Genomic DNA, 113,336 nt, shown 5'->3' with positions numbered 1-113,336 from the left:
GAACCTGTTCCGGGGACGGGTCGAGGCGCGTGAGCACGGCCCGGTCGCCGTTGTCCAGGACGGCCCGTCCATCGACATAGCGACCTCACTTCGAGGTGAGGTCTTTCTTGCCTTTCCGCCAGCCTCGGTCGCGCTCTACCGGACCCGCCCGGACGGCAGCCCCCGCAACCTCTGGCGCGCGACGGTCGGCGGCGTCGAACCGCAGGGCGACCGGGTCCGCGTGCGCCTGGACGCTCCCGGCCGCACGGTCGCGGCGGACGTCACCCCGGCCGCCGTGGCAGAGCTGGGACTCGTCACCGGGAGTGAGGTCTGGACGTCGGTCAAAGCCACCGAGATCCAGGTATACCCGGCGTGAACACGGCCGGACGGGACCGTGCCAAGGCCTCTGAGCAGGGGTTTTGCCCGTGATAAGCATCACAAATGGATGCCGGATCACCCAAAACCGGGCGTGATTGGTCCAGACCAAATGGAAAAGACGTTCGGTTTTGTTCATGATGCGAGGATCCTGCGAACAGCAAGAAGGAGTTGCCCGTGTCCCACCAGGTTGCTGCGTCGTCCGCCTCCGCTCACAACGACCAGGCCCCGACCAGCCACGCCGAACTCGTGGACTGGGTACGGGAGATCGCCGAGCTGACCCAGCCGGACAGGATCGAATGGTGCGACGGCTCCGACGCGGAGTGGACGCGCCTGACGGACCTCCTCGTCGAGCAGGGCACCTTCAAGCGGCTCAACGACGCCAAACGCCCGAACAGCTTCTACGCCGCGTCCGACCCGAGCGACGTCGCCCGCGTCGAGGACCGCACCTTCATCTGCTCGGAGAAGGAGGAGGACGCGGGGCCGACCAACCACTGGGTCGCGCCGGCCGAGATGCGCCGCACCTTCGGCGAGATCTTCAAGGGTTCGATGAAGGGCCGCACCATGTACGTGGTGCCGTTCTGCATGGGCCCGCTGGGCGGGAACATCTCCCAGCTCGGCGTTGAGATCACCGACTCGCCGTACGTCGTGGTCTCCATGCGCATCATGACCCGCATGGGCGAGCCCGCGCTGCGGCTGATCGAGGAGCGCGGCTCGTTCGTGAAGGCCGTCCACTCGGTCGGCGCGCCGCTGGAGCCGGGGCAGCAGGACGTCCCGTGGCCGTGCAACTCCACCAAGTACATCTCGCACTTCCCCGAGACCCGTGAGATCTGGTCCTACGGCTCCGGGTACGGCGGCAACGCGCTGCTCGGCAAGAAGTGCTACGCGCTGCGCATCGCGTCCACGATGGCGCGCGACGAGGGCTGGCTCGCCGAGCACATGCTGATCCTCAAGCTGACCCCGCCGCAGGGCGAGGGCGAGGCGCGGTACGTCGCGGCGGCGTTCCCGTCGGCGTGCGGCAAGACCAACCTCGCGATGCTGGAGCCGACCGTCCCGGGCTGGAAGGTCGAGACCATCGGCGACGACATCGCCTGGATGCGGTTCGGCGCGGACGGCCGCCTCTACGCGATCAACCCCGAGGCGGGCTTCTTCGGCGTCGCGCCCGGCACCGGCGCTGACACCAACGCCAACGCGGTCGAGACGTTCTGGGGCAACAGCATCTTCACGAACGTCGCGCTCACCGACGACGGCGACGTGTGGTGGGAGGGCCTCACCGAGGAGCCGCCCGCGCACCTCACCGACTGGAAGGGCAACGACTGGACGCCGGAGTCCGGCGTCCCGGCCGCCCACCCGAACGCCCGCTTCACCACCCCGGCCGGGCAGTGCCCGATCATCGCGCCGGAGTGGGAGGACCCGAACGGCGTGCCGATCTCGGCGATCCTGTTCGGCGGGCGCCGCGCCACGGCCGTCCCGCTCGTCACCGAGTCCTTCGACTGGCAGCAGGGCGTCTTCCTCGGCGCGAACATCGCCTCGGAGAAGACCGCCGCCGCCGAGGGCACCGTCGGCGAACTGCGCCGCGACCCGTTCGCGATGCTGCCCTTCTGCGGCTACAACATGGGCGACTACTTCGGCCACTGGCTGAAGATCGGCCGCTCGACCGACGCCGAGAAGCTGCCGCGGATCTACTACGTCAACTGGTTCCGCAAGAACGCCGACGGCAAGTTCATCTGGCCGGGCTTCGGCGAGAACAGCCGCGTCCTGAAGTGGATCGTGGAGCGCCTGAACGGCCGCGCCGACGCCGTGAAGACGCCGATCGGGCACCTGCCGACCCGCGCCGCCCTGGACACCGACGGCCTGGTCATCGACGACGCCGACCTCGACACGCTGCTGTCGGTGGACGGCGAGGTCTGGAAGCAGGAGGCCGCCCTGGTACCCGACCACTTCAACACTTTCGGCGACCACCTGCCGAAGGAGCTGTGGGACGAGTACAACGCGCTGGTGAACCGTCTGGCGGAGTGACGCCGCGCACCGAATTCGGAACGGGACCGCGCCCCCTGGCCACAGGGGACGCGGTCCCGTCCGTTTTCGGACTGTTTTTCATGTTCTGTGGCTCGGTGATCGGGTAGATCACGTCCGCCCCTCCGCATCCACCCCACTGGAGTCACCATGACCGTTGAATGGCGCACGTCGAGCCGCAGCCGGAGCGTCGGGAACTGCGTGGCGGTCGCCGCGCTGCCCGAAGGCGTCGGCGTCCGCGACAGCAAGGCTCCCGAGCAAGGCCACCTCCCGCTGCCGCGCCGCGTCCTCGCCCGGATGAAGGACGGCGACCTGGACCTCCGTCCCTAGCTCCCCGGCGCCGGGGCCCGCGCGGGCCCCGGCGTCACCCGGCGGGCGTGACGGCGACGAGGTCGGTCACGCGGGCGCGCAGGAAGTCGTGGTAGATCGGGACGGCCGTCCGCAGCGTCCCCTCCGGCGTGTACGCCAGGTACGCCCGGTCGACCAGCTCCGCCAGCGCCTCCTCCCCGCCCGCCCGCACCGCCCGGGTCACCGACAGCGTCTTGCCCGTCGTCGCCATCTGCGCGAACTGGACGAGGATCCGCCGCTCGTCCACGCCGAACAGGTCGTGCCGCCGCCGCTCCTGCGCGTCGAGTCCGGCGCCGTCGTCGATGACGGTGTTGAGGTGCGGGTCCTCGACCACGAGCCGGTCCAGGTACCGGCGGACGTCCTGCGCCGTGACCAGCCGCGTCCCGGCCCGGTCGTCGTGGACGTGCGCGTCCAGGCCGTTGCGCAGCCGCGCCCAGAAGTACGGGCGCAGCCCGATGCGCGGGACGATCTCGGTCGCGAAGTGGCGCGGCGCGACCCCGGCGCGGCGCGGCCACTCGACGCGCGGCCCGGCCGAGCGGTCGGCGAGCGGGCCGAAGAAGTAGGTGACGCCGTCGGCCCAGGACAGGTCGGCGGGGCACTCGACGGCCTGCCACGTCTTGAACTCGTGGACGGACCGGTGGAAGCGCTGGACCGTCCCGATCAGCACGAGGTTGCGGCCGGCGAGGTTGCCGAGCCGGCCCGCCGTCCGGCGGCCCGCGCCGCCCTGCTCGGGCAGCAGCAGGACGTCCAGCTCGTCCAGGACGACGGCGACCGGTCTGCCGCCGTCGAGCGCGTCGTCCAGGTCGGCCAGCAGTTCCACGACGTCGCCCTCGGACGGGTCCAGCGCGATGCCCAGCTCGCGGCGGGCCTGGCGGGCGATCGTCCGGCAGACCGAGCGGTTCCAGGCGGCGGCGTCGGTCACCGAGGTCGGCGTGTCGCCGAGGTCGATCCAGAGCCGTCCGCGCAGCCGGTCGTCCCGACTGACCTGGTAGGCCAGCGACGACTTCCCGGCCCGCCGGGTGCCGAAGACGAGGCTCCCGGCGCGCGGACCGGAACCGCCGATGACGCGCCGGAGCCGGGCGAGCTGCTGTTCGCGGCCCCGGAACAGGTCGGCGGGCAGCGCGGGCAGCGTGACGTCGGCGCCCTCGTCCAGCGGGGACCGGACGGCGTCCAGCGGCACGCGCTGTGATCCCACCGTGAGCTGCCCGCCGGTGGTCGTCGCGCGGACGGCGCAGTAGTTGAACGCGCCCTCCTGCTCGACCGCGCAGGGCGCGAGCCGGACGGGCTCGTCGTCCAGGCGCACGTACAGCCCGGCGTGCGGGGACAGGTTGGCCAGCAGGACGCGCGGGGACTCGGTGTCGTCCACCCGGACGACCAGCAGGTGCGCGGCGGCGGTCTGGTCCTCGATCGCGTCCGCCAGCCGCCGCCCGACCGCCGCGTCGAGCGCGGGCGGCAGCGTCAGCGCCTGCGCCATGCGCGCGGACTGGCCCGGGTCGTGCAGCAGCGGGCCGAGCGCGTCGGCGAGGTCGCCGAGGACGGCGGGCGCGACGGCCGGCCCCCGGTAGAGCTGCGCGAACCGGGGCGGCAGCGGGACGTTCCGCACCGCCATGTCCGAGCTGTGCCGCCGCGTCCCGGTCATGACGGGCTCCTGGCGCGGACGCAGCAGGGTCAGCAGGTCCACGACGTCGGCGGCGGAGACCGCGACGCCGTGCGGCGGGTCCAGCGCGGGCCGGGCCAGCCAGCGGATCCACGGGATCCGCCGCGCCAGCCGCTCCCACTCCGGGCGCACGGCCGGCGGCAGCGCCTGCTCCGACAGCGTCGGCTCGCGCCGCTGGGGCTGCCGCGCGCGGCCGAGGTACTCGCGCAGGTGCCGGACGATCCGCTGCCACGCCCACGGCCACGTCTCGGTGGACGCCTGGTTGAGCGCGACGAGGTAGGCGGTCAGCGCGTCGGCGAAGACGCCCGGGTCGGTGTCCTTGCGCTTGAACCGCCGCTCCAGCTCGCGTTCCAGGACGAGCAGCGCGACCGCCTGCGTGCCGTAGTGCCGCTCCTCCAGGTCCTCGACGCCGACGCGGGGGAGCGCGCTCTGCACGGCGGGCAGCGGCGGCGGGTCGGACTGGGTGCGCAGGACGGTCGCGACGACGTGGTCGACGGCGTCCCGGTCGATGGGCGTGCGGCGTGCGCCGAGCCAGTCCACGGCGCGCCGCCGGGTGGCCTCGACCGCCGCGTGCGACCCGCCCCAGGCGTCGCGGGTCGCGACGGCGTGTCCGGCCAGGCCCGCGGTGAAGGCGGCGATCCGGTCCAGGGCCGTTCGCGTGTCGACGCCGGGGCACGGGTCGTGGACGAGCGTCCGCCCGTCGGCGCGCAGGGCCACCCGGCGGGCCGCGCCGGGGGGCGAGGCGGCGGGGTCGAGCGGGACCGTCCATCCGGCCGCATCGCTCTGGACCGGCATGCCGGGGACGGGCGTCCAACCCGGACCCCGGTCGATGAGGACGCCGTCCGGGCCGTCCGGCGGGGCCGCGAGACCGGCGGCCAGCGCGAGCGGCGCGCCGATCGGAACGACCGGATTGCCGTTCTTGTCGGTCGAACGCGCGCCGTCCAGCAGCGGCGACGCGGGCTCGATCACGTGGACGGCCCCGCCCACGGCGCTCCGGTCCCACACGAACGCCGCCGAGCCGTCGCACGGGACGTGGGTGTGGGGCGCCCGGTCGCCGACGCGGCGGTGGAACGTCCCGTCGGGCCGGACGGTGGCCGTGAACAGCGGCTGCTTCGCCAGGACCGTCGTGAGGACGGCGATCGCGGCGGGCGCCGTCCGGGTGAACAGGGCCAGCAGGAGCAGCAGTTCGGTCGCGGCCTCGCCCGGCGCGACCGGCGCCCCCGACCGGTGGTGCTCCACGACGCAGGGGCCGTCGGCGTCGTCGGTCCGGAGCGTGACCGGGCCGAGCGCGGCGGGCTCGTTCCAGCGCGGCGGCGCGAGCGCGGCGTCGTACCAGGCCCGCTGCGGCGCGACGACGGTCCCGGACGCGGTGCGGACCGTCCAGACCGGGCCGGTGGGCTCGGCGGGCGGCAGCGCGGCCAGCCGGGCGAGGACGTCGCCGGCCGGGACGGTGTCGGCGAACCCGGCGAGCAGCGGGTGGTCGACGTCCACCAGGACCAGGCGCCGGTCCGCCGCCGTGTCCCACACGGCCAGCACCGACACCGCCGCCCAGGCCAGCACGGACGGCTTGGCGGCGCAGAACCGTCGTCCCCGCAGGACCGACGCCAGCCGGTCGAAGCCCGTCACCGCGCGCCGCCGGGCGGGGTGCGCCGCCGCACCTCCGGCGGGCGCCGCTCCCTGAACGTGTGCTCGATCAGCCGGTCGCCGCCCGCCAGGCGCCGCCGCAGCGCCCCCGACGCCTCCCACGGCGTGCAGACGGTGACCTGGTCCAGCGCGCCGACGACGTCGAGGATGAACGGCGCGTCGGCGTCCCCGGTGGCGAGCACGAACCGGGCCAGCGGGTTGCGCTGCGCCTCCCGGGCGACCTCGGCGGTCATGAGGTTGTCGTCGCTGCCGTTCTTCCCGCTCCGCGCCTTCCTGCGCAGCGGCGCGGGCGGGTACAGGCGGCGGCCGGGCGTCGCGGCGCCGACCGTCCGGTCGATGCGCTCCTGCGAACGGCCGACGAGCCACACGTCGTCGGCGGCGACGCGGTGGGCCGCGCACAGCCGCCGCAGCCAGGCGCCGACGCGCGGCTGAAGGTAGGCGTCCACGTCGCCGGCGTAGCGGTCCGGCGCGACCTCGGCGTGCCGCTGGAACGGCATCCGCAGGTTCTCGGTGTCCACGACGAGGAACCGGCGGGTCAGCAGGTCCCGGACGAGCGGCGCCGGACGGCCCGGATCGTCGAACGCGTGCGGCAGCCCGAACGCGGCGGGCTCGCGCAGCCGGTCCAGCTCTTGTACCAGGTAGTCGAGCGGCGCGCCGCCGAGCATCCGCACCTCGGGCCGGACCGCGAGGCAGGGCAGCAGCGCGGCGTCGAGCAGGACGGGCAGCCGGCGCTCCCGCACGTCCTGCGCGGCGTCGGAGGTCCAGCCGCCGTGCGCGCGGGCCGCCGCGGCGGCCTCGGTCAGCAGCCACGGCCAGCCGCCGCACGCGTCCGCCGCCGCGCGGGCGTCGGCGTCGGGCAGGCCCGCGCCGCGCAGCAGCGCCTCGCTCTCGGCGCGGCCGAGCAGCGGGAAGCGCTCGGCGGTGAAGGAGCGGGTGACCAGCCGCGACAGCCGCTCGAACGTGGGCCGCTGCTCCCGCCGGGTGAAGTATTCGAGGTCGCTGACGTCCGGCAGCGAGGTGACGAGCACCAGGCCCAGGCACGCCGCGCCCGCGCGGGTCGTGGCCTGGCCGAGGCAGAACCGGACGAGCCGGTCCAGCACCTCGTAGCAGCAGTCGCCGATGGGCGCGCCGCGCTCGACGGCGGCGTCCCAGTCGTCCACGACGAGCACCGGGCCGTGGTCGAGGGCGTCGAGACGGTCCTCCAGGTCGTCCAGGGGGTCGCCGCCGGGGGTGCGCTCGACGTCCAGCACGGCGAACAGGTCGGCCCAGACCTCGTCCATCGACCGGGCCCGCGCGACGCGGCGGACGTCCCACAGCGCGACCGCCTTCGGGTCGGCGTCGGCGAGGCTCCGGAACCAGGTCGTCTTCCCGGTCCCGCGTGCGCCGACGACGGCGGCGTGGACGAACCCGCCCCGCCGCGTCACCGCGTCCCACCACCGCGCCACCGCGCCTTCCGATGATTCCGACGACATCGGGCCACTCCCTGTGAACGTGCGGGTTGGCGGGGAGATGCACACCCTATGGCCGTCCGGGCGGAATCGACCGTCGGCCGCGGCACGGACGGCCGGTTCCGGAAAGACGCCGCACGCGAGGACAGAGCGATCGGGCGGCCGGGGGTAAAATCCCGCGCCCGCCTTGTGGGGAAAGGGAACAAAGGCTTGGTTTTATGTGTGCGCGACTCCGGCGAGGACCGTCCGCATGGGGGACGCATCCAGCAGGGACGCCGTGGCCGGTTCGATGTTCAGCGACCCGTTCCGCGGGTTCGACTCCCTGACCGGACGGCCGTTCGAGGCTCCCGAGGCGTGGCGCGCCGACCTCGGCCGGTTCCTCAGCGACACTGGCCGCGACCTCGTCCGGCGCGGGCTGGAGCACGCCGCCCGGCGCGGCGCCGCCGACCTGGACGTCGTGGACCTGCTCGGCGCGGCGGCGGCGGAGGACCCCGCGCGGGCCCTGCTGCGCGCGGCGGGCGCCGAACCGGACGCGCTGCTGGCCCGGATCGGCGACCTCGCCGACGGCGAGCCCGGCGACCCGCCCGTCACGCTGACCCCGGCGGCCAAGCGCGCCCTGCTGGACGCGCAGCGGGTCTCGCGGGCGCTGGAGGCCGGCTATCTCGGCCCGGAACACCTGCTGCTCGGCGTCGCCGCCGGGACGGACACGGCGGCGGTCCGGCTGCTCACCGCGCAGGGCGTCACCGCCAACGAGATCCAGAACGCGCTGCTGGCCCGTCCGTCGCTCGGCGGGCCGGGGCGCGGGCGCGGCGCCGGGCCGTCCCGGACGCCCGTGCTCGACTCCTGCGGACGCGACGTCACCGCCGAGGCCCGCACCGGGGCGCTGGACCCGGTCGTCGGCCGCGAAGAGGTGATCGCCGAGACGGTCGAGATCCTCGCCCGCCGCACCCGCAACAACCCGTGCCTCATCGGCGAGCCCGGCGTCGGGAAGACGTCGGTGCTGGAGGGCGTCGCGCAGCGGATCGTGGACGGCGCCGTCCCCGAACCGCTCAAGGACCTGCGCGTCCTCGCCCTCGACCTGGCCCGCATCGCCGCCGGGAGCCGCGCCGAGACCGCCGACCGCGTCGCGCGGATGCTGGAGGAGATCCGCGGGTCCGCCGGGGAGCTCGTGGTGTTCGTGGACGGCGTCGAGGTCCTCGCCGGGTCCGGGGACGCCGCGAGCCTGCTCATGCCCGCGCTCGCCGACGGGGACGTCCACGTCGTCGCCGCCGGGACGACCGCCGAGTTCCGCCGCGCGGTCGGGCGCAACGCCGCGCTGGACCGGCGCTTCCAGCCCGTCCTGGTCGCCGAGCCCACCCCGGACGGGACGGTCGAGATCCTCGCCGGGCTGCGCGACAAGTACGAGGCCCACCACCAGGTGAAGATCGCCGACACCGCGCTCGACGCCGCCGCGCGGCTGTCGGCCCGGCACGTCCACGGCCGGTTCCAGCCCGACAAGGCCGTGGACGTCCTCGACCGCGCCGCCGCCCGCGTCCGGCTGCGGGCGCTGTCGCCGCGCGACGACGTCCGCGAGCTGGAGCAGCGGCTCGGCGCGCTGCACCGCGACAAGGAGCAGGCCGTCGCCGACGAGGACTTCCCGCGCGCCGAACGGCTCCGCGTGGAGATCGAGGAGCTGCGGCCCCAGCTCGACCGGGCGCGGCGCGGCCGTCCCCGCGACTGGCGCGAGCACGACGACGACGGCGCCGTGTCCGAGGGCGCGCCCGAGGTGACGGCCGCCGACATCGCCGAGGTCGTCGCGCAGATGACCGGGATCTCCGTGGACCGCCTCACCGAGGAGGAGCGCGGGCGGCTGATCCGGCTGGAGGAGCACATCGGCGAGCGGATCGTCGGGCAGGAGCAGGCCGTCGCGGCGATCGGGGAGACCGTCCGCCGCGCCCGCGCCGGGCTCGCCGACCCCGACCGTCCGCTCGGGTCGTTCGTGTTCGTCGGGCCGCCGGGCGTCGGCAAGACCGAGTCGGCGCGGGCGCTCGCCGACGTGCTGTTCGGCGGGTCGGGGCGGCTGACGCTGATCGACCTCGCCGAGTACGGCGAGGCGTTCACGGTGGGGCGCCTCATCGGCCGTCCGCCCGGCTACGTCGGCTACGAGGAGGAGGGGCAGCTCACCGAGGCCGTCCGGCGGCGCCCGCACGGCGTCGTGGTGCTGGACGCCATCGAGCGCGCGCACCCGGCCGTCCGCGAGGTCGTGCTGCGGATGCTGGACGAAGGCCGCGTCACCGACGGGCAGGGCCGCACGATCGACTTCGGGACGACCATCATCGTCCTCACCACCGGGGTCGGCGGGCAGCGGGTTCTGGAGGCGGGCCGCGACAGCCCGGACCTGCGGCACGAGGTGCTGGACCTGCTCGTCGCCGAACTCGGGTCCGAGCTGATCGACCGCGTGGACGAGACGATCGTCTTCGCCCGCCTGGACCATCCGCAGCTCCGCGCCGTCGTGGACCTGTTCGTGCGCGGCACGCAGGACCGGCTCGCCGGGCAGGGCGTCGGGCTGGAGGTGACCGTGGCGGCCCGCGACCTGCTCGCCGAGCACGGGCACCGGCCCGGCGCGGGCGCCCGGCCGCTGCGCGGGACCGTCCGGCGCGAACTGGACGGCCCGCTCGCCCGGATGCTGCTCGGCGGCGACCTGACGGAGGGCGACACCGTCCACGTCGACCGGACGGGCGACGACGTCGCGATCTCCGTCACGCCCGCCGGTTCCTAGCCGCGCTCGGCCGCCGGCGTCCGCTTGGTTCGCCGTCCCCGGCTGACCGCGCCGGGCGGAACGTAGGATCCGATGGCATGTCGCGTCTGGAATTCCGGGTCAACGAGCTGACCGTCGGGCAGCTCGCCGAACGGAGCGGGGTCGCCGTCTCGGCGCTCCACTTCTACGAGTCCAAGGGGCTCATCGAGAGCCGGCGGACGGCGGGCAACCAGCGCCGCTTCGCCCGGGACGCGCTGCGCCGGGTCGCGTTCATCAAGGTGTCGCAGCGCGTCGGGATCCCGCTCAGCGACATCCGCGCCGCGCTCGACACCCTCCCCGAGGGCCGGACGCCGACGGCGGCGGACTGGCAGCGGCTGTCGGAGCTGTGGCGCGCCGACCTGGACGCCCGCATCGACCAGCTCCGGCGGCTGCGCGACGACCTCGACGACTGCATCGGCTGCGGCTGCCTGTCGATCAGCAGATGCGCGCTCGCCAACCCCTACGACCGGCTCGGCGACGACGGGCCGGGACCGCGCCGCCTGCTCACCGGCACGGCCCCGGCCCCCGCACCCGCCGACGCGGGGGAGCCGTCCCTGCCCGACGGCTGCGCGTCCTGCTGAGGGGCCCCGCTCAGGACGGCGTCCGCACCTCGTGCCCGCGCGGGTCGATCCGGCGCGGCGCGGGCTCGCGCCCGGCGGGCTGCGTCGGCGGCTCGCGCGGCGGCAGCGGCGGGATCGCGATCTCGGCGGGCTCGTCGCCGAGCGTCAGGTCCGTCGCGTGGTGGACGAGCTTCAGCCCCGGCCCCTCCAGCAGCTCGTAGCGCGCCTTGTCCGCCGTCACCGTGATCTTGATCCGGTTGTCCCGGTACCGCATCCGGAACGCCAGCCGGCTGATCCCGCCGGGCAGCCGGGGCGTGAACCGCAGCAGCCCGTCGCGCGCCCGCATCCCGCCGAACCCGGCGACCAGGCCCGTCCACGCGCCCGCGAGCGCCGCGATGTGCAGGCCGTCGCGGGTGTTGGCGTTCAGGTCGTGCAGGTCGACCAGGGCGGTCTCGCCGAGGTAGTCGTGCGCCAGCTCCAGGTGCCCGACCTCGGCGGCGATCACCGCCTGCGTCTGCGCGGACAGCGACGAGTCCCGGACGGTCAGCGTCTCGTAGTACTCGAAGTCGCGGGCCTTCTGCTCGGCCGTGAACGCCTCGTCGCACAGATGGAGCGCGAGGACCAGGTCCGCCTGCTTCACCACCTGCTTGCGGTACAGGTCGAAGTACGGGTAGTTGAGCAGCAGCGGGTAGTTCTCGGGCGGCGTGTCCTCGAAGTCCCACGGCGCGTGGTTGGTGAACCCCTCCGACTGCGGATGGACGCCGAGCCGGTCGTCGTAGGGGATGAACATCGCCGCCGCCGCGTCCCGCCAGGACGCCGCCTCCTCCGACGACACGCCGAGCCGGTCGGCGAGGTCGGGGTGGCGCATCGCCATCCGCGCCGCCTCCTGGAGGTTCCGGCGGGCCATCAGGTTCGTGTAGATGTTGTTGTCGGCGATGGCGCTGTACTCGTCCGGGCCGGTGACGCCGTCGATCCGGAACACGCCCTCGACGTCGTGGTGGCCGAGGCTGCGCCACAGCCGCGCCGTCGCCACGACGATCTCCAGCCCGACCTCGCGCTCGAACTGCTCGTTGCCCGTCGCGTCCACGTACCGGACGACGGCGTCGGCGATGTCGGCGTTGATGTGGAACGCGGCCGTCCCGGCGGGCCAGTAGCCCGAGCACTCCTGGCCCCGGATCGTCCGCCACGGGAACGCCGCGCCGTCCAGGCCGAGCTGGCGGGCGCGCTCGCACGCCAGCGGCAGCGTCATGTGCCGCCACGACAGCGCGTCGGCGGCGGCGTCGGGCTGGGTGTAGGTGAGGACGGGCAGGACGTACGTCTCGGAGTCCCAGAACGTGTGCCCGTCGTAGCCCGGCCCGGTCAGCCCCTTGGACGGGATCAGCCGCCGCTCCGCGCGCGCCCCCGCCTGGAGGATGTGGAACAGCCCGAACCGTGCGGCCTGCTGGAGTTCGGCGTCGCCGTCGACCTCGACGTCCGCGCCGCGCCAGAACTCGTCCAGGTAGGTGCGCTGCTCGTCCAGCAGGCCGTCGAACCCGGTCTGCCGGGCGCCCGCGAGCGCCCCGACCACCTGGTCGTGCAGCGCGGGCCGGGACCGGCGCCCCGACCACCCGTACGCGACGTACTTGACGATCCGCAGCTTCTGCCCCGGCTCCAGCCGGGTCGCGATGGTGGTGCGGCCGACGTCCTCGCTGGACTCGTCGTCCACCGAAAGCCGGCCGGGCGCCTCGATCTCGTGCGCCATCCCCGCCGCCATCCGCAGCCCGCTGACCCGCGTGCCGTGGACGAGCACGACCTTGTTGTGCCCGGCCATGTGCTCTTCGCCGACGAGCGGGGCGCGCAGCGCGGCCGTGCCGCGCGGGTCCCGGCCGTCGCCTTCGGGCAGCGCCTCGTTGGCCACCAGCTCCGACTGCACGACGACCCGGACGGGGTCGCCCACCGGCTCGACCTCGTAGGAGATCGCCGCGACGGCCCGCTGCGTCAGCGACACCAGCCGCACCGACGTGACGCGGACGGTCCGGTCGGCGGGCGACGTCCACTCCAGCTCGCGCGTCAGCGTGCCCGCGCGCAGGTCCAGGACCCGTTCGTGCCGGTGCAGGCGCCCGTAGCGGACGTCCAGCGGCTCGTCGTCCACCAGCAGCCGGATGATCTTGCCGTTGGTGACGTTGATGACCGTCTGCCCCGACTCGGGGTTCCCGTACGCGGCCTCCGCGCTCGGCAGCGGACGGGCCTCGTAGAAGGAGTTCAGATACGTGCCGGGCAGGCCGTGCGGCTCGCCCTCGTCCAGGTTGCCGCGCAGCCCGAGATGGCCGTTGGACAGCGCGAACACCGACTCGGTCTGCGCGAGCCGGTCCAGTCGCAGGTCGGTCTCGCGGACCACCCACGGCTCCACCCGGAACAGCGGCCGTTCCGGTTCCTGGTCGCTCACCCTGTGTCCCCCGTCAGCTCGGAAAGATCGTCCACGACGCGGTCGGCGCCGTGCGCGGCCAGCGCGGCGGCGTGCTCGGCGTCCACGCGGTTCACCCCGACGACGTACCCGAACGCCCCGGCCCGGCCCGCCTGGACGCCCGCCAGCGCGTCCTCGAACACCGCCGCCCGCGCCGCCGGCACGCCGAGTTCCCGCGCGCCCTCCAGGAACGTGTCCGGCGCGGGCTTGCCCGGCAGGTTCCGCTCGGCGGCGACGACGCCGTCCACGCGGGTGTCGAACAGGTCCTCGATGCCGGTGACGCGCAGGACCTGTTCGGTGTTGGCGCTGGACGACACCACGGCCGTCTTCAGCCCCGCCGCCCGCGCCGCCCGGACGAACGCGACCGAGCCCTCGAAGACCTCGACGCCGTCCTGCTCGATCAGCGCGAGCACCAGCGCGTTCTTGCGGTTTCCGAGCCCGGCGACCGTCTCGGCGTCCGGCGGGTCGCCGGGCGCGCCGTCGGGCAGTTCGATCCCGCGCGACGCGAGGAACGAGCGGGTGCCGTCCGCGCGCTGCTTCCCGTCGACGTAGGTCGCGTAGTCGTTGCGCAGGTCGAACGGGCGGAACGGCTCACCCGTCCGCTCGGACCGTTCCTTCAGGTAGGCGTCGAACATGCGCTTCCACGCCGCGGCGTGGACCGCGGCCGTCCGCGTGAGGACCCCGTCCAGATCGAACAGGCAGGCCGTCACCTCGTCGGGTAGTCCCAGCATGGTCTCACTTTCGTCGGCTGCCCCGTCTCCCCGATGATTCCGCTCTTTCCCTCCGCCGGGGCGGGCATTCCCGTGAACTCTCCATGATCGGCCCGGCCGCGCCGCGGGTAGGGTCCGGAAGGACACGGGGAGGCAGGCAATGGAGCAGGCACGCATCGGCGTCACGGGGCTCGCCGTCATGGGCCGGAACCTGGCCCGCAACTTCGCCCGGCACGGCCACGCCGTCGCCCTCCACAACCGGACGGCGGCGCGCACCCGGGAACTGGTCGAGCAGTTCGGGGACGAGGGGACGTTCATCCCCACCGAGACCGCCGAGGACTTCGTCGCGGCCCTGGAGCGGCCCCGCAAGCTCGTCGTCATGGTCAAGGCCGGGGCGCCCACGGACGCGGTCATCGAGGAGTTCGCGCCGCTGCTGGAGCCCGGCGACATGATCATCGACGGCGGCAACGCGCACTTCCTGGACACCCGCCGCCGCGAGGCCGACCTGCGCCGCCGGGGCCTGCTGTTCGTCGGCACCGGCGTGTCGGGCGGCGAGGAGGGCGCGCTGAACGGCCCGAGCATCATGCCCGGCGGCTCGGCCGAGGCGTACGCGTCGCTCGGCCCGCTGCTGGAGGACATCGCCGCGACGGTGGACGGCACGCCCTGCTGCACCCACGTCGGCGCGGACGGCGCGGGCCACTTCGTCAAGATGGTGCACAACGGCATCGAGTACGCCGACATGCAGCTCATCGCCGAGTCCTACGACCTGCTGCGGCACGCCGTCGGGCTGGAGCCCGCCGAGATCGCCGAGGTGTTCCGCACCTGGAACACCGGACGGCTGGAGTCCTACCTCATCGAGATCACCGCCGAGATCCTCGACCACGCCGACCCCGAGACCGGGCAGCCGTTCGTGGACGTCGTCCTGGACCGGGCCGAGCAGAAGGGCACCGGACGCTGGACGGTGCAGAGCGCGCTGGACCTCGGCGTCCCCGTCGCGGGCATCGCCGAGGCGGTGTTCGCCCGCTCGGTCTCCGGCCACACCGGGCTGCGCGCGGCGGCGGCCGGGCTGCCGGGGCCGCGCCCGAACTCGGCGGACGCGTCCGCGCCCGGCCTCGCCGACGCGATCGAGAAGGCGCTGTACGCGTCCAAGATCGTCGCCTACGCGCAGGGGTTCCACCAGATCGAGGCGGGCGCCGCCGAGTACGGCTGGGAGGTCGACGCGGGCGCGATGGCGACGATCTGGCGCGGCGGCTGCATCATCCGCGCCCGGTTCCTCGACCGCATCCGCGCCGCCTACGCCGCCGACCCGCACCTGCCGACGCTGCTCACCGACGAGCACTTCGCGCAGGCCCTCGGCGACGCGCAGGACGCGTGGCGCTCGGTCGTCGCCGCCGCCGCGCGGGCCGGCATCCCCGCGCCCGGCTTCTCCAGCGCGCTCGCCTACTACGACGCGCTGCGCGCCGGGCGCCTGCCCGCCGCGCTCACCCAGGCCCAGCGCGACTTCTTCGGAGCGCACACCTACCGCCGCACCGACCGGGACGGCTCCTACCACACGCTCTGGGGCGGCGACCGCTCCGAGGTCACCGCCTGACCGGGCCGCCGCGTGGCGCGGGCAGTGGACGTTCCGGGGCAGGATGGAGGGGTGACCCTCCTCGATCAGCTCCCCACCGGTGACGACCTCGGCCCCGACTCGCTCTACGCGGCGTTCGAGAGCTGGGTGTCCGGACGCGGCATCACCCTGTACCCGGCGCAGGAGGAGGCGCTGATCGAGGTCGTGTCGGGCGCGAACGTCGTCCTCGCCACGCCCACCGGGTCCGGCAAGAGCCTCGTCGCCGCGGGCGCGCTGTTCACCGCGCTCGGCCGCGAGCAGGTCGCGTTCTACACCGCGCCGATCAAGGCCCTGGTCTCGGAGAAGTTCTTCGACCTGTGCGAGATGTTCGGGCGCGAGAACGTCGGGATGATGACCGGCGACGCGTCCGTCAACGCCGACGCCCCGATCATCTGCTGCACCGCCGAGGTGCTCGCGAACATGGCGCTGCGCGACGGCGCGGACGCCGACGTCGGCGTCGTCGTGATGGACGAGTTCCACTTCTACGCCGAGCCCGAGCGCGGCTGGGCCTGGCAGATCCCGCTGCTGGAGCTGCCGCAGGCGCAGTTCCTGCTGATGTCGGCGACGCTCGGGGACGTCGAGTTCTTCCGCACCGACCTGACGCGCCGCACCGGGCGCCCCACCGCCGTCGTGTCGTCGGCGGAGCGGCCCGTCCCGCTGATCTACGACTACCGCCTGACGCCGCTGCACGAGACGATCGAGGAACTGCTCGCCGAGCGCAAGGCGCCGATCTACCTCGTCCACTTCACGCAGGCCGCCGCCATCGAGCGGGCGCAGTCGCTGATGAGCGTGAACGTGTGCAGCAAGGAGGAGAAGGCGCGCATCGCCGAGCTGATCGGCGGGTTCCGGTTCACGACGAAGTTCGGGCGGAACCTGTCGCGGTTCGTCCGGCACGGCATCGGCGTCCACCACGCCGGGATGCTGCCGAAGTACCGGCGGCTCGTGGAACGGCTCGCGCAGGCCGGGCTGCTCAAGGTCATCTGCGGGACGGACACGCTCGGCGTCGGGGTGAACGTCCCGATCCGGACGGTCGTGTTCACCGCCCTGTCCAAGTACGACGGGACGCGCGTGCGGCGGCTGCGCGCCCGCGAGTTCCACCAGATCGCGGGCCGCGCCGGACGCGCCGGCTACGACACCGTCGGGTTCGTCGTCGCCCAGGCCCCCGAGCACGTCGTGGAGAACGAGAAGGCGCTCGCCAAGGCCGGGGACGATCCGAAAAAGCGCCGCAAGGTCCAGCGCAAGAAGGCGCCGGAGGGCTTCGTCGGCTGGGACGCCGACACGTTCGCCAAGCTCCAGACCGCCGCGCCCGAGATGCTGCGGTCCCGGTTCCAGGTGAGCCACGCGATGCTGCTGTCGGTGATCGCGCGTCCCGGCAACGCCTACCAGGCGATGAAGCGGCTGCTCACCGACAACCACGAGGAGCCGGCCGCGCGCCGCCGCCACATCTCCCGCGCCATCGCGATCTACCGGTCGCTGCTGGCCGGGGGAGTGGTCGAGTCGCTGCCCGAGCCGGACGCGCAGGGCCGCTGGGCGCGCATCACCGTGGACCTCCAGGAGGACTTCGCGCTCAACCAGCCGCTGTCGACGTTCGCGCTCGCCGCGTTCGAGATCCTGGACCCGTCCTCGCCGGGGTACGCGCTGGACGTCCTGTCGGTGATCGAGGCGACGCTGGACGACCCGCGCCAGATCCTCGCCGCGCAGGAGAACAAGGCGCGCGGCGAGGCCGTCCAGGCGATGAAGGCCGACGGCGTCGAGTACGAGGAGCGGATGGAACTGCTCCAGGACGTCACCTACGCCAAGCCGCTGGAGGAGGAGCTGGAGGCGGCGTACGAGGTGTACCGGGCGGGGCATCCGTGGGTGGGGGACCATCCGGTCAGCCCGAAGTCGGTCGTCCGCGACATGTACGAGCGGGCGATGACGTTCACCGAGTACATCGGCTACTACGAGCTGGCGCGCACCGAAGGGCTCGTCCTGCGGTACCTGTCGGGCGCGTACAAGGCGCTCCAGCAGACCGTCCCGGAGTCGATCAAGAACGACGACCTCATCGACCTCATCGAGTGGCTCGGCGAACTGGTCCGCCAGGTGGACTCCAGCCTGCTGGACGAGTGGGAGCAGCTCGCCAACCCCGCCGCGTCGCCGGACGAGATCGTCGAGGAGCGAGTCACCCGCGTCACGGCCAACGCGCGGGCGTTCCGCGTGCTGGTCCGCAACGCGCTGTTCCGCCGCGTCGAGCTGGCCGCGCTCGAACGCTACGCCGACCTCGCCGCCCTCGACCCGGAGTTCGGCGCGGACGCCTGGGCCGACGCGATGGACGCCTACTACGACGAGCACGACGAGCTTCTCACCGGCCCGAACGCGCGCGGCCCCAAGCTGCTCCAGATCGAGGAGGTCCCGGCGGACGGCCTGTGGCGCGTCCGCCAGGTCTTCGACGACCCGGCGGGCGACCACGACTGGGGCATCACCGCCGAGATCGACCTGGCGGGCTCCGACGAGGCCGGCGAGGCGGTCCTCCGCGTCCTCGCGGTCGACCGCCTATAACCGCGATCCCGGCCTGCTGCACTCGCTGCGCTCGCTCCGCAACCGGGTTCGGTGCGAGCGCTGCATCGCTTCGCGATCTTCCCGCCCGTGGGAACTCGCCTTCGGCGTCGTTCCCACGGGCGCTCAGCTAACGCGCTCGCGCGGTGGCTGAGGCCGCCGCCCTGACCGGTCAGGCGGCGCGGGATTCCAGGCGGCGGGTGACGTCGGCGGCGAGGACGGGGACGTCCACGCCCTCGTCGGTCAGCAGGAGCACCGAGGCGTAGCGGCCGTCCATGAGGACGCCGAGCAGCAGGTGCTCGGCCTCGATGCGGCGGCCGCCGGTCCGCAGGCAGAGGCGGAGCGCGTTCTCGATGGACTTCTTCGTCTCGTGGGTGAGCGAGAGGTGCTTGCTGCCGCTGCGGCGGGGGCGGGACGTGGGGGCGTCCAGGGCGCCGGGGCCGAACGCGGCCTCGGCGGCGTCGCGGACGGCGGCCAGGTCCACGCCGATCGCGCGCAGGGCGTCGGCGTCCAGGACGTCGCTCCCGCGGTGGATCGCGTCGCGGAGGCGAATCGGGGTGGCGCCCGCCGCGCGCAGCGCCTCGGCTGCCTCGCTGTCGCCGTCGGCGAGCGCGAGCAGCAGGTGCTCGGTGCCAAGCCGCCGCGCGCCCGCGGCGCGGGCCGCCTGCTGCGCCTGGACGACCGCCTCGCGGGCGGACTGCGCGAACTTCTCGAACATTCAGTCCTCCTTGCGGGACGGGCGGCGGCTGCTGCCGTGCTTCTTGTGGACGGCCTGCCGGCTCACGCCGAGGAAGACCGCGATCTCCTGGAAGGACCAGCCGTGGTCGCGGGCGTTCGCGACCTGCAAGGATTCCAGCCGGTCGGCCAGCTCCCGCAGGGCGCGGACGGCGCGCAGCCCCACCGCCGGGTCCCCGCTGCTCGCCTCGCGGGCGAGCGTCGCTCCATCGCTCATGGCCGTCAATCTAGGTTGACGAGCCGCGCCGTGTCAACTCATGTTGACGGCTGGCGGTGGACGAGCAGCGTGGCCAGCAGGTCGTCCAGGCTGATCAGCCCCACCGGGCGGCCCGCCGCGTCCGCGACCAGCCCGAGGTTGCTGTGCGCCGCCCGCAGGTCCGCGACGGCGGCGGCCACCGGCGTCCGCTCGGGCAGCATCGGGACCGGGTGCGCCAGCTCGCCCGCCGGGGTGTCGCGGTCGCGCGCCCGCGCCAGGTAGGCGTCCCGGACGTGGACCATCCGGGGCGTGCCCGCGCCGCGCACCATGAGCCGCGTCCGGCCCGTCCGCGCGGCCGTGTCGATGATGTCCTGCGGCGACGCGCTCTCGTGGACGGCGATGATGTCGGCCAGCGGCACCACCAGGCCCGTCAGCGACGCGCGGGGCGCGTCCAGCGCGGCCGTCAGGACCCGCAGGTCCGCCTCGTCGATGAGCCCGAGGCGCCGCGACTCCTCGGCCAGGTCGCGGAGCTGCTCGGGCGTCCGGGAGATCTCCGCCGCGTCGCGCGGCCGGACGCCGATCGCCCGCAGCAGCAGGTTCGTCACCGCGTTCAGCGTCGTCAGCACCGGCCGGACGACCCGGGTGAACGCCCGGAACGGCGGCGCCAGGATCTCCGCCGACCGCTCCGGCCGGACGATCGCCCACGACTTCGGCGCCATCTCCCCGACGACCATGTGCAGGAACGTCACCAGCGCGAGGGCCAGCACGAACGCCACCGCGTGCCCCGCCGCGCGCGGCAGCCCGACCGCGTGCAGCAGCGGCAGCAGCGCGTCGGTGATCACCGGCTCGGACACCAGGCCGAGCCCGAGCGAGCACATCGTGATGCCGAGCTGTGCGCCCGCGAGCATCAGCGACAGCTCCCGGATCCCCGCGATGGCGGACGCGGCGGCGCGCGACCCCTGCGCCGCGTCCCGCTCCAGCCGGGGCCGCTTGGCCGCGACCAGCGCGAACTCCGCCGCGACGAAGAACCCGTTGCCCGCCAGCAGCGCCAGCGTCACCGGGGCGCCGATCCCGAGGTTCACGGCGCGTCCCCGGCGGGCTCGACGCGGATCCGCACCAGCTCGGGCACGTGCCGGTGGACGGTCATGACCTCGACCACGGCGTGCAGCGGCGGCTCGTCCAGCCGGGCGGGCAGCTCGACGTCCACGACGTCGCCCGGCTCGGTGACCCGGCCGAGCCGTTTCAGCAGCAGCCCCGCCACGGTCTCGTAGTCGCCGCGCGGCAGCTCGACGCCCGTCTCGTGGGCGGCCTCGTCGATGCGCAGGCCCGCGTCGATCGTCCACCACTCGCCGCTGCGGATCGCCAGCTCCTCGGCGGGCTCGTTCTCGTCGGAGATCTCACCGACCAGTTCCTCGGCGACGTCCTCCCAGGTCAGGAGCCCGGCGAAGCCGCCGTACTCGTCCACGACGCAGGCCAGCGGGGCGCGCATCGCCTGGAGCTGCGCGACGACCTCCGGCAGCGGCAGCGTCGACGGCAGCATGAGCGCGGGCCGCGCCAGCGACCGGACGGTCGTCCGCGCCGCCTCCTGCGGGCTCAGCGTGATCAGCTCGTCCAGGCCGACGACGCCGACGACGTCGTCCACGCCCGTCCCGACGACCGGGTACCGGGTGTGGCCGCTGGCGATGATGACCTCGCTGAGGGTGCCGGCCATGTCGCCCGCCGAGACGGTAACGACGTCCACGCGCGGCACCATCACCTCCTCCGCGCTGCGCTCGGAGAACACCAGGGCACGTTCCAGCAGGTCGATGTGGCCCTCCTGCAACTGCTCGCCGGACTCGCCGATGATGTGGCCGAGTTCCTCCAGCGTCGCGCCGTGGTGCAGTTCCTCGACCGGCTCGATCCCGGCGGCGCGCACCAGCCGGTTCGCCGCCGCGTCGAACAGCCGGATCAGCGGCCCCGCGACCGCCAGGTAGGCCAGCGTGGACGCCGCCAGGAACCGGGCGAGCGGCTCGGCGCGGGCCAGCGCGAAGTTCTTCGGGAACAGCTCGCCGAGCACCATCTGCACGATCGTCGCGAGGACGAACCCGAGCGCCACCGCCGCGCCGCCCGCCATCGCGGCGGGCAGGCCGAGCGCGTCCAGCGCCGGACGGAACAGGCCCGCGAGCGCGGGCCGGGCGATGAACCCGACGACCAGCGCCGTCACCGTGATGCCGAGCTGCGCGCCCGACAGCATGAACGACAGCCGGTTCATCACGTCGACGGCGCGGGCCGAGCGCCGGTCGCCGTCCCGGGCGCGGTGCTCCAGCTCCAGCCGGTCGGCGGTGACGAACGCGAACTCCTGCGCGACGAAGTAGCCCGTCGCGGCCGTCAGCACGAGCACCGCGAGCAGCCCGAGGCCCGCGTTCACCCGCGCGGCCCCTCACCGGTCACCATGCGTCCTCCTCACCCGCGTACCAAGATCCTTACCCCGTTTCCCGCAGGGCACGACCCGCGCGGGCGCTCAGGGACGGTCGGGGAAGAGAAGGCGCAGGTACATCGCGGTGACGTCGTCCAGCGCCCGCTCGAAAGCGGCCGGACCGTCGATGGTGCGGGCGAACCGGTCGATCATCGCGTACGCGGCCTCCGCCACCGCGCGCGGCGACGCGGCCGGACGCGCCTCGCCGCGCGCCGTGAGCCGTTCGACGTAGCGGGTGCCGCGGCGCAGCGGACGCTCCCGGATCTCCGTCACGATCGCGGCGATCGCCGGGTCGGCGAGCGCCTGGTGCTCGAGCACGGTCAGCAGCTCGCGGTGCTCGGCGACGGCGCTGAGGAACGCGGCGATCGACGCGCGGGCCAGGCCGTCGTGGTCGCCCGCGTCGGGGATCTCGTGCGCGGCGAGGAACGCGTCGCGGACCCGGCCCGCGACGGCGCGGAACACGTCCTCGCGGGACGCGAAGTAGACGTAGAACGTCGCGCGGGACACGTGCGCCTCGGCCGTGATGTCCGCGACGGTCGTGCGCGCGTAGCCGAGCCGGGCGAAGACCTTCTCGGCGCAGGAGAGCAGGAGCGTCCGGGTCTCGTGGTCGCGGCCGGCCCGGGCGGTGCGGGCCGCCCACGGGGACTTCGGCTGCGTCATCGGATCAGCGTAGCGTCGGCGGTCACGGCCGGGCCGCCGAACTCGGGACGTCCGGCCGGCTCCGGCAGCGCCCGGCAGGCGTCGCGGACCCGGTCGCACGGCCGTCGCGGTCGGTTGCGGCGGGACGACCTTCACAAGCCGGTCAATCTTCCGGCAAGACACCTGCGGGGACCGTCCGCGACCCCGGCCCGCCGGGTAGCCGACCAGCGACGGGCGAGCGCACGCGTGCCCGGACTGGGAGGACGATCATGGCAGGGAACGAGCACCGCCCGGTCCTTGTGGGGACGGACGGATCGCCGGGCGGCGCCCGCGCCGTGGAGTGGGCCGCCGACGACGCCGCGCGGCGCGGCCGGGAACTGCACGTGCTCTACGCCGACGGCGAGTGGCCGATGGGCGTGGAGTCGCCGCCCGACCGGCCCGAGGGCCGCGAACTCGGCGACGGCCGCAACAAGGTGATCGAGGAGGCGTGCGCCATCGCCGCGCACCGTCGGCCGGACCTGCCCGTCTCGGGCGAGGCGCTGACCGCCGACCCGGTGCGGGCGCTGCTCGCCGAGTCGCCGCGCGCGTTCGAGACCGTCATCGGCAGCCGGGGGCTCGGCGGGTTCGCGGGTATGATGCTCGGCTCGGTGGCGCTGCGCGTGGCGGGCCGGGCCGCCGGCCCGGTCGTCGTCGTGCGCGGCGAGAAGCCGCCCGAGGGCGGGCACGGCGAGGTGATCGCGGGCGTGGACCTGTCCGAGCGGACGCACGACGTCCTCGAATACGCCTACGATGCCGCCGAACTGCGCGGCGCGCGGCTGCGGATCGTCTGCGGCTTTCACGCGGCGCCCTCGCTCGTGGCCTCCGGCCGCTTCGTCGACATCGACGGCGTCGAGGACTCCCTCCGCGCCCAGATGAGCGACGTGCGCCGTGACTTCGGCGAGCAGCGGCCCAAGGTGGACGTGGTGGACGTCCTGGTACGCGACCATCCCGTCCACGCCCTGGCCGAACGCTCCCACGAGGCCGACCTGGTCGTCGTCGGCGCCCGCGGCCTCGGCCGGATGCGCTCCATGCTGCTCGGCTCGATCAGCCACGGCGTGCTCCACCACGCCCACTGCCCGGTGGCCGTGGTGACGTCCCGCACCGAACCCTACGAATGACCCGACGCGCGTCGCGCCGACCCGGACGGCCCGTTGAACCACGCGCGTCGCCGGGTCAGGCGGGTCGTTCGACGTCCGCCCAAAGGCTGGGCAGGTTCACCACGACGCCTTCCTGGGTGCTGCGCGCGATGACGACGACGGCCTCTTCGTCGGGGGACGGGTTCTCCTCGCGGTGCGGTACGTACGGGGGCACGAAGATGTAGTCGCCCGGCTCGGTCTGTAGGCGCACTTCCGCGTCGCCGTCCGCGAAGACGAACACCGGCCGGCCGGACACGACGTAGATCGCCGTCTCGGCCTCGCCGTGGTGGTGGTCACCGGAGCTGGTGGCGGGCGCGACGTGCGTGCGGCCCATCCAGAGCCGCTGCGAGCCCACGGTCGTCCCGGAGACCGCCTCGAATCTCAGCATCCCGGGCGTCTGGGCCGTGTCCGGCGTGAGGTCACGCCCGCGCACATGCTCGATGCGCGCGTGCCAGGCCGCGTCGCCCGCCGGGGTCGCACTGCTGGAGGTCACCCCCTCATCCTTGCACCGCGGCTGGAGGGGTGCGGGCCGGGAAGGCGGGCGGGGGCCGGAGCGGCCGTGGCGGCCGCTCCGGCGTGGAGTGTCAGGGGGCCACGTAGCCGTGGTGGCCGCCCGGACCGCGGACGACGCCGCCGCGCGGCGGGAGGCCCGGACGCGCCGGACCGTGGTGCGCGTACGGGCCGTGCGCGTGCGGGTGGCCGTAGGGGCGGCCGTGCTCGTGGTGGCCGGGCGCGTACGGCCGGTGCCCGTAGGGGCCGTGCGGCCGGTGCTGCCCGTACGGGGCGTGCGGCCCGTGCGGGCGGTGCGGTCCGTTGGGCCACGGCGACGCCGAAGCCGGAGCGGCGAGCGCGAGTCCCGTGGCGACGGCGACGGCCGACGCTACGAGAATCCTGCGCATCCTCATGGGTCCTCCCGATGTGAACCGTGGCGGTCTGCCACGTCTCACCGCAGAACGTAGCCGTTTGACTACGGAAGGGGAATAGGTGCAGGCAGAGAGTGGTGTGAAGTGCCGGAACTACCGCCTCGCGGTCAGCCCGGCCTATCCCTGGCGCCTCATCCGCACCGGCGACCCCGTCCGTCCCGCGCATGACGCCCGCGACGCCGGAAGCCGTCGCGGGCGGAGCGGTGAAGATCACGTATGGCCGTCGTCGGCCGGGTAGGACAGCGACCGCAGCAACGGACGATCGACCTGGAGGAACAGATGACCGCCGACCTTCCGGCCCCCCGCGGCCCGCTCAGCGAAGCGCTCCTGGACGTGCTGCGCGGCCCGGCCGGGACCCCGGCGGCGGCCGAGGCGCTCGCCGCCGCCCCGGCGGCGGACGACCCGTTCGGCGACGACCTCCACCTCGCCCTGCACCTCTGCTACGAGCTGCATTACCAGGGCCTCACGGGCGTGGACGGCGGATGGGAGTGGGATCCCGCGCTGCTCGGGCTGCGCGCCGCGATGGAGCGGACGTTCCTCGCCGAGCTGCGGGACGGCACCCCCGGCAAGGACGTGGACGACGTCCTGGACGCGCTGCTCATCGAGCACCTGGACGCGCGCGGCGCCTCCCACCACCTGCGCGACAAGGGCGAGATGTGGCAGATGCGGGAGTATCTGGCGCACCGGTCGATCTACCAGCTCAAAGAGTCCGATCCGCAGGCGTTCGCCGTCCCTAGGCTGACAGGGGCACCGAAAGCGGCGCTGGCAGCGGTCCAGTACGACGAATTCGGTGGCGGCCGCGCCGACCGCATGCACGCCCGCCTGTTCGCCGACCTCATGGAAGAGACGGACCTCGACCCGTCCTACGGCGCGTACGTGAACGTGGTGCCCGCGCCGATGCTCGCGATCACGAACATGATGTCGCTGTTCGCGCTCCACCGGGCGCTGCGCGGGGCGATCCTCGGCCACTTCGCGGTCCTGGAGATCACGAGCAGCCCGGGGTCGGAGCGGATGTGCCGGGCGCTGCGGCGCCTCGGCGTCGCCGAGCGCGGCGTGCGGTTCTACGCCGAGCACGTGGAGGCGGACGCCGTCCACGAGCAGGTGCTGCGCCGCGACGTCATCGGTGGGCTGCTGGACGCGGAGCCCGAACTGGCGCCGGACGTGGCGCTCGGCGCGGAGGCGACGGTCCTGCTGGAGGAGCGGCTGGACGATCACCTGCTCGGCTGCTGGGACGCGTCCCGCACGTCCCTGCTCCGCCCGCTCTGACGGCGGCGCGGCCCGGGCCGGCGAGGCCCGGGCTAGTCGTCGCCGCGGACCTTGCGCCGGTGGCTGGTGTCGCAGAACGGCGCGGTGCGGCTGCGGCGGCATGTGCACAGTGCGACGACGAACCGATCGGACCGGACGGTCGTCCCGTCGTCCTGGACGATCTCCACCGGCCCCTCCACGAGAAGCGGCCCGTTCTTCACCTGCGTGACCCTCTGCACCATAGGGACCGACATACCCGGCAGGCACCGCCAAAACGGTGATGCATCGCATACCCGGACGAGTAAGGACAAGGATCGTTTGCCGAGGCCGTGACCCGACATGGCCGATCCGAGTTGACTCCGCGCGGACGCCGCGCCAATCCTGAGAGTGCGCCCGTCGGCAGGACCGCCGCCGGGCGCGGGGCCCGCGGCAAGGCCCGCACGCGAGACGGCGCGGCGGGACCGGAGTGCGGCGGACGGCCCCGGCCGCGGCCCGATCCGGGTGAACGTCACCCGGCGGACCACATCCACGAGAGCGCGCGGCGTTCCCGAAGAACGTCCGCGTGATTCACGGCCTCTTCAGCGGTGACGACCCGATCGGTCGGCGTTCCGCAGGGAGGAACTTTCCGCTCATGACAGCTTTCACGAGTCCCACGAACCTTCGTACCGACCCGCGTACTGACACGGCGGACCGGCCCGGCACGGACGAGACCGGACCGACGATCGAGGAGCGCCTCGCCGAGATGCGGGGCCTGCGGGAGGGCCCGCGCCGGGACCGGGCCCGCGAGGAGATCATCGTCTCGTGCGTCCCGACGGTGCAGCGGATCGCGCGCCGGTTCGCGTCCCGGGGCGAGAGCGTGGACGACCTCTTCCAGGTCGGGATGCTCGGCCTCATCTCGGCGGTGGACCGCTTCGAGCCCGACCGCGGCACCCGCTTCTTCGCCTACGCGACGCCGACCGTGGTCGGCGAGATCAAGCGCCACTTCCGCGACCGGGGCTGGGCGGTGCGCCCGCCGCGCGGCGTCCAGGAGCGCTGGGCCGAGCTGAACGAGGCGCGCGGCCGGCTCAGCCAGTCGCTCGGCCGGTCGCCGACGATCGCCGACCTCGCGGCCGACCTGGACACCGACGAGGAGGAGATCATCGAGGCGATCCAGGCGGGGGACGAGTACCACCTGTGCTCCCTGGACCGCAGCGTGGACGACGACCCCGACAGCCCGACCGTCGCCGAGACGATCGCGACGCTCGACACCGAGCCGGACGTCATCGACTCGCGCGAGTCGGTCAAGCCGGTGCTCAACCGGCTCGCCGCGCGGGAGCGGCAGATCCTGCTGCTGCGCTTCTACGGCAACAAGACGCAGCGGGAGATCGCCGCGATCGTCGGGCTCTCGCAGATGCACGTGTCCCGGCTGATCCGCGACAGCCTGGCGCTGCTGCGGGCCGCCGCCGAGGGCGAGGACGACCCGGGGCCCGCCGACGAGCGGCGTCCGCGCGCGGCACGCCGGACGCGCACGGTCCAGACCGTCACCGAGACCCGGACCACCACCCGGACGACCACGCGCACCACGGCGCGGGCGGGCGGACGCCGCAAGGCGCATAGCAGACGTCCCGCCGGGTAGGCGCGGCGACGGACACCGACCTCACAGGAAGGACAGCGCTATGAGCCAGCAGATCCGCGACATCATGACCGAATCCCCGCTGTGCGTGCAGCCCGACACCGTGGTGACGGACATCGCGGGGAAGATGCGCGACCAGGACGTCGGGGCGGTGCTCGTCACCGACGACGGTGAGCTGCTGGGCGTCGTGACCGACCGCGACCTGGTGACGCGTTTCCTGGCCGACGGCGGCGACCCCGGGACGGCGACGGCCGGGTCGATCGCCAGCGCCGCCGATTTCACGGTCGCGCCGGACGACGAGGTCTCGCGCGCCGTGGACCTGATGCGGGACCAGGCGGTGCGGCGGCTGCCGGTGGTCGAGAACGGCCGTCCGGTCGGCATCGTGTCGATCGGCGACCTCGCGATCGAGCGGGACGAGCGCTCGGCCCTCGCCGACATCAGCGCCGCCCCGGCCAACAAGTGACGGGACCGTCCGCCGGGGGGCCGGGCGCCCCCCGGCCCGGCGCGGGCACGACGGTCGTCATCGCGACCCGCGACCGCCGCGAGGAACTGCTGCGGACGGTCGCCAGGCTGCGCGGCCTGCCCGAACAGCCCGAGGTCGTCGTCGTGGACAACGGGTCGCGGGACGGGACGGCCGACGCCGTCCGCGCGCTCGGTGACCCCGGCACGACCGTCCTCGGCCTGGCCCGCAACCTCGGCGCGCCCGCCCGCAACCTCGGCGTGGCCGCCGCCCGCACCCCGTACGTCGCGTTCAGCGACGACGACTCCTGGTGGGAGCCGGGCTCGCTCGCCCGCGCGGCGGCCGAGTTCGACGCCCATCCCCGGCTCGGACTGATCGCGGCGCGCACGCTCGTCGGCGCCGCCCGCGACCCCGACCCGATCAACGCCGCGATGACGGACACGCCGCTGCCGCCGGGGCCCCGGCCGCTGCCGGGACCGCCGGTGCTCGGCTTCCTGGCGTGCGCGGCGGTCGTCCGGCGGGAGGCGTTCCTGTCCGTCGGCGGGTTCAGCGCGGTGCTGTTCTTCGTCGGCGAGGAGCGGCTGCTCGCCTACGACCTGGCCGCCGCGGGCTGGGACCGCTGCCATGTGCCGGGCGTCGTGGCCGTCCACGAGCCGTCGCCGCGCCGCCAGGGGGCGGGCGCGCGGCGCAGCGCCGAGCTGCGCAACACCGTGCTCACCGCCTGGCTGCGGCGGCCCGCCGCGCTGGCCGCCCGCGAGACCGCGCGGCTCGCCGCCGCCGCGCCCGGCGACGGCGACGCCCGCCGCGCCCTGGCCGGTGCGCTGCGCCGGCTGCCCGCCGCACTGGCCGGGCGCCGCCGCCTGCCGCCGCCGGTGGAGCGCGCGGCCGGGCTCATCGACCGCCACGTGCCGGAGCCGGTGCCGTGACCGATCCGCGGATGACGGTCGTCATCATCACCCGCAACCGGTGCGGCGAACTGCTCCACGTGCTGGGGCGCATGACGTCCGTCCCGGAGGGCCCGCGCGTGATCGTCATGGACAACGGGTCGACCGACGGCACCGCGTCCGCCGTCGCCGAGGCGTTCCCCGGCGTCGAGGTCACCGCGCTGCGCGACAACCTCGGCGCGGTCGCCCGCAACCTCGCCGTCGAGCGCGTCACCACGCCCTACGTCGCGTTCTGCGACGACGACACCTGGTGGGAGCCGGGGTCGCTGGCCCGCGCCGCCGACCACCTCGACGCCCATCCGACGGTGGCGTCGGTGACGGCCCTGATCCGCGTCGAGCCGGACGGCACCGAGGACCCCATTACGCCCGAGCTGCGGCACTCGCCCGTCCCCGGCCCCGACGGGCTGCCCGGCCCGGCGCTGCTCGGCATCCTCGCGGGCGCGTCGATGCTGCGCGTGTCGGCGTTCCGGGAGGCGGGCGGGTTCTCCGAACGACTCGGCTTCGGCGGCGAGGAGGAACTGCTCAGCCTGGACCTCGCGGCGGCGGGCTGGTGGCTGTGCTGGACGGAGGACGTCGTCGTGCACCACGCGGCGTCGACCGTCCGGGACCCGCGCAGCCGCCGCAGGCGCGGGATCCGCAACACCCTCTGGACGGCCTGGCTGCGGCGGCCGGGCCTGGACGCCGTCCGCCGGACCGGGACGCTGCTGCGGTCGGTGCCGCGCGACGCGGCGAGCGCGGCGGCCGTCGCCGAGGCCGTGCGGGGCCTGCCGTGGGTGCTGCGCGAGCGGCGGCCCGTCCCCGCGCGCGTGGCGTTCGGGCTGCGGCTGCTGGAGGACTCCCAGCGGCGCTCACCCGCGCGCCGGTATGTCGGATGACGCGTCGAGCAGCGCGAACGCGGCGGCCAGGACCTCCGACACGGTGATCGCGAGCAGCCGCGGGTCGGGGTCGGCGCCGTGCGCGTCGCCGGGACGGCCCGCCGCGCCGCCCTTCCACAGGACCGTGTGCCGGGGGAGGTCCGGCGGCCCCCACAGCGCCGGGGACACCGGGCCGAACAGCGTCACCGACGGTGTGCCGCACGCCGTCGCCAGATGCGCCACGCCGGTGTCGCCGCAGACCACGAGGTCCGCGGCGGCGACGGTGGCGGCGAGGTCGGCGAGGCCCGCTCCGGTGAGCACGTCCGCGACGCCGCCCGCGACCTCCGCCGCCAGCGCCCGTTCGGCGTCCCCGCCGGTGACCAGCACCCGGTGGCCGGCGCTCGCGAGGATCCGGACGACGGCCGCGAACCGCTCGGGCGGCCAGCGGCGGCTGCCCGACGCCGCGCCCGGATGGACGATCACCGCGGGCTCCGCGCCGAGGGGCGGCGACAGGCCGAACGCGGACGGGTCGGCCGGGACGCCGTTCAGTTCCAGCAGCCGGCACCAGCGCGCGATCTCGTGTTCGTGCTCGTCCCACTCGGGGCCGTAGACGATCGTCCGCTCCGCGCCGAGGGCCTCGACGATCCGGTGGCTGGCGGGGCCGTCGCCGTGCAGGTCGATCGCGACGTCGGGCGGGGGGCCGTCCCAGGCGACCGGCGCCAGCTCGGCCGTGGGCAGCAGCCGGTCGAGCCCGTCGCACAGCGCGGCCAGCGGCGCGAGCGCGGCGGGTGCGGCCAGGACGATCTCGTGCCCCGGGAACGCCGCCCGGACGGCCCGGTAGGCGGGCACGCCGGTGAGGAAGTCCCCGAGCCCGAGCGCCCGCAGCAGCAGGACGCGTCTCATCGCGCCGCCGCCGCGGGCAGGATCGCCTCCCAGTCGGCGAGGAACCGGTCCAGGCCGTAGCGGCCCAGCGCGGCGCGGCGCGCGGCGGCGCCGCGTTCGGCGGCCTCGGCCGGGTCGGCGAGCAGGCGCGCGACGGCGGCGCGCAGCACCGCGCGGTCGGTGGACACCACGCCCGCGTCCGGCGGGACGGCCTCGGCGACCTCGGTCGTCCCGAACGCCACGACCGGCATCCCGAGGTGCATGGCTTCGAGCAGCGACAGGCCGAGCGACGTCCACCGCACCGGGTGCAGGTAGACGCGGCGGCGCGCGACCTCGGCGTGCATCCGGTCCTGCGGCAGGTCCTCGAAGGCTTGCGCGCCGGGCAGGCCGAGACGTTCCGGGACGTCCGCCACGCCCATCCCGAACACGTCCAGCGGCCCGGCTTCGGCGAAATAGGGGAGCAGGTCGGCGCCGACGTAGCGGCCCCGGCGCAGCGGCTCGTTGGTGACGACGGCCGTCCGCGCCAGCTCGCCCGTCCACAGCGCGCCCGGATCCACGATGCCGTGCTCGACCACGCGGGTCGGCGTGCTGCCGCAGTCCCAGAGCAGATCGTTGAAGTGGGTGACGTGGACGATCAGCGCGTCCGGCCGGTCGGCGAGCGGGTGGCGGGTCAGCGGGACGTCGCCGTCGGGCGCGTTGTGCTCCAGGTAGACGAGGGGGAGGTCGCGTCCCGTCCACGTCCGGGCCAGCTCCGGCTCGTGCGGACGCTGCGCGATGACGACGTCCACGTCCAGGTCGCGCAGCTCGTCCGGCGACACCTCCTTCACCGTGCCGGGCCACTCCCACGTGCGGGCGCGGCCCAGCCCGTCCGGCCCCCGATCGGGCGTGACCGGCACGAGATAGGTGTGCGGCCCCTGGACGAACGCGGTCGTCCAGGAGCCGTGCACATGCCAGATCAAGATGTTCATGTTTCTCCGCTCGCCTGCGGCGCGCTTTGAGCCGCGCGCTTCCCTCGTCGCTCTGGTCGCAAGCTCCCGCCGCTCCTCGGTCCAGCGCGCGACGCGCGCCTCCGGCTCGCTCATGAGGCTGTCTCCGCGATCAGTTTCTCGACGGCGTCGGCCGCGTCGGCGGCGGTGACGCTCATGAGGCAGGGATGGCCGGGGACGGGGCAGTCGCGGGCGCGGGTGTCCCGGCACGCGGCGCGCTGGTCGCCGAGCAGCACGTGCGGGACGCCGTAGGGCGCCCACCGCTCCGCCGGGACGACCGGCGAGAACAGCGACACCACCGGCGCGCCGACCGCCGCCGCCAGATGCGCGGGCCCGGTGTTGCCGGTGATCACCGCGTCCGCGCCCGCGAACACGGCCGCGAGGCTCGGCCAGTCGGTGCGTCCGCCGAGGTCGGTGCCGATACGGCCCGCGACCAGGGTCGTCAGCGCCCGCTCGTCCGGGCCGCCCGTCACGACCGGGCGCAGGCCGCGCGCGGCGAGCACGCCTACTGTCTCGGCGCACCGCTCGGCGGGCCAGCGCCGCGACCGCACCGACGCGCCGGGATGGACGATCACGTACGGGCCGTCCCCGGCGAGCGCCGTGATGTCGGGCAGGGGACGCCGCACCGCGAGCCGTCCGTCGTCGCCGGGCGGCTGCGGGAACCCGGCCGCCGCCGCGAGCGCCAGCGCCCGTTCGGGCTCGGGCAGGTCGGGGTCGCCGCGCAGCCGGACGTCCAGCAGCGAACCCGGATGGTCCACGCTGATGCCCGCGACGCGCTCGATGCCCGCCATGCGCAGCAGCAGCGCGGCGGGCAGCGGCGACTGGTGGAAGGACGTCAGGATCACCGCGTCCGTGAACCGGCCCTCGGCGAGGCGGCGCACGAGCGCGTCGGTGGCCGGGCCGTCGAACGCGGGCGGGACGAACCCCGACCACGGCGCGTCGTAGACCACCACGTCGCCGACGCCGGGCAGCAGCCGTCCCGCCGCCGCGCCCTGCGGCCCGGCCAGCAGCGTCACCGGCCCGCACCGCGCGGCGACCGCGCGGATCGCCGGCCCGGCCAGCAGCACGTCGCCCGCGTTGTCCAGCCGGACGACGAGCGCGGTCACGCGTCCTGCCAGAGGCCGGCGCGGGCATCGTCCAGCAGCAGCGCGACGGCCGTGCCGAGGTCGGCGGCGCGGCGGGCGCCGGTCAGCTCGCCGGGCAGCGTCCGCGCGGTCGGGACCAGCACCGCGCGCGCCCCCGCGGCGTGCGCCGCGGCCACGTCCCCGCCGATGTCCCCGATCACCGCGCACTCGTGCGGCGCGGCGCCGAGCCGTCCGGCCGCGCGCAGCACCAGGCCCGGCGCGGGCTTGCGGCACGAGCAGCCGTCGCCGGGGCCGTGCGGGCAGATCTCCCACGCGTCGAACGGGCCGAGCAGCTCCTCGGTCCGCCGGTTGACGGCGTGCGCCTGCGCGGCCGTCAGCAGCCCGCGCGCGATGCCGGACTGGTTGCTGACGACCCCGATGCGCAGCCCCCGCGCGCGGGCGGCGTCCAGCGCCTCGCGCGCCCCCGGCATCGGCTCGACCAGCGCCGGGTCGCCGTTGTAGGGGACGTCGCGGATCAGCGTGTCGTCCCGGTCGAACAGCAGCACGCGCGGCTCGGGCGGCCACGGCCGGGCGGCGCGGGCCGCGAGCGTCCCGCGCGCCCAGTGCCACACGGCGGCGGGCGGGATCGCGGCGCTCGTCGCGAGCATGGCCGCGATCTCGCGGGCGGTGCGCGGGCCGGGCGCGATGCGGGCGGCGGCGAACTCCCCGACCCCCGCCGCCGCCAGCGCGCCGAGCAGCGCGGCGGCGCGGCGGTGCCCGGTCAGCGCGAGCGTCATCGCGGACGCGCCCGCCGCGACGATCCCGAGATGCCGCGACCGGCGGCCCGGCGTCTCCCCAGCGCGCTCGTACCAGTCCGCGCCGTGCAGCCGCCGCATCAGCGCGTCGTCGGCGTTGCCGCGCTGCGCCCGCAGGCTCGCCCACGGCCCCGACGGACGGACGGGATGCTCGGTGCGCCGGATCCCCGTGTCCAGCCGCCACCCGTCGGCGAGGACGCGCAGCGCCAGGTCGGCGTCTTCGCGGAACGCGCGCGGGAACCGCTCGTCGAACCCGCCGGTCTCGATCAGCGCCGCCCGCCGGTATGCCATGTCGGCGGTGATCCACCGAGCGGACGCGAGCCCGGCCGTCCCGCGCTCCCAGTCCGTCGGCGGACGGTCCTGCGGCAGCGGCACGCTGACGTTCCCCTGGACCCCGCCCACATCGCGCGCCGCCGACTCCAGATCGGCGACCAACTCGTCGCGCCAGCCCGGTCCGACGCGGACGTCGTCGTCCAGGAACACGACCCACGGCGTCCGCGTGCGCCGCCAGCCGAGATTGCGCGCCCCCGCCGGCCCGACCCCGCCGGACGCGACGATCTCCGTCCGGTCGGCGAGCGCGTCGGGCACCTTCGGCGCCGCGTGCGGCCCGCCCGGCCGGTCGTCCACCAGCACGATCTTCTCCGGCGCGGGCCCGAGCGCCCCGGCCAGCGACTCCAGCGCCGCCCGCAGACAGGGCCGCGCCAACGTGGGCATCACCACCGAATACCCGCTCATGCGCACCCCCGCGCGCCGGAGGCGCGCTTTGCGCCGCGCGCTTCCCTCGTCGCGTGCTCGCTCGTTCCTCGCTGCGCGCGCTCCTCAGTCCAGCGCGCGGCGCGCGCCTCCGGCGCGTTCATGGACGCCTCACGGTGAAGGGGCCGATGGCGAGGAGGTCGACGGGGCTGGAGCCGAAGCACTCCAGCGCGTCGCGGACGTCGTCGACCATCGGGCGGCCCGCCGTGTTCAGGCTCGTGTTGACGACGACGGGCAGGTCCGTGCGGCGCTCGAACGCGTCCAGCATCCGGGCGACCAGCGGTTCGTGCGCCGGGTCGACGGTCTGCACGCGGGCCGTCCCGTCCACGTGGACGACGGCCGGGATCCGGTCCTGCCAGGCCGGCGCGACGTCGTGGACGAACAGCATGTACGGGCTCGGGTTCGGCCCGCGCGTGAAGATCTCTTCGGCACGGTCCAACCGCACCATCGGCGCGACCGGGCGGAAGCTCTCCCGCCCCTTCACGTCGTTCATCCGGTCCAGGTTCGCGCGGCGGCCCGGATGCGCCAGCAGCGACCGGTGCCCGAGTGCGCGCGGCCCGAACTCCGAGCGGCCCTGGAACCACGCGACGATCCCGTCGGCGGCCAGCACCTCGGCGACGGCCTCGGCGACGTCGGCGGGCCGCTCGTAGGGGACGCGCGCGGTCCGCAGCATCGCCTCGATCTCCTCGTCGGCGAACCCGCGGCCGAGGTCGGCGCCGGTCATGAACCAGGCGGGCTCGTCCAGCGCGTGCGCGACGTGCAGGCCCGCGCCGAGCGCCGTCCCCGCGTCGCCCGCGGCGGGCTGCACCCACACCTGCTCGAACGGCCCCTCCCGGGCGAGGACGGAGTTCGCGACGCAGTTCAGCGCCGTTCCCCCCGCCATCGTCAGCATCGACTCGCCCGTGCGCTCGTGCAGGTCGAAGGCCAGTTCGATGAGCACTTCCTCCAGCCGCCGCTGCACGCTGGCGGCCAGGTCGGCGTGCGCGTCGCCCCACGGCGCGTCGCCGGGCGGCGGCGCCAGCTCGCCCCAGTCGACCGGCTCGGTCACGAAGCCCCCGTCGCCCGTGACCCGGATCTTGGAGCGCAGCAGGTCGAGGTGGCGCGGCTTCCCGTAGGACGCCAGCGCCATCACCTTGTACTCGTCGGACGAGCGCAGGAACCCCAAATACTCGGTCAGGTCCTCATAAAGGAGTCCGAGCGAGTGCGGCAGCTCCTGCGTCGAGTGGACCTCCAGGTCCCCGTCGCGGTAGTGGCCGGACAGATGGGAGTGGCGTTCGCCGCGCCCGTCCGACACGAGCACCGCGCTGGACCGCGCCGGCGCCGCCAGCCCCGCCGACGCGGCGTGCGCCACGTGGTGCGGGACGAACCGGACCCGTCCCGGATCCAGCCCCGGCAGCGAGTCGGCGAGGAAGCTCGGCGCCTCGTGCGCGTACGTCGTCCGCAGGTGGTCCCACGGGTCGAACAGGCCCATCTCCTCGGCGGGCAGGGTCAGGTCCGGGTCGTAGGAGAAACCGACCGCGTCCACGTCGGCGGGTGTCAGCCCCGCCTGCTCCAGGCACCACCGGGCCGACAGGACGGGCTGCTCCCACGCGGCGAACGGGACCGGCCGCTTGCCGTGCTTGCGGCGGCTGAACCGCTCCTCCTCCGCCGCGGCGACGACCTGGCCGTCCACGACGAGCGCGGCGGCCGGATCATGGAAGATCGCGTTGATTCCGAGCACACGCAACTGGCGTCTCCTCCCTCACCTACGTGATCGCGCCCCTCCCCGGAGTGACCATCGCGAAACATGGGCGCCGGCGTGCGTCCGCGGCGCCACGGCGGGTAACCGACGGTCCATGCGAGTCCTGATGACCGGGTGGTTCAGCTTCCTGAACGGCGAGGCGACGGCGGGGGACGTCCTCGCGCTCGCCGCCGTCCGCGACCGGCTCGACGCCGACGGCGTCGCGTGCGACACGGCGTGGAGCCCGGTGTTCCGACCGGGCGCGCTCACTCTGGACGACGCCGACCCCGGCGACTACACGCACGTGGTGTTCGCGTGCGGCCCGCTGCACGGCCCCGACATCGCGGCCCTGCACGAGCGGTTCGCGCACTGCCGCCGCATCGCGGTCGGCGTCTCGGTGCTCGACCCGGACGACCCCGCCGCCGCCGGGTTCCACACGATCCTCGCGCGCGACGGCCTGGACGGCGTCCGCCCCGACCTCGCGACCGTCCCGCCGATCGCGTCCGTGCCGGTCGTCGGCGTCGTGCTGTCGCTCGGCCAGGGCGAGTACGGCGCGCGGCGGCGGCACGAGGACGTCGCCGACCGCATCACCGGCTGGCTCGCCGAGATCGACTGCGCCCGCCTGCCGCTGGACACCCGCCTCGACAGCGCCGACTGGCGGCTCCCCGCAACCGCCGGGCAACTCGTCGCGGCCCTCGCGCGGCTGGACGTCGTCGTGACGACGCGGCTGCACGGGCTCGTCCTCGGGCTGCGCGCCGGGACGCCCGTCCTCGCCGTCGACCCCGTCGCCGACGGCGGCAAGGTCAGCGCGCAGGCGACGGCGCTCGGCTGGCCCGCCGTGCTGTCGGCCGCCGACGTTCTCGCCCCCGGCGGCGCCGACCGGCTCGCCGACCTGTGGGCCTGGTGCCTGTCGGGACGCGGCCAGACCGCCGCGCAGACGTTCGCGCCCGAACCGAACCCGTTGCTCCCCGCACTCGACGATGCGCTGCGTAGCCAGTCGTAGCGCGATCCGTGTTTGAGTCGTCGCGCCCCCGGCTAGGTGATCGCGGCACGCACGAACCCGCGTGCCGTCGCAGGTACGGAGGACAGCGTGATCATCCATATGGTGTCCGAACACGCCAGCCCGCTGGCGCCGCTCGGCGGGGCCGACGCGGGCGGGCAGAACGTCCACGTCGCCGCGCTCGCCCGCGCGCTCGCCGCCCGGGGGCACCACGTCCGGGTGTTCACCCGGCGTGACGACCCCGACCTGCCCGTCGAGGTCACCCCGGCCGGGGGCGTGGTGGTCGAGCACGTGGACGCCGGGCCGCCCGAGCCGGTCCCGAAGGACGACCTGCTCCCGTACATGCGGGAGTTCGGCGCACGGCTGCGGGAGCGCTGGCGCGCCGAACGTCCCGACGTCGTCCACGGGCACTTCTGGATGAGCGGGCTCGCCGCGCTGGCCGGCGCCCGCGACCTCGGCATTCCGGTCGCGCAGACGTTCCACGCGCTCGGCGTCGTCAAGCGCCGCCACCAGGCCGGGGCCGACACGAGCCCGCCCGAGCGGTCGGTGCTCGAACCGCGCGTGGCGCGCGAGGCCGACATGGTGATCGCGACGGCGTCGTCGGAGCTGCCCGACCTGCGGACGTTCGGGGTGGACGACGAGCGCGTCCGGATCGTGCCGTGCGGGGTGGACACCGACCGGTTCCGTCCGGACGGCCCGTCGCTCGCCCGGCCGTCGCGTCCCCACATCCTCAGCATCGGCCGGCTCGTCCCGCGCAAGGGCGTCGCGACCGTCGTCGAGGCGCTCGCGCAGGTCCCCGACGCCGAGCTGGTCGTCGCGGGCGGCCCCGCCGCGGGAGGCCTGGACACCGACCCCGAGGCGCGGCGCCTCGCCGCGCTGGCGGAACGTTCCAACGTCGCCGACCGCGTCGTGTTCCTCGGCGCCGTCCCGCACGACCAGGTGCCCGCGCTGATGCGCGCCGCCGACGTCATCGTCAGCGCGCCCTGGTACGAGCCGTTCGGGATCGTGCCGGTCGAGGCGATGGCCTGCGGGACGCCGATCGTCGCGTCCGCCGTCGGAGGCCATCTCGACACCGTCCTGGACGGGACCACCGGCCTGCTCGTCCCGCCGCGCGACCCGGCCGCGCTCGCCGCGCGGCTGCGCGCCCTGCTCGCCGACGAGCACCGCCGCACCGCGCTCGGCCACACCGGCGCCGCGCACGCCCGCGCCCGGTTCTGCTGGTCGGAGATCGCGGCGCGCACCGAGGCCGCCTACACCGAACTCATCGCGGGCCGCGTCGCGCGTCCCGCGTACGCGATGGCGCAGGGAGGCTGACATGGGCATGGAGAACCATCTGCACGACCTCGCGCAGGCGCTCGTGGACTTCCGCGCGGACGCCGCCGTCCTGGACCGCTGGGGCCGCGACCTCGCCGGCCTGCTGGACGCGGGCGGGCGCCTGCTGGCCTGCGGCAACGGCGGCAGCGCCGCGCAGGCGCAGCACCTCACCGCCGAGCTGGTCGGCCGCTACGACGGCGAACGGCAGCCGTTCCCGGCCGTGTCGCTGCACTGCGACACCTCGGCGGTCACCGCGATCGTCAACGACTACGGCGCCGACGAGTTGTTCGCCCGCCAGGTCCGCGCGCACGGACGGCCCGGCGACGTGCTGGTCTGCCTGTCCACGAGCGGGTCCAGCGGGAACGTCCTCGCCGCCGCCCGCGCCGCCGCCGACCTCGGCGTCCGCACCTGGGCGCTGACCGGGCCGGAGCCGAACCCGCTCGCCGCCGCGTGCGACGAGGCCGTCGCGGTCGAGGCGCCGTCCACCGCGACCGTCCAGGAGATCCACCTGGTCGCGGTCCACATGATCTGCGAGTCGCTGGACGCGGCGGCGCGCACGCCCGCCGCCCGTCCGGTGGACGAGGCGGTGGCGTCGTGACGCGGCGCGGCGGCCCGCTCGTCGTCGTCGGCGACGCGTTCCTCGACATCGACCTGGACGGGACGTCCGAGCGCCTCGCGCCGGACGCGCCCGTGCCGGTCGTGCAGGACGTCGCCGAGCACGTCCGCGCCGGGGGAGCGGGCCTGGCGGCCACCCTCGCCGCGGACCTGGAGCCCGGCGCGATCGTGCTGGTCGCACCCGTCGCCGGGGACGAGCACGCCGCCCGGCTGCGCGCCGCGCTGCCGGGCCTGGTGCGGCTCGTGCCGCTGCCCGCGACCGGGGAGACGGTCCGGAAGGTCCGCGTCCGGTCCGGCGGCCGGCCGATCGTCCGCATCGACCACGGCGACGCGCGAGCCGCGCCCGGCCCGGTGCCCGGCGACGTCGCGGCGGCGCTCGCGTCCGCCGGAGCCATCCTCGTTTCGGACTACGGACGCGGCACCACCGCCCATCCCGGGATGCGGGAGCTGCTCGGCCGCCTGGCCCGGGAGATCCCGGTCGTCTGGGACCCGCATCCGGCCGGGGCGCCGCCCGTGCCGGGCGTCCGCGTCGCCACGCCGAACCAGCGGGAGGCGCGCGGGTTCGCCGCCGCGCTGCCCGCCGCCGCGACCGCGGGCGAACGCGCGCCCGGTGAGCTGGAGCGCGCCGCCGCCGACGCCGCCGCGCTCGTCGCCGAATGGGAGACGGCCGGGATCGCGGTCACGATGGCCGAGCGCGGCGCGCTGCTGTCGGTCGGCGAGGACGTGCCGCGCGTCGTGCCCGTCCCGCCCGCCGCCGCGCCGCCCACCGGCGCCCCGCCCGACCCGTGCGGGGCGGGCGACTGCTTCGCCGCCACGGTCGCGCTCGCCCTGCGCGACGGCGCGCTGCTCGGCGACGCCGTCGCGGCGGGCGTCGAGCGGGCCTCGGCGTTCGTCGCGACCGGCTGCGCGACGCCGCGCCGGCCGGGCGCCCGCGACGCCTGGGACGTCGTCCGCCGCACCCGCGAGCGCGGCGGCACCGTCGTCGCGACCGGCGGCTGCTTCGACCTGCTGCACGCCGGGCACGTCGAACTGCTGCGCCAGGCGCGGGCGCTCGGCGACTGCCTGGTCGTGTGCCTGAACTCCGACGCGTCGGTCCGCGCGCTGAAGGGGCCGGGACGGCCGCTCGTCGCGCAGGACGACCGGGTGCGCGTCCTCGCCGCCCTCGACAGCGTCGACACCGTGATGGTCTTCGAGGAGGAGACGCCCGTGCGGATGATCGAACGGCTGCGGCCCGACGTCTGGGTCAAGGGCGGCGACTACTCGGCCGCCGAGATGCCCGAGACCGCCGTCGTGCGGCGCCTCGGCGGCGAGACGGTCCTGCTGCCCTACCTGGCGGGACGGTCCACGACGCGGATCGTGGAGCGCGCCGCCGTCCGGACCCGGGAGGACGCCCGATGACCGGCACCGCGGGACGCGCCGTCGTGACGGGCGGGGCCGGGTTCCTCGGCTCCCACCTGTGCGAACGGCTGCTGGAGACCGGCTACTCGGTCGTCTGCCTGGACAACTTCCTCACCGGCGACCCCGGCAACGTCGGCCACCTGATCGGCCGCCGCGCGTTCCGGCTCGTCGAGTGCGACCTGACGGAGTTCGTCCACATCCCGGGCGACGTCGATCTCGTGCTGCACTTCGCGTCGGCCGCGTCGCCGGTGGACTACCTGAAGCTGCCGCTGGAGACGCTCAAGGTCGGCGCGCTCGGGACGCTGCACGCGCTCGGCCTGGCCAAGGAGAAGGGCGCGCGGTTCGTCCTCGCGTCCACCAGCGAGGTCTACGGCGACCCGCTCCAGCACCCGCAGCGCGAGGACTACTGGGGCAACGTCAACCCCGTCGGGCCGCGCAGCGTGTACGACGAGGCCAAGCGGTACGCCGAGGCGCTGACGACGGCGTACCGCAACACGCACGGCATGGACACCGGCATCGTCCGGATCTTCAACACCTACGGGCCGCGGATGCGGCCCCACGACGGCCGCGCGATCCCGACGTTCATCCGGCAGGCGCTCACCGGGCTGCCGCTGACCGTCGCCGGGGACGGGTCGCAGACGCGCTCGATCTGCTACGTGGACGACACCGTCGCCGGGATCCTCGCGATGGCCGCCAGCGCCGAGCCCGGCCCGATCAACATCGGCAACCCCGACGAGATGACCGTGCTGGCGCTCGCCGAGACGATCCGCGACATCGCCGGGTCGGACTCGGAGATCGTGTTCGTGGAGCGCCCGGAGAACGACCCGGCGGTGCGGCGCCCGGACGGGACGCTCGCCGCGACCCGGCTCGGCTGGCGGCCGTCGGTCCCGAGCGACCGGGGCCTGCGCCGGACGGTCGACTGGTTCGCCGACCTGCTCGCCGTCACGGGCGAACGGGAGGAGGCCGTCGTCTGACACCGGGGTTGACCGTGGCGGCCCGAACCGCACCGAACGCGTGTCGGTCGTTGCTTACGGTCAAAGTACGTAGTTTTGCGGACGCTTTCCTTCGCCGGTGCTGCAAGGCTGGGGGCCACGGAACGCCGCGGGCGGCGGCGCACGCTTAATGCTCCCGAAGTGAGGCGTCGTGAGATACGAGATCCTTGGTTCTCTGCGGGTGGCCGACGGAGAGGTCACGATCACCGCACCCAAGATCGAGGTCGTGCTGGCCACCCTGCTGATCCGCTCCGGCGAGGTCGTGTCGGTCGACCAGCTCGTCACCGAGGTGTGGGGCGGGGAGCCGCCGCAGCGCGCGACGGCGGCGCTGTACGTGTACGTGTCCCAGCTCCGCAAGCTGCTCCCGCGCGACGAGAACGGCGCACGCCCCATCGAGACCCGCTCGCCCGGCTACGTCCTGCACGCCGACGAGGGGCAGCTCGACCTCCACCTGTTCCAGCGGCTCGTCCGCGAGAGCCGCGCGCACGTCCGCGCGGGCCGCTGGGACGAGGCCCGCGTCGGCCTGGAGGACGCCCTCGGCCTGGCGCGCGGCTCCGCGCTCGCGACGCTGCCCGGCGGCCCGGTCATCAACGGGTTCGCGCGCTGGGTGAACGAGGTGCGGCTGGAGTGCCAGGAGACGCTCGGCGAGATGAAGCTCCGCCTCGGCCGGCACCGCGAGATGGTCGGCGTCCTCAGCGGGCTCATCCGCGAGTACCCGCTGCACGAGCCGTTCTACGGCCAGCTCATGCTGGCCCTGTACCGCTGCGACCGCCGCGCGGACGCGCTCGGCGTCTACCAGACGGCCCGCGAGACGCTGAACCGCGAGCTGGGCCTGGACCCGGGCCGGGGGCTGCGCGAGATGCAGCGCTCGATCCTCGCGGCCGACGAGGTGCTTGACGCCCGTCCGGCCGTCTGACCGTCCGAGAACCCCGGTCCGCGCGGGCCGGGGTTCTCGCGTTCCGGGCTACGCCGACCGGGCCAGCAGCCGCGCCAGCACCGCCCGCGAGCTGATGTTCAGCTTGCGGTAGATGCGGGTGAGGTGGACGTCCACGGTCCGCGGGCTCAGCGACAGCTCGGCCGCGATCTCCCGCGTCTTCATCCCGGTCGCCGCGATCGTCGCGATCTGCCGCTCCCGGTCGGTGAGGGCCGACAGGTCAGGCCCGCCCGGCGGCGCGTCGCCGGGCAGCCGGGCGAGCCAGCGTTCGGCCTCCTCCACCGCCCGCGCCGCGCCGTGCCGCCGCGCGAGGTCCTTCGCCGTCACCAGCAGGGCCGTCGCCTGCTCGCGGCGGCCGAGCCGGACGAGTTCGCACGCCGCCGTGATGAGCGACGCCGTCATCGCGTGGATCATGCCGGCCTCGCCGAACAGCTCCGCCGCGCGCTCGAACAGCCGGACGGCCTCGGCGAGGTCGCCGTCGGCGCGCCGCGCCAGCCCCTCGGCCAGCCGCGCGTACGCGCTCGGCGCGGGCCGGCCGAGCCCGTCGGCGGCGCGGGCCGCGCGCTCGGCCCAGTCGGCGGTGGACCGGCCCGCCTCCACCGACGACTTCAGGATGATCATGAAGACGAGCGGACGCAGGAACACCGGGATCCGCGGCAGCTCCGGCCCCCGGCCCGCGTCCAGCAGCACGGTCACGCACCGCGCCGGGTCGCCCGCCAGGCACACCGCCTGCGCCAGCGCCATCGACGCGCAGAACGCCCAGTAGAACGAGCCGGGCCGCATCGCCGCGAGCGCCCGTTCGGCCAGCTCCACCGAGGCGGCCGCGTGCCCGGGCTCGGCCAGGCCCGCCGTCAGCGACTCCAGCGCCAGCGCCAGCCCGGTCAGGTACCCGGCGCCGGACTGCTCGGCCAGCTCGCGGGACTTGGCGGCCGTGCGGCGCGCGTCGTCCAGGTCGCCGACGTGCCGCTGGACGTTCCCGAGCCCGAGCAGCAGGACGGGCAGCACGTGCTCCTGCCCGGACGTCCGGACGATCCGGATCCCGCGCAGGAAGTGCCGCTCGGCCCCCTGGAACTGCCCGGCCAGCGTCTCCGCCCAGCCGAGCATCGCGACGAACTCCGGATGCGGGGCCAGCTCGGCGTCCGACAGCCGGTCCAGGGCCGTGGCCGCCGCCGCCAGCGGCTCCCGGGTCCGTCCGGTGTCGGCGAACGCCGCGCCGAGCGCGCCGAGCACCAGCGCGCCGCTCTCGGCGACCCGGTCGCCGTGCCGCCGGGCCAGCCGCAGCGCCAGCTCGGCTCCGGCGGGGTCGGGCGCCCGGCCGTCGAACGCGCCGACCAGTCCGTGCTCGATGAGCAGCACCGCCGCCTCGCGGGGCGGCTCGGGGTCGCCCGCGATCGAGGCGACGCCGTCGGCGAGCAGCGCCAGCGCCTCGGCGAAGTTGCCGAGCAGGCACTCGACCAGCGCCCAGAACGCCACCGCCGACGCGCGCAGCGCCTTCTCCTCCGGCGGCAGGTCGCCCATCACGCGGTGCAGGAGGTCGCGGCTCTCGGCGAGCCGTCCGGCGCGGCCGAGCGCCTGCGCGCGCAGCACCCGCAGCTCGGTCCGCGTCCGGTCGTCGACCATGTCGTCGGAGAAGCCGTGCAGGGCGAGTTCGAGCCAGTGCGCGGCGCGGCCCGGATCGGTCAGCAGCGCCTCGCCTGCGGCCTCGCGCAGGATCCGCAGGTGCTCGGGATCGGTCGGGGCGACGGCCCGCTCCACCTGGTCGGCCAGGACGGCGGGCGGCGCGCCGTACTCGGCGAGGACCCGCGCGGCGGACCGGTGCGCCGAGCGCCGCCACGCCGACGCCGTCCCGTCGTAGACGACCTGGCGCAGCAGCCGGTGCCGGAACTCGAACTTGGACGCGCGCGCGGCGGGCCGCAGGATGTCGCGGGCGAGCAGGTCGTCCACCGCCGCCTCGACCTCGAAGCAGCGCAGCCCCGTCACCCCGGCGAGCAGGGTCGCGTCGCAGTGCTCGCCGAGGACCGCCGCCGCCGACGCGACGAGCGCCTCGGGCCCGGCCAGCGACGTGACCTCGCCGAGCAGCAGCCCGGCGACGTGCGCGGGGACGCGCCCGCCCTCCTCGCCCGCGAGCGCCGCGAGGTACAGCGGGACGCCGTGCGCCTCCAGATGAAGGTCCAGGACGCGCGGATGGTCGGCGGGCATCCCGAGCAGGCGGCCCGACTCCTCCAGCGTCAGCGGCCCGAGTTCGATCTGGGTCACCGTGCCGAGTTCGACGCCGTGCGCGAGCGTGGCGCGCAGCCGGGGCGACGCCTGCCGGGGCCGGTGGACGATCACCAGCAGCAGCGGCGCCTCCAGCGGCCCGCGCACGAGCTGGTCGATCAGGTCGAGCGACTGCGGGTCGGCCCAGTGGACGTCCTCCAGGACGACCACCGCGCCGTCGCGGGCCGCGTGCTCCAGCACCGAGCGGACCGCGCCGCAGACCTGGAACCGCGACCGCTGCGGCATCCCGGCCGGGTCGGCGGAGCCGCGCGCGAGCGCCTCCGCGACGACCGCGCGGTCCTCGGGGGGCGCGAGCAGGCGCCAGTCGCGCAGCGGCGGCTCGCCGAGCAGCAGCGCGACGGTCCGGTACGGCGTGCGGCGCTCGGCCGCGGTGCAGCGGACGTGCGCGATGGGCAGCCCCCGGCGCTCGGCGTCGCCCAGCGTCTCGGCGAGCAGGCGCGTCTTGCCCGTGCCGGGGTCGCCGGTCAGCTCGACGATCCGGCCCTCGCCGAGGCGCAGCGCGTCCAGGGACGCGCGCAGCAGGCGCGCCTCGTCGCGCCGCACGGCACGGGGCCGATCGCCGAGCACGGGTGTCGCATGGCCAGCCAAGAACGATTCCCTCCCGCTGTGATCCCCGAAGTGCGGTCGGTCTTCCTCATTCCCGTTCGGATGAGGAAATATTGCTACATCCAGCGCATATACGGTGTTACGTTCGCATTAAAAGCGGATGGCGCCGGAAGACGATCCGGCCGCGTCGCGGACAGGCGATTTCCCCGGTTCCGTACCGCCGACCGATAAACAATGATCGGCGACTCCGAGTCAGAACGTTTGTTCTGTGACCGTCCGCGCCTCAGTGATCGCTTTGGGTGACATCGCATCTCGTCGGCCCTGTCTTGGGTGGCCCAATCTTGTTCCCGAGTATATAGGTAGGAAAAGTTGGTCAACGAATCCGTGCGGCTGGCCGGTTTCGGCCAAATCGGCGTCGCGCACATCACGGTTCGGCATTTTCCCCGTCGCGACGATCGTGGTAGTGGGCACGGAAGTCGTGTTCACGGGCACCATGTTACAGGGCTGGGAATTCACTGCGCGATGACCGGCTAATTGCAACTTCAAGCGACCTCGCCCTTTCTTGCGGCCGACGGCTCGGGAGGCGCCGGCGTAGGTTTGGAGTTCGGCCAGGTAGGCGTCTTTCGCGGCCCGTGGCGGCCATGCCGCCTCGAACGCGCTTCCTCCCACCTCGCGTGCTCTTCCTCTATGGACGCGGGAGGCGGGTCCGGAGTTCGCGCCCGGCGACACTCCGCTCGTCCGGCGCGACCCTCGGTGGCGCATCCGGCCGGGACGACGGTCAGGAGGCGGCGCGTCCGACCAGGCGGCCCGCGAGAAGGGCGCGGCTCTCGTCCGGGGACGCGGCGGCCCGTTCCTCGATGCGCTCCCAGGCCTCGGTCAGGTCGCCGGGCTGGATCTCGGCGCCGAGGACGGGGAAATGGGCGACGCTGATCCGGTCGGCGACGCCGGGGAATTCGAGGACGTCGAACCGGTGGCAGCGCTGCCCGAACAGCGGCGCGCCGCGCGGGATCACCCGGACGGTCGTGTCGGGGTCGTCGGCGAGGTCGAGCAGATGGCGGAGCTGGGCCGTCATCAGCGCCGGGTCGTGCTCCAGGGCGGTCAGCGCGATCTCGTCCACGATCACGTCGAGCCGGCGGCGTTTCCCGCCCGCGCGGTAACGCTGCCGGTTCAGGATGAGGTCCCATTCGGCGTCCGGGTCGCCTTCGGGGTCGAAGGCGAGCGCGAGCGTGCGGGCATAGGCCTCGCAGCGCGCGAGTTCCGGAATGGTCTGCATGCCGTGCGAGCGCACGACCGACGCCTCGGCCTCGGAGATGAGCACGTCGCGCATCGGGGCGCGCAGCCGTCCGGCGTGCCGGGCCAGCCACGGCGGGCCGTCCGGGCGGTAGGCCAGCTCGATCATCACCCCGGCGGCCTTGGAGCCGAGGACGCGGTAGGAGCCCAGCAGGTGGTGGACCTCGGCCGGCGTCGGCGGCGCGAACCCGGTCTCGACGCGGATCAGCGCCTCGACCGCGCGGCCGGTCCGCTCGGCGGCCTCGGCGTAGGAGAGCCCGACGACCTCGCGGGCGCGCCGGAGGTACAGGCCCAGGCGCCGCGCGTTGATGTTCGGATCACGCCGGTCATTCGTCATCGGGACCTCCGGCGCCGATTCCATCTCACCGGACCGGGCGCCCGCATCCTTTTCCCCGGATTCCGTCACGGCGAGCGCGGGGTCTGCAACGTTCCACCGAGTCGCGTACCGGTAATGCCCGATAGGTCGCACTGAACGTGGGCGCCGGCCGGGCGGTCACTACGATCGTCGCGGCGTTACGTCGGACGGGCCTGGTCCGTCAGTACCACGACGGAACCGACGACCGGGGGAGAGCCGATGGACGAGCAGGCACGGCGGGCCGAGCGCTTCGAGGAGCACCGCCCGCGGTTGCGCGGCGTCGCCTACCGCATGCTGGGGTCCCTGCACGAGGCCGACGACGCGGTGCAGGAGGCGTGGCTCCGGTTCAGCCGCACGGACACGGGCGGGATCGAGAACCTGGGCGGCTGGCTGACGACCGTGACCGGGCGGCTGTGCCTGGACATGCTGCGCTCCCGGTCGTCCCGGTCGGAGGAACCGCTGGAATGGCACGTTCCCGACCCGGTCGTGAGCCCGGCCGACGGCGCCGACCCCGAGCAGGAGGCGCTGCTGGCCGAGTCGGTCGGCCTCGCGCTGTACGTCGTGCTGGAGACGCTCGCGCCCGCCGAACGGCTCGCGTTCGTCCTGCACGACACGTTCGCGGTGCCGTTCGAGGAGATCGGCGCGATCCTCGGGCGCTCGCCGAACGCCGCCAAGCAGCTCGCGAGCCGGGCGCGCCGCCGGGTCCGCGCGGCGGAGACGACGCCCGACGCCGATCTCGCCGACCTCGCCGGGCAGCGCGCGGCGGTCGACGCGTTCTTCGCGGCGGCCCGCCGGGGCGACCTCGTGGCCCTGGTCGCGGCCCTGGACCCGGACGTCACGCTGCGCGCCGACGCGGGCGCCGGCGGGCTGTCGGCGCTGGTCGGCGGGGCCGCGCAGGTGGCCGGACGCGCGATGATGTTCGCCCGGCCGGAGGCGCGCGTCCACCCGGTGCTGGTCAACGGCGCGGCCGGCGTGGTGGTGACCGTGGACGGACGGCCCGTCTCGGTCATGGCCTTCACCGTCGCCGGGGGCCGGATCACCGCGATCGACGCGCTCGGCGACCCGGCCCGGCTGGCTTCCCTTCGCCTTCCGCACTTCCCTTCCTGACCGTTCCCGTGCGTTCTCCCGTCGCCTCCGGGAGAACGCACGGACGGTCTAGAAAAGGCGGTAGGAGCCGAGGACGGTCAGCGGTTCGGGCGTCGGCGGCCCGGCGATCCACCCCCGCAGGCCGTTCTGGAACTCCAGGAATTCGGGAATCGCGGTGAGCGGATTGTTCTGCGGGTCGTCCAGGGAGAGGAAGACGACGAACGTCACGCCGTCGGGCAGTTTGCACGACGCGTAGCGGACGCCGTCCGGGCCTTCCCGCTCGATCGCCGCGAACATCTTTCCGACGGCCGTCTCCAGCTCGCCGACGCTCTCGTTCCGTACCGTGGCGCGGATCATGACGGTGCTCATGGATGTCCTCTCTCGTTCGCCGGGGTCAGGACCAGCTCGCGCCGGCCTGCGCCCGGACCGTCACGTTGAGCCTGTTGAAGAGGTTCGTCGTCGCGATCATGAGGATGATCGCCGCGAGTTGTTCCTCGGTGTAGTGGTCGGCGGCGGCGTCCCAGACGGCGTCGGGGACCGCGTCCGGGCGGTCGCTCAGCCGCGTCGCCGCCTCGGCCAGCGCCAGCGCCGCGCGTTCGGCGTCGGTGAAGAACGGGGTCTCGCGCCAGGCCGCCACCGCGAAGAGGCGCTCGTCGGTCTCGCCCGCCTTCCTCGCGCTCTCGGCGCCCCCGTGGACGCACGGGCCGCAGCCGTTGATCTGGCTCGCCCGCAGATGGACGAGTTCCAGCGTTGCCTGCGGAACTCCGCCCTTGTGCATCGCCTTGAAGAGGTTCTGGATCCCCGTCATCGCGTCCGGGAGCACCTGGGTGGGGTTTTTCATGCGCGCAGCCATTTCGTGTCCTTTCCGAAGGGGTGTGTCACCGCTATGACGGACGGGGCGGCAGAGAGGTATCACGCGCCGGGAAAAGTCTCGCCGCGCGTGCCGGGCGGTCCGGCGCCGGGCCCTTGACGTGATCTGGCGCACGTGCTGTCCTATTAGACGCGATCTATAACAGAGCGTCCGAGGCAGGGAGGCCGACGATGGCCGCTGAGCGGCGGCCGGCCCGCGCGGACCGGCCGGACACCGAGGTCGCGATCATCGGCGCGGGCCTGAGCGGGCTCGGGATGGGCATCGCGCTGCGCCGCGCGGGATGGGACGACTTCGTCCTCCTGGAGCGCGCCGGGGACATCGGCGGCACCTGGCGCGATAACACCTATCCGGGCGTCGGCGTGGACGTCCCCGCGCAGGCGTACCAGTTCAGCTTCGCGCTCAACCCCGGGTGGAGCCGGGTGTTCGCGCCGGGCGCCGAGGTCAGGGCGTATCTCGACGTGCTCGCCGACCGGTACGACCTGCGGCGGCACGTCCGCTTCGGCACCGAGATCGTCGAGCGCGCGTGGGACGCGGACGCGCGGCTCTGGCGGCTGGCGGTCGCGGGCGGCGGCGAGGTGACCGCCCGGTTCGTCGTCAGCGCGATCGGGCCGTTCGTGGATCCCAAGCCCGTCGACATCCCCGGCGCCGACACGTTCACCGGCGCGGTCCTGCACTCGGCGCGCTGGGACGACGGCTGCGACCTGGCCGGCAAGCGCGTCGCGGTCGTCGGGACGGGGGCGAGCGCGGTGCAGCTCGTCCCGAAGCTCGCGGCCCGCGCGGCGCGGCTGGACGTCTACCAGCGCACCCCGATCTGGGTCGCGCCCAAGCCGGACCTGACGATCCCGCCGGCGCTGATGCGCCTGTACCGGCGGGCGCCCCGCGTGCAGGACGCGGTCCGGCGGACGGCGACGCGCGGCGTCGAGCTGATGCTGATCGACGCGGTCGTCCACCACGGCCGGGCGCCCTACCTCACGCGCGGCGCCGCGCGGCTGCTGCGCGCCCTCTGGTACCGGTCGCAGGTCCGCGATCCGGAGACCCGGCGCGCCCTGACCCCGCGCTACGGCCTCGGGTGCAAGCGCCCGTCGGTCTCGAACACCTATCTGCGGACGTTCAACCGGCGGCACGTGTCGCTGGTGACCGACGCCATCGAGCGCATCACCCCGGACGGCGTCCGGACCGTGGACGGACGCGAACGGACGGTGGACGCGCTCGTCCTCGCCACCGGGTTCCGGCTGGCCAGCGACCCGGAGAACTTCCGGCGCACGCCGGTGCGGGGCCGGGACGGGTTCGACCTCGCGACCGCCTACACCGACCACCGCCTGGCGTCCTACGAGGGCGTCAGCATCCCCGGCCTGCCCAACCACTTCATGATGTTCGGCCCGTACGGGTGGGTCGGCGGGACGTGGCACCAGCTCGTGGAGACGACGTCGGCGCACGTCGTGCGCGTCCTCACCGAGGCCCGCCGGCGCGGCGCGGACGTGGTCGAGGTGCGTCCCGGGCCGACCGAGCGGTGGACCGCGCGGATGCGCGACCGCCTCGCCGGGTCGCTGTGGAGCGCGCCCGACTGCGCCGCCGCGAACAGCTACTACTTCGACCACCACGGCGACACCCCCTATCTGCGGCCGACGAGTTCGGCGCAGGCCCGCCGCGCCAGCGCGACGTTCCCCCTGGACGACTACGCGTATTCGATTCCCGACGACCCGGCCGTGTCCGGGGACGTGGGGAGAGCCCGCCCCGAGCGGGCCGAGAGGACGGCATGACGATCTCCGAGCGGCCCCCGTCCCAGCCGGTCCCGCACCGCGCCCTCCGCGTCCGGCGCGTCCGGTTCGCCCATCCCGCCGGGGCGCTGCGCCGCCACTACGCGGACGGCGACCTGATCATGAGCCACACGGTCGCGGTGCTGTCGGCGACGTTCCCGCCGGGCGAGGACTTCTTCGTCCGCTCGGTGCGGCACTACCGCGACCGGATCACCGATCCCGAGCTGGCCGCCCAGGTACGCGGCTTCATCGGGCAGGAGGTCGTCCACAGCCGCGAGCACGACCACCTCAACAAGGCGCTCCGCGACCTCGGCTACCGCACGGACTGGACGCACCGGTTCATCGAACACGCGCTGGCGGTGGCCGACCGGACGCTGCCGCCGCGCGTCCGGCTCGCGTTCACCGCGGGGCTGGAGCACTACACGGCGACCATCGCCGAGCAACTGCTCACCAGCAGGCGGGCGCAGGCCATGCTCGGCGACAACCAGGCGGGCCGGATCCTGCTCTGGCACGCGCTGGAGGAGTCCGAGCACAAGGCCGTCGCGTTCGACGTGTACCGCGCGGTCGGCGGCAGTGAACGTTTGCGGATCTGGTCGATGCGGGTGATCAGCGCCCTGCTCCTGCTGCACGTCGTCCTCGCCACGACGCTTTCGGTGCTGGGCGACCGCGCGACCTACACGCCGTTCCGCCTGCCGCGCAGCCTCGCCCGCATTCCCCGGTCGCCGTTCCTCGCCCGGGACGTCATCCGGCGGCTGCGCGCCTACAACCGTCCCGGCTTCCATCCCGACGACTTCGACAACACCGCGCTCCTGGAACGCTGGCGCACCGAACTGTTCGGCCCCGAAGGCACGCTCGTGGCCCACGCCAACTACCGCGACGCGCCCGAACCGCCGTCCGGCGACTGACGCCGGGAGCGATGAGTTTCGCGCGTCCCGGTGGTCTGACTGACGACCGGTTCGAGCGAGCCGGCCGAGCAGTGGGAGGCATCGGATGCGCAAGCTGATTCTGGGGTTCTACGTCTCGCTGGACGGCAAGAGCGCCGACGCGGACAACGGCATCCGGGACGTCATGATGAGCATCGACGACCCCGAGCAGGAGGAGTACTTCGTCCGCCGGCTCTGGGACGCCGGCGCCTTCCTCATGGGCCGGAACACCTACGAGAGCATGGCCGCGTACTGGCCCGCCTCCGACCACCCGTCCGCCAAGCCCATGAACGAGATCCCCAAGGTCGTCTTCTCCCGCACCCTCGCGTCCGCCGACGCCTGGCCCGAGACGACGATCGCCCGCGGTGACACCGCCGAGGAGATCGCGCGGCTCAAGGCCGAGCCCGGCAAGGACCTCGTCGCCGCCGGGGGCACCGCGTTCCTCCACTCGCTGATCAGGCTCGGCGTGGTGGACGAGTACCGGCTGTGGGTGCTGCCCGCCGTCACCGGCACGGGCGCCCCGCTGTTCCCCGAACTGGACGGGGCCGTGAAGCTGCGCCTGGTGAAGGCCACGCCCTTCCCGTCCGGAGTCCTCGAACTGGTGTACGCGCCGGCCGGCGCCTAGGTCCCGGGCTCCCGGCGCGGTGCCGGGAGCCCGGGACGCCGGTCAGCGGCGCCGGCTCCGCAGCCGCGCGAGCAGGCCGCGCGCCCGCTCGCGGTTGCGGGGGTCGCGCGCGACGCCCTCGACGCGGGCACGGGCCTGGCGTCCCTGCGGGCTGTTGAGGAATCGCCGGATCCGTTCGGTGAGCGATGGCATGGGCTCTCCTCGGCCGTCCCGGCGGCGATGGGATCATCGCCGCCTCGACCGGTCCAACGAACGAGGTTCCCGATCCGTTCGGAACGATCACTCAGAGCAGGCCAGCCCCGGCGAGCGCTCAGCCCGCCCGGCCGTCGCGTGGCGGCGCCTCGGGGGTGACCGGCATCTCGTACGGCAGGTACGGCGCGGGCGACGGCGGCGGCAGCGCCGCCGGGGGAGGCGGCGGCGGGACCTCCCGGGCGGCGCGCCGGTCGCGGTAGGCGCCGCGGACGCGTCCGCCGAAGCGCCGGCCCGCGTCCTGGACGCGCTGCGCGCGTTCGCCGGTGACCGCGCCGCGCATCCGGTCGGCGGACTGGCGGCCGAGGTCCTGCACCCGGCGGGCCTGCTCGGACTCCAGCGCGCGCCGCATCCGCTCGGCCTGCGCGGCGGCGCTCTCCCGGACGGCCCCGCCCGCGACCTGCCCGGCCGCCTGCGTGCCGTCCCAGGCCCGTCCGGCGCCCTGACGCGCGGCGGCGACGGCGCGGCGGTAGGTCCCGGCGCGGACGACGACGGTCCCGGCGGCGAGGTCGGCGAGCGTGCGGCGCCGTCCGAGCAGCGCCGGGACGCTCGTCAGGAGGAACGCGGCCAGCGCGCCCAGCCACAGCACGACCGACAGGAAGAACTGGCCTTCGAGCAAGAGGATCCAGGCCAGGCAGTACAGGCCCGAGCTGCCCGCCGTGGTGACGACGGACCGCCGGAACGCGCGTCCCGCGCCGGGCCGGGCGTCGCCGGACGTCCGGACGCGCAGGTCCATCGCCGCCTTCCCGACCGTCCGCCCGAGCCACGCCTGCCCGGCGAACTGGTACAGCAGCTCGGCCGCCGCGAGCAGCAGGAACGCCTCCTCGACGGCGGCGGCGAACGACCCCCACACCGAGGTGCCGAAGTCCGACGCGGCCTGCCCGACGTCCCCGGACGTCAGGAGCGTGCCCCCGGCGCCGAGGGCCTTCCCCCAGAGGCCGTCGACCGCGAGTTCGTGCAGCCGCCCCCACGTCATCAGCGCGAGCAGGCAGGCGACGCCGAACAGCAGGAGCGCGTCGATGCCCCGGGCGGCGAGGCGACGGCCGTGCGGCGCGCGGTCGGGCGGCGCGGACGGGACGGGAGCGGCGGGCAGCGGAGGGTGGGGCGGCGGGCCGTACACGGGCATCCCTCACGGGTCACGCGGAGCTGGCGGGAACGCCAGATTCTAGGGCGATTCAGGCTGATCTTGCGACCGGTTCCGGCAGGCCGGGATCGGCCGCGCCGCCGTCGCGCCGCTCCCTTGTCGGACGCGGAGGCGACTGTCAGGCTGCGCAAGTTGACCGTCTCCTAACTGGAGGACCGGAATGGTAAGTAAGACCGCCTTGGCGGTTCTGGCGGCCGGAGCCCTGGCCGCGACGCCGCTCACCGCCGCGCGGGCCGACGCGCCCCCGTCGAAGCTGGCCCGGCTGGTGACGCTCCAGGACGTCCGCCGCCACCAGCTCGACCTCCAGAAGATCGCGGACGCCAACGGCGGCAACCGCGCCGCCGGGCTCGCCGGGAACACGATCACGATCAAGTACATCGCCGACCAGTTGAAGCGCGCCGGGTACACCCCGACCGTCCAGAACTTCACGTTCGACTTCTGGCAGGAGCGGGACAAGCCCGTCCTCGCCGAGACCGCGCCCGAGCAGAAGACCTTCACTCCCGACACCGACTTCGCGACCCTCCAGTACTCCGGCACCGGCGACGTCACCGCGCCTGCGACTCCGGTCGACCCGGCGGCGGGCGGCGCGGGCAGCGGCTGCGAGGCCGACGACTTCACCGGCTTCCCGAAGGGCCACATCGCGCTGGTCCAGCGCGGCGGCTGCTTCTTCGCCGACAAGGCGGGCAACGCGGTCGCCGCCGGGGCGAGCGCCGTGGTGATCTACCAGCGTCCGGACGTGGACGGCCCGGTCGAGGGCACGCTCACCCGCCCGTTCGACGTGCCGGTCGTCGGCCCGACCAACGCGATCGGCACCGACCTGGTGAAGAAGGCCCAGAACGGTGGCGTGACCCTCCACGTCAAGACCGACACCCTGAACCAGAAGCGCACCACGGCGAACGTCATCGCCGACACCGAACGCGGACGGGCCGACAACATCGTGGTGGTCGGCGCGCACAACGACAGCGTGACCGACGGTCCCGGCATCAACGACGACGGCTCGGGCACCGCGACGCTGCTCGCGACCGCGCGGCAGATCGCCAAACTCGGCGGCAAACTGCGCAACAAGGTCCGGTTCGCGTTCTGGGGCGCGGAGGAGGAAGGACTGCTCGGCTCCCAGCACTACGTCGACAGCCTCGCCCCCGCCGACCTGGACAAGATCGCCCTCGACCTCAACTTCGACATGCTCGCCTCGCCCAACTTCGTCCGGTTCGTCTTCGACGGCGACAACAGCGCGGGCCAGAACAACGTCGAGGCGCCCGCCGGATCCGGGGCGATCGAGAAGACGTTCACCGACTACTTCGGCGCCCGCAAGCTGGCCACCGAGCCCACGGCGTTCGACGGACGGTCGGACTACAACGCGTTCATCAGCGCGGGCATCCCGGCCGGTGGCCTGTTCACCGGCGCGGAGGGCGTCAAAACGACCGCGCAGGCAACGACGTACGGCGGTACGGCAGGTCAGCCGTACGACCCGTGCTACCACCAGTCCTGCGACCGCTACGACAACGTGAGCCTCACCGGCTTCCGGCAGATGCTCGGTGCCACGACGTCCGCCATCGAGGCGTTCGCGTACAGCACGCTGACCGTCAACGGCAGCGCGCGGACCCGGCGGCAGGCCGCGGCGACGGCCGCGCACTCCGGCCCGTACGCCGCACGGTAAAACAGCTGGCCCCGGCCGCGACATCGCGGGCATCCTGGGCGTCATGCCGGACGACGCCGAGGTCGACGCGTTCATCCGGGACGGTTTCGTCCGGATCGAGGGCGCGTTCCCGCGCGACGTCGCGGCCGGGTGCCGCGCGGTCGTCTGGCGCGACCTAGCCGTCGACCCGGACGATCCGGGCACCTGGCCCGGCCCGGCCGCCGCGCTCCCCGGCTCGGCCGAACCGCCGTTCCGGGCCGCCGCGAACACCCCGCGCCTGCACGCCGCGTTCGACGCGCTGGTGGGCCCGGGACGCTGGACGCCGCGCGACGCGCTCGGCGGCATCGTCGTCCGGTTCCCCGGCGGCGGCCCCGCGCGCGTGGACGGCTGGCACGTCGACGTCGCCTTCCCCGGCGAGGACTCGGTGCCCGGCGACTACCTGACGTGGCGGGCGAACATCCGGTCCCGGGACGCCGCGCTGCTCATGCTGTTCCTGTTCTCCGACGTCGGCGCCGCCGACGCGCCCACCCGCCTGCGCGCCGGCTCCCACCGGGACACGGCGCGCGTCCTGGAACCGGCGGGGGAGCGGGGCCTGGACGCCCGCGCGCTGGCCGGGCGCGCCGAGGCCGCCTCCCGGCACCGCGAGATCGTCCACGTGACGGGCGCGGCGGGCGACGTCTACCTGTGCCACCCGTTCCTCGTCCACGCCGGGCAGCCGCACCACGGGACGCGCCCGCGCCCGCTCGGCCAGCCCAAGCTCGTCCCGGCCGGGCCGCTCGCGCCCGAGGCGCCGGTCCGGCGGGCGCTCACGGGCTGACGGCCTTCCGGGGAGCGCGAGCCCTGGAATTCTCCCGCCCCCCGGAAGGTGTATCGGAGTATGTGCCACACAGTTACGCGGCGCTAGACGGCGGATGAGCGCGTCCCGCCCCCTTCTTGTCACCGCGCCGCAGGAGCGGACGCGTCGCACCGCCGGCGGCGGGGAACGATCACCGCAGGCCGCCGCGACGAAGGGGGGACGCCGTGCTCGGCCTCGAACTCGTCGTCGTCCTCGGCGCGGCGGTGCTGGCCGGCAACGTCGCCGGACGGCGGCTCCGCATCGCGCCGCCGGTCCTGCTGCTCGCGGGCGGCGTGCTGCTCGGCTTCGTGCCGGCGCTGCGCCGGGTGCACCTGCCGCCCGAGGCGGTGCTGCTGCTGTTCCTGCCCGCGCTGCTGTTCTGGGAGAGCCTCACGACGTCGCTGCGCGAGATCCGCAGCAACCTGCGCAGCATCGTCCTGCTCGGCACGCTCCTCGTCTTCGCGACCGCCGCGATCGTCGCGTCCACCGCGCACGCGCTCGGCCTCCCGTGGGGCCCGGCGTGGGTGCTCGGCGCGGCCCTCGCCCCGACCGACGCGACGGCGGTCGGCGTCCTCGCGCGCTCGCTGCCGCGCCGCGACGTGACCGTCCTGCGCACCGAGAGCCTGATCAACGACGGGACGGCCCTGGTCATCTACGGGCTCGCCGTCGGCGTCACGGCCGGGAACGAGCACTTCGACGCGCCGCGCGTCGGCGCGCTCCTGCTGCTCGCCTACGGCGGCGGGACGGCGGCCGGGCTCGCGACGGCGTGGCTCGGCGTGCGGGTGCGGCGCCGCCTGGACGAGCCGCTGCTCGCGAACGTGACCATGCTCCTCACCCCGTTCGCCGCGTTCCTGCTGGCCGAGAGCATCCACGCGTCCGGCGTCCTGTCGGTCGTGGTGTGCGGGCTGACGGTCAGCCAGTCCGGGCCGCGCGCCGGACGGGCCGCGACCCGCCGCCAGGCCGAGGACTTCTGGTCGCTGGCCGCGTTCCTCGTCAACGGCGCCCTGTTCGTCCTCGTCGGGCTGGAGGCGCAGACCGCCGTGCGCGGCCTGACCAGCGCGGACGTCACCGACGCGCTGCTGCTCGTCGCGGCCGTCTCGGGGGTGCTCATCGGCGCCCGCTTCACGTGGCTGTTCACCGCGCCCTACCTCGTCCGGCTCATCGACCGGCGTCCGCAGCAGCGGCTGCGGCGCTCCGGATACCGCGTCCGGGTCGTCAGCGGGTTCTCGGGGTTCCGGGGCGCGGTCTCGCTGGCCGCCGCGCTCGCCGTCCCGCACACCGTCGCGTCGGGGCGGCCCTTCCCCGACCGCGACATTTTGGTCTTCGTCACCTTCGGCGTCATCGTCGTGGCGCTGTCGCAGGCGCTCGTGCTCCCGGCCGTCGTCCGCTGGGCCCGGCTCCCGCACGACACGGGCGCGCGCGACGAGCACCGGCTGGCGCAGGTCACGGCGATCGAGGAGGCGCTGGACGCGCTGCCCGACGTCGCGGCCGACCTCGGCACCGACCCCGAACTCGCCGACCGGCTGCGCCGCGAGTACGAGCACCGGCTGGAACTCCTGCGCTCCGGGGACCCCGACGATCCCGCGCTGCACCGCGAGGAGCAGGCCACCGCGCTGCGCCTGGCGCTCATCGCCCGCAAGCGCGCGACCGTCCTGAAGCTCCGCGACGAGCGCCGCATCGACGACCTGGTGCTGCGCGAGGTGCAGGCCGCCCTCGACATCGAGGAGATCCGGCTGGAACGGCGCCGCTGACTACGGTTCGGCGGGCGGGTCGGGCAGCGTCAGGTCGCCGTCCCGCTCCCGTCCGCGCAGGTAGTCGGTGTGGTCGCGGAGCCGCTGCGCCTCCGCCGCGTACACGTCGTCGGCGGTCCGCGTCACCGACGCCGCGATGAGGTCGAGCTGGTTCAGCAGCTCTTCCGACGCCGTCCGGTGCCCGGTGCGGCGCAGCGCGTACCAGCGCGGCAGGTCGAGGTAGGTCTCGAAGCTCATCGGGAGGTCGGTCCGGATCGCCCGGGAGATCTCGTACAGCGGGTCGGCGCCCAGCACGTCCGGACGGCTCAGCAGGTCGCGCAGCATCCCGGCGATCCCGTCGAGCCGCTCCAGCGCCTCGGGCGTGGCGCGGCGCGCGCGGACGCGGCCGACCAGCCCCTCCAGGTCCGCGCGCAGGCGCTCGGTCTCGCCGACGGTGTCGTCCAGGACCAGCGTGACCTTCTCCGGCGGCGCGAGCAGCGCCCCGGCGGCGTACAGCCCGGCGACGACGGCCGGCGAGTACGGCCCCGCGACGCCGGTGAAGTGCAGGCCGAGCCCGGCGAGCCCGCCGACGCAGCCGAAGAGGTTCTTGGCCGAGCCGAGATACCGGACGATCCGGTCACTGATAGCCACGGACCTCCCGGAACACGCTCGACAGCGACTGCGTCCGCGCGTCGAACGTGCGGCCCCGCGTCAGCGTCGCGACGTCGTTCATCTCGCCGGTCGCCGACTCGCCGAACAGGATCGGGAACACCGGGACGCGGCGCAGCGCGGCGGGCTGCGTCGCGTACCAGGAGCGGAAGCCGCGCGCGTCCGCGCCCGCGTTGCTCTCGCCGTCCGACATGAGCACGATCGAGGTGAGCCGGTCGGGCTCGCGCGCCGCCTGCTCGCCGACCACGGCGAACGCCCGCTCCAGGCTGTCGTAGATCGCCGTCCCGCCCCGCGCTCGGAGGCCCTCCGCGAAGCCGCGGATCCGCGCCAGCTCCGCCGCCGGGTTCCGCTCGGGCACGACGTAGGTCGCGGGCGGTCCCGGCCTGTCGCTGAACGGCAGGAGCGTGACCTCCTCGCGGTCGTGGAAGCGCTGGAACCGGCCGGACAGCGAGGTGTCCGCGCCGGTCAGGGCCGTCAGGGCGGACTTCAGCGACGCGAGCCGCGAGCCTTCCATCGAACCCGACACGTCCAGGACGTAGACCGTGCGGGACGGGCGCCGCAGCCGGTTGAAGTAGGCGTCGATGAGGGCGTCGGCGGCCTGCTGCCGCGCCGGGAACGGCAGCTCCGGCGGCTCGGGGCCGAACCCGGCGGACGGCTGCACGCCCGGCACCACCGGACGGCGGTGCGTCGCGTCCATGATGCGGCGCTGGACGGCGGGCCGCAGCAGATACGCCGTGAGCCTGCGGAACGCGTCCGAGGAGTTCCGCGGCGCGGACGACAGCAGCGTCAGCGGATAGTCGGCCGTGACGACGCCGTCGCCCGGATAGACGAGCGTCAATGGCTCGGGCAGCTTCTTCGACGCGTTCAGCGTCAGCAGCACCGACTCGTAGTTGACCAGCCCGTCCACGCGGCCCGGGTCGGCGGCGTAGGTGTCCGACAGCCAGCCGGACGAACCGGACGTCAGCCGCTGCGCCGCGAAGAACCCGCGCAGCTTCGGCGCGACGCGGTCGATGGCGGCCGTGTCCAGGGCCGTTCCCGTGTCGGCGAGCGCGGCCGTGACGCCGACGAGCGCCGAGAAGCCCGAGTTGGACGACACCGGGTTCGTCATCCCGTAGGTGAACTTCTTCGCCTCGGCGGCGGCGGCGATGGCGGCCCAGGTCGGCCGCGTCCTGTCCCACCCGAGGCCGCGCGCGACGGACGCGCGCAGCCCCAGCACCACGGGCGACGCCATCGTCTTGACCGACGGGCCGAGCGCGGACCGCGCGCCCGGCTGGAGCGCCAGGTAGCGGTTGGACGAGAACCAGATCGCGTCGTGCGTCCGCCTGGCGGTGCCGTCCACGACCTGCTGGACGCCGTCGATGGTCCCGGTGTAGTCCAAGTTGACCGTGACGCCGATGTCCTTGCGCGCCGCCGCGAGGACGGGCCGCAGGTCCGACAGTTCGCTGCTCGCGAGGATCCGCAGCGTGCCGCCGGACCCGTCCGTCCCGGCGTCCGTGGCGTCGCACCCGGCGGCCAGGGCGAGGACCGCCGCCGCCAGGACCGCCGTGCCGCGCCGCGTCACGCGAGCTCGTCCCGTTCGTGGGCGCGCGCCAGGTAGGCGCTCGCGCGGTTCAGCTCGCCGTCGAGCGCTTCGACCGTGCTCTGCATGTTCGTGATGGCCTGTGCCTTGTAGGTGTCGATGGCGTCGATCGTCCGGTAGATCTGCTCGAACGACGACCGGAGCGTCTCCAGCCCGACGGCGGGCTCGGCCGCGATCCGCTGGATCTCGCCGCTCTGGCCGTCGAGCATGTCGGCGTTGCGGCGGATGATGTCCTCGGTCGTGCCGCGCAGCGCGGTGACCTGCTCGATGACGAGCTTCTGGTTGGACAGCGCCGCCGCGATCGTGACGGCGATCCGCAGCGCCGACACGGTCGTGGACGCCGCCCGGTCCACGCCCCGGATCAGCTCGTCGTTGTTGCGGCGGACGGTGTCCAGCGCGAGGTAGCCCTGCGCGCAGACCGCGAGCTGGGTGAGGATGTCCTGATATTTCTGGCGGACGGGGAACAGGACGTCGACGCGCAGCGCGTTCGCCCGCTCCCCGTCGGCGGCGTCCGCGACCCGCTGCTCGACGGCCTCGTCCAGCGCGCGGGCGAGCACCGCGTATTCCTGGAGCTTGCCCATCGTCGCCCACAGGCTCGCGCGCTCGTTCTGGATGGCGGCGTTGTCGCGGCGCAGCTCGTCCTGGCCGGACCGCAGCACCGCGACGATCTTGTTGATGTTCACGTTCGCGGACTGGTACCGGTTCACGAAGTCGCGCAGGGACCTGCCGAACGGCAGCCTGGACAGCAGCCGCCGTCCGGTGAGCTTGCCCGCGTCCTTCGGGTCCAGGTCCTCGACGGTGCGGCGCAGCTCCAGCAGGCCGCCCGCGACGCGCTTCTGGGCGTCGGCGGAGTCGCCCTTGGCGCCCGCGAGCGCCGCCACCGAGCGGTTCAGCATCCGGTTCGCGGCCTTGGCCGACGCGCGCATCTCCCCGTCGCCGAGCCCGGCGACCTCGGAGATCTTCGCCAGGAACTCGGGGGTGCGGGGGTCGAGGCGCGCCAGCTCGTCCACGTAGGTCCGGGCGCGCTCGGCGAGCGCGTCGCGCGTCGCGTCGTCCAGCGGGATCAGCGTCTCGGCGCGCTCGGCCGGGACGGGCTCCACGGGCTCGGGCGGCGTGAGGAAGAGGTCCCCGTTCTGCGTCATCGTTGCTCCTTCTTCGGCCCTGTCACCCGTACGCCTTGGCGACCCCGGTCAGGAGGTGTTCGAGGGTGTCGTAGGAGGGGGTGTCGACCACGTCGATGAGGTCCGGGGCGACCGGCACGCGACGGTCCCCGGCCACCGCGGCGAACTGCGCGGGGTCGGCGGTGCGGAAGCCGTGCCGGGCGGCGAGCCGCTGGAGTTGCGGGTCGGTGCTCAGCAGGCGGCCGACGCGGTCGCCCTTGCCGTCCAGCGGGATCAGCGTGTGCTTGGACAGCACGGTCGGCGACGGGTACATCAGCACCATGCCGGGCTTGAGCCGGCCGCGCACGGCGGCGTCCACGAACTGCGCCTCGTACGCGCAGACCAGCGGCGTCTTGCCCATGCCGAGCGCGAGGTAGTCCGCGAACGGCCCCTCGGACGAGTTGTCGGTGTAGCCCTGGTCCAGGAACAGCCGCGACAGAGCGGGCAGCACCTTGCGCTCCTCCGCCGGGTTCCGCACGACCGCGTCACCGTTCGCGACGTACGACGCGATGGCCAGGTACATGGCGGCGGAGTTGGAGCTGCGCGGATCGGTCGTGGACACCAGGACGTTCTTGCGGACGGGATAGGCCGTGTTGCCCTTGAGGCCGTCCCACCGGACGTTCCGCGCGACCAGGTCGAGGTAGCGGGCGACGTCGAACGTCCAGACCGGGGAGCGCTCGGCGACGCCCGCCTTCTCCAGCAGTTCCGCGATGGGCTGGAACGTGGCGATGACCATCGGCGACGAGAACGGCGTGTAGCGGCCGGTCTGCCGCGTCTGCCGGATCTTGTCGGCGGCGGGCGAGCTGGACGGGAACGCGAAGTCGTACCGGCCGAGGTCGACGGACGTGGCGATCTCCCGCGACCCCGCCGGGTCGACCTCCACCTTCAGCCCGCGCGCGGCCAGCACCTTCCGCACGGCGGGATCGTCGAAGAAGGCCTGCTTCTCCGAGCCGATCACCCCGCGCACCGTCACGGTCCCCCCGGACGAACCGCGCCCCTGAACGATTGCGATCACGACGCCGACGATGAGAGCCCCCGCCAGCACGATCGAGAATGTGCGTCTCATGTGGGCGCGAGTCTGTGAGTCCCGGGTGGCGCGCCGGTGTCCGGACCGCTGCCGTCAGGTGACCGGAGTCTGGCGCTTGGGCGGTTCCGCGGGGACGGGTGAACAGTGGCCGAACGTCAATAGACGTTGATGTCTTTTAGATCGTCGGGACGCGTTCTCGGGCTTCGCGCTCGTCGTCACGGTCGCGGGGCCGGCCGCCTTGCGGGGTTTTCGCGCCGGGGGAGCACCTGCGTCGCGGAGCCCATTCTCCTGATCGCCAGGCTCACGGCGAGCGTCGTGCAGACGGCGGCGAGGGCGGCGAGCAGCAGCGGCACCGCCCGCACGCCGGACACCTCGATCACCGCCCCGAGCAGCGGCGGGAACGCGACGCCGCCGACCATCGACGCGGCGACGACGAACGCGCCCGCCGCGCCGCCCGGGGCCGTCCGGCGCAGCCACGGCAGGGCGGTCGGGAAGATCGGCCCGATCGCCAGGCCGACGCCCGCGTACGCGTAGGGCGCGGCGCCGGGGACGGCCGCGAGCAGCAGGAACCCGGTCATCCCGGCGCAGCACCAGGTGACGATGGCCGCGTCGGTGAACCGGAGGCTGAGCGGGATCGCCCCGAAGCGTCCCGCCGTCATCGCCAGCCAGAACCCCGACGTCGCGATCGCCGCCGCCGGCGCCCCGTAGCCGACGGCCGCCAGGTGCGTGGGCTCCCAGCCGCCGACGCCCGTCTCGATCGCGACGTGCAGCACGTAGATGACCACGAACGCGAGGACGAGCGGCAGCACGCGCGGCTGCCGGTCCGGCGCGGGACGCGTCTGCTCGGCCGGACGGCTCCGGACGCCCGCGAGGCCCGGCAGCAGCGCCAGGCAGACCACCGCGCATCCCGCGAACGCCCACGGGTACCGGTCCGGGCCGAGCCGTCCGAGCAGCGCCGGGCCGAGGATCGCGCCGACGCCGAAATGGGCGTTGAGCAGGTTGAGCATCGCGGTGCCGCGCGTCCCGAACCCCACGGCGAACAGCAGGTTCAGCCCGTAGTCGACGGCGCCGAAGCCGAGCCCGGCGACCGCCGCGCCCGCCAGCGCGGCGGGCCAGGACGGCGCGAACGCGATGAGCAGCGACCCGACGGCCAGCAGGGCGTAACCGACGCCGAGCGCAAGACGGTCGCCGGTCCGGGCGCGTGCCCGGTGGAACGCGCCGACGCCGAGCAGCGCGCCGGTGAAATGCGCGCTCAGCGCGAGCCCGGCGGCGGACGGGCCGAGCCCGAACTCCGCGCGGAACGCGGGGATCGCCGGGCCGTACAGCGCCTGGAGCGCGCCGATGGCGACGAACCCGACACAGGAGGCCGCCGCGGCGGAACGCGTGAACATCGGCCACCTCTCTTCGCACATGTAGGATGTTCAAACAAACATTGCTGATGTGCGTCTGTCAACCGGCAGAATGGGCGCGGGAGGTGCGCGGATGAACGTCCGGGAGAGGCACCGGCTCGTCGTGGCGATCCTGGCCGAGCGCAACCGGGCCACGGTCGCCGAGCTGGCGAAGGCCGCCGGGACGTCGGAGATGACCGTCCGGCGCGACCTGGAGCACCTGGAGGCGCAGGGCGCGCTCCGGCGCGTCCACGGGGGAGCGGTGAGCGCGCTGCTGAGCGGCGTCGAGCAGCCGTTCGCGCTGCGCGCGCTGGTCGGCGCGGACGCCAAGGCCCGGCTCGCCGCGGCGGTGACGGACCTGCTCAAGGACGGCGAGACGGTCGCGCTGGACACCGGCACGACCGCCGTCGCGGTGGCGACCGCCATGGCGGCGCGGCGGCTCACCGTCACGCCGCTGTCCCTGCACGCGGTGCACCCGCTGGAGGGCGCGGACGGCGTCCGGCTGCTGCTGCCCGGCGGCCAGGTGCGCCCCGGCGAGCTGTCGTTCCACGGCGACCTCGCGGTCCGGACGTTCGCGGACCTGCGCTACGACACCTTCGTGCTGAGCTGCTGCGGGATCGACGCGTCCGTCGGCGCGACCGCGCACGACCTGGACGACGTCCACGTCAAGCGGGCGGCGATCCGCGCGGCGCAGCGGACGGTGCTGGTGGCGACGGCGGAGAAGCTCGGCCGGGTCGCGTTCGGCCGCGTCTGCGGGCCGCAGGACCTCAGCGTGGTCATCACGGATGCGCGATCGGACAACCAGATTGTTCAGGATCTCCGCGCGGCGGGCGTCACGGTGACGACGGTCTGACGCGCGTCAGACCGTCCAGGACGGGGCGACCTCGTCCCGGAACTCGACGGCCTGGCGGAGGCCCGCGTCGTAGGCCGAGTACCGCAGGTTGGGCTCGAACAGGCCGAGCGTGAACAGCTCGGCGGCCTCCCGGTCCGGGCACAGCACGGTGACGCGGGCGCTGCCGAGTTCCGCCAGTTCCGCGTCGAGTTCGCCGTGCGGCAGCAGGTGGCGCAGCGGGGCGAGGACGATCACGCGGTCGTGGCCCCGGGCGAGGTCGGCGCTGGTCGAGGAGTGGACGCCGCCGTCGATGTACAGATGCCCGTCGATGCGGGTGGGGTAGTACATCACCGGCCACGAGCAGCTCGCTTGGACGGCCTGCCGGAGCGTCGCGGCGCCGCCCCTGCGCCAGACGGCGCGTTCCCCGGTCTCGGCCGACACCGACGCGATCAGCAGGGCGCGCTCGGGCCAGTCGTCGGCCGGGAGCCGCTCGATCACGCGGTCGAGCCACGGCGACATCGGCGGGCGCTGGATCTCGCGCGCCAGAACACCGAGCATCGCCGCGCGCGCCCGCGTCGGGCAGGCCGGGTCGGACAGGATGTCGATGGTCCGGTTGAGCAGCGCGTCGTCGATGTCGGGGGTGGCGTCGACGTGGTGCTCCTTGATGAGGTCCATGATGATGCCGGAGACGTCCGCGTCATGGGCCAGGCAGGCGCCGATGTACGCGCCCGCCGCCGTCCCGACGATCAGGTCGGCGGCGCCGAGGTCGATCCCGAAGCGGCGGAGGCCGTCGATCAGCCCCGCCGCCCACGGCCCGGCGACGCTTCCGCCGCCGCCCAGCACCAGCGCTCGCGTCACATGTCCCCCTTCCCTCCGGGGAGATACCCGGGCCGGGTCTGGATCTGTACATCCGCGGTTCAAAGGCGTGTTGCACGGCTCGCGGCGGTGCGGCACCGTACGGGCAGGGACATGGACCGTCGGGAGTGGGTGCGTGAGTCAGGTTCCGGAGACGCGCGGACCGGACGGAGACGTCCGTCCCGTGCACGAACTGAGCCCCGCCGAGTACGAGCGGGCCGTGGCCGACCTGGTCCGGGCGTCCGGGCACGAGGTGGTGGACTGGCGCGTCGCCCATCTGGACCCGGTCGCGGGCACCGACGGCACGTACGTCATCGACGTGACCGTGCGGTTCCGGCTCCTGGGCGCGGACTTCCTCATGCTGTTCGAGTGCAAGCGCCACGCGGCGCCCGTCAAGCGCGAGCACGTGCAGGTACTGAACGACAAGCTCCGCGCGACGGGCGCGCACAAGGGCGTCGTGGTCGCGTCGTCCGGTTTCCAGAGCGGCGCGCTGGAGTACGCCCGCGTGCACGGGATCGCGTGCGTGCGCCTGGTGGACGACTCCTGGACGTACATGACACGCGACGGCGGCGACGCCTCCGAGCAGCCTCCGCAGTACGCGGCGTATCTGAGCCGGCTTACCGACGCGGGGCCGGTCAGTGTGCTGCTGACCGATCGTCCGGACCATCTCCGGACGTTCCTCTTCGACCGCTAGGCCCCGGTGTGGATCTGCCCCGCCCACAGGGTCGGGGCGTCGAGGAACGCGGCGCGGACGCGGCGGAGCGCGTGGTGGAGGGCGAGCGCGGCGCGCGCGGTGTCGGGGGCGCAGGCGCCGCCGTCCGTCAGCGCGGCGTAGACCTCCTCGGCGACCCGGGTGGCGACCCGGTCGCTGAGCGGCCAGAGCGTCCCGATCGTCGTCCGGTACCCGGCGAGCTGGAACGCGGCGGTGATGTGGACGGCCTCGTCCACCAGCCGGGGATGGGTGTCGGACGTCCCGCACGCCGACAGATAGGCCAGGTCGGCGCCGGCCAGCCGCTGCCGGGAGATCTCCGCGACGGTGAGCGGCTGGACGGCGTGGTCGTGCAGCAGCAGCCGGTTCGCTCCCGGATCGTCCCAGTCCGTGGCGGCATGACAGGCGAAGTGGACGACCGAGTGCTCGGGCAGCGCCGCCAGGACCGCCCGCCGGGTCGCCGCCCGCGTCCGCAGGACGGTCGGGCCCGCGAGCAGCCCGGCCACGCGCTGCGCCTCCGCGTCCGCACCCGGCAGCGGAGCCATGTCCGGCGTCTCAGGCATCGCAACAATCAAAGCCGAACCGTTCTCGCGTTCCGTATCCCGCCGCGCATACGCCAACGCCCGGATCGTAGGCGTATAAGACGAGACAACCCGGTCCATGACCGTGCGCGGCGACACATCGGCGACGAGATCATGGTGGTGCCCGGCCGCGTGCAGCGGCAGATACGCCAGAACACCGACCGGACACCACCACACACGCGGCCACACGCCCCGAGGGACCCCGGTGTGCCCAAGCGCGCCCAGAATCGGCGCCGCCACCGCGTCCCACAACCAGCCGAGGACGTCATGCACTTCAGCCTCTGCCCGGGCACGTCCGTCCCGCCCCGAGAGAGCACCGCGCCGCGCGCCGAGGAACCGATCGGCATACGCGCGCACGACGGCATCAGTGAGCCCGGGCAACGGCACATGCCGCACCCACCCCCCACCCGAGCCAGCGCTCCCACTCGCACCGCCGCCCGCCTCCGAGCCAGCGCTCCCACCCGTACCGCCGCTCTCGCTCGCGTCAGCGCTCACGCCTGTGCCGACGGTCCCGCTCGCGCCGCCGCCCCCACTCGTGCCGCCGTCCGTGCCCGAGCCAGTGCCCCCAGGCGCGCCGCCGCCCGCGCCCGCGCCAGCGCGCCCACCCGTGCCGCCGCTCACGCCTGTGCCGACGCTCCCGCTCGCGCCGACGCCTCCGCTCGCGACGCCTCCGCTCGCGCCGACGCCTCCGCTCGCGCCGACGCTCCCGCTCGCGCCGACGCCCTCACTCGCGCCGCCGTCCGCGTCCGCGCCTGCGCCGCTGCCCGCGCCCGTGCCGCCGCCGCTCCCGCTCGCGCCGACGCCGCCGCCTGTGCCGACGCTCTCGCCCGTGCCAGCACTTCCACCCGTGCCGCCGCCTCCACTCGCGCCGCCGTCCGCGCCCGCGTCCGCGCCCGCGCCGACGCCTCCGCTCGCGCCCGCGAAAGCGCTTCCGCTCGCGCCGACGCCTGCGCTCGTGCCGCTGTCCGTGCCCGTGCCGGGGGTGGTGATGATCAGGGCGGCGCCTTGGTCGTGGTCGGCTGTGACGAGGATGATCGGTCCTGGGCCGGCGCGGTGGAGCAGCGTTTCCACGGACGGTGGGGCGAGGAAGTCGGTGAGGCCGTCGCGGGTGCGGATGCGGTTCAGCAGCGCGTCCCACTCGGAGGCGGCGGTGCGGCGGCGGGCGGCGAGTGCGCGGTCGCCTTCGTGGTCGTTCGCCGGGGGGTCGAGGCGGGCTAGCTGGTCGCGGAGCCGGACGAACTCGTCGGCGAGGTCGGGTGCGGCGGCGCGCAGGCGGTCCACTTCGGTGCGGGCGTCCATGTCCTCGGTGAGCAGGAGGCCGCGGGCCTGTTCGAGGAGTTCTACGGCCCGCTCGGGACGGCCGGCGGCGAGCGCGGTTCCGGCGGCGCGTGCCGCGATCCCGGCCGTCTCGCCTAGCCGGTGCTCGCGGTCGGCGCGGCGCAGGTCGCGCGGCGCGACCAGCGGCAGCAGCGCCACCACGGTCTCCATCGCCGCGAGCGCGGCGGGGGCGTCGCCCGCGAGCGAGCAGGCCGTCGCGAGGGACCGTCCGGCGGTGATCCGGTCCGCGGGGGTGGCGGCGGGCAGGGCGGCGGCGCGGGCGAGGACGGTCCGCGCCTCGGCCAGGTCCCGCCGGTCGCCGGACAGCGCGAACAGGCGCAGCAGCGCCCGGCCCAGCGTGGCCAGGTAGCCGGACAGCTCCGACCAGGCGTCGTCGGCGGCGGCCACGGCGGCGCGGCCGGTGGCGACGGCCTCGCGCAGGGCCTCCGGCTCGCCGGTGCTCTCGTGGAGCAGGACGAGCGCGACCGCGAGGTTGGACAGGTTCCGCGCCCGGACCGCGTGGCCCTCCGGCGTCGCGGCCACGGCTTCGCGCGCCAGGCCGACCGCCTCGGCCAGCACCGACGCGTCGCCGGTGCGCTCGGCGAGCGCGAACAGGCTGTTGCCGAGGCTCGACAGCGGCGCGGCGCGGCCCGGATGGTCGGCGGGCAGCGCGGCGACCGCCGACCGGCCCGCTCGGACGGCCTCGGCCAGCGCCGCCGCGTCGCCCGTCCGGTCGGCGAGGGCGCGCAGCGTGTTGCCGAGGTTGAGCAGGCGCCCGGCGCGCAGCGGATGCCCGTCCGGGGTGGCCGCCGCGCAGGCCCGGTGCGCCGCGACGGCCTCGTGCAGGTCGGCGAGCGAGCCGGTCAGCTCGAACGACGTGCGCAGGGAGACCCCGAGGTTGGCAAGCCCCACCGCGCGCTGTGGATAGTCCGGGGGAGCGTCGTCCACAGCCCGGCGGCCGGTGTCGATCGCCTCGCGCAGCGCGTCCGGGTCGCCCGTCCGCTCGAAGAGCGTCTGGAGCGCGCCGGCGAGCCCGGCCAGGCGTCCGGGCAGGTCCGGGTCGTGAGCGCCGGTCCGCCGGACGGACGACCGGTGCGCGGCGACGGCGTCGTCCAGCGCGGCGGGGTCCCCGGTCTGCTCGTACAGGCGGCGCAGCAGGCCGCCGAGCTCGTTGAGGTCGTTCGCGTCCGCGCCGGGCGCGCGGCGGAGCGCGACGGCCTCGCGCAGCGCGCCGAGGTCGCCGGTGCGGTCGAAGAGCATCCGCAGCGCCGCCGCGAGGTCGCGCACGTTCGCCGGGTCCTCGCGGACGGCGGCCCGCAGGACGGCGACGATCTCCCGCAGCGCCCCGGGATCGCCGGAGTCGTCGTGCCGGCTCCCGAGCGCGCTGAGCAGGTTGGACCGGCACAGGTCCCGCTTCGGATGCCCGGGCGGCACCGCGTCCAGCGCCGCGCGGAACAGGCCGAGCGCCGCTTGCAGGGCCTCGGGATCGCCCGTCCGCTCGTACCACTCCACGAGCGCGACGCCCTGGTCGGTGAGGATGGCCGGCTCGACACCGGCCGCGTCGCCGTCCTCCAACCCCGGCACCAGGCCGTCAGGGAGGAAACGCACCTCATCGTCCTCCCCGCCGGGCACCAAGTCCTCAAGGACGAAAGGCCCGTCCTCCGCGCCGAGCACCGGGAGGTCGGAGACGGAGCGCTCCTCATCGTCCTCGCTGAGCACGAGGTCCTCAGGGACGTAGCGCTCGTCGCCCTTCGCACCGAGCACCGACTCCTCGGGGAGGGAGCGCTCGTCATCGTCCCCGCTGAGTACGGGTTCCGCAGGGACGTAGCGCTCGTCATCCTTCCCGCCGAGCACCAAGCTTTCGGGGACGTAGCGCTCGTCGCCCTCCGCGCCGGGCATCGGATCGTCGGGAAGGGAGCGCTCGTCATCCTCCTCGCCGAACACCAGGTCCTCGGGGACGTAGCGCTCGCCCTCGGCGCCGGGCGCCGGATCCGCGGGCACGGAACGCTCGTCGTCCTCGGCGGCCGGTTCGCCCTGCGTATAGAACTCGTGCAGCGGTTGCGGGACGGCCGAAGGATCGACGGCGAAGACGGGCCGGAACACCATGACGGCGAGCTGGAGATCGTCGTCCCACTCGCCGGGCGGAAGGGCCTGGACGCGGAGCCAGCACAGCCAGCCGAGCGCGTAGAAGACGTCGACGTCGGGCTCCCCGGCGGAGCTGACGAACGCGAGCAGCGCGTCCATCTCCACGAGCGCGCCCGGTTCCAGGACGGCGGCGGGCTCGCCGCCGGACACCGCCCGTTCGAGCCGCGCCCGGATCGCCGCGAGAAGCCTCTCCTGCACCAGCAGCCCTCCCTGCCCGCCGCGCCCGACCCTACCGACGCGAACCCCCGCGAGACCGGCGAATCGGCCGGCCGGTCAGGGCTGGAAGCGGTAGCCCATGCCCGGTTCGGTGAGCAGGTGGCGCGGACGGGCCGGGTCCGCTTCGAGCTTGCGCCGCAGTTGCGCCATGTACTGGCGCAGGTAGTGGGTCTCCTTGACGTAGCCCGGCCCCCAGACGGACGTCAGGAGCTGCCGCTGGCCGATGAGCTTGCCCGGGTTGCGCAGCAGCAGTTCGAGCAGGTGCCACTCGGTCGGAGTGAGGCGCAGGGCGCTCCCGTCGGCGCCGGTGGCGGTCTTGTCGGCCAGGTCGACGCTCCACGCCCCGACGGCCACCACGCGGACGGAGTCCTCGGGGCCGGCCCGGCGGGTGACGGCGCGGATCCGCGCGACCAGCTCGTCCATGTTGAACGGCTTGGTGACGTAGTCGTCGGCGCCCGCCTCCAGGGCCTCTACCTTGTCGCGGCTCCCGGCCCGCCCGGACAGGACGATGATCGGGACGTTCGTCCAGCCGCGCAGGCCCTGGATGACGTCCACGCCGTCCAGGTCGGGCAGGCCTAGGTCGAGGACGACCAGGTCGGGATGGAAGTCCCCGGCGAGCCGCAGCGCGGCGGTGCCGTCGGGCGCGACCTCGACGGCGAAGTCCCGGGCGCGCAGGTTGATGCGAAGGGCGCGCAGGAGCTGCGGTTCGTCGTCCACGACGAGGACGCGGGTCATGGGGCTCCGTTCTGGTCCGCCCGGAGGGAGACGATCATCGTGAGGCCGCCGCCGGGCGTGTCCTCGGGGACCAGCGCGCCGCCCATCGCCTCGGTGAGGCCGCGCGACAGGGCGAGGCCGAGGCCGACGCCGGTGTGGTTGTCGCGGTCGTCCAGCCGCTGGAACGGCCGGAAGACGCGGTCGCGCCGGTCGGCGGGGATGCCGGGGCCGCGATCGGCGACGCGCAGCTCGACGCGGTCGCGCAGCGCCCCGGCGCTGACCAGGACGGGCCGGTCGTGCGGGCTGTAGCGCAGCGCGTTGGCGATGAGGTTGGCGAGGACGCGTTCGAGCAGCGCCGGGTCGGCCAGGACGGCGGGCAGATCGACCGGGACGTCCACCGTGACGCGCTCGCGGCCGGGGCGGAGGTCGTCCAGGGCGCGGGGGACGACCTCGTCCAGCGCGAGCGGCCGCAGCACCATCCCGAGCGCCCCGGCCTGGAGGCGGCTCATGTCGAGGAGGTTGGCGACGAGCCGGTCGAGGCGGTCCACGGACTCGGCGGCGGTGTCGAGGAGTTCGGCGCGTTCGCCGTCCGTCCAGGCGATCCCGGTGTTGCGCAGCCCGTCGACCGCCGCCGTGGCGGACGCGAGCGGGGTCCGCAGGTCGTGGCTGACGGCGTTGAGCAGCGCGGTCCGCATCCGGTCGGCGGCCTCCAGCGGACGCGCCCGCTCGGCCTCGGCGGCGAGCCGCTGGTGCCGCAGCGCGACGGCGGCCTGGACGCCGAACGCCTCCAGGATGCGCCGGTCGCGGGCGGGCAGCGGACGGCCGCGCAGCGCCAGGACGAGCCCGGCGTCGATCGGGATGCCGGTGTCGGCCTCGTCGGGCGCGGTGCAGGGCCGTCCGCCGACGGTCGCGACGACGCGCCAGCCACCGGACTCGGCAGGCCGTTCCAGCAGCGTCACCGAGGTGAGCCCGAACGTCTCGCGGAGCCGCCGGAGCAGGTCGTCCAGCGCCCGTTCGCCGCGCAGGACGTTGCCCGCGAGCGTCGACAGCACCTCGGCCTCGGCGCCGAGGTCGGCGGCCTCGCGGGCGCGCCGCGCGGCCCGGTCCACCACCGCGCTGACCCCCGCTCCGACGAGCACGAACACCACGAGCGCGACCCAGTTGCCCTGGTCGGCGATCGTCAGCCGGTGGAAGGGCGGGGTGAAATACCAGTTGAGCAGCAGGAACCCGGTGACGGCGGTGAACAGCGCGGGCCACAGCCCGCCGAGCAGCGCGACGCCGACGACCGCCGACAGGAAGAACAGGATGTCGCCGGACAGGCCGAGGCCGCGCGTCCGGGTCAGCGCGAACACCAGCAGCGGGAGCCCGGCGACGGCGAGCGCGAACGCGCCGAGGCGGCGGCCGGGCGGCACGCCCGTTGCGCGCGGGGGCCGGTACCGTCCGCGCCGGGCGAGGTCGTGGGTGACCATGTGGACGTCGATCGACCCCGACAGCGCGGTCGTCGTGACGCCGATGCCCGGCCGCAGGAGCTGCGCGGAGCGCCGCCGCCGGGACACGCCGAGGACGAGCTGCGTCGCGTTGACGGCGCGGGCGAAGTCGATCAGAGCGCGCGGCACGTCGTCGCCCACGACCTGGTGGTACGTCCCGCCGAGGCTCTCGACGATCTCCCGTTGCCGCGCCAGGGAGCCGGGACGGGCGCCCGCCAGGCCGTCCCCGTGGGCGACGTGCACGGCCAGCAGGTCGGCGCCCTTGGTGCGGGCCGCGATCCGCGCCGCGCGGCGGATGAGCGTCTCGCCCTCCGGGCCGCCGGTGAGCGCGACGACGACCCGCTCGCGCGCCTCCCACGTGCCGGAGATGCCGTGGTCGGCGCGGTAGCGGTCGAGCTGGTCGTCCACCTTCCCGGCCAGCCACAGCAGCGCCAGCTCGCGCAGCGCGGTGAGGTTCCCGACGCGGAAGTAGTTCGACAGCGCGGCGTCGACCTTCTCGGGCGCGTAGACGTTGCCGTGCGCCATCCGCCGCCGCAGCGCCTCGGGCGCCATGTCCACCAGCTCGACCTCGTCGGCGCGCCGGACGACCTCGTCGGGGACGGTCTCCCGCTGCGGCACGCCGGTGATGTCGGCGACGACGTCGTTCATCGACTCCAGGTGCTGGACGTTCACCGTGGTGACGACGGTGATGCCCGCGTCGAGCAGGTCCTCGACGTCCTGCCAGCGCTTCTCGTGCGCGGAGCCCGGGACGTTCGTGTGCGCCAGCTCGTCCACCAGCACCACGTCCGGAGCGCGCTGGAGCACCGCCTCGACGTCCAGCTCGGCGAACGTCGCGCCCCGGTAGCGGACCGTCCGGCGCGGGACGACCTCCAGGCCGTCGAGCAGGGCGGCGGTCCGGGGCCGGTCGTGGGTCTCGACGCAGCCGACGACCACGTCGGTGCCGCGCCCGGCCCGCCGCGCGCCCTCGGCGAGCATCGCGCAGGTCTTGCCGACGCCGGGCGCCGCTCCCAGGTAGATGCGCAGCCGCCCCCTGGACATCGTCGTTTCCCTTCCGGGCGCCGTGGCCTGGCGCCCGTCACGCTTCACGGTAGCGCCGTGGCCCGCGGGCCTGCGGAAACGGGCGTCAGGGGCGCGTGAAGAAACGCGTCGAAAGCGTAGGAAACGCGTCAAGATCCCCCGAATCGGGACGCGTCGGGTATTTCCTCGGCAACGGCCCCGGACGGATCCGCCGGAGCCCGTTTCCCACCCCCGTCCCGTGCCGCGCACGGGCTGTTCCTGGAGTCGGACGCCATGGCAGACCTGGTCCTCGTCGCGCTGACCATCGCGGTGTTCGCGGTGCTCGGCCTCATCGTCTCGGCGGTGGAACGCCGGTGAGCGCCGACAACGCCGTCGGGCTGGTCCTCGCGACCGGCCTCGTCGTGTTCCTCGTGGCGGCCCTGCTGTTCCCGGAGAGGTTCTAGATGGGCCCGACCGCGGCGGGGATCCTGTTCCCCGCCTCCCTGATCGTCGCCCTGGCCGTGGTGCACGTGCCGCTCGGCGACCACATGTACCGCGTCTACTCCGCCACCCGGCACCTCGCGGTGGAACGCCGCATCTACCGGCTCGTCGGCGTGGACGCGGACGCCGAGCAGCGGTGGCCGGTCTACCTGCGGAGCGTCCTCGCGTTCTCGGCGGTCTCGGTCCTGTTCCTGTACGGGTTCCAGCGCGTCCAGAGCCGCCTGCCGTGGAGCCTCGGGCTCCCCGGCGTGCGGGACCACGTCGCCTGGAACACCGCTGTCAGCTTCGTGACGAACACGAACTGGCAGGCGTACGCGGGCGAGACCACGATGGGCCACCTGGTGCAGATGGCGGGCCTCGCGGTGCAGAACTTCGTGTCCGCCGCCGTCGGGATGGCCGTCGCCGTCGCGTTCGTGCGCGGTCTCGTCCGCACCCGGACGGGGGAGCTGGGCAACTTCTGGGTCGACCTCGTCCGGGGCACGGTGCGCGTCCTGCTGCCGATCGCGCTCGTCGGCGCGGTCGTGCTGATCGCGGGTGGCACGGTCCAGAACCTGGCCGGCCCGCACACCGTCCACACGCTGACGGGCGCGTCCCAGACCGTGACCGGCGGGCCGGTCGCCTCGCAGGAGGCGATCAAGGAGCTCGGGACGAACGGCGGCGGCTTCTTCAACGCCAACTCGGCGCACCCCTTCGAGAATCCGACGGCCTGGACGAACTGGATCGAAGTGTTCCTGCTGCTCGTCCTCGCGTTCTCGCTGCCGCGCACGTTCGGCCGGATGGTCGGGCAGAAGCGGCAGGGGTACGCGATCGTCGCGGTGATGGCCGTGCTCGCGGTGCTCAGCGTCACGGCGACGATGACCGCGCAGGGCGTCCACCACGGCACCGTGCCGACGGCGGCCGGGGCGGCGGCGGAGGGCACCGAGCAGCGGTTCGGCGTCCTGGACTCGGCCGTGTTCGCCACCGCGACGACGCTGACCTCGACGGGCGCCGTGGACTCGTCCCACGACTCGTACACGAGCCTCGGCGGCGCCGCGCTCCTGCTGAACATGATGGTCGGCGAGGTCGCGCCCGGCGGCACCGGCTCGGGCCTGTACGGGATGCTCGTCCTCGCGATCATCACGGTGTTCGTCGCGGGCCTCATGGTCGGCCGGACTCCCGAGTACATGGGCAAGAAGATCGGCGCCCGGGAGATGAAGCTCGCGTCGCTGTACTTCCTCGTCACCCCGGTGATCGTGCTGACCGGCACGGCCGTCGCGACGGCGTTCCCGGGGCCGCGCGCCGCGATGCTCAACACCGGCCCGCACGGCTTCTCCGAAGTGCTCTACGCCTTCACCAGCGCGGCGAACAACAACGGGTCGGCGTTCGCCGGGCTCACCGTGAACACGCCGTTCTACGACACCGCGCTCGGCCTCGCAATGGCCTTCGGGCGCTTCCTGCCGATGATCTTCGTGCTGGCCCTGGCCGGGTCGCTGGCCGCGCAGCGCGCCGTCCCGGAGTCCGACGGCACGCTCCCGACGCACCGGCCGCAGTTCGTCGGCATGGTCGCGGGCGTGACGCTCGTCCTCGTCGCCCTCACGTTCGTCCCGGCGCTGGCCCTCGGCCCGCTGGCGGAAGGGATCCACTAGCGATGGCCACGACCCCGCGCCTGCTGCTCGGCGCGCTCCCGCTGGCGCTCCGCAAGCTGGACCCGCGCGTGATGTGGCGCAACCCCGTCATGCTGATCGTGGAGATCGGCGCGCTGTGGACGACGGTCCTCGCCGCCGGTGACGTCTCGGCGTTCGCCGTGCTGATCGCGGCCTGGCTCTGGCTGACGGTCGTGTTCGCCAACCTCGCCGAGGCCGTCGCCGAAGGACGCGGCAAGGCGCAGGCCGACGCGCTCCGCGGCGCCAAGAAGGACGCCACCGCCCGGCGGCTCACGGACTGGCGGCCCGGCGCGGACGCCGCCGAGGAGGTCGTCCCGGCCGCCGAGCTGCGGCGGGGCGACGTCGTCGTGGTCGAGGCCGGGGAGATCGTGCCGGGCGACGGCGACGTGGTCGAGGGCATCGCGAGCGTGGACGAGTCGGCGATCACCGGCGAGTCCGCGCCCGTCATCCGCGAGTCCGGCGGCGACCGCTCGGCGGTGACCGGCGGGACGAAGGTCCTCTCCGACCGCATCGTCGTGAAGATCACCCAGCGGCCCGGCGCGTCGTTCCTCGACACGATGATCGCGCTGGTCGAGGGCGCGTCCCGGCAGAAGACCCCGAACGAGATCGCGCTGAACATCCTGCTCGCCGCGATGACGATCATCTTCCTGGTCGCCGTCGCGACGCTGCAGCCGGTCGCGATCTTCGCGCGGGCCGGGAACCCGGGGGTCGCCGACACCGCCGCGCTGGATGCGCACGGGGTGACCGCCATCGTGCTGGTGTCCCTGGTCGTCTGCCTGATCCCGACGACGATCGGCGCGCTGCTGTCGGCGATCGGCATCGCGGGGATGGACCGGCTCGTCCGGCGCAACGTCCTCGCGATGTCGGGACGCGCCGTCGAGGCCGCCGGCGACGTCGACACGCTGCTGCTGGACAAGACCGGCACGATCACGCTCGGGGACCGGCAGGCGGCCGAGTTCGTCCCGGTCGGCGCGACGACGATCGGGGAACTGGCGGACGCGGCGCAGTTGTCGTCGCTGGCCGACGAGACGCCCGAGGGACGGTCCATCGTCGTCTACGCCGAGCGGGCGCACGGCGTGCGGGAACGCCGTCCCGGCGAACTGGCGCACGCCGTGTGGGTCCCGTTCACCGCGCAGACCCGCATGTCGGGCGTGGACCTCGACGGGCGGCGCCTCCGCAAGGGCGCGGCGTCGGCCGTCGCCGACTGGATCCGGGAGCACGGCGGGACCGTCGCGCCCGAACTCGGCGGCGTGGTCGACGGCATCGCCGCGAGCGGCGGCACCCCGCTGGTCGTCGGCGAGATCGCCGGCGGGCGGGCGCGCGTGCTCGGCGTCGTTCACCTCAAGGACGTCGTCAAGCCCGGCATGCGGGAGCGGTTCGGCCACATGCGCGCCCTCGGCATCCGGACGATCATGGTGACCGGCGACAACCCGCTGACCGCGAAGGCCATCGCCGACGAGGCGGGCGTGGACGACTTCCTCGCCGAGGCCACGCCCGAGGACAAGCTCGCGTTCATCCGGAAGGAGCAGGAGGGCGGACGGCTCGTCGCGATGACCGGCGACGGCACCAACGACGCCCCCGCGCTCGCCCAGGCCGACGTCGGCGTCGCGATGAACACGGGCACGTCCGCCGCGAAGGAGGCCGGGAACATGGTCGACCTGGACTCCGACCCGACCAAGCTCATCGAGATCGTGGAGATCGGCAAGCAGCTCCTCATCACGCGCGGCGCGCTGACGACGTTCTCGATCGCCAACGACATCGCCAAGTACTTCGCGATCATCCCGGCGCTGTTCGTGGGGCTGTTCCCCGGCCTGGACCGGCTCAACGTCATGCGGCTGGCCTCGCCGCAGAGCGCGATCCTGTCGGCGGTCGTCTTCAACGCGCTGGTCATCGTCGCGCTGATCCCGCTGGCGCTGCGCGGCGTGCGGTACCGGCCGGCGAGCGCGGCGCGGCTGCTGCGCCGCAACCTCGGCGTGTACGGGCTCGGCGGCGTGGTCGCGCCGTTCGCCGGGATCAAGATCGTCGACCTTCTCGTCCAGTTCCTTCCGGGGGTCTCATGAGCACGCTTCCTAGCCGGCTCCGCCGGCACGTCGCCGGGCTGCGGGCGCTGCTGGTCCTGACGGTCGTGTGCGGGGTCGCCTATCCGGCCGCGGTCCTCGCGGTCGCGCAGCTTCCAGGGCTCCGGCACAAGGCCGGCGGGTCGTACGTCACGGTCTCCGGACGCGAGGTCGGCAGTTCGCTGATCGGTCAGTCGTTCACCGACCGGGAGGGGCGTCCGCTGCGGCAGTACTTCCAGTCGCGGATCTCCAACGCGGGGGACGGCTACGACCCGACCGCCACGGGCGCGTCCAACCTCGGCCCGGAGGACGTCGTGGACGGCCGGGCCGAGAGCCTGCTCACGCGGGTCTGCGCGGCGAGCCTCGCCGTCGGACGGTTGGAAAGCGTGGACGGGTCCCGGCCGTTCTGCACCCCGGACGGGCGGGGCGCCGTCCTCGCGGTGTTCGGGACGCGCGACCGGACGGGCGACGTCGCCCACCCGGTCCGCGTCGTCAGCGTCAACCAGGCGTGCCCGGCGAAACCGTTCCTCGCGGTGTACCGGGGCCTCCGGGTCGAGTGCGGCAGGCCCGGCGCGGACTACTCCGCCGGGCGGATCGTCCCGATACGCGGTACTGCGCCCGCCCACCCGGTCGTCCCGCCCGACGCGGTCACCGGCTCCGGCTCCGGACTCGACCCGCACATCTCGGTGGCGTGGGCGCGGCTCCAGGCGGCCCGGGTCGCGCGGGCGCGCGGCCTGCCCGTGGCGCGCGTGCTCCACCTGATCGACGTCCGCACCACCGGGCGGGCGCTCGGATTCCTGGGCGAGCCGTCGGTCAACGTGCTCGAACTCAACATCGCGCTGGACCGGGGCTGACGATCGTCAGGCGCCCGTTCCCGAGCCGGGACGCGGACTTGGGCCTGGACGGGAATAGGAATCCCAACGAGAGAGAGGGGCGGAACCGTGGCCACTCCCATCATCGCGGGCGTCGACGGCTCGGCGAACGCCCGGCAGGCATTGGACTGGGCGGCGGACGAGGCGCGGCGGCACAGGCGCCCGCTGCGGCTCGTCCACGCGTCCAGGGCGCTGCTGCGCGACGGCACGCTGACCGACCTGGACTACGCGCGCCTGGAAGAGGACCGAACGGCCTTGCTGGAAGACAAGCGGCAATATGCGCTCAAGCAGGCGCCGGACGTGGACGTCACGACCGAGCTGGCCGCCAACGAGCCCGACGAAGCCCTGGTCGACGCGAGCGCCCGCGCGGGGCTGCTCGCGGTCGGGGCGCGGGGCGCGGGCGGGTTCGCTGAACTGCTGTTCGGGTCGGTGGCGCTGCACGTCGCCGGGCACGCGCACTGTCCCGTCCTCGCGGTGCCCGCCGGGGCCGCGCCTCCGGCGGACGCGCCGCCGGAGGTCCTGGTCGGCGTCGACACCGCGCACCGGCAGGACGCCGCGCTCGGCTGGGCGTTCGCCGAGGCGTCGCTGCGCGGGGCGCGGCTCACCGCGCTGCACGCCGTCAGCGTGGAGCAGGGGTCGCCGCGCCTGCGCGACATCGCCGACCGGGACCTCGCCGAGGCGCTGACGGGCTGGTCGGACCGCTATCCGGACGTGGTCGTCCGGCCCGTCGTGGCGGACTCCGGCGCGGCCCGCGCGCTGGTCCTCGCGTCGGGGGAGTCCGCGCTGGCCGTCGTCGGGACGCGGGGCCGCGTCGGACGCGTCGGCCACGCGGTGCTGCACCACGCGCGCTGCCCGGTCGTGCTCGTCCCGGCCACCGGCGGCTGACGCCCGGCTGGGCGCGGCGGGTCCCGGGGGAGCGCGCCGCCGCCTCTTGACCGGGTGGTCATCGGCATGGTCTCTTGATGGGCGACCAAGAGGAGGCCCGATGCGTGCTCTCTACGGCGGCGGAGGCGGTGCGCCGCATTTCCGCGACGTCCCCGAGCCCGAACTCGGCTCCGGCGGCGCGGCGCTCGTGCGCCCGCTGGCGGTGGCGCTCTGCGACCTGGACGTCGCCTATATCGCGGGCCTCCTGCCGACGGACGAGCCGTACGCCGTCGGCCACGAGTTCACGGCCGAGGTCGTGGCCGTCGGCGCGGACGTCGCCGCGCTGCGGCCGGGCGACGTCGTGGCGGTGCCGTTCCAGATCTCCTGCGGCCACTGCGACCGCTGCCGGGGCGGACGCAGCCTGTACTGCCGGTCGGTCCCGCCGCTGTCCACCTTCGGCCTCGCCCCGTTCGGCGGCGGGGACTGGGGCGGGGCGGTCGCCGACCTCGTCCGCGTGCCCTACGCCGACGCCATGTGCGTGCCGGTGCCGGACGGCGTCGACCCGCTCGGCGTCGCGGCCGTGTCCGACAACGCCGTGGACGGCTACCGCTGCGTGGCCCCGTACGCGCGGGCGGGGGACGACGTGCTCGTGCTGGGTTCGGCGAGCGTCGGCCTCTACGCGGTCGCCGTCGCCCGCGCCCTCGCCGTGAACTGCACGTACGTGGACGACGACCCCGAACGGCTCGCCGCCGCCGAACGCCTCGGCGCGACGGTCGTCGAAGCGACCCCCGACGGCACCGGCTTCGGCGACTTCCCGACGGTCGCCGCCTGCGTCTCGACGCCGGACGGCCTGCTCTCGGCGCTCCGCTCCACCGAGCCCGGCGGGACGTGCGTCTCGGCGGGCATCCACTACTTCCCCGTCGAACCGCCGCTGTACGACCTCTACCGGCGCGGCATCACCTTCGTGACGGCCCGCGCCAACGCGCGCGACGACATGCCCGCCGTGCTCCGCCTCATCGCCCAGGGACGTCTCGCCGTCGCCGACATCACGGCGCGGACGGCGACGTTCGCGGACGCGCCGGACGTCCTCTCCGGCGCGCTCCCGCACAAGACCGTCCTGACGCCGCGCTGACGGCCGCATGCCGAGTTGCTAATGTGCCGGGACGGGCGAGGCGGCAACGGCCGAGGCCGGTGAAAGGGGATCGGTGAGCGCGCCGCTGTACCAGTTGAAGGCCGAGTTCTTCAAAACGCTGGGCCACCCGGCGCGGATCAGGGTGCTCGAACTGCTCAGCGAGCGCGACCACGCCGTCGCCGAGATGCTGCCCGAGGTGGGGATCGAACCGGCGCACCTGTCCCAGCAGCTCGCCGTGCTGCGCCGGGCCGGGCTGGTGGTGTCGCGCAAGGACGGCTCGTCGGTGATCTACTCGCTCACCAGTCCGCGCGTCGCCGAACTGCTCGCGGTGGCGCGGGCGATCCTCACCGGAGTGCTGGCGGAGCAGGCGCAGTTGCTGGACGATCTCCGCGCGTCCCCGGGCACGCCCTAGCGCTCACCGCAGCGGGTGGTTTCAGCGTCCCGTCGAGTTGCTAAAGTCGTTAATTGCGCAGGATGTCGGACGACCCCGGGGGCTTCATGAGCGCGTCCGCCGTCCCGCCCCGGGCCTCCGTCGCCGACGTCGAGGCCGCCGACCTGGCCGAGCGCGCCGCCGCGCTCCTGGACGACGGTCACCGGCTCGCGCTCGTCGCCGCCGCCCCGCAGCGCGTCGTCTACCTGTTCACCCGGCCTGCCGCCGACGGTGAACCGGAGCGCCGCGCCGAGCTGCACGTCCGGCCAGGAGTCGTGCCGCCGAGCCTGGCCGCGCTCAGCCTTCCGGCCGGGCGTTTCGAGCGCAGGGCCGGGCGCGACGGGCGCGCGGAACTGTTCCACGGACGGCTCCCGGCCGACGCGCTCCCGCTCGCGGAACGCGTCGGCGCGGACGCCGCCGTCGGGCACGCGCTCGCGTTCTGCCTCGCGGTCGAGGACGCCGCCGGGGTCGGGGTGTCGCCCGGCGTGCAGCGGTCGCGGGCCGTGCTGCTCGAACTCGAACGCCTCGGCAACCACGTCGCCGACCTCGGCGCGCTGTGCGACGAGGCCGGGCGGCCGGTGCTCGGCGCGCGGTTCGCCCGCGTCCGCGAGACCCTGCTGCGCCTCAACGTCCGCGTCACCGGGCACCGGCTGCTGCGCGGCGGCGTGCTGCTCGGCGGCGCCGTCCTGCGCGCCGTGCCCGACCCGCGCCTGCTCGCCGCGATCGAGGCCGACGTCGAGGAGATCGCGGACCTCGCCCTCGCGGACACCGCCGTCGCCGGCCGGTTCACCGGGACCGCGCCGCTCGGCCGCGCCGCCGCGCGCGACCTCGGCGCCCTCGGCTGCGTCGCGCGCGCCAGCGGACTCGACGTGGACGCCCGCCGCGACCACCCCTTCACGGACCTGCGCCCGACCCTGGCCGTCGCCACCGCGCTCCACGGCGACGTGCTGGCGCGCTTCCGGATCCGCGTCCGGGAGATCGCCGCGTCCGTGGCGCTCGTCGACGACCTGACCTACGGGATGAACCCGGGCCTCACGTCGTACTGGCCGCCGCTGGCGCCCGGCCACGGGCCCGCGTCGGGGATCGGGATCGTGGAGGGGTGGCGCGGCACGATCGTCCACCGCGTCGAGCTGGCGGCCGACGGCGCGCTCGTCCGCGACACGATCGTCGACCCGTCGTTCTTCAACCGGCCGGCGCTGCCGGTCGCGCTGGCCGGCGCGCTCGCCGCCGACGTCCTGCTGGTCACCAGGAGCTTCAACCTCTCGTGAGCCGGGGGCCGTCTGTTCTCTTCGGGGACGCGTCTTCTACAGTGTTCCAACGACTATTGGAGGAGATGGGTCGTGTCCGCTGTCATGTACGCGTTGCAGGAGGAGTTCGCGCGCGTCGCCAAGGCGCTGGCCGCCCCGTCGCGGCTGGTCCTGCTGGACCTGCTCGCGCAGCGCGAGCACGGCGTCGAGGAACTGGCGGCGGCGGCCGGGATGCGGGTGTCGAACACCTCGGCCCAGTTGAAGGTGCTGGCCGCGTCGGGCCTGGTGACGTCGCGCAGGTCGGGGACGAGCGTGCGCTACCGCGTCGCCGACCACCGCGTCTCCCTGCTGGCCGAACAGCTCAAGCGGGTCGCGGTCGAGGTCTCGCCCGCCGCGGCGCGGGCCGCCCGCGCCGTGCTCGGCCCGGACGCGCGTCCGGTGGGCCGCGCCGAACTCCGGGACCGGCTGGCCGACGGGACGGCCGTCGTGGTCGACGTGCGGCCCGCCGCCGAGTACGCCGCCGGCCACATCGCGGGCGCGCTGAGCATCCCGGCGGACGAACTGGCGGAGCGCCTGGCCGAGGTCCCGGACGGCGCGGAGGTCGTCGCGTACTGCCGGGGCCGCTACTGCGTCCTGTCCGCCGACGCGGTGGCCGTCCTGCACGCCCACGGCCGTCCCGCCCGCATGCTGGACGGCGGGATCGCCGAATGGACGGCCGACGGCCTGCCGACCGCGAGCGCCGCATGACCGCGCCAGCGGGCGCCACCTGACCGGCTGCCTCCGCCCCGTCCCCGGCCGGACGTCCCCCGGCACCCCCTGACGAAAGGCCCCCGTGTGACCACCGCCCCGCCCCGTCCCGCCGCCGCGCCGCCGCACCCGGCGCAGCGGCGGATCCTGGCCGTCCTGGTCGCCGCGCAGATCCTGAGCGGCGCGGGCCTGGCCGCCGGGGTCACCGTCGGCGCGCTGCTGGCCCAGGACATGCTGGGCGGCACCGGCCTCGCCGGGCTCCCCAGCGCCCTGTTCACCGCGGGCGCGGCGGCGACCGCGATCGCGGTGGGCCGCCTGTCCGAACGCGCGGGCCGCCGCGCCGGTCTCGCCGCCGGATACGCCGTCGGGGCCCTGGGCGCCCTCGGCGTCGTCGCGGCGGCGGCCTGGGACCAGCCGGTCCCGCTGTTCGCCGCGCTGTTCGTCTACGGAGCGGGCAGCGCGACCAACCTCCAGGCGCGCTACGCGGGCGCCGACCTGGCGGACCCCGCCCGGCGAGGACGCGCGGTCAGCACCGTCCTGGTCGCGACGACCGTCGGTGCGGTCATCGGCCCCAACCTCGTCCTGCCCCTCGGCCACCTCGCCGACGCGCTCGGCATCCCGCGCCTGGCGGGCCCGTTCCTTCTGGCGGCGGTCGCCTACGCGGCGGCGGGCGCCGTCCTCGGGACGCTCCTGCGCCCCGACCCGCTCACCACCGCGCGAGCGCTGGCCGCCGACCGCGTCGCCGCCCCGGACCACGTCGCCGACGACACCGAACCGCCCGGCGCCCGCGGGCTGCTCCTGCTGGGCACGCTGATCATGGTCCTGACGCAGCTCGTCATGGTCGCGGTGATGACGATGACGCCCGTCCACATGGAGCACCACGGGCACTCCGCCGGCGCGGCGGGCGTGGTCATCGCCGTGCACGTCGGCGCGATGTACCTGCCGTCCCCGCTGTCGGGGATGCTCGTCGACCGCTTCGGCCCGCTGCGCGTCGCGGCCCTGGCGGGCGTCACGATGCTGGCCGCCGGACTCCTGGCGGGCCTGTCCCCGGCACGCTCCGTCCCGCTCCTCGCGCTGGCGCTCGCGCTGCTGGGCCTCGGCTGGAGCTTCGGCCTGGTCGCCGGGACGGCCCTCGTCACCGACACCGTCCGCTTCGCCGCCCGCGCCCGCACCCAGGGCATGGTCGACGTCGCCATCGCGGTGGCGGGCGTCGGCGGCGGCCTGGCCTCCGGCGTGGTCATGATGTCGACGAGCTACACCGTCCTGGCCGTCGGCGGCGGCCTCATCTCCCTCGCCCTGCTCCCCGCCATCGCCGCCACGGCCCGCCACCGGGAGAACGGCGTCCCGGCCCGCTGATCGACGCCTGTATGTAACGATCCCTACGGCAACCGCCCCGACGGCTGCTTCTTCGCCACCCAGCTCGAACCCGAGACCGCGGACCTGCGAATGCCGGCTCCCGCCTACACGTCGGCCGCGCGGCGGCCGACTCCTACGACGAGACGAAAGCCGAAGACCTCTGGAAGACCAGCGAAGCCCTCACCCGTTGAAAGCCCCGGCATCGGGGAGACGTCCCCCGGAAAACACTGCGGGCTCTTGCGGGAGGTGCGTGGAGCACCGGCCACAAGAGCCCGGTCTGTGGGCCACGGACAAGCCATGTCTAACCCCGGCACGCTGGCCGACGCACTCGAGGCCCTGCTAGCCAAGCTGCCCGCACCAACCGACCCGCTCCCGGCCCCGCCGGTAAGAACCATGCAAGGTCGCGCCAAGCAGCTCAAGGACACCGAAGCGCGTGAGGTGGTGGCTGCGTACAAGGCTGGAGCGACGGTCTACCAGCTTGGGCAGCGTTTCGGCATCCACCGGGTGACTGTCAGCAACATCCTCAAGCGGCACGGTGTTCGTATGAGGATGGGCGGGCTGGAATCCGGCCAGATCGAGGAAGCGATCAAGCTCTACCAGGAGGGTTGGTCGCTGCCACGTATCGGCCGACGTTTCGGTGTTGCCGATACGACGGTGCGGGCGCGGCTAATTGAGTGTGGAACGAAGATGCGACCGAGACCAGGAAGAGGATAATGGTAGTCCGAGCTTTTGGCGGTTCCGTTAGGAATCGTCCGCCGTTTGAGACGCCTCCTTTTCGGAACAAAGAATTACAGCCGCTTGCAAAAGCTCATATGCATATCTGTCGGCCGCGTCGCGTACTCGCCTAGAGGACGGGAAGATGAACCAGCAGCCGAGGCAGGCTAGCGCAAGTACTACTGCCGTTACGTTCACTGTCGTAAAAATAGGATGCTTGGCGAATGCGCCATAGGAGCCGATGTAAATAATGCACCCAACGAGTGAAAGTAGTGCAATAATCCGCGCAATCCAGCGAACACCATATAGGTTCCGATGAAAACCATACGATCGGTTTTCGGCACGAACGAGTGGGAATTTGTCACCATCTCGTGTGAGGTTGCGAACCTTGCCGACGGCAACCTCAATCGCCTCATCTGCTCGCGCGGGATTCGCTCGTTCACTGCGCGCGGAGGCGAGACTGGTATCCGTAAGTGCCGATATGGCTTTGCGCCAGGTCTCTCGTTGCAAGGAGTTCTGCGACTGCTCCCTTAGTCGCAATTTTTGCGTTGTTGGTGAACCACCCCAGGAAGCCCATAGCGATTCTTGCGTCTTTCGGCCGTAGTGGCGCACTAGTTCCGCAAGTAGAAGCGGCCCGCCTGCCAGCGAAAGTGCCGTAATGATGGCTGAAACGGCAGGCTGCTTTCGTACGCCAAAGATGGCCATGACAATGACTAGAGGCAGCAGAGCAAGCATGCCAGGTGCAAGCCGCGCCCTGCGCTCGTAATCGTCAAGCCACAACATGATTACGAGTCGCCGTTATCTTCCACGTTCTCATGAAACGGTTCGGGAATCGAAGCGGACCAACCTGGCCTAGTGGGAGCATCGTGGTGATGCCGCTTTGTCGTCCCCTGAGTTACGTGAACAGGGTAACCGCGCCGATGAAAGGCGTTTGTTGTTTTTTTGGCAGGGTGCTTGTGCTCAGGGTTCTTTGCTGGTGCCGATACGAACGCTGAGCCAACCCGAGTGGTTTGCCCCTTCGTCCCCAGCAGGCGATCCAATAGCGAAGGGCTAACGTTACGGCGGCTTCCATGATGAGGCACTTGCACAAAGTTCAGATCTCCGGGTGCGAATCCCTCACCCTCGAGCCGGTCGAGGACATGACCAAGTGCTGGAATACCGGCATCTCCTGTGAGGAGCAACTTGCGCTCGTCGATCGTCAGGAGACAGACGGCGCTCGTATTGTTTCGTGGTGACGTCTCGCCGTCTTCGCGTAGTGTTTCTGTAAAAATGGTTTCGGGAACAAGTGAAGCGGCGAGCTTCCTCAAAGCCTCTTTAATGCTTGGAAGCGAAGACTTAGCTTCGGTTGGTTCAACGATCTCTGCCAGCAGTTCCCGATAATATTCCTCGCTTGGCCCGAGCACGCGAAAAACACCGTCGGAAGTACCAACTCCAGCGAACGGCTCAATAACAGGAACGCCTCGCTGTTTGGCAACTTCTTCGAGACTCGCCGCCCCTTGCAACGAAGCCTTGAGCTTATCACTCAGGGTGCTAACCTTGAACGAGACAGTCTTAGCCCGCGCCATAGCCGACGAGTGCTTCCATGGGAGATGCATTAGTAGCTGCTTAACGTGCATCTCTTCTAGGACCACTTTGAGCCCGGTGATGTGATCCTGGTCGGGGTGGGTGGAGACGACGATATCTACCGTGGTTGTGTTGTAATATTTGGCGATGTGCTCAACGAGTGCCTCGCCGTCATCCGTGTAGCCACCGTCAACAACGATGACTGTTTGCTGCGAACGAGGGCCGTAAAGATTCCCGCAACGGATTGCAATCGCGTCTCCGCCGCTTGATTCATCGCCGACGGGGAGGAAGTCAATTTCGAATCCCATGAGAGCATCCTTGATCTCGTCTTCTCAGCGGACATCCGCAAGAGGGGGTGGGCCTAAGAATTGTAAAGTGCTGCTAGTACGGGTATCCCCGCCACCTTCTCTGCCGTCAGGTCCTCCCAGATCACCCCACGCGGCCGGCGACGCCCCGAGCACCGAATCACCTCGTCCGGTGTCACGATCACATCAACGCTGAAGTCGTGCGCCGTCTCCGGGATGTCCTCGTCCACGACCTGAAGCTGGTGGACGGGTGCCACGATGACCGTCTCGTCGGTGACGAGCCCCGCCTCGATGAGCAGCGCGACTTCAAGGTCGGAGTAGCCCGCGCCCTTCCCGATGCGCGCCCCGGCCCGGTTGACCGCCACGCTGCCGCAGACCACCACGTCGATCGGGCGCATGTCCTCGACGCCGACGCGGCGGGCCACCTGTGCAGCGCCCTTCTTCTCGGCGGCTTCCTCGGGCGGTAGCTCCAGGGTGTCGGGGTCGAGTAGGTAGAAGGGCTGGAGCGTCGCCATGCGCGGCACCGCCATATAGAGGAGCTTGCCGTCACGCAGGGCGCGCACCCGGACGGGGAGCTGTGCCCAATCCGGGTTCGCCTTCACGGTGTGGGCGTCGCGCCACAGGTCCAGCTCGGCCAAGCGCTCGGCGGTCGCCTCCGTACCGCGGAAACCGGGGATCTTGCCGTACGACCCCTCCGGGGCGGCACCTTCGCGTTCCAGCAGCCGCCAGACGCGGTCCCGGACGGCCTGCTTCGCTCGGTCGGTGTTCGCCCTGTCGGTCGCGTCCCCTAGACCGCCGCCATCAGGGCGAGGAGCCGATCCTGTACGTCCTGCACCCACGGTTCCCCCTGCCACCGCCGGAGCTCCCGTCCGGCGGTGAACGCCAGGTTAAGCCCGCCGCCGCCTCGTGTCAGCTCGACCGCATCAATGGTGTGATGCATGGCTTCGCCCGCTTCGTCGCGCTTGTTCTGGCGGATGAGTGACAGGGTGAGGTTCCCGTACGCGATGGCCTGGCTCTTCTTCTTGGCGGCGAGTGACGCGGCCGTTGTCCGCAGGATCGGTTCGGCGCGTTCGGGCAGGTTAAGCGCCAGGTAGCAGGAGCCTGCCAGCCGGTTGAACTCGTTGACGGTGTAGTAGTCGGCCCCCACGTCGTCGGGCGTCACGCGGTCGAACTGCTTCTCGGCGCTGCCGAGGGCGGCTTCGCAGTCGGCGAGGTCGCCGCGCATGGCGTGGCCCTCGGCGACGTGGAGCAGGGCCAGGCCGGTAAGCGCCGGGCTCGTCTGCCGGGCGATGTCCGCGGCTTCGGCCGCGCGGGCGACGCCTTCTTCTGGGTCACCGACGCCGTAGAGCGCGAGGAAGCTCTTGCGCAAGGTGGCATACGCCTCGGTGGCCGGGTCGCGCGCCTGCCGGGCGCACGCGATGGCCTCGTCCAGGTAGCCAAGCGGCGCGGTGTGGTCGCGACGCTGGCTGACGTCCCACACCAGTTGACTCATGAACGTCGCCGATTCGGCTTCGACCTCGAACAAGCTGCGCCGGACACGGCGGTCGCGGGCATGGTCGCGGAGCACCCGGATGTGAGCGTGGACATGGCCGGCTGGCCCAAGGAGCGCCGTCGAGGGAAGCGCGTCGTACTGCTCATCGAGACGGCGCACCCGCTCGTGGAGCTGCGCCACCGCGACCAGGTCGACTCGCGCGGGGTCCTGGACGGCTTGCTGGAGCCGTTCGTCGGACGGGCCGCGCACGACCGCGACGTCATCGAGCAGGGCTTGCAGTTTCTCCGGCGGGATATTCAGCGCCTCCGCCAGCTTCGGCCGCAACCACGGCTGCGGCTCGGTCGCAGCGCCTTCCCACCGGACGATCGTTGACCGTTCGACGCCGAGCAGTTCCGCGAGGTCTTCCTGGCTGTATCCGGCCGCTTTTCGCCGCTGGGCCAACCGAACCCGTTTGGCCGCCATAACACCCTTCCAGGGGTTCCGGGGAAGGCCACGGTACCGCGCCCACCCGTACCCGCCCAGGTCAACGGACCCCGTGCGCCATTTTTGCCTCAGAAGCGCATCCCTTTCGCCGTGGGTTTTTGCAGGTCAGGCCGGTTGTCTGGCCCCTACGCCCGGTTGGGCGGTGCCGCCGCACAGGGCCGTCGCCCAACCGGGTGACCAGGCGAAAGGAGAGGCGAATGGAACGCCCGATGTACGGCTATATACGCATCACGGGCAATGGTGTCTTGCAGGATGAAATCGGCCCGCTCCGGCACGAGCTGGCCGTCTACGCCCGCCGCGAGGGCTTCGCGCTCGGGGAAGTGTTCGCCGAGGCGCTCACCAGTACCGAACCGGCCTTCGACCGCCTGATCGCCGCGCTGAGGCGCGACGGCGTGCGGGACATCATCGTGCCGTCCCTCTGGCACTTCGCCCGGCTGCCCGGTCTGCAAGAGGCCATGCGCCAGCACATCGAGCACGAGACCGGGGCGCGTATCTGGGTCGTGCAGGGGCAGCGGTCATGAACGCCGAGCCGCCCGACTGCCTGACAGCGGCCACCGGCCCGGGACGCCACCGGGCGACCGATACGCGCCGCCAGATGCAGGCCGACGTCACGCTCCTCGCGTTCCAGCACGCTGCCGACCTGGCCCGCCAGTTCACGCGGGACGTCGTCCGCCAATTCGGGATGGTCGGCCTCGTCCGCGACGCCGAGCTGGTCGTCTCCGAGATTGTTACCAACGTCATCAAGGCGGCCGGCCTGACGACGGCCACGCCGTCCGAGAACATCACCGTGCGGCACATGTTTAAGCTGTGCCTGTTCACTGACGACGATTCGCTCATTATCGCGGTGTGGGATGCGCTCCCCGGCTATCCGGTACGCCAGACGCCCGGCCTCGACGCCGAAGCCGGGCGCGGCCTGCTTCTGGTCGACGCCCTCAGCGACGAATGGGGCTCGGCTCCCTACAACAACCACAGCAAAGTCGTCTGGGCGGTTCTCTCGGACGTCGGTACCGACCCGGCTCCGACCTGCCAGGACTGCTAAATGGTTCCATCGACGGATTACCTCGTGTCGGCCTGTACCGGGGACGACGAGGCGTGTGACCGGTGCGGCCAACCGGCCGCGCTAGTCGTAACCGCCTCTGGCGTGCGGACACTGCGTTGCTGCGCCGCGCACTGGCTTGTCGTGCGGTGGGTGCTGGAAGCTCGGCAGTACACCGTTCGGTACGGCGCGGCTGCGCTTGAGCGAATTCAATCCGGGGTCCGGCCGCGGGACGGCGACGCAGCCAGGCAGTAGACGTCGCACGTCGCGACGTCCGCTCCATTTTCGGGCAACAAATGCGCCGCAGATGCTTCACGATGGAAAAACGTTGACAATTATCAACGGGCGTGCATAAATAGAAGTGTTGACAGTCGTCAACGGCTCACATGTCCATCGCCTCGTCGTTGTTCTGCGGCTTACCAAGACGAACTCACATCGAGGGTTCGCCGGCCGCACTTCAACGAGGAGGCTCGATGACCGAGCAACCGGCGGGTGGCGAGGTACGAACCATCGCCATCCGCGTCCCCCCTGCGTTCAAGCAGCAACTCGATTCTGTGGTCGCGCTCACGGACCTGACGCTCAACGATGCGGGAATCGAAGCGCTGCACGCATGGATCGCCGCCAAGCTCGCGGACCCCAAGCTCCGCGAAAAGGCGCGGGCGGACCTGGTGAAGCGCAAGGAAGCGTTCGAGGCGGAAGCCAAGGCGCTCGAAGGGCTGATCGGCGAGGGCGAACCCGCCCCGGAGAAGCCCAGCACGACCCGCAGCCGAGGGAAGACCTCTGGCGGGAACGCCGAGTAGGGGCGCGAGCTCCGGAAAGGCGAAGGGGCATTCCTAGGTACTGATGTTCACCTAGGGATGCCCCATTTTATCATGTCTATAAATAGAATACCCCGCGACAACAACCTGACACGGGGTATTCTAGGTTGCGTTGCGCGGGGTTGCGGCCCGACTCGTGGTTACGTGTCGATGCGCTCGATGATCCCATTGGGATCCGGATGGTCGGGGATACGCTGCATGAGGAGGGCGTAGACATCGAGATAGCCACGAATCCGGACGACCTTCGGCACCGCGTAGTGCAGCTCGGTCATCCACCCTTCGAAAAGCCAGCAGCCATCGAAGTGCGTTTCCAGCGGCTGATGCTCTCGCGCCTGCTCTTCGGGATCCAGTTCGCGGGGCTCGAACACCTTCCTGACGTACTGGACATGGACATAGATCGGCGCTTCCTGGTTGGTTCCCTGGATGCGAAGGGGTGCGGCGCCACCATCGCCCTTCAGGGCGTTGAGGAGGTTGTCGACCGTGATCTCGTCGCCGACTCCCCACTCGAAGACAGGTTCGCCAGCCTCGAAGCCTTTGCGCTTCATCGCCTCTGAATCGGCGAGTTCCATCTCATCAGGTGTCATGACGTGCCCTTCGTGTTTTCGGACGGGACACGCCGCCAACAAGCGATATTGCTGGTTGACAGGGCGTCCGGCCGAAAAACACAAGCAAGCCCGACCAATTAATATATTAACATATTTTGCTCATAAATGCAATACTTGTCAGCGTGTCGATGGTGCGATACGAGTTAATCTTTCGCCTTCTTCTTATCGAGCTGATCGATTTCTTCAAGAATCCTCCCGGGGTGGCAGAGATCGGGCCGGACAAGTTCGCCGCCGCCGTCAATCCAAGTAGGATCGATTTGGGCGTAGTCGAGCTTTCCAATATCAGTTTCTATGAAGCGCCCGATGGTTAGTTTCCTAAGCTCGGCCATATTTTCAGATATTCTGTCCTGGCGTTCGGCTTTGGTTGCGTCATTGTCTTCGCCGACTTGTCTATCCAGGGTCCTTTGGAAATGTCGACGCGCTGTTGATTTAGGGATTGCACCATCATCCTTCATGTCGTTTATCTCTGCAATTTGCAAGGGCTGCAATCCCATTTCTGAGAATTCGACGTCAAAAACAGAAAAGCCCCCAACCTTTTCCTCTGCAATTCGCTTCTTCGCGGTTGAGTTCCAGAGGGACAGCCAGGCGCCAAAATTGCGCCACTTCGCCTCTCCCCAGATGCGCCAGTGGATCAGCTCAGTCCATGCCGGACCACCAAGCTTGCCCTGTCTTTCGAGGATGCTCCTGTTATATTTCCGATCCTTAAAGCGGACCCAGAGAACAAAGTTTGCGACTTCTCGTCCCGCGATAGTGTAGCCACCCCACCCATGTTCCAAAAAACACAGAGGGTCTTCGATTGCGAAGAGCGGGCGAGCTTTCTCAAAGACGTTGTCAATACGGCTGCGAAATACGCTTCGCAATATCTCTTGCGTAAGCGGGTTCATCATTATCTTGTAGTCGTCCATTTTGACAAATTCATACTTGCGAAGAGGTAGCATGGCTTTGTTGAATGCCATCAATGCAAGGGAGAGATCCTTCTTTTCAATGAGCGTTTGACCGAGTAGGTACGACATAATGTATTCGGCTGGGACGAATGAGCTCGGCAGGAACGCTAGAAGCTGCAAGACTTCAAGAGCGCGGGGATCTTCGTCTGTGAGCTTAGCTATCAAGCTCCGGTAAACGAAGTTGAGAGGACGTTCTGATGCCTCCGCGATAGCCTCCATGATGAGTTCTGGGTCGCGCACCGTCATGTAGCAAAAGTCTTGAACGCTTATATCGCTATTCTCTGCGAGGTATTTACACGCTTGCTCGATGGCACGGCGCTGCCCTCCGAGTAGGAGATAGATCCGCATACGGTCTTGTTGGTCGATCGATGGAAGCAGCTTGCGAACGAGTCGCGAAGATGACTCCGGGTCCAAAATTTCATGGACGAAACCCGGGTCTTCTCGGGTGTGCAACTGTGCACCGCTGGACATTTTTGAGGCTGAAATCGCCTCGATCTCAGCCGCTAGAAGGTTCAGCGCTTCCGTTTCTTGTTTTTCCCGGTACGCATCAGAGCCCACGAATGGGAATAGCGCCAAAGCCTCTTTGTGCCACTTAATTGGCTGCGCATCCGTTATGTCGGAATGGAATCCAAAAATTATCGTTGCCAATTCACGCATGACGCCAGGTGTCATGTTTGCGATGGCGTTGCGGAAAAGTGATTCTAGAGCGGAGACAAGATCTTCTCCGTCGCCGGCGTAAGATTGTGCGATCTCTTCGATGAGTGAAAAATCTTGTGGCTCATGCTTATTGCTTCTGATGCGGACAATGCCTCGTTTTCGAAGTTCAACTAGCTCTTTGACAAGACGCCGTCTCCTCTCCGCAGACATCGCCTCTTCAGTCATCTCCTGAACTTTCCTGATATCGTCCTGATTAATCCTGATTCCTCGGATTCTACTTGATTTCCTCGATCTCAGCACCCGGAAGGGCGCGATCGAGGAGGTAGCAGTGTTCCGAGAGCTTGGCACATGGACAGACCGCGTACGTCACCTCCGTACCAAGTCCGACCACTCCCACGTTGACGGGCGCAGCCTCTCCGGCCAGCGTCGCTCAGAGGAAGTACGGACGGACCAGTTCGTCCCGTCTTCCTCTTCAACACCTGGGCTGTGGGCCAACTACGTCCTCACGGCTGCTATCGCGTTCCTCGCCGGAGTGGTCTTCGACCTCACGCGTAGCGGAGGGCCGCTGGCCGCGCTGTGGCTGGCGCTCGCCTCGGCTATCACCGGAGGGATCTTCGCCGTGGTGCTGGCTGGAATGGTGCGCGTTCGGCTCGACCTCTTCCGCCTGAACCGTGAGCAGTCCCGTATCCGGCGTGAGAACTCTGCGCTGCGCGCCGAGATCGACCGGCTGCGCCGCACGCTCGACCACCCCGGCGCCGAGTAATACCGCGACGGCCGGGTGCTGGTTCGCCCCGCGTCCGGCCGTCGCGGCCCCTCGCCTCATCCATTCACTTCTGTGAGGAGCCGTTTCATGTCCCATTCATTCCTGACCTCATTTTCCGGGCGGCGGGTGCTGCCCGTGGTGGCCGCCTCCGGTCTCGCCCTGGCGTCGCTCGCCGCTTGCACGTTCGGGGGGTCGCCGGCTGGGGAGCTCGGTCGTGACCAGAGCATCCTCGCCGCGTGCGGCAAAGGCCCGCGGCCCGCTGTGGACGTCCAGCTCGACGGCACGGGGTCGAGTGCCTCGGCGCAGATCGCCGGGGAGCGGCTGGCCGCGGTGGAACAGCTCGTGCGCACGGCCGCCGTCTGCGGCGGGCGCGTGCGGGTGGCCGTGTTCTCCTCGTCCAGCGCGACGGAGACCGTGTTGTTCGAGGGGGCGCTGCCGCTTGCGGGCGCGACCACGAACGCCCGGTTGCGGCGGGTGCCGCGTGTGGTCGGCCGGGTCGTGACGCAGGTGCGGCGGGGTTACGGCCCGGCGGTGCGGCGTCTGGACCGGGGCGGGAGTGACATCACGGGGGCGTACCGGCTGGCGGGTGAGTGGTCCCGGCAGCTCGGCAGCGGTTACCGGCTCCGGCTGTTCGTGTTCACGGACGGCTTTCAGAACGTCGGCCCGGTGAAGCTTTCCGGCGCGGCGTTGGCGAACAGCAGCCACGTGCGCGGGCTCGCCGAGCGGGTGAGCATGCCGGCGTTGCCGGGCTCGTGGATCACGGTGGCGGGGCTCGGCCGGGTGGCGGGCAAGCCGCCGTCCTCGGCGGTCGTTGAGGGGCTGGTCGCCTTCTATGACGCGGTGTGCCGCCGGGCGGGCGCGTCCCGTTGCGTGTCGGTCAGCGACGACGCGGTGGCGGGCCAGTGAAGCCGCCGAAGCTGGGGCGGTCCAGGCGGGCGGGCATGCCGGTGGACGCCTGGGTGCAGGACGCCGACGCCATCTCCGTGGCGCGGCTGGATGAGGTGGGCGGGCATCCGCGCCCGTCGGGCGTGGGCGTCAGTTACGTCGAGCAGGAGTTCCATGCCCTGGCCGAGGAGCAGGAATGGAGCTGGCCCGCCGAGGGCGAGCACCAGGCCCGCCCGTTCCAGATGCGGGCGCACGGGCTCGAGCAAGCGGCGGACGCGGCCGGGCTCCTGCTGCTTGAAAGCGCGGCCACGGTGCGGCAGGCCACTGCCGATTACCGGCACGCGTTCCAGACCTTGTCACCCCACACGCGGCGGGAGCCGGGCGCGAAGTGGCGGTACTGGCTGTGCTGGCTGGTCCTGGTGCTCGGCGACACGGCCGGGGTCTGGTCGGCCGCCGTCACGGGTGGCGACATTGTGTATATCGCGTTCGGGCAAGCACTGGCCTCGGGCGTCGCCGCTGGGTGCGCCGGGCTGGTCGGGGCGGAGCTGAAGTACCTGCGCATGGCGCGGGGACGCCGCCGCGACCCCGACACCCTCACCGCCGACGAACAGCGCTACCGGCGCTTGTTCGCCCCCACCGACGAGGGCACCGGGGTGGTGCGGCTGGTCGGGCTGCTGTCGCTGCTCGTCGTGGTGCTGGTGGCGGCGGGAGTGTTCACGCTGCGCGGCTCCATCGAGGGCGGCGCCGCCGGGGCGACGTTCGGGATGCTGGCGGCGGCCAGCGCGCTCGGGTCGCTGCTGCTGGGCTACGCCTCCGCCGACGAGGTCGCCGACCTCATCGCGGGCGCAGCCAAACGCGCCCACCGCGCGGAGAAACGGCACCGCACCCTGGCCGCCGCCGCGCCGCTACGCGAACGGGCCGAGGCGGCGGAAGCGGCCCGGTCGCTGCGCGTCGAGCACGAGCTGCGCGGCCGGGCCGCGGGCAAACGCGTCGAGGCGCTGGGCTGGCGGGTGCTGCGCCGCAACCCGCACGTCTTCGGGCACGGCTACCCGGCCGGTGAGACCAGCGGGATCATCGGGCGGCGGACACGGCGAGGCGGGGCGGCATGACCCGCCACGGTCGTCTGCCCGGCGTCCTGGTCCCGAGCCGCCTGCTCGGCTCGCCGACGCAACGCCCGCCGGCGGCGTCGGGGCTGCACGCCTCAGCGCTCGGCCACCCCGGACACCCCGCTACTACGCCGACCTTGCTCATCGCGATGTTCGACAACTCCGGCTCCGTCGTCACGCCCGGCGGCACCGACCCGACCAGCAACCGCTTCGCCGAAGTCGACGCGGCCTTCTCCCTGGTCGCCCGGCACGGCACGCGGCGCGAGCTCGGCGCGGTGCTGCACTTCGACACACCCTCACGCGGCGACGTTCCGCCGCTGCCGCTCCAGCGCCGCAACCTGCCCCGCCTGCGCGCCGGACTCCGCCTGCCGCACGGCGACGCGGGGTGCAGCGTCCTCGGCCCCAGCCTCACCCGCGCCACCGCCCTCGCCGACGCCCACCCCGACCACGCCACGACCTTGGTCGTCTTGTCGGACTTCCTCCTCCTGGACGACGACCCGGCCAAGGCAATGACCGACCTGGCGGCCTTCCCCGGCGACGTCCACGCGGTCGTCCTCGGTAACGCGGTCCCCGCCAGCCGCTTCGCCTCACCCATCTCCGTCACACCCATTACCCGCGACGCCCGCCCGGGGGCGGTCGCGCGGGCGCTGCTGCGCAGCCTCACCACCCACCGGCCCGGCAGCGCGATACCAGGCGAGCCGCCGTAATCCGTCGCGCATTCCACAACGGCATTACTCGGCCACAGCACGCGCCAAAACGAGCCCGCCAGTAAGAGGCGCAGCACCGTCGCACCGGACGAATATTCGGGCGAACCTTCGGGCGAAACGACGATTGCCCCGAACGTCACGACACGTCATACCTACACCCAGACCCGAGGACACCAAAACGCGTCCCGGGACTGGGAAAGGAGGGACCACCCACATGGACGAGAACAAGCAGCCAGCGAACCAACGACGCGTTCCGTCGAAATTCAGGACGATTCTCGCGGACCCGCCGTGGGACGTGATGCAACATGGCACGCGCGGGGCGTCGCGTCATTATCCGCTCATGTCGCTGAACCGGATAAAGGCGATGCCTGTGAGTGATCTCGCCGAAGAGGACGCCTTTCTCTGGCTGTGGTGTACCAATGCCACTCTGCGCGATGGCTACGACATTGCGGAAGCCTGGGGCTTTACCGTTCGGTCACCGTTGACCTGGATCAAGTTCCGCCTTGGCCTCGGCCACTACTTGCGGAATGCCAGTGAACACCTGCTGCTCGCAACCCGTGGCCGGGCGCATGTGCTGGCCAGGAACCAGCCGACGTGGATGCCCGCGCCAGTGCAAGAGCACAGCCACAAACCGGAGGAATAGTTCGCCGTTATCGAGCGCCTGACGCCCGGCCCGTACCTCGAACTGTTCGCGCGGCGTCGGCCACCGAGCGACAAAGCATGGTTCGTCTGGGGGAACGAGATTTCCGCTGACCTCTCTATTCCTGGATATCCGGTGCCGAGCGACCGCACCAAGAAGCGGGAGGGCTGAACGATGGGGGAACAGCCGAACCCCTGGCACAACCCGTTCCAAACGCTGTTCCGGATCAGCTTGCTGGTTCTTGGCTCGGCGGTCGCCCTGAACGTTGCAATCACCTATCTGCGGCTGGTCGTGCCGTGGCTGCTCGGCGCGGCGGGAGTCGCCGGAGTGGTGTGGTGCGTCGTGGCGGTGGTGCGCTGGAGAAAGTCCCAATGGTGACGCCTACCCCTGTTATGTGTATTCAGAGAAAGACGTTGTGGAAAACACAAACATCGTTGACGGATTCGCCGTTTTCCGCAACAGATAGATGAGGCAACCGTTGACAAATGTCAACAGCCAGAAAGGAGGTTGGAGATGGGAAGACGAAAAACAACCAAGCGGCAGCGGCGTGAGGAGCGCCGGTTCCGCGTACGAGGGGTGCGCCGCGACCCGCCCGACATGCGCAAGCTCGGCCAGGCGTTGCTCAGCCTGGCCCAAGCCGAAGCCGAGCGGCAGGCGCAGGCCGACCACGAAGCCCAGCAGGGCGAGAAGCGGCGGGACCGCCACGAAGCGGATGACGCCCAGGCCGCACCGAAAGAAGGCCGGGATGGCTGACACGACCCGTCTGGTGTTCGGTGAGCTCCACTTTCCTCGGCCGCTGGCTGTGGACCGGGTGGTCGAGTGGCTGACGCATCTGGCGTCGGCAGGCTCGGCCCGGCTGGTCCTCGAAGCCCGCGCGGATACCGCTGGCGTGCGGTACCTGCTGGGCAGCCGATCTGATGATTTGGCACGGCTGCGCCGTCAGCTCGGCGCGGCCATGCCTGGCACGCAGTTCGTCACGGGAGCGTCCCCGCTAAGACGTGACACCGTCCAAGCAGCAGCCCGCGTCCGGCTGCGACCGGCTGGCCTGCCGCTACGGACCGACGCGCCCGAGGCGACAACGCGCGCATTGCTCTCGCACCTGGCCGTGCCGCTCCATGCGGCCGAGGCGCTCGTCGTCCAGGTCGTACTCGGTCCGTCCCATGCGCCGCGCCGGATGCTCGGGCGGCCCGCGGAACCGGCCTCGTCGGTGTGGTCGCTGCTCAGCAGGGGGCAATCCGCTGCCAGCACTGAGACCCGTGCCCGTATGGCGCGACGGCTCGGGCAAGCCGGGTTCGCGGCGACCGTCCGGCTTGGGATTGCCAGTCGTCATCGTGACCGTCGCCGCGCGCTGCTCTTCGGCCTTATGGGTGCGCTGGCGACCGCGCAGAGTGCCGGGGTACGGCTGGACCTGGTGCGCGAGGCACCCAAACGGCTCGATCTCGGGATGGTGCCGTGGCGATGGCCGCTGCATCTGGGGGTCGATGAACTGGCCGTGCTGCTCGGCTGGCCCTACCCGGAGGGCGAGTTGCCGGGGCTGCCGCCGCTGCATCCGCGCCCGCTACGGGCCGCGGATGGCGTCCACACCGGACCGCGTGTCTTCGCCCAAAGTGCCGCACCGGGCGACGACCGCACGGTCGGCATCTCCGCGACCGACCAGACGTTTCACGCCGTCGCCTACGGACCGAGCGGGAGCGGCAAGACCAATGCGCTCCTGCACCTCATCGTGGCGGATATCGAGGCAGGGCGGCCCGTCGCGGTCTTGGACCCCAAGAAACAGCTCATTGACGACGTCCTCGTTCGCGTCCCCGACCACCGCGTTGACGATGTCGTCATCCTGGACGCCGCCGAGGCGCAGCCGGTCGGCTTCAACCCGCTCGACGTCACCGGCCGCGACCCCGACGTGGTGGTCGACGGAATCCTGGCCGTCTTCCAGGCGGTGTTCGCGGACGGCTGGGGGCCGCGCACCGCCGACACCTTCTCGGCGTCCCTGCGGACGCTGGCCCGCGCCAGCTCGGCCACACGCCCGGCGACACTCCTGGACCTGCCCCGGCTGCTCACCGATCCGCAGTTCCGACGCCCGCTGGTCGGCCGCGTCCACGACGACATGGCACTGGCCGGATTCTGGGCCTGGTACGAGGCGCAGTCGCCCGGCGCACAGGCAGCGGTGATCGCCCCGCCACTGAACAAGCTGCGCCAATTCCTGCTCCGGCCGGCATTGACCCGGATGCTAGATCAGCGGGAGAGCCGGTTCCGGCTGCGCGACACCTTCCGGGACAACAAGGTCGTCCTGGTACCGCTCAACGAGGGACTCATCGGACCGGGAACGGCCTCGCTCCTCGGCTCACTCGTCATCGCCGACCTCTGGCAGGCCACCCAGGAACGCGCCGACGACCCGAAGGCAAGCACACACCCGGGAATGATCTACGTCGACGAAGCCCCGCGCTTCTTGAACTTGCCCCTGTCGCTGGCCGACGCCCTCGCCGTCTCCCGGTCGCTCGGTGTCGGCTGGTTCCTGGCCGCGCAGTTCCGCTGCCGACGACTACGGCATCGAGCCCAACGGGCCGCGCGACCACGAAGACGAAACTACGCCACCAGAAAGATAACTAGCAGGGTGGGAAAGGAGGAATCACAATGACAACCAAAAACGACACCGTTCCCACCCGCAGCGTTCTCGCTCAGCTTCGCGCGCTTGCTCGTGAGCCAATCACTGGCCTGGACGACCTGCGACGCGTCGCTCGCGCCCAAGCGGCTACCTTGTTCACGACGCTTGCCGCGCCGCTGCACGACCTGCCCGAACGGCTACCCGCGCTCATCCCGAGCATCCGCATCGAGTACGTCCCGGACGTGCCGCTGCCGAGCCTCAGCTTCTGGGCACAAAGACACTGGCACATCCATATCCGTGATAGCGACCCGCCACAGCTCCAGATCGTGGCGCTGCTACGGGAACTCAAACGCATCATCGACTGGCCGCTGCGTACCCGGCAGGGCGGCATTACGAGCCGCCAATGGGAGGGGCTCGCCGCGCAGTTCGGCCGCGACGTCATCGCCGCGACAACCGCGCACAACCAGAAAGGGGAAACGCCATGAACGACAAACCACCGATAAGCGCCTACCTCAACCCGCCTGCTGCGGCGCGTCCGACTCCAGCCGCTCTCATCCCGAACGGCGGGAAGGACAAGCCGGTCGCTGTCGAAGAAGCGTTCCTCTACCTGCGCGTGTCGTCTAAGAAGCAGATGGACACCGACGCCGACTTCGACCCAGAGGGCAACTCCATTCCGACACAGCGCCGCATCGCGCAGGCCAAAGCCGACGCGATGGGCGTCACCGTAGCAGACGAGTACGTGGAGCCCGGCCGCAGCGCCACCAGCATCGACAAGCGACCGGTCTTCCAACAGATGATGGCCGACCTCAAACAGCGCCCCACCGTGCGCTACGTCATCGTCTACATGATGTCCCGCGCCTTCCGTAACGCACTGGAAGAACTCGCCACCAAGGCTCAGCTCGCCAAGATGGGCGTCACCCTCATCTCCGCCAAGGAGAACTTCGGCGACGGCTACCTCGGCGACGCCATGCAGGGCATCATGGCGATCTTCAACGAGCTGCAAGTCCGCATGAGCGGCGAGGACATCAAGGTCAAGATGGCCAACAAGGTCCGCAACGGCGGCACGGTCAACCGCGCGCCCATCGGGTACCTCAACGCCGCCAAACGAGTCGACGGCCGGGAAGTCCGCACGGTCATCATTGACCCGGAGCGCGGCCCGCTCATCCGCCAGGCGTTCGAGCTGTACGCCACCGGCGACTACACGCTGGCCGACCTCACCGACGAACTGTACGACCGTGGCCTCACCACCCGGCCGACCGCCGCCTACTCGGCGCAGGCGCTGACGATCACGACGCTGTCCAAGGTGCTGCGTGACCGCTACTACCTCGGCTACGTCGTCTACAAGGGCGAGATCCACCCTGGCCGGCACGACGCCATCATCGACGAGGACCTCTTCGACCGCGTGCAAGAAATCATCGAAACACGGGCCGCCGCCCACGAGCTCCGTCGCGTCCACCACCACTACCTCAAGGGGTCGCTGTTCTGCGGGGCGTGTGCGGCCAAGGGTGAACGAGGCCGCCTCATCATGCAGCAGACGACGAACCGGCATGGGACGACGTACCTCTACTTCTTCTGCCGGGGACGGCAGTCGGGGTTCTGCATGACACCGCACATCAACGCGGTGAAGCTGGAGGAACTGGTCGAAGCGCACTACGACACGATCCGCTTTGCTCCGGCGTTCGTGACGACGGTGCGGGCGCACCTGCACGAGGCCATCGCGGAGAAGGAGGCGGGTGCCCGCCTCCTGCACCAGCAGCTCAGCGCGCAGCTCGCGGCCCTCGATGCGAAGGAGGACAACCTGCTCGACCTGGCGGCGGACGGGGAACTGCCCAAGGAAAAGATCAAGGGCAAATTGCGGGAGATTGAGGCGCAGCGCCGCAAGCTGCGCGCCCGGTTGGACGACACTGACGCCACCTTGAGCGACGCGGCCCGGCTTATCGAGCTGGCCGTGACGCTGCTGGAAGACCCGCAGGCGACCTACCTCAAGAGCGACGACCACCAACGACGGCTCATGAACCAGGCCATCTTCCAGGCGCTCTACGTGGAGGAAGACGAGATTACGGGCTACGAGCTCACGGAGCCGTTCGCCAGCTTGCACGCGCTGGAGGGCGCGTGGCGGGCCGAGCGGGCGCAGGAGCGGGCCGACGCCCTCCAGAACGGCACTACGGCCGACATGGGCGCTAACGCGCCCGAAAACGGTAACAGCGCCCTCCCCGAGGGGGAGGGCGCTGCCTGGGATCTGACCTTGCAGGAGCTGCTAGGTACCCGATCGGACGGGGGTTCTAGTGGGTCCTGCTTGGTGGGCGATACTGGGATTGAACCAGTGACCTCTACCGTGTCAAGGTAGCGCTCTCCCACTGAGCTAATCGCCCGGGGCCCGCATCCGCCTGCGGTGCGGGCACCAGAGGTGGAGACGGGATTTGAACCCGTGTAGACGGCTTTGCAGGCCGTTGCCTCGCCTCTCGGCCACTCCACCAGAGCGAGACCGCCTGGCTGTGCAAGGGCCTCTCAGAGCGGAAGACGGGATTTGAACCCGCGACCCTCACCTTGGCAAGGTGATGCTCTACCCCTGAGCCACTTCCGCGTGACGCTGTTCGGGCCTTCCCTTTCGGGGCGGTCCCTCGCGGCGACGGGTTAACTCTAGCGGAACTCGGCGGCCGTTGCGTACTCGGCGGGCTCGTCGCTGACGGCGGCGTGCAGGGCGTCCCAGAAGGCGAGGTCGTCGTCGTCCCGGAAGCGGTCGATGCGGCCCCAGAACTCGTGGTCCTCGGCGGCGTGGGCGGCGGCGAGGGACAGGGCCGGCATGACCGTCGTGGTGGACTCGGCGGCGTCGAGGTCGGCGGGGGTGACGCCCACCGGCAGCTCGACGGGCGCGGTGCGGTGGTGCCGGCCGCGCTTGCGGACGCGGATGGGCGGCGTCGTCGGGGCCTTGGCGGCGGTGGCGCGGCCGACGGCGAGCGCGGCGGTCCCGCAGAGGATGAGGGCGAGGACGCCGCCGAGCACGACGTCCTGCGCGGGCACCGTCGGCGCGCTGGACGCGGGCGCGTCGTGCTGCGGCGCTCCCTGCGCGGGCGCGGCGGACGCGGGCGCCGCGCCGATGTTCTCGACCTTGGCGGGCGGCGCCGCGTGCTTGGGCGTGTACTTCTCGGGCACCGGCATCTTGCCGGGGTAGCCGAAGCCGACGACGTCGTCCAGGCTGCGGGTCTTGCGGGTGAGCTGGTACCCGTCGGCGTTGCCCTCGATGGTGTGGATCGTGCGGCCCTGGACGCTCTCGACGATCCCGACGTGGTCGACCTGGTCGATGTCCCCGCTGCCGGACCAGTCGTAGAAGACGAAGGCCCCCGGCTCGGGCTTGGTGCCCCACGCGCCGTGGTCGCGGAACCAGTGGGCGTGCTCGATCGTGGACGCGAACTGCCCGGCCTGCTCGGCGACGCCCGCCTTGCTCGCGGCCCAGGCGAGGAACATGTCGCACCAGGGGGCGGTGGTGAAGTACGCGTCGTGGTCGCCGTCCACGTTCTTGCGGTACCACTCGCCGAACTTGGTGTAGCCGTCGCCCTTCTCGGTGTAGCCGAGTTCCGACTTGACGACGGCCAGCATCTTCTTGCCGATCGGGTCCATCAAGGGCTCCCCAAGCGCCTTCGAAGGTGCGGGCGGGAGCCCGACCCAAGGGTGGTCCGCGACGACTCAAGGTCACGTTCTGATCTCGGGTGAATGTAATCGAGGTAAAGACCCCTCGGCAAGCGCCCGGCGCGATGGGGTCAAATCAGACTAGGCGCGCGATGGTCCGGACGGGCCATGTCACGTGTAGCCCCGGGGGAGGACGATGACCGGGCACAGCGCCGCGCGCACCATCTTGAGCCCGATCTCGCTGAGGAAGACGCGGTGCGGCGACGCGTCCTCGCTGCTCGCCACGACCATCATCTCGCCCGGGTCCCAGCCCGCGTCCGCCATCGCCGCCGCCACGTCGTCGCCCTCGCCGAGCCCGGCGCTGACGTCGTCGGGGTCGAGCCCGGACGAGTCAAGCGCGAGCCGGACCGCGAGCGCCAGGTCGTCCTGGAGCGGGCCGCGCGGGTCGCCCTCCAGCGCGAGCGTCAGCAGACGCAGCGGCACGCCGTACTCCTGCGCGGCGACCGACGCCCGCAGCACCGCCTCCTCGCACTGCGGACGCCCGACGTACATGACCGTGAGCCGTTCGGCCCGCGCGGCGGGGACGTGGCCCGCCGGGACGACCAGGACGGACTCGGGCGCCGAGTGCAGCAGGTGGTCGGCGGCGGACCCGAGCGTGATCCGGCCGCGCGCCCCGCCCGCCGCCGAGCCGATGACGATCGCGTCGGCGCCCGCGCGGGCGGCGGCGGTGGCCAGCCCGCGCCCGACGCTGCGGCTCGCGACGGCGACGACCTCGGTGGCCGGGTCGTCGAGCCGGGTGCGCAGCCGTCCGAGCAGGGTGGCGGCCTCGGTCGCGGCGGCGGGCCGGCCGGGCGGGTGGACGTGCGCGACGGTGACCAGCCCGCCCGTGTGGCGGACGAGGTCGAACGCCGTCGCCAGGGCCTCGTCCCCGCCCCGGCCCGGCGCGTAGCCGACCAGCAGGTGCTGTCCGATCATGAGTCCAGCATCCCCGCCGGGCGCGCGGGCGGCGCCGCCGGGGTCAGGGCCGCGACCGCCGGGCGAGGCCGACCAGGTCGCGCGCGGTGCCCGCGGGACGCCGTCCGGCGGGCCACACGGCGCGCAGCGGGCGGTGCAGGTCCAGGTCGGCGACGGGGACGGGCACCAGGCGTCCGCCCGCCAGTTCGGCGGCGACGGCCCGCTCGCTCACGACGCCCGGCGCCGCGCCCGCGAGGACGGCGGCCTTCAGCGCGGCCGTGGACGCGGGTTCGAGCAGCGGGGGAGCGGTCCCGCCGTGGGCCGCCAGCGCCCGGTCCAGGACCTCGCGGGTGCCCGAACCCTCGGCGCGCAGGATCAGCGGCGTCGCGGCCAGCGCGCCGCCGTCCACGCCGCGCCGCCGCGCCCACGGATGGCCGGGCGCGACCACGACGACGAGCCGGTCGGACGCGACGACCGTGCCGCTCAGCCCGGCGGGCGTCCGCGCGCCCTCCACGAACCCGAGGTCGGCGGCGCCCGCCCGGACGGTCTCGGCGACGGCGGCGGGCGCGGCGGTCCGCAGCGCGACGGACGTCCCGGGCCGCATCCCGTCCAGCGCGACGAGCCAGCCCGGCATCAGGTGCTCGGCGACGGTGCGGCTGGCGACGACGCGCAGCCGGTCGCCGTCCCGGTCGCGCAGGGCGGCGGCGCCCGCGTCCAGGGCCGTCGCGGCGGTGACGACCTGCTGCGCCCAGCCCGCGAGGAGCGTCCCGGCCTCGGTGGGCAGGGAACCGCGCGGGGAACGGTCCAGCAGGGCCAGACCGAGGCGTTGCTCCAGGGCGCTGATGCGGGCGCTCGCGGCGGGCTGGGTGACGCCGAGTTCCGCCGCCGCCCGGCCGACGCTCCCGAGCCGGACGACGGCGAGCAGCAGTTCCAGCGCCCCGAGGTCCGGGACGCGCTGCGCGATGCCCATAAAGCCATCGTATGGGGGTGGCCGGAGACGGCCGCGCCGCCGTCCGCCACCGCCACATTCCCCTTCCCCCGCAGGCCCCGGGGAGGGCTCCGCAGCACGTAGAACGGCCGTTCCACGGGGCTTTTCCGCGCCTCCCGGCACGCTTTCCGCGCTGCCTGCTCTTCGTAATGAGTCGGTTGCGAACGGTGCAAACGCGGGTACGATTCCGAGCGTCCCCCGGTGATATCTCCGGCTTCGGCCGGTGGGAGCAGAGGCCGCGGTGTCGTTGACGATTCTGGAACAGCGTTCGGGCCGGCTCCCCGCGGAGCTGACGAGCTTCATCGGGCGCGCCGACGAGCTGGCCGAGATCACGCGGTTGTTCGGCCGCGGCCGGCTGGTCACCCTGGTGGGGCCCGGCGGCGTCGGCAAGTCGCGGCTCGCCGTGCGCGCCGCGGGCCGCGTCCTGCCCGGCTACGAGCACGGCGTGTGCTTCGTGGACCTGGCGCCGCTGCGCGAGCCGAGCCTGCTCGCGCCCGCGCTGGCCGGGGCGCTCGGGCTGCCCGATCCGAACGCCGGAACGGTCCTGGACGTCCTCGTGGAGTTCCTCGCCGAGCGCCGGACGCTGCTCGTCCTCGACACGTGCGAGCACCTGGTGGACGCCTGCGCGCTGCTCGCCGAGGTCCTGCTGCGCAACGCCCCCGGCCTGCACATCCTCGCGACGAGCCGGCAGCCGCTGGACATCGCGGGCGAGCACACGCTGAACGTCGCGCCGCTGCCCATCCCGGTGGGCGCCTCGCCCGACCCGCGGCGGCCGTGCGAGTCGGTGCGGATGTTCGCCGAGCGCGCCGCCGCCGTCGTCCCCGAGTGGCGGCTGACCCCCGAGAACCAGGACGCGGTGGTGCTGCTGTGCCGCAGGCTGGACGGGATCCCGCTCGCGCTGGAACTGGCCGCCGTGCAGTTGCGGGCGCTGTCGGTGGAGCAGATCGTGGACCGGCTCGACCGGCGCGTCCTGCACGTCCGGGGGCGGCGCACCGCGATGCCCCGGCACCGCACGCTGGAGAACGCGATCGACTGGAGCCACGACCTGTGCTCGCCGGGCGAGCGGCTGCTGTGGACGCGGCTGTCGGTGTTCGCGGGCGACTTCGACCTGGAGAGCGCCGAGCAGGTCTGCGCGGACGCCGAACTGCCCGCCGGCGACGTGTTCGACCTGCTGGCCGGGCTGGTCGACAAGTCGATCGTCCGGCAGGTCACCCGGGACGGCGAGGCCCGCTACCGGATGCTGGACACGATCCGCGAGTACGGCGCCGAGCGGCTGGACCGGCGCGGCGAGGCCGGCGGCGTCCGCGACCGCGCGTTCGCGTGGTTCGCCGGGCGCGTCGAACGCGCGCACGCCGAGCTGGCCTCGTCCGCGCAGCCCCGGGTGCTCGCCTGGTTCCGCGACGAGCAGGACAACGTCCGCGCGCTGATCGACCACGGCATCGGCGCCGCCGCCGACGGGCCGCTGATCCGCGCGGGGCTCGGGCTCGGGCGGATCCTCGCGCTCCAGGGGCTGATCGGCGAGGCGCGGTACTGGTCCGCGCGGATCCTCGCGTGCCGCGACCTCGGCGGCGACCCGGCCGCGACGGAGCTGATCGCGCTCGCCGGGCTGCTGGCCGTCCTGCAGAACGACCTCGCCGCGTCGGCGGACCTGCTGGAGCGAGCGGAGGCCCGCGCGTCCGGGACGGGCGACGACGCGGGCCTCGCCTACGTCCGGCAGGCGCAGGGGATGGCCGCGCTCTACGACGACCGGACGGACGAGGCCGTCCGCCTGCTCACCGAGGCGACGGTCCTGCACCGCGCGGCGGGCGCCGACGACGTGCTCGTCCCGATCGCCGACCTGTTCCTGTCGGTGGCGTGCTGCCTCGGCGGCGACACCGCCACGGCGCTGGAGCACGCCGAGCGGGCCGTCGCGGTCACCGAGGGCTCCGGCGACCTGTGGTGCCGCTCCTACGGGCTGCTCGCGCGCGGGACGGCGCGGCTGCTGGCGGGCGCGGCGGACGAGGCGCTGGCCGACGTCCGCGCGGGCCTGGCCGTCAAGCGCGACCTCGGCGACCGGCTCGGCGTGTCGCTCGCGCTGGACGTGGCGGGCGGCTGCCTGGTGTCGCTCGCGCAGCCGATGCAGGCCGCGCGGCTGTTCGGCTGCGCGGACCGGCTGCGCCGCTACACCGGGTCCACGATGTTCGGCCCGCAGCACGCGCTGCTGCGCGGCTTCTTCGAGCAGCAGGCGGGGGAGGCGCTCGGCGCGGACGCCTACCGCACCGCCTACGAGACCGGCGAGTCGCTGGAGACCGACATCGCGGTCGCCGAGGCCCTCGCCGAGCGGCCCGCGCCCGACGCGCCGGGCGCCCGGCCGGACCGTCCGGCGCTCACGCCGCGCGAGCGGGAGATCGCCGGGCTGGTCGCGGCCGGGCTGACGAACCGGGAGATCGCCGACCGGCTCGTCATCGCCAAGCGCACCGCCGACTCCCATGTGGAGCACATCCTCGCCAAGCTCGGGTTCTCCTCGCGGGCCGAGATCGTGGCGTGGGTGGCGGCGGAGCGCTGAGGCGTCACTCGCCGATGACGCCGTCGGCCAGCTCGCGGACGACGTCGAGCTGGCCGACGTGCCGCGCGTACTCCTGGAGCAGGTGGAACAGGATCCAGGCCAGGCTGGGCGGCTCGTCGGAGAAGTGGTCGAAGTGGGCGCGCTGCAGGTCGTCCAGCGCGGCGGCGGCGATGATGCCGCGCGAGGTCTCGGCCGTGGACAGGAACGCGGTGCGCAGGTCGTCCAGGGTCTCGTCGGGCAGGACGCGCCAGGCCCCCTCAGGGCGCCCGCCCGGGCCCCGGTCGCCGAACGGCTCGGGCACGTCGTCGCCGAGGAACCCCCGCTGGAGCCAGCGGATCTCCACGTAGGTGAGGTGTTTCAGCAGTTCCAGCGGCGTCCAGCCGGACGGGAGGAGGCTGGTGCGCAGTTGTTCGTCGGCGAGGCCGTCGAGCTTGCGCAGCAGGGCGTCGCGGTAGTAGTCGAGATAGCCGTTGAGCAGGGCGCGCGTGTCGGTGAGGTGGACGGGCGGCTCGGCGGGAGGCTCCACGAAGGTGACCATGCGCCGACCTTAACAACCGTCCGTGACAGGGGCCGCGCGTGCGTCGGCCCGGCGCCGCCGGGGTAGGCGCGCTCCATGGCACATGCGGAGGAACGTCCGGCGCGGCGCTGCCTGGTGACGGGCGCGACCGGCTACATCGGGGGCAGGCTCGTCCCGGAACTGCTCGACGCGGGGTTCACGGTGCGGTGCATGGTGCGGCGCCCGGACGCGGCGCGCGCGCATCCGTGGGCGGACCGGGTCGAGATCGTCCACGGCGACCCGCTGCGCCCGGAGACGCTGCCCGCCGCGCTGGACGGCGTGGACGTCGCCTACTACCTCATCCACGCGATGGGCGGGAAGGGCGGCGACTTCGCCGAGCGGGACCGGCGGGCCGCGCGGGCGTTCGCCGACGCCGCGGCGGCGGCCGGCGTCGGCCGGATCGTGTTCCTCGGCGGGATGCGCTCGGGCGGCGAACTGTCGCGCCATCTGCGGTCGCGGGCCGAGGTGGCGCGGATCCTGCTGGGCTCGCCCGTCCCGACGGTGGTGCTGCGCGCCGGGGTGATCATCGGCTCGGGGTCGGCGTCGTTCGAGATGCTGCGGTACCTGACCGAGCGGCTGCCCGCGATGGTGACGCCGACGTGGGTGCGCTCGCGCGTCCAGCCGATCGCGATCCGCGACGTGCTCGGCTACCTGGTCGGCGCGGCGCACCTGCCGCCGGAGGTGAACCGCGGGTTCGACATCGCGGGCCCGGACGTCCTGACCTACCGGGAGATGATGCTGCGCTACGCCGCCGCCGCGGGCCTGCCGCACCGGGTGATCGTGGGCGTGCCGCTGCTGACGCCGTCGCTGTCGAGCCTGTGGGTCGGCTTCGTGACGCCGGTTCCGGGGCAGATCGCGCGGCCGCTGGTGGAGTCGCTGACGAGCGAGGTCGTGGCGGGCGAGCACGACATCGCCCGGTACGTCCCGGATCCGCCGGGCGGGCTGCTGGGCTTCGAGGAGGCCGTGCGGCGGGCGCTGCGGCGCGTCCGGACCGGGGACGTGAGCACGTGGTGGGGTTCGGCCGCGACGCCGGGCGCGTCGAGCGACCCGCTGCCGACCGACCCCGACTGGGCGGGCGGCGTGCTGTTCGTGGACGAGCGCGAGCAGCGCACGCGGGCGCCGGCCCCGGCGGTGTGGCGGGTGATCGAGAGCATCGGCGGCCGGCACGGCTGGTACTCGCTGCCGGTGGCGTGGCGGCTGCGCGGCGTCCTGGACCGGCTGGCGGGCGGCGTCGGGCTCCGCCGGGGCCGCCGCGACCCCGAGCGGCTGCGGGTCGGCGACGCGCTGGACTTCTGGCGGGTGGAGACGCTGGACCCCGGCCGCTCGCTGCGGCTGCGCGCCGAGATGCTGCTGCCCGGCCGGGCCTGGCTGGACCTGTCGGTCGAGCCGGACGGCGCCGGGGGCAGCCGGTACCGCCAGCGCGCGATCTTCCGGCCGCACGGGCTGCTCGGGCACCTGTACTGGTGGTCGATCTCGCCGTTCCACGGGCTGATCTTCGGGCGGATGCCGCGCAACCTCACCGCGACCGCCGAGGCCGAGACGCGCGCGGACGACCGCGAACCCGCGCCCGTGTAGGCCCGGCGGGCGGAATAGACCGATCTCCGGTACGGTTCGAGCGGTTGAATTTTCTACTACCTGGAGGCGGGCATGATGCAGTTCGGGATCTTCTCCGTCGGGGACGTGACCCCGGACCCGACGACCGGGCGCACGCCCACCGAGGCCGAGCGGATCCGCGCGATGGTGACGATCGCGGAGAAGGCCGAGGAGGTCGGGCTGGACGTCTTCGCGACCGGCGAGCACCACAACCCGCCGTTCGTGCCGTCCTCGCCGACGACCATGCTCGGGTACCTGGCGGCGCGCACCGAGCGGCTCGTCCTGTCCACGGCGACCACGCTGATCACCACCAACGACCCGGTGAAGATCGCCGAGGACTACGCGATGCTCCAGCACCTCTCCGGCGGGCGCGCCGACCTCGTCCTCGGCCGGGGCAACACCGGGCCCGTCTACCCGTGGTTCGGCAAGGACATCCGCGACGGCATCGACCTCGCCGTCGAGAACTACCACCTGCTGCACCGGCTGTGGCGCGAGGACGTCGTGGACTGGCAGGGCAAGCACCGCACGCCGCTCCAGGCGTTCACGTCCACGCCGCGCCCGCTGGACGGCGTCCCGCCCTTCGTCTGGCACGGCTCGATCCGCAGCCCCGAGATCGCCGAGCAGGCGGCCTACTACGGCGACGGGTTCTTCGCCAACAACATCTTCTGGCCCGCGGAGCACTACCAGCGGCTCATCGGGCTGTACCGGCGCCGCTACGAGCACTACGGGCACGGGACCGCCGACCAGGCGATCGTCGGGCTCGGCGGCCAGGCGTTCATGCGCCGCAACTCCCAGGACGCCGTCCGCGAGTTCCGGCCCTACTTCGACAACGCCCCCGTCTACGGGCACGGGCCGTCGCTGGAGGACTTCATGGCCGAGACGCCGCTGATCGTCGGCAGCCCGCAGCAGGTCATCGACCGGACGCTGCGGTTCCGCGAGGACTTCGGCGACTACCAGCGCCAGCTCTTCCTCATGGACCACGCGGGGCTGCCGCTGAAGACCGTCCTGGAGCAGCTCGACCTGCTCGGCGAGGAGGTCGTGCCGGTGCTGCGCAAGGAGTTCGCGATCGGGCGTCCCGCGCACGTCCCGGACGCGCCGACGCACGCCGCGCGCGTCGCGGCGGCCGAGACTCGGGAGGTGGAGCGGTGACGGACCGGACGCTCGCCGTCCTGGCGGCGGGGCTCGGCCGCCCGTCGTCCACGCGGCTGCTCGCCGACCGGCTCGGCGCCGCCGCCGCGGACGCGCTGCGCGAACGCGGCGACGCCGTCGAGGTCGTGCCGGTCGACCTGCGCGACCACGCGCACGCCCTGACCGACGGCCTGCTGACCGGGTTCCCCGGCCGCGAGCTGCGCGCGACGATCGAGGCCGTGACCGGCGCGGACGGCCTGGTCGCCGTCACGCCGATCTACAACGGCTCCTACAACGGGCTGTTCAAGACGTTCTTCGACGTCCTGGAGCCGGGCGCGCTGGAGGGCCGTCCGGTGCTGCTCGGCGCGACCGGCGGCACCGCGCGGCACTCGCTGGCGCTCGACTTCGCGCTGCGCCCGCTGCTGGCGTACCTGCGGGCGGCGGTCGTCCCGACGGCCGTGTTCGCGGCCACCGCCGACTTCGGGGACGCGGCCGACCCGCTCGCGGGACGCGCCGCGCGGGCGGGCCGGGAGCTGGCCGACCTCGTCGCGGGCCGCGCCCCGGCCGTCCGCCCGGACCCCTACGCCGAGCCGACGCCGTTCGCCGACCTGCTCGCCGGCGACCCGCCCGGCTCCTGAATACCGGACTTTCGGCTACGTTTCGGGCATGCACACGGTTGCGGTGGCGGTGTTCGACGGCATGGCCACGTTCGAGCTGGGCGTGGTCGTCGAGGTGTTCGGGCTGCACCGTCCCGAACTCGGCGACCGGCCCTGGTACGAGCTGCTGGTCTGCGCCGAGGAGCCCGGCCGCGACCTGACGGCCGTCGGCGGGTTCACGCTGCGCGCCGGACACGGGTTCGGAGCGCTCGCCGCCGCCGACACCGTGATCGTCCCCGGCGCCCCGGACCCGGTGCCCGCCGCGCTGGTCGACGCCCTGCGCCGCGCGCACGCCCGGGGCGCGCGGGTCGTGTCCATCTGCTCGGGGGCGTTCGCGCTCGCCGCCGCCGGGATCCTCGCGGGCCGCCGCGCCACCACCCACTGGCGGTACGCGGCGCGGCTCGCCGAACGCCACCCGGACGTCGACGTCGACCCGGACGTCCTCTACGTGGACGACGGCGACGTCCTGACCAGCGCGGGCAGCGCGGCGGGCATCGACCTGTGCCTGCACCTCGTCCGGGCCGACCACGGCGCCGCGGTCGCGAACGCCGTCGCGCGCCGGTTCGTCGTCCCGCCGCACCGCGAGGGCGGGCAGGCCCAGTTCATCGAGGCGGCGGTGCGCCCGCCGGGGCCGGACGACGACGGCGTCGCGCGCAGCATGGCGTTCGCGCTGGACCGGCTCGCCGCGCCGCTGACCGTCGCCGACCTCGCGCGCGCCGCGCGCATGTCCGAACGCTCCTACCTGCGGCATTTCGCCCGGCGGACCGGGGTGAGCCCGATGCGCTGGCTCGCCGCGCAGCGCGTCGCCGCGAGCCTGCCGCTGCTGGAGGCCGGGGACGGCTCGGTGGACGAGATCGCCGCCGCCGTCGGGTTCGGCAGCGCCGCCGCCTACCGGCAGCACTTCACCCGCCGGATGCGCACGACCCCGACCGCGTACCGGCGCGCGTTCGCGCCCGCCTGACCCTGGCGGGATCCGGACGGACGGTGGCGGTCCCGCCCCTCGCGCGGCCCCCGGCGCGGCGCCGACGATGGGTGCACCCCACGAACTCCGGAGGTGCCCCCCATGAGCGACGTCACCGCCGCCGCCTACTTCGCGGCCCGGCTCGCGTTCGAGACCGACGTGTCCGACGTCCACGCCGACCTGGAGGCCGGCGTCGCCGGGCTCGTCGTCGTGGACGCGCGCGGCGCGGCGGCCTGGGAGCGCGGGCGCGTGCCCGGCGCGCTGCACCTGCCCGCGTCCCGCGTCGCCGCCGGCGCGCCCGCGCTCGTCGACCCCGCCGCGACCGTCGTCACCTACTGCTGGGGCCCGGCGTGCAACGGGGCGACCCGCGCGGCGCTGGAGTTCGCCCGGCTCGGCTACCGCGTCAAGGAGATGCTCGGCGGGTTCGAGTACTGGGTCCGCGAGGGGCTGGCGTACGCGACCGACGACGGGCTCGTCCGGCCGCAGGTGGACGGGCTCACCGCGCCCGCCGACGCGACGTGCGGCTGCTGATGTTTGCGCCCTGAGGCGCGGGTACCCCCGAGACGACCGACAGTGCCGATGAGGGGAGCACCCTTGACCACGCAGAAGCCCGTCCGTCCCGAGAGCCTGAACGGACTCGGCACACCCCTGGGCGACGCGCAGGTCTCCCCGGAGGAGATCCGCGACGACGCGGGAGCCACGCTCCGGCACCTCGGCCGGGCGCTCCCGCTGCCGCTGCCCCGGCTCGCCCTGAGCGGGGCGGGCGTCGCGGGCGTCGCCGCCGGGCTGGCCGCGATGCTGCTGTGGCGCCGCCACCAGCGCGCGAACCGGTTCTGGCCGCGCGCCCGGCGCGCCGCCCGGACGGCCGCGCGCGAGACGCGCGCCAAGTCCACGATCGTCGGCGGCCGTGCCGCCGGCGCCGGGACCAAGGCCGTGCGGACCGCCCGCGCCAAGGCCGGACGCTGACCCGCCGCCGGGAGGGGCCGCGCGGCCCCTCCCGGCGCCCGATCAGAACAGCGTCGGCGGCTCGGCCGGGACCGGCTCGGGCAGCGGCTCCAGATCCGGGACGCGCGCCCGCACCTCGTCGTGGAAGCGCCGCGCGAGCGGCAGCGCCTCGGCGTTGTCCGGCGTGTGGACGAACACGGTGGGGGAGCGGCCCTCGCGCAGCCACCCGGCGACCGTCTCGACCCACACCTGCCAGCCCTCGACCGTCCGGGCCGTGTCGTCACGGCCCAGGTACCGGACGATCGGACGCCCCGTGAGCGCGGCCGTCCGGCGCGGCAGCCGCGGCTTCTTCGCCCACGCGTCCCGTTCGGCGTCGCTCGCCGGAGGGCTGCGGAACAGCGCGG

Annotated in this window: 101 protein-coding genes and 3 tRNA genes (2 of these 104 cut by a window edge); 58 read left to right on the top strand and 46 right to left on the bottom strand. The window is 73.2% G+C overall.

Annotation, left to right across the window (positions count from 1 at the left end; all coding sequences use genetic code 11):
* The 3 genes from BTM25_RS12420 to BTM25_RS12410 form a co-directional block, all read left to right on the top strand.
* Positions 1-355, top strand: the 3' portion of a protein-coding gene (locus BTM25_RS12420) for an ABC transporter ATP-binding protein (RefSeq protein WP_103563071.1). Its footprint begins 695 nt before the window's first position; only the last 355 of its 1,050 coding nucleotides appear in the window; its start codon lies beyond the left edge, outside the window; it ends in the stop codon at positions 353-355.
* 176 nt (positions 356-531) lie between these two features.
* Positions 532-2,373, top strand: a complete 1,842-nt coding sequence (locus tag BTM25_RS12415) for a phosphoenolpyruvate carboxykinase (GTP) (protein WP_103563070.1) — start codon at positions 532-534, stop codon at positions 2,371-2,373.
* 147 nt (positions 2,374-2,520) lie between these two features.
* Positions 2,521-2,700: a DUF397 domain-containing protein gene (locus BTM25_RS12410; protein WP_103563069.1), complete on the top strand. Its 180-nt coding sequence runs from the start codon at positions 2,521-2,523 to the stop codon at positions 2,698-2,700.
* A gap of 34 nt (positions 2,701-2,734) precedes the next feature.
* Here BTM25_RS12410 and BTM25_RS29190 read toward each other — a convergent pair whose 3' ends face one another.
* Together BTM25_RS29190 and BTM25_RS12400 are read right to left on the bottom strand one after the other, a co-directional pair.
* Positions 2,735-6,001 carry a hypothetical protein gene (locus BTM25_RS29190; protein WP_146059049.1) on the bottom strand — a complete coding sequence of 1,089 codons (3,267 nt, stop codon included), beginning with the start codon at positions 5,999-6,001 and terminating at the stop codon, positions 2,735-2,737.
* Positions 5,998-7,491, bottom strand: a complete 1,494-nt coding sequence (locus BTM25_RS12400) for an ATP-binding protein (protein ID WP_146059048.1) — start codon at positions 7,489-7,491, stop codon at positions 5,998-6,000. The genes BTM25_RS29190 and BTM25_RS12400 overlap by 4 nt, the downstream gene beginning before the upstream one ends.
* Before the next feature lie 226 nt (positions 7,492-7,717).
* Between BTM25_RS12400 and BTM25_RS12395 the strand changes: the two genes are divergently transcribed.
* Positions 7,718-10,225, top strand: coding sequence for an AAA family ATPase (locus tag BTM25_RS12395; protein ID WP_103563067.1), 2,508 nt, complete (start codon positions 7,718-7,720; stop codon positions 10,223-10,225).
* Between the two features lie 77 nt (positions 10,226-10,302).
* A complete protein-coding gene (soxR, locus tag BTM25_RS12390) occupies positions 10,303-10,824 on the top strand; it encodes a redox-sensitive transcriptional activator SoxR (RefSeq protein ID WP_103563066.1) in 522 nt (173 codons plus the stop codon).
* A gap of 10 nt (positions 10,825-10,834) precedes the next feature.
* On the opposite strand, the gene BTM25_RS12385 is transcribed toward soxR, so the two are convergent.
* Both BTM25_RS12385 and BTM25_RS12380 read right to left on the bottom strand, forming a co-directional pair.
* Positions 10,835-13,228: a glycoside hydrolase family 65 protein gene (locus BTM25_RS12385; protein ID WP_103563065.1), complete on the bottom strand. Its 2,394-nt coding sequence runs from the start codon at positions 13,226-13,228 to the stop codon at positions 10,835-10,837.
* Complete coding sequence (locus tag BTM25_RS12380; protein WP_103563064.1) at positions 13,225-13,977, bottom strand: beta-phosphoglucomutase family hydrolase; 753 nt, start codon at positions 13,975-13,977, stop codon at positions 13,225-13,227. Before BTM25_RS12380 ends, BTM25_RS12385 begins: the two co-directional genes overlap by 4 nt.
* Positions 13,978-14,116: 139 nt before the next feature.
* Between BTM25_RS12380 and gndA the strand changes: the two genes are divergently transcribed.
* On the top strand, positions 14,117-15,547 hold the full coding sequence (gndA, locus tag BTM25_RS12375) for an NADP-dependent phosphogluconate dehydrogenase (protein ID WP_103563063.1): 1,431 nt from the start codon (positions 14,117-14,119) through the stop codon (positions 15,545-15,547).
* Positions 15,548-15,598: 51 nt separating this feature from the next.
* Positions 15,599-18,103: a DEAD/DEAH box helicase gene (locus BTM25_RS12370; RefSeq protein ID WP_103563062.1), complete on the top strand. Its 2,505-nt coding sequence runs from the start codon at positions 15,599-15,601 to the stop codon at positions 18,101-18,103.
* Between the two features lie 169 nt (positions 18,104-18,272).
* Here the strand turns inward: BTM25_RS12370 and BTM25_RS12365 are convergent, their stop codons facing one another.
* The 5 genes from BTM25_RS12365 to BTM25_RS12345 all read right to left on the bottom strand — a co-directional run bounded on the left by BTM25_RS12365 (position 18,273) and on the right by BTM25_RS12345 (position 22,146).
* Complete coding sequence (locus BTM25_RS12365) at positions 18,273-18,818, bottom strand: Clp protease N-terminal domain-containing protein (RefSeq protein ID WP_103563061.1); 546 nt, start codon at positions 18,816-18,818, stop codon at positions 18,273-18,275.
* Positions 18,819-19,052 (bottom strand): RNA polymerase subunit sigma-70, encoded by a 234-nt coding sequence (locus BTM25_RS12360; RefSeq protein WP_103563060.1) that lies wholly within the window; start codon positions 19,050-19,052, stop codon positions 18,819-18,821.
* A 38-nt stretch (positions 19,053-19,090) separates the two neighbouring features.
* Entirely contained in the window at positions 19,091-20,113 is a 1,023-nt protein-coding gene (locus BTM25_RS12355) for a hemolysin family protein (protein ID WP_103563059.1), read from the bottom strand.
* Entirely contained in the window at positions 20,110-21,438 is a 1,329-nt protein-coding gene (locus tag BTM25_RS12350; protein WP_103563058.1) for a hemolysin family protein, read from the bottom strand. Before BTM25_RS12350 ends, BTM25_RS12355 begins: the two co-directional genes overlap by 4 nt.
* A 93-nt stretch (positions 21,439-21,531) precedes the next feature.
* Positions 21,532-22,146: a TetR/AcrR family transcriptional regulator gene (locus BTM25_RS12345; protein WP_103563057.1), complete on the bottom strand. Its 615-nt coding sequence runs from the start codon at positions 22,144-22,146 to the stop codon at positions 21,532-21,534.
* Positions 22,147-22,394: 248 nt separating this feature from the next.
* On the opposite strand from BTM25_RS12345, the gene BTM25_RS12340 reads away from it, so the two are divergent.
* A complete protein-coding gene (locus BTM25_RS12340) occupies positions 22,395-23,282 on the top strand; it encodes a universal stress protein (protein ID WP_103563056.1) in 888 nt (295 codons plus the stop codon).
* 55 nt (positions 23,283-23,337) lie between these two features.
* Here the strand turns inward: BTM25_RS12340 and BTM25_RS12335 are convergent, their stop codons facing one another.
* On the bottom strand, positions 23,338-23,793 hold the full coding sequence (locus BTM25_RS12335; RefSeq protein ID WP_103563055.1) for a cupin domain-containing protein: 456 nt from the start codon (positions 23,791-23,793) through the stop codon (positions 23,338-23,340).
* A gap of 91 nt (positions 23,794-23,884) precedes the next feature.
* Complete coding sequence (locus tag BTM25_RS12330) at positions 23,885-24,199, bottom strand: hypothetical protein (RefSeq protein ID WP_103563054.1); 315 nt, start codon at positions 24,197-24,199, stop codon at positions 23,885-23,887.
* Between the two features lie 303 nt (positions 24,200-24,502).
* Between BTM25_RS12330 and BTM25_RS12325 the strand changes: the two genes are divergently transcribed.
* Positions 24,503-25,489 carry an iron-containing redox enzyme family protein gene (locus BTM25_RS12325; protein ID WP_103564590.1) on the top strand — a complete coding sequence of 329 codons (987 nt, stop codon included), beginning with the start codon at positions 24,503-24,505 and terminating at the stop codon, positions 25,487-25,489.
* 32 nt (positions 25,490-25,521) lie between these two features.
* On the opposite strand, the gene BTM25_RS12320 is transcribed toward BTM25_RS12325, so the two are convergent.
* Positions 25,522-25,710, bottom strand: coding sequence for a CDGSH iron-sulfur domain-containing protein (locus BTM25_RS12320; RefSeq protein WP_205648094.1), 189 nt, complete (start codon positions 25,708-25,710; stop codon positions 25,522-25,524).
* A gap of 389 nt (positions 25,711-26,099) precedes the next feature.
* Here BTM25_RS12320 and BTM25_RS12315 point away from each other — a divergent pair, with 389 nt between their 5' ends.
* The 4 genes from BTM25_RS12315 to BTM25_RS12300 are packed head-to-tail and all read left to right on the top strand — an operon-like array spanning position 26,100 to position 29,359.
* A complete protein-coding gene (locus tag BTM25_RS12315) occupies positions 26,100-27,083 on the top strand; it encodes a SigB/SigF/SigG family RNA polymerase sigma factor (RefSeq protein ID WP_103563052.1) in 984 nt (327 codons plus the stop codon).
* Between the two features lie 40 nt (positions 27,084-27,123).
* The gene (locus BTM25_RS12310; protein ID WP_103563051.1) at positions 27,124-27,543 is read left to right on the top strand and encodes a CBS domain-containing protein; all 420 of its coding nucleotides are present in this window, start codon (positions 27,124-27,126) and stop codon (positions 27,541-27,543) included.
* Complete coding sequence (locus BTM25_RS12305) at positions 27,540-28,466, top strand: glycosyltransferase family 2 protein (protein ID WP_103563050.1); 927 nt, start codon at positions 27,540-27,542, stop codon at positions 28,464-28,466. Before BTM25_RS12310 ends, BTM25_RS12305 begins: the two co-directional genes overlap by 4 nt.
* 11 nt (positions 28,467-28,477) lie before the next feature.
* Positions 28,478-29,359 (top strand): glycosyltransferase family 2 protein, encoded by an 882-nt coding sequence (locus tag BTM25_RS12300; RefSeq protein ID WP_103564589.1) that lies wholly within the window; start codon positions 28,478-28,480, stop codon positions 29,357-29,359.
* Here BTM25_RS12300 and BTM25_RS12295 read toward each other — a convergent pair.
* The 5 genes from BTM25_RS12295 to BTM25_RS12275 all read right to left on the bottom strand — a co-directional run bounded on the left by BTM25_RS12295 (position 29,333) and on the right by BTM25_RS12275 (position 35,564).
* Positions 29,333-30,241, bottom strand: coding sequence for a glycosyltransferase family 9 protein (locus BTM25_RS12295; protein ID WP_103563049.1), 909 nt, complete (start codon positions 30,239-30,241; stop codon positions 29,333-29,335). The genes BTM25_RS12300 and BTM25_RS12295 overlap by 27 nt on opposite strands.
* Positions 30,238-31,188, bottom strand: coding sequence for a glycosyltransferase (locus BTM25_RS12290; protein WP_103563048.1), 951 nt, complete (start codon positions 31,186-31,188; stop codon positions 30,238-30,240). Before BTM25_RS12290 ends, BTM25_RS12295 begins: the two co-directional genes overlap by 4 nt.
* 110 nt (positions 31,189-31,298) lie before the next feature.
* Positions 31,299-32,312: a glycosyltransferase family 9 protein gene (locus BTM25_RS12285; RefSeq protein WP_168212108.1), complete on the bottom strand. Its 1,014-nt coding sequence runs from the start codon at positions 32,310-32,312 to the stop codon at positions 31,299-31,301.
* On the bottom strand, positions 32,309-33,820 hold the full coding sequence (locus BTM25_RS12280; protein WP_103563047.1) for an HAD-IIIA family hydrolase: 1,512 nt from the start codon (positions 33,818-33,820) through the stop codon (positions 32,309-32,311). The genes BTM25_RS12285 and BTM25_RS12280 overlap by 4 nt, the downstream gene beginning before the upstream one ends.
* Positions 33,821-33,938: 118 nt before the next feature.
* Entirely contained in the window at positions 33,939-35,564 is a 1,626-nt protein-coding gene (locus BTM25_RS12275; protein ID WP_103563046.1) for a carbamoyltransferase family protein, read from the bottom strand.
* Between the two features lie 109 nt (positions 35,565-35,673).
* Here BTM25_RS12275 and BTM25_RS12270 point away from each other — a divergent pair, with 109 nt between their 5' ends.
* The 6 genes from BTM25_RS12270 to BTM25_RS12245 all read left to right on the top strand — a co-directional run bounded on the left by BTM25_RS12270 (position 35,674) and on the right by BTM25_RS12245 (position 41,793).
* Entirely contained in the window at positions 35,674-36,561 is an 888-nt protein-coding gene (locus BTM25_RS12270) for a polysaccharide pyruvyl transferase family protein (protein WP_146059047.1), read from the top strand.
* An 87-nt stretch (positions 36,562-36,648) separates the two neighbouring features.
* Positions 36,649-37,872: a glycosyltransferase gene (locus tag BTM25_RS12265; protein ID WP_205648093.1), complete on the top strand. Its 1,224-nt coding sequence runs from the start codon at positions 36,649-36,651 to the stop codon at positions 37,870-37,872.
* A gap of 7 nt (positions 37,873-37,879) precedes the next feature.
* On the top strand, positions 37,880-38,470 hold the full coding sequence (locus tag BTM25_RS12260; RefSeq protein WP_103564587.1) for a D-sedoheptulose-7-phosphate isomerase: 591 nt from the start codon (positions 37,880-37,882) through the stop codon (positions 38,468-38,470).
* On the top strand, positions 38,467-39,885 hold the full coding sequence (gene rfaE2 / locus BTM25_RS12255; RefSeq protein WP_103563043.1) for a D-glycero-beta-D-manno-heptose 1-phosphate adenylyltransferase: 1,419 nt from the start codon (positions 38,467-38,469) through the stop codon (positions 39,883-39,885). Before BTM25_RS12260 ends, rfaE2 begins: the two co-directional genes overlap by 4 nt.
* Positions 39,882-40,859, top strand: a complete 978-nt coding sequence (locus BTM25_RS12250; protein ID WP_103563042.1) for a UDP-glucuronic acid decarboxylase family protein — start codon at positions 39,882-39,884, stop codon at positions 40,857-40,859. Before rfaE2 ends, BTM25_RS12250 begins: the two co-directional genes overlap by 4 nt.
* Positions 40,860-41,058: 199 nt before the next feature.
* On the top strand, positions 41,059-41,793 hold the full coding sequence (locus BTM25_RS12245; protein ID WP_205648092.1) for an AfsR/SARP family transcriptional regulator: 735 nt from the start codon (positions 41,059-41,061) through the stop codon (positions 41,791-41,793).
* Positions 41,794-41,841: 48 nt separating this feature from the next.
* On the opposite strand, the gene BTM25_RS12240 is transcribed toward BTM25_RS12245, so the two are convergent.
* Complete coding sequence (locus BTM25_RS12240) at positions 41,842-44,676, bottom strand: ATP-binding protein (RefSeq protein ID WP_103563040.1); 2,835 nt, start codon at positions 44,674-44,676, stop codon at positions 41,842-41,844.
* A 736-nt stretch (positions 44,677-45,412) separates the two neighbouring features.
* Positions 45,413-46,261, bottom strand: a complete 849-nt coding sequence (locus BTM25_RS12235; protein WP_168212107.1) for a helix-turn-helix domain-containing protein — start codon at positions 46,259-46,261, stop codon at positions 45,413-45,415.
* A 237-nt stretch (positions 46,262-46,498) separates the two neighbouring features.
* On the opposite strand from BTM25_RS12235, the gene BTM25_RS12230 reads away from it, so the two are divergent.
* On the top strand, positions 46,499-47,386 hold the full coding sequence (locus BTM25_RS12230) for a sigma-70 family RNA polymerase sigma factor (RefSeq protein WP_103563038.1): 888 nt from the start codon (positions 46,499-46,501) through the stop codon (positions 47,384-47,386).
* A 48-nt stretch (positions 47,387-47,434) separates the two neighbouring features.
* Here the strand turns inward: BTM25_RS12230 and BTM25_RS12225 are convergent, their stop codons facing one another.
* The gene (locus BTM25_RS12225; RefSeq protein WP_103563037.1) at positions 47,435-47,734 is read right to left on the bottom strand and encodes a hypothetical protein; all 300 of its coding nucleotides are present in this window, start codon (positions 47,732-47,734) and stop codon (positions 47,435-47,437) included.
* A 25-nt stretch (positions 47,735-47,759) separates the two neighbouring features.
* On the bottom strand, positions 47,760-48,218 hold the full coding sequence (locus BTM25_RS12220) for a carboxymuconolactone decarboxylase family protein (protein WP_103563036.1): 459 nt from the start codon (positions 48,216-48,218) through the stop codon (positions 47,760-47,762).
* A 188-nt stretch (positions 48,219-48,406) separates the two neighbouring features.
* Here BTM25_RS12220 and BTM25_RS12215 point away from each other — a divergent pair, with 188 nt between their 5' ends.
* The 3 genes from BTM25_RS12215 to BTM25_RS12205 all read left to right on the top strand — a co-directional run bounded on the left by BTM25_RS12215 (position 48,407) and on the right by BTM25_RS12205 (position 51,541).
* On the top strand, positions 48,407-49,996 hold the full coding sequence (locus tag BTM25_RS12215) for a flavin-containing monooxygenase (RefSeq protein ID WP_103563035.1): 1,590 nt from the start codon (positions 48,407-48,409) through the stop codon (positions 49,994-49,996).
* Positions 49,993-50,898: a metal-dependent hydrolase gene (locus BTM25_RS12210; RefSeq protein WP_103563034.1), complete on the top strand. Its 906-nt coding sequence runs from the start codon at positions 49,993-49,995 to the stop codon at positions 50,896-50,898. The genes BTM25_RS12215 and BTM25_RS12210 overlap by 4 nt, the downstream gene beginning before the upstream one ends.
* 85 nt (positions 50,899-50,983) lie before the next feature.
* Positions 50,984-51,541 carry a dihydrofolate reductase family protein gene (locus BTM25_RS12205; protein WP_103563033.1) on the top strand — a complete coding sequence of 186 codons (558 nt, stop codon included), beginning with the start codon at positions 50,984-50,986 and terminating at the stop codon, positions 51,539-51,541.
* 42 nt (positions 51,542-51,583) lie between these two features.
* Here BTM25_RS12205 and BTM25_RS29630 read toward each other — a convergent pair whose 3' ends face one another.
* Both BTM25_RS29630 and BTM25_RS12200 read right to left on the bottom strand, forming a co-directional pair.
* Positions 51,584-51,733 (bottom strand): hypothetical protein, encoded by a 150-nt coding sequence (locus tag BTM25_RS29630; protein ID WP_168212106.1) that lies wholly within the window; start codon positions 51,731-51,733, stop codon positions 51,584-51,586.
* A 118-nt stretch (positions 51,734-51,851) separates the two neighbouring features.
* Positions 51,852-52,916, bottom strand: a complete 1,065-nt coding sequence (locus tag BTM25_RS12200; RefSeq protein ID WP_103563032.1) for an RDD family protein — start codon at positions 52,914-52,916, stop codon at positions 51,852-51,854.
* Positions 52,917-53,094: 178 nt separating this feature from the next.
* Here BTM25_RS12200 and BTM25_RS12195 point away from each other — a divergent pair, with 178 nt between their 5' ends.
* From BTM25_RS12195 to BTM25_RS12185, 3 genes are all read left to right on the top strand, one after another.
* Entirely contained in the window at positions 53,095-54,591 is a 1,497-nt protein-coding gene (locus BTM25_RS12195) for a M20/M25/M40 family metallo-hydrolase (RefSeq protein ID WP_103563031.1), read from the top strand.
* Positions 54,592-54,634: 43 nt separating this feature from the next.
* Entirely contained in the window at positions 54,635-55,387 is a 753-nt protein-coding gene (locus tag BTM25_RS12190; RefSeq protein ID WP_103563030.1) for a phytanoyl-CoA dioxygenase family protein, read from the top strand.
* A 203-nt stretch (positions 55,388-55,590) separates the two neighbouring features.
* A complete protein-coding gene (locus BTM25_RS12185) occupies positions 55,591-57,156 on the top strand; it encodes a Na+/H+ antiporter (protein ID WP_103563029.1) in 1,566 nt (521 codons plus the stop codon).
* Here BTM25_RS12185 and BTM25_RS12180 read toward each other — a convergent pair whose 3' ends face one another.
* From BTM25_RS12180 to BTM25_RS12160, 5 genes are all read right to left on the bottom strand, one after another.
* Positions 57,157-57,786, bottom strand: a complete 630-nt coding sequence (locus tag BTM25_RS12180; protein WP_103563028.1) for a hypothetical protein — start codon at positions 57,784-57,786, stop codon at positions 57,157-57,159.
* On the bottom strand, positions 57,773-59,365 hold the full coding sequence (locus tag BTM25_RS12175) for a VWA domain-containing protein (protein ID WP_235828380.1): 1,593 nt from the start codon (positions 59,363-59,365) through the stop codon (positions 57,773-57,775). The genes BTM25_RS12180 and BTM25_RS12175 overlap by 14 nt, the downstream gene beginning before the upstream one ends.
* Positions 59,362-60,525, bottom strand: coding sequence for a toxic anion resistance protein (locus BTM25_RS12170; protein ID WP_103563027.1), 1,164 nt, complete (start codon positions 60,523-60,525; stop codon positions 59,362-59,364). Before BTM25_RS12170 ends, BTM25_RS12175 begins: the two co-directional genes overlap by 4 nt.
* Positions 60,526-60,547: 22 nt before the next feature.
* Positions 60,548-61,609, bottom strand: coding sequence for a hypothetical protein (locus BTM25_RS12165; protein WP_103563026.1), 1,062 nt, complete (start codon positions 61,607-61,609; stop codon positions 60,548-60,550).
* 176 nt (positions 61,610-61,785) lie between these two features.
* Entirely contained in the window at positions 61,786-62,961 is a 1,176-nt protein-coding gene (locus tag BTM25_RS12160; protein WP_103563025.1) for an MFS transporter, read from the bottom strand.
* Positions 62,962-63,052: 91 nt separating this feature from the next.
* Here BTM25_RS12160 and BTM25_RS12155 point away from each other — a divergent pair, with 91 nt between their 5' ends.
* The gene (locus BTM25_RS12155; protein ID WP_103563024.1) at positions 63,053-63,811 is read left to right on the top strand and encodes a DeoR/GlpR family DNA-binding transcription regulator; all 759 of its coding nucleotides are present in this window, start codon (positions 63,053-63,055) and stop codon (positions 63,809-63,811) included.
* A gap of 6 nt (positions 63,812-63,817) precedes the next feature.
* Here BTM25_RS12155 and BTM25_RS12150 read toward each other — a convergent pair whose 3' ends face one another.
* Positions 63,818-64,648 (bottom strand): patatin-like phospholipase family protein, encoded by an 831-nt coding sequence (locus tag BTM25_RS12150; protein ID WP_103563023.1) that lies wholly within the window; start codon positions 64,646-64,648, stop codon positions 63,818-63,820.
* 181 nt (positions 64,649-64,829) lie between these two features.
* Here BTM25_RS12150 and BTM25_RS29625 point away from each other — a divergent pair, with 181 nt between their 5' ends.
* The gene (locus BTM25_RS29625; RefSeq protein ID WP_168212105.1) at positions 64,830-65,339 is read left to right on the top strand and encodes a restriction endonuclease; all 510 of its coding nucleotides are present in this window, start codon (positions 64,830-64,832) and stop codon (positions 65,337-65,339) included.
* On the opposite strand, the gene BTM25_RS12140 is transcribed toward BTM25_RS29625, so the two are convergent.
* The 3 genes from BTM25_RS12140 to BTM25_RS12130 all read right to left on the bottom strand — a co-directional run bounded on the left by BTM25_RS12140 (position 65,336) and on the right by BTM25_RS12130 (position 72,852).
* Positions 65,336-69,595: a CHAT domain-containing protein gene (locus BTM25_RS12140; RefSeq protein WP_103563021.1), complete on the bottom strand. Its 4,260-nt coding sequence runs from the start codon at positions 69,593-69,595 to the stop codon at positions 65,336-65,338. The genes BTM25_RS29625 and BTM25_RS12140 overlap by 4 nt on opposite strands.
* A 75-nt stretch (positions 69,596-69,670) precedes the next feature.
* On the bottom strand, positions 69,671-70,348 hold the full coding sequence (locus BTM25_RS12135; RefSeq protein WP_103563020.1) for a response regulator: 678 nt from the start codon (positions 70,346-70,348) through the stop codon (positions 69,671-69,673).
* Positions 70,345-72,852, bottom strand: a complete 2,508-nt coding sequence (locus tag BTM25_RS12130) for a sensor histidine kinase (protein WP_103563019.1) — start codon at positions 72,850-72,852, stop codon at positions 70,345-70,347. Before BTM25_RS12130 ends, BTM25_RS12135 begins: the two co-directional genes overlap by 4 nt.
* Before the next feature lie 332 nt (positions 72,853-73,184).
* On the opposite strand from BTM25_RS12130, the gene kdpF reads away from it, so the two are divergent.
* The 11 genes from kdpF to BTM25_RS12075 all read left to right on the top strand — a co-directional run bounded on the left by kdpF (position 73,185) and on the right by BTM25_RS12075 (position 84,373).
* The gene (kdpF, locus tag BTM25_RS12125) at positions 73,185-73,274 is read left to right on the top strand and encodes a K(+)-transporting ATPase subunit F (RefSeq protein ID WP_103563018.1); all 90 of its coding nucleotides are present in this window, start codon (positions 73,185-73,187) and stop codon (positions 73,272-73,274) included.
* Positions 73,275-74,936 (top strand): potassium-transporting ATPase subunit KdpA, encoded by a 1,662-nt coding sequence (kdpA, locus tag BTM25_RS12120; RefSeq protein WP_103563017.1) that lies wholly within the window; start codon positions 73,275-73,277, stop codon positions 74,934-74,936. It abuts the gene before it with no gap.
* Positions 74,937-74,938: 2 nt separating this feature from the next.
* A complete protein-coding gene (gene kdpB / locus BTM25_RS12115) occupies positions 74,939-77,014 on the top strand; it encodes a potassium-transporting ATPase subunit KdpB (protein WP_103563016.1) in 2,076 nt (691 codons plus the stop codon).
* Positions 77,011-77,865, top strand: coding sequence for a potassium-transporting ATPase subunit C (locus tag BTM25_RS12110; RefSeq protein ID WP_103563015.1), 855 nt, complete (start codon positions 77,011-77,013; stop codon positions 77,863-77,865). The genes kdpB and BTM25_RS12110 overlap by 4 nt, the downstream gene beginning before the upstream one ends.
* Positions 77,866-77,952: 87 nt before the next feature.
* Positions 77,953-78,768: a universal stress protein gene (locus tag BTM25_RS12105; RefSeq protein WP_103563014.1), complete on the top strand. Its 816-nt coding sequence runs from the start codon at positions 77,953-77,955 to the stop codon at positions 78,766-78,768.
* Positions 78,769-78,868: 100 nt separating this feature from the next.
* Complete coding sequence (locus tag BTM25_RS12100; protein ID WP_103563013.1) at positions 78,869-79,879, top strand: alcohol dehydrogenase catalytic domain-containing protein; 1,011 nt, start codon at positions 78,869-78,871, stop codon at positions 79,877-79,879.
* Between the two features lie 73 nt (positions 79,880-79,952).
* On the top strand, positions 79,953-80,291 hold the full coding sequence (locus tag BTM25_RS12095; protein WP_103563012.1) for an ArsR/SmtB family transcription factor: 339 nt from the start codon (positions 79,953-79,955) through the stop codon (positions 80,289-80,291).
* A 62-nt stretch (positions 80,292-80,353) separates the two neighbouring features.
* The gene (locus tag BTM25_RS12090; RefSeq protein WP_235828379.1) at positions 80,354-81,577 is read left to right on the top strand and encodes an NADH-quinone oxidoreductase subunit D-related protein; all 1,224 of its coding nucleotides are present in this window, start codon (positions 80,354-80,356) and stop codon (positions 81,575-81,577) included.
* A gap of 72 nt (positions 81,578-81,649) precedes the next feature.
* Positions 81,650-82,303, top strand: coding sequence for an ArsR/SmtB family transcription factor (locus tag BTM25_RS12085; RefSeq protein WP_235828378.1), 654 nt, complete (start codon positions 81,650-81,652; stop codon positions 82,301-82,303).
* Between the two features lie 87 nt (positions 82,304-82,390).
* Entirely contained in the window at positions 82,391-83,659 is a 1,269-nt protein-coding gene (locus tag BTM25_RS12080; RefSeq protein ID WP_146059045.1) for an MFS transporter, read from the top strand.
* A 297-nt stretch (positions 83,660-83,956) separates the two neighbouring features.
* The gene (locus tag BTM25_RS12075) at positions 83,957-84,373 is read left to right on the top strand and encodes a hypothetical protein (protein WP_103563010.1); all 417 of its coding nucleotides are present in this window, start codon (positions 83,957-83,959) and stop codon (positions 84,371-84,373) included.
* Positions 84,374-84,400: 27 nt separating this feature from the next.
* On the opposite strand, the gene BTM25_RS29185 is transcribed toward BTM25_RS12075, so the two are convergent.
* The 4 genes from BTM25_RS29185 to BTM25_RS12060 all read right to left on the bottom strand — a co-directional run bounded on the left by BTM25_RS29185 (position 84,401) and on the right by BTM25_RS12060 (position 88,195).
* A complete protein-coding gene (locus BTM25_RS29185) occupies positions 84,401-85,078 on the bottom strand; it encodes a hypothetical protein (RefSeq protein WP_146059044.1) in 678 nt (225 codons plus the stop codon).
* An 80-nt stretch (positions 85,079-85,158) separates the two neighbouring features.
* A complete protein-coding gene (locus tag BTM25_RS12070) occupies positions 85,159-86,244 on the bottom strand; it encodes a ComEC/Rec2 family competence protein (protein ID WP_103563009.1) in 1,086 nt (361 codons plus the stop codon).
* 53 nt (positions 86,245-86,297) lie between these two features.
* Complete coding sequence (locus tag BTM25_RS12065; protein ID WP_103563008.1) at positions 86,298-87,080, bottom strand: 5-formyltetrahydrofolate cyclo-ligase; 783 nt, start codon at positions 87,078-87,080, stop codon at positions 86,298-86,300.
* On the bottom strand, positions 87,029-88,195 hold the full coding sequence (locus tag BTM25_RS12060) for a helix-turn-helix transcriptional regulator (protein ID WP_103563007.1): 1,167 nt from the start codon (positions 88,193-88,195) through the stop codon (positions 87,029-87,031). The genes BTM25_RS12065 and BTM25_RS12060 overlap by 52 nt, the downstream gene beginning before the upstream one ends.
* Positions 88,196-88,413: 218 nt before the next feature.
* Between BTM25_RS12060 and BTM25_RS12055 the strand changes: the two genes are divergently transcribed.
* The 3 genes from BTM25_RS12055 (at position 88,414) to BTM25_RS12045 (ending at position 90,052) form a co-directional block, all read left to right on the top strand.
* Positions 88,414-88,737 (top strand): recombinase family protein, encoded by a 324-nt coding sequence (locus BTM25_RS12055; RefSeq protein WP_103563006.1) that lies wholly within the window; start codon positions 88,414-88,416, stop codon positions 88,735-88,737.
* Positions 88,734-89,255, top strand: coding sequence for an ATP-binding protein (locus BTM25_RS12050; RefSeq protein WP_103563005.1), 522 nt, complete (start codon positions 88,734-88,736; stop codon positions 89,253-89,255). Before BTM25_RS12055 ends, BTM25_RS12050 begins: the two co-directional genes overlap by 4 nt.
* A 470-nt stretch (positions 89,256-89,725) precedes the next feature.
* Positions 89,726-90,052 (top strand): hypothetical protein, encoded by a 327-nt coding sequence (locus BTM25_RS12045; protein ID WP_146059043.1) that lies wholly within the window; start codon positions 89,726-89,728, stop codon positions 90,050-90,052.
* 158 nt (positions 90,053-90,210) lie between these two features.
* Here BTM25_RS12045 and BTM25_RS12040 read toward each other — a convergent pair whose 3' ends face one another.
* Together BTM25_RS12040 and BTM25_RS29180 are read right to left on the bottom strand one after the other, a co-directional pair.
* Complete coding sequence (locus BTM25_RS12040; protein ID WP_103563003.1) at positions 90,211-90,654, bottom strand: hypothetical protein; 444 nt, start codon at positions 90,652-90,654, stop codon at positions 90,211-90,213.
* Positions 90,655-90,818: 164 nt separating this feature from the next.
* Positions 90,819-92,501, bottom strand: coding sequence for a hypothetical protein (locus tag BTM25_RS29180; protein ID WP_146059042.1), 1,683 nt, complete (start codon positions 92,499-92,501; stop codon positions 90,819-90,821).
* Between the two features lie 307 nt (positions 92,502-92,808).
* Between BTM25_RS29180 and BTM25_RS29175 the strand changes: the two genes are divergently transcribed.
* The 9 genes from BTM25_RS29175 (at position 92,809) to BTM25_RS30920 (ending at position 101,326) form a co-directional block, all read left to right on the top strand.
* Positions 92,809-93,039 carry a hypothetical protein gene (locus BTM25_RS29175; protein ID WP_146059041.1) on the top strand — a complete coding sequence of 77 codons (231 nt, stop codon included), beginning with the start codon at positions 92,809-92,811 and terminating at the stop codon, positions 93,037-93,039.
* An 87-nt stretch (positions 93,040-93,126) separates the two neighbouring features.
* Positions 93,127-93,945 carry a hypothetical protein gene (locus BTM25_RS12030; protein WP_103563001.1) on the top strand — a complete coding sequence of 273 codons (819 nt, stop codon included), beginning with the start codon at positions 93,127-93,129 and terminating at the stop codon, positions 93,943-93,945.
* A 35-nt stretch (positions 93,946-93,980) separates the two neighbouring features.
* A complete protein-coding gene (locus BTM25_RS12025; RefSeq protein WP_103563000.1) occupies positions 93,981-95,033 on the top strand; it encodes a hypothetical protein in 1,053 nt (350 codons plus the stop codon).
* Positions 95,030-95,737: a hypothetical protein gene (locus BTM25_RS12020; RefSeq protein ID WP_146059040.1), complete on the top strand. Its 708-nt coding sequence runs from the start codon at positions 95,030-95,032 to the stop codon at positions 95,735-95,737. The genes BTM25_RS12025 and BTM25_RS12020 overlap by 4 nt, the downstream gene beginning before the upstream one ends.
* A 214-nt stretch (positions 95,738-95,951) precedes the next feature.
* Positions 95,952-96,380 (top strand): MT-A70 family methyltransferase, encoded by a 429-nt coding sequence (locus BTM25_RS12015; RefSeq protein ID WP_205648091.1) that lies wholly within the window; start codon positions 95,952-95,954, stop codon positions 96,378-96,380.
* 171 nt (positions 96,381-96,551) lie between these two features.
* The gene (locus BTM25_RS12010) at positions 96,552-96,755 is read left to right on the top strand and encodes a hypothetical protein (protein WP_103562998.1); all 204 of its coding nucleotides are present in this window, start codon (positions 96,552-96,554) and stop codon (positions 96,753-96,755) included.
* Between the two features lie 135 nt (positions 96,756-96,890).
* A complete protein-coding gene (locus BTM25_RS29170; protein ID WP_146059039.1) occupies positions 96,891-97,130 on the top strand; it encodes a hypothetical protein in 240 nt (79 codons plus the stop codon).
* Positions 97,123-99,012: a type IV secretory system conjugative DNA transfer family protein gene (locus tag BTM25_RS12005; RefSeq protein ID WP_103562997.1), complete on the top strand. Its 1,890-nt coding sequence runs from the start codon at positions 97,123-97,125 to the stop codon at positions 99,010-99,012. Before BTM25_RS29170 ends, BTM25_RS12005 begins: the two co-directional genes overlap by 8 nt.
* A gap of 370 nt (positions 99,013-99,382) precedes the next feature.
* Positions 99,383-101,326 carry a recombinase family protein gene (locus BTM25_RS30920; protein ID WP_407923396.1) on the top strand — a complete coding sequence of 648 codons (1,944 nt, stop codon included), beginning with the start codon at positions 99,383-99,385 and terminating at the stop codon, positions 101,324-101,326.
* Here the strand turns inward: BTM25_RS30920 and BTM25_RS11985 are convergent.
* The 6 genes from BTM25_RS11985 to BTM25_RS11960 all read right to left on the bottom strand — a co-directional run bounded on the left by BTM25_RS11985 (position 101,277) and on the right by BTM25_RS11960 (position 104,530).
* Positions 101,277-101,351 (bottom strand) — tRNA-Val (locus BTM25_RS11985). The genes BTM25_RS30920 and BTM25_RS11985 overlap by 50 nt on opposite strands.
* Before the next feature lie 33 nt (positions 101,352-101,384).
* Positions 101,385-101,455 (bottom strand) — tRNA-Cys (locus tag BTM25_RS11980).
* Between the two features lie 36 nt (positions 101,456-101,491).
* A tRNA-Gly gene (locus BTM25_RS11975) sits at positions 101,492-101,563 on the bottom strand.
* Positions 101,564-101,619: 56 nt separating this feature from the next.
* Positions 101,620-102,597: a CHAP domain-containing protein gene (locus tag BTM25_RS11970; RefSeq protein ID WP_103562995.1), complete on the bottom strand. Its 978-nt coding sequence runs from the start codon at positions 102,595-102,597 to the stop codon at positions 101,620-101,622.
* Between the two features lie 180 nt (positions 102,598-102,777).
* The gene (locus BTM25_RS11965) at positions 102,778-103,581 is read right to left on the bottom strand and encodes a universal stress protein (protein WP_103562994.1); all 804 of its coding nucleotides are present in this window, start codon (positions 103,579-103,581) and stop codon (positions 102,778-102,780) included.
* Positions 103,582-103,624: 43 nt separating this feature from the next.
* Positions 103,625-104,530, bottom strand: a complete 906-nt coding sequence (locus BTM25_RS11960) for a LysR family transcriptional regulator (RefSeq protein ID WP_103562993.1) — start codon at positions 104,528-104,530, stop codon at positions 103,625-103,627.
* A 259-nt stretch (positions 104,531-104,789) separates the two neighbouring features.
* Between BTM25_RS11960 and BTM25_RS11955 the strand changes: the two genes are divergently transcribed.
* Positions 104,790-107,093 carry an ATP-binding protein gene (locus BTM25_RS11955; RefSeq protein WP_103562992.1) on the top strand — a complete coding sequence of 768 codons (2,304 nt, stop codon included), beginning with the start codon at positions 104,790-104,792 and terminating at the stop codon, positions 107,091-107,093.
* 4 nt (positions 107,094-107,097) lie between these two features.
* Here BTM25_RS11955 and BTM25_RS11950 read toward each other — a convergent pair whose 3' ends face one another.
* Positions 107,098-107,631: a DinB family protein gene (locus tag BTM25_RS11950; protein WP_103562991.1), complete on the bottom strand. Its 534-nt coding sequence runs from the start codon at positions 107,629-107,631 to the stop codon at positions 107,098-107,100.
* Between the two features lie 75 nt (positions 107,632-107,706).
* On the opposite strand from BTM25_RS11950, the gene BTM25_RS11945 reads away from it, so the two are divergent.
* The 6 genes from BTM25_RS11945 (at position 107,707) to BTM25_RS11920 (ending at position 112,953) form a co-directional block, all read left to right on the top strand.
* A complete protein-coding gene (locus BTM25_RS11945) occupies positions 107,707-109,224 on the top strand; it encodes an SDR family oxidoreductase (protein WP_103562990.1) in 1,518 nt (505 codons plus the stop codon).
* A gap of 75 nt (positions 109,225-109,299) precedes the next feature.
* A complete protein-coding gene (locus BTM25_RS11940; protein WP_103564583.1) occupies positions 109,300-110,391 on the top strand; it encodes an LLM class flavin-dependent oxidoreductase in 1,092 nt (363 codons plus the stop codon).
* A complete protein-coding gene (locus tag BTM25_RS11935; protein WP_103562989.1) occupies positions 110,388-111,008 on the top strand; it encodes a CE1759 family FMN reductase in 621 nt (206 codons plus the stop codon). Before BTM25_RS11940 ends, BTM25_RS11935 begins: the two co-directional genes overlap by 4 nt.
* Before the next feature lie 28 nt (positions 111,009-111,036).
* The gene (locus tag BTM25_RS11930; RefSeq protein ID WP_103562988.1) at positions 111,037-111,987 is read left to right on the top strand and encodes a helix-turn-helix domain-containing protein; all 951 of its coding nucleotides are present in this window, start codon (positions 111,037-111,039) and stop codon (positions 111,985-111,987) included.
* 102 nt (positions 111,988-112,089) lie between these two features.
* Entirely contained in the window at positions 112,090-112,518 is a 429-nt protein-coding gene (locus tag BTM25_RS11925) for a rhodanese-like domain-containing protein (RefSeq protein ID WP_103562987.1), read from the top strand.
* Positions 112,519-112,581: 63 nt separating this feature from the next.
* Positions 112,582-112,953, top strand: coding sequence for a hypothetical protein (locus BTM25_RS11920; RefSeq protein ID WP_103562986.1), 372 nt, complete (start codon positions 112,582-112,584; stop codon positions 112,951-112,953).
* 42 nt (positions 112,954-112,995) lie between these two features.
* Here the strand turns inward: BTM25_RS11920 and BTM25_RS11915 are convergent, their stop codons facing one another.
* Positions 112,996-113,336 carry the final stretch of a DUF72 domain-containing protein gene (locus tag BTM25_RS11915; RefSeq protein ID WP_103562985.1) on the bottom strand. Its footprint extends 514 nt past the window's final position, so 341 of the gene's 855 nt are visible here — the last part of the coding sequence; its start codon lies beyond the right edge, outside the window; its stop codon occupies positions 112,996-112,998.

Source organism: Actinomadura rubteroloni (assembly GCF_002911665.1).
Taxonomy (GTDB): Bacteria; Actinomycetota; Actinomycetes; order Streptosporangiales; family Streptosporangiaceae; genus Spirillospora; species Spirillospora rubteroloni.
Note: the sequence above shows the minus strand (reverse complement) of the source record. Positions and strands in the feature narration are given on the sequence as shown.

Bases quoted from the DNA above. Each gene is read 5' to 3' on its own strand.
- BTM25_RS12410 (WP_103563069.1), top strand. From the start codon at position 2,521: ATGACCGTTGAATGGCGCACGTCGAGCCGCAGCCGGAGCGTCGGGAAC.
- BTM25_RS12400 (WP_146059048.1), bottom strand. From the start codon at position 7,491: ATGTCGTCGGAATCATCGGAAGGCGCGGTGGCGCGGTGGTGGGACGCG.
- BTM25_RS12395 (WP_103563067.1), top strand. From the start codon at position 7,718: ATGGGGGACGCATCCAGCAGGGACGCCGTGGCCGGTTCGATGTTCAGC.
- soxR (WP_103563066.1), top strand. From the start codon at position 10,303: ATGTCGCGTCTGGAATTCCGGGTCAACGAGCTGACCGTCGGGCAGCTC.
- BTM25_RS12380 (WP_103563064.1), bottom strand. From the start codon at position 13,977: ATGCTGGGACTACCCGACGAGGTGACGGCCTGCCTGTTCGATCTGGAC.
- gndA (WP_103563063.1), top strand. From the start codon at position 14,117: ATGGAGCAGGCACGCATCGGCGTCACGGGGCTCGCCGTCATGGGCCGG.
- BTM25_RS12365 (WP_103563061.1), bottom strand. From the start codon at position 18,818: ATGTTCGAGAAGTTCGCGCAGTCCGCCCGCGAGGCGGTCGTCCAGGCG.
- BTM25_RS12360 (WP_103563060.1), bottom strand. From the start codon at position 19,052: ATGAGCGATGGAGCGACGCTCGCCCGCGAGGCGAGCAGCGGGGACCCG.
- BTM25_RS12345 (WP_103563057.1), bottom strand. From the start codon at position 22,146: ATGACGCAGCCGAAGTCCCCGTGGGCGGCCCGCACCGCCCGGGCCGGC.
- BTM25_RS12340 (WP_103563056.1), top strand. From the start codon at position 22,395: ATGGCAGGGAACGAGCACCGCCCGGTCCTTGTGGGGACGGACGGATCG.
- BTM25_RS12330 (WP_103563054.1), bottom strand. From the start codon at position 24,199: ATGCGCAGGATTCTCGTAGCGTCGGCCGTCGCCGTCGCCACGGGACTC.
- BTM25_RS12325 (WP_103564590.1), top strand. From the start codon at position 24,503: ATGACCGCCGACCTTCCGGCCCCCCGCGGCCCGCTCAGCGAAGCGCTC.
- BTM25_RS12320 (WP_205648094.1), bottom strand. From the start codon at position 25,710: ATGGTGCAGAGGGTCACGCAGGTGAAGAACGGGCCGCTTCTCGTGGAG.
- BTM25_RS12315 (WP_103563052.1), top strand. From the start codon at position 26,100: ATGACAGCTTTCACGAGTCCCACGAACCTTCGTACCGACCCGCGTACT.
- BTM25_RS12310 (WP_103563051.1), top strand. From the start codon at position 27,124: ATGAGCCAGCAGATCCGCGACATCATGACCGAATCCCCGCTGTGCGTG.
- BTM25_RS12300 (WP_103564589.1), top strand. From the start codon at position 28,478: ATGACGGTCGTCATCATCACCCGCAACCGGTGCGGCGAACTGCTCCAC.
- BTM25_RS12295 (WP_103563049.1), bottom strand. From the start codon at position 30,241: ATGAGACGCGTCCTGCTGCTGCGGGCGCTCGGGCTCGGGGACTTCCTC.
- BTM25_RS12290 (WP_103563048.1), bottom strand. From the start codon at position 31,188: ATGAACATCTTGATCTGGCATGTGCACGGCTCCTGGACGACCGCGTTC.
- BTM25_RS12280 (WP_103563047.1), bottom strand. From the start codon at position 33,820: ATGAGCGGGTATTCGGTGGTGATGCCCACGTTGGCGCGGCCCTGTCTG.
- BTM25_RS12270 (WP_146059047.1), top strand. From the start codon at position 35,674: ATGCGAGTCCTGATGACCGGGTGGTTCAGCTTCCTGAACGGCGAGGCG.
- BTM25_RS12260 (WP_103564587.1), top strand. From the start codon at position 37,880: ATGGAGAACCATCTGCACGACCTCGCGCAGGCGCTCGTGGACTTCCGC.
- BTM25_RS12250 (WP_103563042.1), top strand. From the start codon at position 39,882: ATGACCGGCACCGCGGGACGCGCCGTCGTGACGGGCGGGGCCGGGTTC.
- BTM25_RS12235 (WP_168212107.1), bottom strand. From the start codon at position 46,261: ATGACGAATGACCGGCGTGATCCGAACATCAACGCGCGGCGCCTGGGC.
- BTM25_RS12230 (WP_103563038.1), top strand. From the start codon at position 46,499: ATGGACGAGCAGGCACGGCGGGCCGAGCGCTTCGAGGAGCACCGCCCG.
- BTM25_RS12225 (WP_103563037.1), bottom strand. From the start codon at position 47,734: ATGAGCACCGTCATGATCCGCGCCACGGTACGGAACGAGAGCGTCGGC.
- BTM25_RS12220 (WP_103563036.1), bottom strand. From the start codon at position 48,218: ATGGCTGCGCGCATGAAAAACCCCACCCAGGTGCTCCCGGACGCGATG.
- BTM25_RS12215 (WP_103563035.1), top strand. From the start codon at position 48,407: ATGGCCGCTGAGCGGCGGCCGGCCCGCGCGGACCGGCCGGACACCGAG.
- BTM25_RS12210 (WP_103563034.1), top strand. From the start codon at position 49,993: ATGACGATCTCCGAGCGGCCCCCGTCCCAGCCGGTCCCGCACCGCGCC.
- BTM25_RS12205 (WP_103563033.1), top strand. From the start codon at position 50,984: ATGCGCAAGCTGATTCTGGGGTTCTACGTCTCGCTGGACGGCAAGAGC.
- BTM25_RS29630 (WP_168212106.1), bottom strand. From the start codon at position 51,733: ATGCCATCGCTCACCGAACGGATCCGGCGATTCCTCAACAGCCCGCAG.
- BTM25_RS12200 (WP_103563032.1), bottom strand. From the start codon at position 52,916: ATGCCCGTGTACGGCCCGCCGCCCCACCCTCCGCTGCCCGCCGCTCCC.
- BTM25_RS12195 (WP_103563031.1), top strand. From the start codon at position 53,095: ATGGTAAGTAAGACCGCCTTGGCGGTTCTGGCGGCCGGAGCCCTGGCC.
- BTM25_RS12190 (WP_103563030.1), top strand. From the start codon at position 54,635: ATGCCGGACGACGCCGAGGTCGACGCGTTCATCCGGGACGGTTTCGTC.
- BTM25_RS12170 (WP_103563027.1), bottom strand. From the start codon at position 60,525: ATGACGCAGAACGGGGACCTCTTCCTCACGCCGCCCGAGCCCGTGGAG.
- BTM25_RS12165 (WP_103563026.1), bottom strand. From the start codon at position 61,609: ATGAGACGCACATTCTCGATCGTGCTGGCGGGGGCTCTCATCGTCGGC.
- BTM25_RS12160 (WP_103563025.1), bottom strand. From the start codon at position 62,961: ATGTTCACGCGTTCCGCCGCGGCGGCCTCCTGTGTCGGGTTCGTCGCC.
- BTM25_RS12155 (WP_103563024.1), top strand. From the start codon at position 63,053: ATGAACGTCCGGGAGAGGCACCGGCTCGTCGTGGCGATCCTGGCCGAG.
- BTM25_RS12135 (WP_103563020.1), bottom strand. From the start codon at position 70,348: ATGACCCGCGTCCTCGTCGTGGACGACGAACCGCAGCTCCTGCGCGCC.
- BTM25_RS12130 (WP_103563019.1), bottom strand. From the start codon at position 72,852: ATGTCCAGGGGGCGGCTGCGCATCTACCTGGGAGCGGCGCCCGGCGTC.
- kdpA (WP_103563017.1), top strand. From the start codon at position 73,275: ATGGGCCCGACCGCGGCGGGGATCCTGTTCCCCGCCTCCCTGATCGTC.
- kdpB (WP_103563016.1), top strand. From the start codon at position 74,939: ATGGCCACGACCCCGCGCCTGCTGCTCGGCGCGCTCCCGCTGGCGCTC.
- BTM25_RS12110 (WP_103563015.1), top strand. From the start codon at position 77,011: ATGAGCACGCTTCCTAGCCGGCTCCGCCGGCACGTCGCCGGGCTGCGG.
- BTM25_RS12100 (WP_103563013.1), top strand. From the start codon at position 78,869: ATGCGTGCTCTCTACGGCGGCGGAGGCGGTGCGCCGCATTTCCGCGAC.
- BTM25_RS12090 (WP_235828379.1), top strand. From the start codon at position 80,354: ATGTCGGACGACCCCGGGGGCTTCATGAGCGCGTCCGCCGTCCCGCCC.
- BTM25_RS12075 (WP_103563010.1), top strand. From the start codon at position 83,957: ATGTCTAACCCCGGCACGCTGGCCGACGCACTCGAGGCCCTGCTAGCC.
- BTM25_RS29185 (WP_146059044.1), bottom strand. From the start codon at position 85,078: ATGGCCATCTTTGGCGTACGAAAGCAGCCTGCCGTTTCAGCCATCATT.
- BTM25_RS12070 (WP_103563009.1), bottom strand. From the start codon at position 86,244: ATGGGATTCGAAATTGACTTCCTCCCCGTCGGCGATGAATCAAGCGGC.
- BTM25_RS12060 (WP_103563007.1), bottom strand. From the start codon at position 88,195: ATGGCGGCCAAACGGGTTCGGTTGGCCCAGCGGCGAAAAGCGGCCGGA.
- BTM25_RS12055 (WP_103563006.1), top strand. From the start codon at position 88,414: ATGGAACGCCCGATGTACGGCTATATACGCATCACGGGCAATGGTGTC.
- BTM25_RS12050 (WP_103563005.1), top strand. From the start codon at position 88,734: ATGAACGCCGAGCCGCCCGACTGCCTGACAGCGGCCACCGGCCCGGGA.
- BTM25_RS12045 (WP_146059043.1), top strand. From the start codon at position 89,726: ATGACCGAGCAACCGGCGGGTGGCGAGGTACGAACCATCGCCATCCGC.
- BTM25_RS12040 (WP_103563003.1), bottom strand. From the start codon at position 90,654: ATGACACCTGATGAGATGGAACTCGCCGATTCAGAGGCGATGAAGCGC.
- BTM25_RS29180 (WP_146059042.1), bottom strand. From the start codon at position 92,501: ATGACTGAAGAGGCGATGTCTGCGGAGAGGAGACGGCGTCTTGTCAAA.
- BTM25_RS12030 (WP_103563001.1), top strand. From the start codon at position 93,127: ATGTCCCATTCATTCCTGACCTCATTTTCCGGGCGGCGGGTGCTGCCC.
- BTM25_RS12025 (WP_103563000.1), top strand. From the start codon at position 93,981: ATGCCGGTGGACGCCTGGGTGCAGGACGCCGACGCCATCTCCGTGGCG.
- BTM25_RS12020 (WP_146059040.1), top strand. From the start codon at position 95,030: ATGACCCGCCACGGTCGTCTGCCCGGCGTCCTGGTCCCGAGCCGCCTG.
- BTM25_RS12015 (WP_205648091.1), top strand. From the start codon at position 95,952: ATGGACGAGAACAAGCAGCCAGCGAACCAACGACGCGTTCCGTCGAAA.
- BTM25_RS12010 (WP_103562998.1), top strand. From the start codon at position 96,552: ATGGGGGAACAGCCGAACCCCTGGCACAACCCGTTCCAAACGCTGTTC.
- BTM25_RS29170 (WP_146059039.1), top strand. From the start codon at position 96,891: ATGGGAAGACGAAAAACAACCAAGCGGCAGCGGCGTGAGGAGCGCCGG.
- BTM25_RS12005 (WP_103562997.1), top strand. From the start codon at position 97,123: ATGGCTGACACGACCCGTCTGGTGTTCGGTGAGCTCCACTTTCCTCGG.
- BTM25_RS30920 (WP_407923396.1), top strand. From the start codon at position 99,383: ATGGGAGGGGCTCGCCGCGCAGTTCGGCCGCGACGTCATCGCCGCGAC.
- BTM25_RS11970 (WP_103562995.1), bottom strand. From the start codon at position 102,597: ATGGACCCGATCGGCAAGAAGATGCTGGCCGTCGTCAAGTCGGAACTC.
- BTM25_RS11965 (WP_103562994.1), bottom strand. From the start codon at position 103,581: ATGATCGGACAGCACCTGCTGGTCGGCTACGCGCCGGGCCGGGGCGGG.
- BTM25_RS11960 (WP_103562993.1), bottom strand. From the start codon at position 104,530: ATGGGCATCGCGCAGCGCGTCCCGGACCTCGGGGCGCTGGAACTGCTG.
- BTM25_RS11950 (WP_103562991.1), bottom strand. From the start codon at position 107,631: ATGGTCACCTTCGTGGAGCCTCCCGCCGAGCCGCCCGTCCACCTCACC.
- BTM25_RS11945 (WP_103562990.1), top strand. From the start codon at position 107,707: ATGGCACATGCGGAGGAACGTCCGGCGCGGCGCTGCCTGGTGACGGGC.
- BTM25_RS11940 (WP_103564583.1), top strand. From the start codon at position 109,300: ATGCAGTTCGGGATCTTCTCCGTCGGGGACGTGACCCCGGACCCGACG.
- BTM25_RS11930 (WP_103562988.1), top strand. From the start codon at position 111,037: ATGCACACGGTTGCGGTGGCGGTGTTCGACGGCATGGCCACGTTCGAG.
- BTM25_RS11925 (WP_103562987.1), top strand. From the start codon at position 112,090: ATGAGCGACGTCACCGCCGCCGCCTACTTCGCGGCCCGGCTCGCGTTC.